Below are 115,343 nucleotides of genomic sequence, written 5' to 3' on the forward strand. Positions count from 1 at the left end.
AGAAGAGTTTCTCTTCCACACTATATCTTGAACCCTTTCGACCCATAAAAAATACTCCTTCCTCAGCAGACAAGTTTTAATTATTTGCTTGTCTACCTTGGTAGGAGTATATCCGATTACTAGGAACTCACAGATTCCACGGTAAATCATGCCTTTTTTATATTCGCATTAAAAGCGCTATCATTTTTAAGCATTATGCAAAACTTCTAACATTTGTGCAAAAGTCACCCTTCTTGTTTCTCGAGGAATGAAGCTTCGAATTTCATCTGCATTAAAACCGACTTGTAATTTGTTGTGTGTGAAGATAATTGGTTTCTTTATTAAACTTGGATAGTTCACTAACAATTTGTGTAGTTCAGTAATCGTGAGTGAATCAATGTGTTTTTGACCAAATTTTTTATAAGTTTTAGATCGTTTGGAAATAATTTCTTCAGCACCATACTCAGTCAGAGACAGAACTTTTTTCAAAGTTTCCATTGAGATTGCCTGAGAAACAACATTAACTTTATCGTAGTCTAAATTATGTTCATCTAACCATTGACATGCTCTTCGTGCTGAACCACAACTTGGACCCCATAAAACTGTTATTTTTTCCATGCGAAACGCTCCTTTTTTGTTTAACTTATAATTGCCATAATTAGAATTATAGACTAAACAATTAGTTTTGTCTATGCTTTTTTATAACAAATTTAATTATTATTCAAAATCCATAATTATTTAACTTATCATTATCATGAGCATTCTGTTTTATAACGAGTAAAAGCGTTGTTAAACTTTAGTTAACCCTAAGTCCCCAAGTAAAGGAGGATACCAAAATGAAAACCAAAAAAACATTGAATTGGAAAGTGCTATTGTTCTTTATTGTGGGTGTTGAAGTTCTTGGCAGTCTTTCATCTCTATTCACTGGAAATATCAAAGAAATTTACAATTCGCTTTCATTACCACCTTTAGCACCACCAGATTATCTTTTTGGAATTGTATGGCCGCTTCTTTATTTATTAATCGCAATTTCGGGCTATTTAATTTTTCAATCAATTGCGTTTAAAAAAGAAAAAGCAACCAGCTATATTCTGTTTACAATTCAATTAGGGTTAAACTTTGTATGGAGTATTATCTTTTTCGGGGGTAATTATTACTGGATCGGAGTTTTAATTGTCATTCTATTGAATTTGGTCGTTCTTGCTTGCCTATTACAGTTTTATCGAGTTAACCGCATGGCTTCGTTGCTATTAATGCCCTATTTTATTTGGATTCTTTTTGCAACTTACCTAACGATTGGCGTAGCTGTTCTAAACTAAAGTACTGAAATAAGGCATTTTTACTATAGTTAATAAACCTTTATAATTTTCATCACAAAATATTCATAAATAGAGGGTAATATAATAAGCATAGATAAGAGCTAAACAACTTTATCTATATGAAAATAGCATACTCCTCCAAAGTTACTATATTTCATTGTTTTTCATGATAACAACCTACTCCCCTATATAAAGAGACCGATCAGCGATGATCGGGTCTTTTTTTTTTGATAAAAATTGAATTTTAAACGAAACAACCTATCTTTGGTATAATGTGTTAAGAGTCAGTTTGGAGGGACAATTGTGAAAAGAGAACGTTTATTAAATATTGAAGGTAGTGTTAATTTCCGTGAATTGGGTGGCTATCAAACTCAGGATGGTCGAACCATCAAATGGCAAAAATTACTGCGATCAGGAGACCTCAGTCGTCTGACCGATAAAGATATTCAGAAATTATCTGATTACGGTGTTCACTATGATATCGACTTGCGCTCTCCTTCTGAGGCTAGTTGGTTAAAAGATCGGCTGCCGGAAAAAACCATTTATCGTTCATATCCTGTTTATCCAATTGCCAAAAATGATCATTCTGATCTTCCTCAACTTCCCGATGCTACAAGTAATATTGATTACTCACATCCCTATGCACTCATGATTTTAAATTCACAAAGTCAGCTTGCCTTCCGAACGCTTTTTCAAGACATGCTTAAAAATGATCAACCAAACCAATCATTACTCTTTCACTGTGCCGCCGGTAAAGATCGTACAGGTGTGGCGGGATTTTTAATTCTCACTGCACTTGGTGTGGATTATGAAACAATCAAACAGGATTACATTCTGACAAATATTGTTTATAGTACTTTTGACCAAGATACTTTACGAAAACGTCTGCAAAACGATAAGGCAGAAAGTTTTGTTAACCAGATGAATGCCGCTTTTCAAGTCCAGGGAGACACGCTAAATGTCGCAAATCAGGCTATTATGGATAACTATGGTAGCTACGGAAAGTATTTTGTTCAAGCAATGGACTTATCCGAACATGATTTAACCGATTTAAGAAAAATTTACCTGGAATAACAAAGAAGGCTCATTATGGAAAAACAACGTGTTTTACCTATTCAATCTGGTTTAAATTTTCGTGAATTAGGTGGCTATCCTACAAAAGATGGTAAAACCATTAAATGGCAAAAAATTTTACGATCTGGATATCTTTCCGTACTAACAAAAAAAGATCAAAATTATCTTCTTGATTATGGGTTACGTTATGTTGTGGACTTGCGTTCAGATTACGAGATCACCCGCAATCCGGATCCAAGAATGACTGATGTACAACAAATTCCAGCATCCGTTTATCCCTTTAGCAATCGACCATCAACAAGTTTTAGCCAGTTTTTCAAACGACTTTTTCATAAAGATGCTGTTAAAAGGCCAAGTGCACTTAGCGATCCTTATGAACTAATGGTTCTAGATAGCCATGCCCAGGGAGCGTTTCGAAAATTATTCCAAACACTGCTTAAAAATGAGGAACCCAACAAGGCCGTTCTTTTTCATTGTGCTGCTGGTAAAGATCGCACCGGAATTGCTGCTTTTCTAATTCTAAGTGCTCTTGGCGTTGATCAAAAAACGATCGAAGAAGATTATCTGCTCTCAAACAAAGTTCTTTTTGGAACCACAACGATTAAAACTGAAGCAACCAATAACACGGCTATTAACCGTATGAATCAAGCACGTAATGTCGATCTTCATAGTTTGCGCTTAGCAGCCAAGGCGATCACTTCCGAATATGGCGATATGATAAACTATCTTAACCAGGCAATGGTGCTTTCAAACGACGACATTGCGGAACTAAAACGCCTGTATACCGAATAACCCAATTCGTTATTTTAACTAACTACAACTTAAAAATATAAAAGTAAGTCAAACTTTTGATATTAAACAGTTTAACTCAACAAAATGGACTAATTACTAAAGGTTGAAAGCACAAAAATGTATCTAATTGCCTGACACAAAAGTGTTCATGATAACAAAATTAGATTAAAATGCCGTCTTCCAGCAAATTTGGGCTGGAACGTAGTGGGCACGACTTAGAGCCGAAATACACGTCTCTAAGCTCGGCCTTTATCTAAGCGAAACCCGCTAAGATAAATGTCACTACTGAGCCCATTTGCTTCCAGACTAAGTCTAATCTTTGCAATCAACACATCGATATAAAAGTTATTATACCGGTGTTACTAAGCATTATTTAACATCAAACGTTCTTAGTCCGGAGGCGATTGGTCTCAGGGGTGAAATTATTCTTAGTAATTTATTACTTAGAATAAGGCCGAGTTTGAAGACAAGTGTACTTCTTGGCTTCAAATCGTGCGCCCACCCCGTTCCAGACCGAGTGAGCCGCAGGACGGCAGTTAGACTATTTTTATAGGCTACGTCGTTTAACATCAGTTATTGAAGTAATTTTGATACTTTCAACCTTTAGGCTTAATTATCAAAAAGAGCATTTGGAAGGGTTAAATTCCAAATGCTCTTTTTATCTACACAAACACGAGTAAAACTACTGCTAGCAAGAATGCCACACCCAAGAATGCTGCTGAAACAGCTTCCCAGCGATTTGCACCCTTCATGTCCATTCGCAATCCAAATAAAACACTAAAAGCTAAAATAAGAATCAACATTTTTTCGATTTCTGAATAACCATTGCTTCTCTGAAAATATCCGGTAAACCATCCTACAATGCAAGCAATGATTACCACAATGCCAAGACCAAAATCTGTCCAATACTTTGTGCGCATGTTCCCACATCCTATGTTTAATATTGTTTCTATACTACCTTACTTGGGGGCTGAATAGCAATTGAATCTCCGGAACCTTTATCATTTTTGCCGAGTCTGAGGACAACTTCATAAGTCAGCCAAGTAAATATAAGCTGGGGTTCTTGCGGGATACGATCCCGCCTCCACCCAGCATTCATTACGCTATTTCCGCCGAGTCTGAGGACAACTTCACAAGTCAGCCAAGTAAATATAAGCTGGGTTCCGTGCGGGATGCGATCCCGCCTCCACCCAGCTTATATTTACTTGGCTTAACGACTTGTTCCGTTCACTTTTTTCTTTCCTCGTGCTACACTACAGTCAACAAATAATATAGATAGGACTGATCATTATGGCTACTAGCTCCGAAAAAATCTGGACCGACTTTTCCGAATCCCATCATCTCACCAACAAAACCTTTCAAACTCGCTGGTTTGGTGAACAATCCAACTCTGCCGAAGTCCAAGACCTCACCAACAAAATTCTTGCCGGTGACAAAATTTCCACCTCTAAGCCTTTGGGATACTACTCTTCTGAGGGTGAACAAATTCCTCAAGTTGGTGATTATTACGTACTTTTAAACGCCGACATGCATCCCGTTGGCATCATCGAAACCGTTGTTTCCGAATTAGTTCCCTTTTTCCGCGTTTCCGCCGAACATGCTTATAACGAAGCGGAAGGCGATCGTACGCTTTCCGATTGGCAAGAACGCAGCCAAACTAAATTTACCAAACAAATGAAAAAGTATGACCGTACCTTTTCGACCAACGATCCCATTGTTTGTGAAGTTATCAAGCTCGTTTACAAGGATCAATTATAATAATCATATGAATTTACTTATCAATGCGATGTATGTATAATACACATTATAGAAAACTAAACTGTAAAAAGTTAGGAGAATGTGTATGAAAATTTACCCAGCTATTTACTCTGTCCAAAACGGAATCGTCGAATTATTAATTCCTGATTTTCCCGGTATGTTAATTGAGGGAAAGACTTTAGTTGAGGCTACCGAAAAGGCCAAAAAGTTAATTATTGCCCAGGGAAAACTTCCTGAACCTTCTAATATGAATAACACTCATTTAGTTGAAGGCGAACATATCATTATGTTACCCATCACTGAGTATGCGGGAAAAAATACCAAACGAATTCGTCGCAATGTAACTATCCCACAATATTTAAATGACTGGGCCAAACAAACGGGGATTAATGTGTCACAAGTGCTCACAGAAGCCCTTGACCAAAAGTTCAAAACAGCTGATTAATAAGTCATTGACAAGTGTTCAGCTAATAACAAATTAAATTGAGTATCCACATAGAGACGGAGAATGACATTTTCTTCGTTTCTTTTTTTTGTCTATATCAACAAACCAGTCGTGGTAAACTAGCTTTAAAGGAGACGTTTTTCATGACGACAACCACACCTAGAAGTTGGAAATTAAACGTTGGCTTTTTTCTAGCTGCACAAAACTTTTTTCTCTTCGGCTCATCAGCTGTCTATTTTGCTATTCTCTGGTATATTGCCCTTCAAACCTCATCCGGAACCTGGATTATGTTAGCCACAATGGCCACCACCCTTCCCCAAATTTTAATTTCTCTGTGGGCAGGAATTTGGTCGGATCAATACAGTCGAAAAAAATTGATTGTCACTTCCAGCGGATTAGTCACATTTTTAACCATCTTAACAGCTCTAATTTATTTTTTTATTTCACGAGATTTATGGTTATTACTACTAATCGCAGCAGTTCGTTCGTTAGGTTCAGGTGTTCAAACACCGGCAGGAAATGCATTACTACCAGAAATTACGCCAAAAAAAGAGCTTTCCCGGATTAATGGCCTAAATCAATTTGTTAGCTCGATTCTTTTGCTAATTTCACCAATTTTAAGTGGCGTTATCCTAGGAAGACTCGGAATTATATTTGTTTTTGTCGTTGATTTGGTTACAGCAACCACCGGTATCATTTTGATGCTGTGTATTCATGTTAAACAGTTTAAACAAGAGCAGCAAAATCAAGTTGCCGGTCTAACTGGCATTTGGGAAGGTCTCCAATACACCTTTTCTCATCAATCCTTACGTAACTTCATGCTTTTTACTTTGATTGCGTTTATGTTAGTCGCACCGTCTTCACAGCTATCCACTCTCTACGTCAAACGCACATTTGGATCAGCCGTTTGGCGACTTACTTTAAACGAATTATTATGGACAATGGGTGCACTACTTGGTAGTTTCCACATCACCATTCATAAGCATCTACCTCATAAAATTCGTTTGATTGCCATTGGTTTTGCCGGTTCAGGGATTAGTTTTGCTGTGATGGGACTTCCCGAACCGTTTTGGGTCTACTTGCTTTTTATGTTTTTCTCAGGAATTTGCATGCCTATTATTCAGGCAACCTCAAACATTTTAATTCAAGAAAATGTTTCACCAACCAAAATGGGACGCGTCTTTTCTATTCTTCAAATCGTGTCAACGGGAATTTATCCAATCGCCATGTTAGTTTATGGCCCCTTGGCAGACGTCATAGCCATTCGCTACATCCTCATTGTCACTGGTCTTCTTTTAATCGGGGTAGCCGTTATTTTTTACAAACGTCTCCCTCAATTGACAGACAAACTTAAAGAGTTACGCTAGTCTAATCCAACGCGATTAAAAATATAATCCACATTTTTTAGATGATACCTATAATCAAAGGCATCATCTATTTCTTTTGGAGAAAGATGACTCTTAATTACTGGATCAGCTTCCACTAATGGCTTAAATTGAATCTCTTCATCCCAAGCTTTAGCAGTTAGCGGTTGAATTTGATCGTAAGCCTCCTCACGAGATAAACCAGCATCAATTAGTTTTAATAAAACACGTTGACTGTAAATCAGGCCAAAACTACGATGCATATTAGCTTTCATATGTTCCGGAAAAACCGTAAGATTACCAATGATATTTGTCATTCGGTGTAAAATATAATCCACCAGAATTGTGGTATCAGGTAGAATAATTCGTTCTGCCGATGAATGTGAAATGTCACGCTCATGCCATAAATTAACGTCCTCGTAGGCCGTTTGTACGTGGCCTCTGGATACTCTCGCCAGACCGGAAACGTTCTCAGAACCGATTGGATTACGTTTATGCGGCATTGCAGAAGAACCCTTCTGTCCAGGAGCAAAATGTTCTTCAACTTCACGTACTTCTGATTTTTGTAACCCGCGAATTTCAGTTGCAAACTCTTCAATACTTGTCGCAATTAAAGCAAGTGTGGCAATATATTCTGCATGCAAATCACGAGGTAAAATTTGAGTGGAAATTTCTTGAGCATTCAATCCCAGCTCTGTGCAAACAAAACCTTCAACTTCTGGCGGGACATTGGCAAAGGTACCAACCGCACCACTAATTTTTCCAGCTTCCACACCCTTAGCAGCATGTTCAAAGCGTTCAATATCACGTTTAATTTCGGAATACCAACGGGCTAACTTCAAGCCAAATGTCATCGGTTCTGCATGAACACCATGAGTTCGACCCATCATTACGGTATACTCATATTTTTTGGCTTGTGCGGCTAAAGTTTCCTTAAATACTTCAAGATCTTTGCGAATAATCACATTTGCTTCTTTTAAACGATAACCTTGAGCTGTATCGACCACATCAGTACTTGTCAGCCCATAGTGCACCCACTTTTTTTCTTCACCTAATGATTCTGATACATCACGTGTAAAAGCAATCACATCATGGTGAGTCACTGCTTCTATTTCAGCAATTCGATTTTCATTGAATTGTGCATTTTTTTCAATTTTAGTCACATCCGTTGCAGGAATTTTACCTAGTTTTCCCCATGCTTTAACTGCTGCAACTTCAACCTTTAACCAGGATGCGTACTGATTGTGCAAACTCCAGACATTAGCCATTTCTTTACGAGTATATCTATCTAACATTCGTGTCCCTCACAATTTCAAGTTTAATTTAAGTGTTTCAAATATCCGTGTAATACTATAGCATACATATATCGGTTATTCCACACAAATATACCTATTTAACGGTTTTAAATTGTTTTTATACCGTTTTAATCCGTACTTTATAAACTATTTATTTTTTATAATTCGGTTTTTGCTTGCATTTAGTTTAAAACCTTGTTACACTTATTTGGTTGTTTAAATCATATTATTCGGGGGTCATTAAATGTCATCAATCGTAGTTGTAGGTAGCCAATGGGGCGATGAAGGTAAAGGTAAAATCACAGATTTCTTGGGAACTAAGGCAGCTTTAACTGTCCGGTTCTCTGGTGGCGACAATGCCGGACATTCCATCGTATTTAATGGTAAAAAATTCGCATTACAACTTATTCCATCAGGAATCTTTAACCGTAATGGTTTGAGTGTGATTGGTAATGGGGTTGTGGTTAATCCTGAATCTCTACACAACGAATTACATTATTTGGAAAGCAATGGGATTCCAACTGATAACTTACGTATTTCTGACCGTGCACAAGTAATTTTGCCCTATCACATCCGTTTAGATGAATTACAAGAACAATCTAAGGCGGCTGGCAAAATTGGCACTACCCATAAAGGTATTGGTCCAGCATACATGGACAAGGCCGAACGAATTGGAATTCGCATTTGCGATCTTCTAGAACGCGATACCTTTGAAGAGAAACTTAGAACCAATCTTAAAAATAAGAATTTACTGTTCACCAAACTATATGAAACTGAACCTTTAAAATTTGAAGATATTTTTGAATCTTTCTATCAATATGGGCAAGAAATTAAGGACCGCGTGACTGACACCTCTGTCTTGATTAATGAAGCACTTGATAAAAATGAACATGTTTTGTTTGAAGGCTCTCAGGGTGTTATGTTGGACTACGATCATGGTACTTATCCTTATGTCACCTCTTCCAATCCAACTGCCGGTGGTGCTGCGGTAGGATCTGGGGTTGGACCTTGGCGTATTAACCAAGTTGTCGGCGCATGCAAAGCTTATACCTCTCGTGTAGGTGATGGTCCTTTCCCAACAGAACAATTAAACGAAACAGGCGATTTTATTCGTGAAGCTGGCCATGAATATGGCACAGTTACTGGTCGTCCCCGTCGAATTGGTTGGTTAGATACCGTCGTTTTACGCCACGCCACTCGTGTTAGTGGATTAACAAGTCTTTGTCTCAATTGTTTAGATGTTTTAACTGGCCTAGCAACTGTTAAAATTTGTACCGCCTATAAATTAGATGGAAAAACGATCTATCACTATCCTGCTTCTGAGAAACAAATTGAAAAGTGCCAACCTGTTTATGAGGAACTTCCTGGCTGGACAGAAGACATTACTAATTGCAAAACACTAGCCGAACTACCAGAAAACGCTCGTCATTATCTTGATCGTGTTTCTGAACTAGTAGGTATTCCACTTTCAACTTTCTCAGTGGGTCCAGATCGCGAACAAACTAACGTTTTAACTGATATTTGGAATACTAAATAATTTTTCGAACTTGAATAGGAGTGATAAACATGAGAGTTTTTGATTACGAAGACGTTCAACTTATCCCTAACAAATGTATTATTGATAGTCGATCTGAGGCTGATACCACCACAAAGTTAGGAAAGTATACTTTCAAGATTCCGGTCGTTCCTGCCAATATGGCTACCGTTATTAACGAAGATTTATCTGTTTGGTTAGCCAAAAATGGGTACTTTTATGTTATGCACAGATTTGAACCAGAAACGCGTTTAGATTTCATCAAAATGATGCACACTAAAAAGCTAATTGCTTCAATCAGTGTGGGAGTTAAACCAGAAGAATTTGAGTTCATTTCACAACTGGCCGATCAGAAAATCACTCCAGAATTTATTACAATTGACATTGCGCATGGCCATGCCAATAGTGTTATCCGAATGATTCAACACATTAAAAAAGTGCTTCCTGATGCTTTTGTGATTGCCGGTAATGTGGGTACACCTGAAGCAGTGCGTGAATTGGAAAATGCTGGGGCAGACGCTACTAAGGTAGGTATTGGACCGGGAAAGGCTTGTATCACAAAATTGAAGACTGGCTTTGGAACGGGTGGCTGGCAGTTGGCGGCAATTCGTTGGTGTGCAAAGGCAGCAAGTAAGCCAATTATTGCGGATGGTGGAATTCGAACAAACGGTGATATTGCAAAATCAGTACGTTTTGGGGCTTCTATGGTTATGATTGGTTCATTGATGGCTGGTCATCAGGAATCACCTGGTAATCTGATTACGATTGACGGTAAAAATTATAAGCAATATTACGGATCGGCTTCGGAAACGCAAAAGGGTCAGCATAAGAATGTCGAGGGACGTCAAATGTTGGTGCCCTATCGAGGTCATATTAAGAATACGTTGGAAGAAATTCATCAGGATTTGCAGTCCTCAATTTCATATGCGGGAGGTCGCTCATTGGATGCGATTCGCAAGGTGGATTATGTGATTTTGCATGGGGTGAATGAATTTAATTAAAAGAGTGCTCTGAGCAGCGTTTAGCTTCCGAGCATAGCCTAGGAACTCCAATGATTCGGGTTTAGAATCGTTGGAGTTTCGTAGCTAAGCGGAGGAAGCTGCTGCTCAGAGCACGTTTCGGCTATAAAGATAGAAAACTCTAGCCTAGGTAACTGAATGATTCGAGTTTGGAATCGTTTAGTTACCGTAGCTACTATTCCACGCAAAGGTTGATTATTAGCAAAAAATCACTAATAATCTTTAATGTTCCATACGTTGTCCATTCTTGTGGCCAAAACCGCCGCAAGAACTCGCACTACGTTCCAGCCCAAATTTGCTGGAAGACGACATTTTAATCTAATTTTGTTGTCATAAACGCTTTTATATCAGGCAATAAGATGCATTTTTACACTTTCAGCCTTTAGTATAAAAATATAAGGTAAACTAAAACTGCTTTAATCACACAATCAAAAAAATCAACTTCTGAAATCACAAAAAACTGCTAGTAAAGACAATCTACACGGGAACATCTTCTGCTTATCCTTTGTCTTTACTAACAGTCTTTTTGTTTTACCCATTTAATTAGGATTAATAACCTGATTACCAAACTCTTTCAAAAGTTTCAGTAAACTTTCAACTTTCTTCTGCCCAAACTTAGCAACCCAGCCTTCAAACACCAAATGAACCTTTCGATCAATCAACTGTTCAACTTCTGCTCCCCGTTTTGTTAGGTGAAGATACAATTTCCGCTTGTCCTTTTGATCCGGTGTTTGTGAGATGTAGCCCAATCGCAACAGTGACTTGATTTGTCGCGAGATTGCACTTCGCGTAACATTTCGTTGTGCTGCAATTCCCATCTGAGTCACTTTTTCATTATTGCAGATATTTCGCAAAACTAAAAACTGTTCAAATGAAATTTCATACTCCTTAGTTGGTTCCGATAACACATACTCCAAGAACTTTAAGGTGGACATGTAAATCTCAACAGATCCCTCAAAAAGTTTATCATTGTTTTTAGTTTTCACTAATAACACCCTCCTCCAAAATACTCACATTTCAATTATATCAAACGTTATCAAAAAAATTATCCAATCGATAAAAATCAATTAGATAATTTTTTAGTTACTTCAAATACTTTTTAAACCGTTTACTCCAATTTTGAGTAGTATCTTCAAGGCTTCCCAGCCTCAGTTCCTGACTGGTCGCATTAATCACTCCACCAATCATAATGGCCAAAGCTGAAAAGTCTAGCCAAAACATTAAAGCGATAAACGTACCTAACGTTTTATAACTATTAACGGAGTGCGCAAAATAACGTAGATAAATCGTGAAAAACTGTGAGACCGCCATCAGTCCAATAGTTGCAGCAGATGATCCCCAAACGACGTATCTGAGCTTAATGTGCGTGTTTGGAACTACATAATACAAAATCATTAAACTTAAAAAGATGACAATTATCGCAGTGGGAAATTTAACGTTTCCCACAATATGAAAGAGACTATGTGGTAATTTCAAAATTGGTGTTAAATAAGCGATAATTGTTTGTCCAAAACTAAAGAAAAACATCATTAAACTAATTAGAAGCGCAAAAAAGATGGTGAATATGAAAGAAACCACACGATTAATAATGGGATTTTGAAATTTAGCAACGCCGTAAGCTCGATTAATTGAACGTTGAAAGGCCGCTACCGCCTGACTTGCAGACCACAACATTAAAATAGCTCCGAATGATAACAACTCGCCATTACCTTTTTCCAAAAAATCTTTTACAATTGGCTGACTAATTTGATAAATTGTGCTGGGTACCACGGTTTCGATATATTCCAACACCGTTGTCACATCAATGTGAAACAGTGGTAGTAAATTTCCCACAAAAATAATTGCAGGAAACATGGCAAGCAATGTATAAAAGGCAAGGACAATTGCATTATTTGCAACATCTGCACGATTAAATCGCAACATGAAACCTTTCCAGTATGTCTTACACTTATGAGCAAACCTCTTCCAAGTCATGTTATATACCCCATTTTTATTTAACTTCAATAGTATACAATAACTTTTGCATGATTAAAAACGTCAAATTACTATTTTCACGCCTTTTCATTTATTGAAACACAAAAAAAGAGAATAAAAATGTATTATGTCCCCAAAATTAAAATCGCAAATTGCAAGAACAAGTTAGCCACCCCGCAGGCGAAGTTGCGGGGCATGTCAGAATATCTATTAAAGATTGGAATAAATGATTAAGCAATGCGAGTTTTGCGAGCGCGCGCTGCTTCAATTTGAAAAGCTTTTTCAGGTGTTTGGTACTTTAAGATACGTCGTGGTAGTTGGTTGAGACGTGCTTCAACCAGGGCAACAGTCTTAGGACTAATTGTATCTAATGAATATCCTTTAGGTAAATAACGTCTAATCATGCGGTTATGAGTTTCATTGGTTCCTCGTTCAGAAGAACTATACGGATGGGCATAATAGATATCAGCAATGCCAGTTAAAGCTTCTTCCAAGGTTGTGAACTCCGTTCCATTGTCAGCGGTAATGGATTTGATCAGATCACCAAATTCAGCACAAATCCCTTTAATGGCATAGGCTACGGAGTCAGCATCTTTGCCTTCAATCAAACGAATAAAGTCAAAACGAGTTTTACGTTCAGTGAAGGTCAATAGGACACTTTCATGGCCACTACGTTTACCAACCACGGTATCAATTTCAAAGTGGCCAAATTCTTTGCGCTTGTCGACACGCTTAGGTCGTTCTTCAATACTTTTACCAATCAAACGTCGATGTTTATGCGACCAGTGATGTTTCGTACGCCGTTTGGTTTTCTCAAGCAAATCAAGATTGCGGACTTCTGATAATTGCGCATCAATATAGTTATAGAGGGTTTTAGTGCAGACCATCTCTGTACGCTTAAATAAATGATGTTTGTGGGCGAAGCCAACTGCTGCATCAGGTGACCAATGATCTTGATGGAAATGATCATCAAAGTAGGCCAAAAAATTAGTAATGTGTTTGAATTTTAATGGTCGATGACAGTGCTGACGATTCATTTCATAACGAATTTGAGCTGTATCAGGAGCATAGATATTGAAGTACTGTTCTTTACCATTAATCTTCTTTACCTGTTGAACACAGCCACATTTGAGTTCGTTATTGATAGTTTGATGGCAAACACCAAGTTCCGTCGCAATTTGACGAGCAGATTTGCCTGCAGCAAGCAATCCCGCAATTTTTCCACGTTCAATTGGTGTTAAATGATGACCCTTTGAGTGAGATATGGTAAGCTGTTCTTGCGCCAAGACGAAAACCTCTTTCATTGTTTAGTGTAGGAACTTCAATGATACCTGATTTTTTCGTCTTGGTGTCTTTTTATTTGACCATTTTTACAAGGTGGCTAACTTGATTATAAAATCTGCGCCAAAATTAAAATGAATAGAAATTTGAATTAGTTTTAGCTCTTCTTTTCCGAATTTTTAATCAAAATTGAAAGCATCAAACCAACAATTGCCACAAGAAAGAAAGTGAAAAACACAGCTCGGTACCCCATCTGATTGGCAATTACTGCGTGGTCGCCTGCAGATAAATGACTTTGAGTAACCGCCGCCAAAATAATCGTTGCGACGGCAACCCCTAGTGAACCGAGAATTTGACGAACCGTTGTAATAACTGCGGTTCCGTGTGAAATCAAACTATCTGGTAACGAATTAGCCCCTAAGGTCATTGCTGGCATCATAACAAAGGCATTTCCACCTTCGATCAACATGGCTAAAATAATCATAGCAATCAAGCCTATGGAACTTGAGAAAATAAACAGAATTCCCCAACCCAAGGTAATCATACTCATCCCCATCAAAAGTACCCTTTTGAATCCAAACTGATCGGCAAGCTTACCAGTAACTGGATTTAATAAACTCAAGAATACGGCTCCCGGAACGAGTGCCATCCCTGACGCAAAGGGCGATAGATGGAGCACTTCTTGATAATAAAGCGGAAAGATAATTGTTGTTACGATTAAAGCGATATAAGAAAAGCCGGTTAGCAAAACTGCCAAATCATAGTTAAAAGTTTTAAGTACCCGTAACTCCAACATGGGTGTTTTGATATGAAACTGTCGATACACAAAGTACGCTAACATAATCAAACTAACGGCTAGTAATCCAAATTGCTCTGACCAATTGACATTAGCTTTTCCTAGTTGATTAATGACAAATAAAAGGCCAATTAATCCCAAAGAACTAATTACTGAAATAAAGTCTAAATGATTCGGTTCTAAATCCATGACGTTTGCAATAAATTTAAATGATAGCAGAAAAACAACTGTGATAATAATCGCAAAAATCACAAAGAGTCCCTGCCATGAAGTGAATTTTAACACCACTCCAGAAATGATTGGACCAACGGCTAATGCGGATCCCATTACGAGTCCAACAATCCCCATCGTTACACCACGTAATTCTTCAGGTGTAATGGTCAACATCACACTTTGATAGGCTGGAAATAGAATGCCTACACCCATAGCCTCTAACACACGTCCAAACATCATTAGGGGAAAATTAGGTGCAAACAAAATCACAATTGTACCAACATCAAACATAACCAAAACTGCCTGAAAGAGCCGTTTAAATGGCACGTTGCTCAACAACCACGGACTGATTGGCATCATAATACACATCACTAGCATAAAACCCGTTGTTAACCACTGGATTGTGGGTGCCGTGACCCCAAAATAACGCATCAATGTTGGATATGCTGTAGATAAAGACGATTGACTAATTGACATGGTAAAGGTTCCCGCTAACAGAATTGCGACAAACCAATTATGTAATTTTTTATTTCCCTTAAAAATTTTATTTTGATCTTTCATCAAACCACTCCTCACTAACTTATGCCAAAGTTAGAATCATTTTAAATCGTATTAATTGTATTTCATATTTAGACAGGTGTAAACTACGTCTGGAAATTGCATTTAAAACAAACCTAACTAGAGTTGAATGAATCTTAAAAAAGTGATTAAATAAATTGTACTTACTAATTGTCATCAGTGAAAAGAAAGAAGGCTTAGATTTGGCAAATACAGACGTGGATGAGGCACTCACAGCTTTACAAAGCAGACGCATTCGAATGACACCTCAACGTCGGACAATCTTAACCTACTTAGTCACACATCATAATCATCCTACTGTTGAAACCATTCATGAGGCCTTAGAACAAACAACGCCTAATATGAGTTTAGCTACAATCTACAATACCTTAAAATTATTTGTTGATTTGGGGATTGTTATTGAATTAGCAAATGGTGAAGATGGCGTGCATTATGATTACTACAGTAAACCTCACTATCATGTGATTTGTACTAATTGTGGCAAAATTGCAGATGTTTTTTATCCAGATTTTCAAAAAGACGCAAAAAAAATGGAAAACGAAGCTGCTCAACAAACTGGTTATCAAATTACTGGAAATCGATTTGAAATATACGGTCTATGTCCTGACTGTCAAAAAAAGAATGCTTCAAAAGGTAAATAACTTTTGAACATTCTTTTTTCAGTTGTTCGGTTCACTTTCTTAGGACAATTTCTCAAACCAGCTCAAAAATTTAAGTCAGACTCCTACGGGATTACGATCCCGCATACACCCGTCTTACATTTTCTGGGCTAACCGATTTGATCCGTTCACTTTCTTAGGACAACTCCTCAAACCAGCCCAGAAAATATAAGCCAGCCTTCCGCGGGATTGCGATCCCGCATACGCCTGGCTCTTTGATGTTTTTTTTCGCTAAGCCTTAGGACGGCTCAATAAAGCAAATAACTAGCACTAAGCACGCCTACCGTGGGATTACGATCCCACTCCGTCGCGCTTAGTGCTAGTTATTTACCGCTTTATTTCGCCCACTCTATCTTACCTGTGCCGCCGTCATTATCGCCACTTTATACACGTCTTCTTCACTCGCTCCTCGTGACAGATCCGACACCGGCGCATTCAATCCCTGCAAAATTGGTCCTATTGCCTCAAAATGACCCAATCTCTGCGCAATCTTATAACCAATATTTCCAGACTGCAACTCTGGGAACACAAACACCGTCGCATGGCCCGCTACCTTTGATCCCGGTGCCTTACTTGCACCCACATCTGGCACAAACGCCGCATCAAACTGTAACTCACCATCGATTTCTACCTCTGGTGCCTTCTCTTGCGCCAACTTAGTAGCCTCCTGCACCTTCGCAACCATATCACCCTTAGCCGACCCCTTCGTTGAAAAACTCAACATTGCAACCTTAGGCTCTATATCAAAAATCTCCGCCGTATGTGCACTTTCCACCGCAATTTCAGCCAAAGTGGCGGCATCTGGGTCGATATTAATTGCTGTATCCGCAAAAATATATCGTTCATGATTTCTCTGCATCACAAATGCACCACTAATTCGTTTGACACCTGGCTTCGTTTTAATAATTTGAAGGGCGGGACGAACCGTATCACCAGTTGGATGAATTGCACCTGAAACCATTGCATCCGCCTTATGCAAATAAACAAGCATTGTTCCAAAGTAATTTACGTCCATTAACATCTTTTGAACTTCTTCAACCGTGTTCTTACCTTTACGACGTTCAACTAAGGCATCTACCATCGCCTGCTTATCAGTTTCTGGATAAGTATCCGGATCAATAATTTTAATCCCTGCTAGGTCAATATCTTCTTTAGCTGCTTTCTCTTGAATAGCAGTTACTTTTCCAAGCAAGATTGGCTTTACCAAACCTTGTTGTGCCAAGCGTGATGCAGCTGAATAAATACGAACATCCTCACCTTCTGGAAATACAACCGTTCGATCTTGTCCTTTAATCTTAGCTTTTAATCCTTCAAATAAATCCATCGTTAAATCCTCCTCGCAAATTTTTATAGCCTTTATCGCTATGTTTAGTCTTTGTTTTCTTGTTTAAAACGTTCAACTTCACGTGCAATTGCTAACTCTTCATTCGTTGGGACAACTAACACCTTTGCCTTAGAATCTGATGCACTAATATCACGTAATTCACCCTGAACTTGATTTCTTTCATCATCAATTTTAAGGCCAAAATAATCTAATTCATCAACAATCATTTTACGAACTAGCATACCATTTTCACCAATGCCAGCGGTAAACACCAACGCATCAATTCCATGCATTTCAGCAATATAAGCACCAATATATTTCACAATATTGTTCACAAAAATCTCAACCGCCAATTCAGCTCGACGACTCTTGTGACGCGCTTCTAAAACGTCACGCATATCAGAAGAGATTCCTGAAATACCTAGTAATCCTGATTTAGTATTTAAAATTTTGATCATTTCGGAAAAATCTGTAATCTTTAGTTTCTCCATTAGATAATTAACTAAGGAAACATCAATATCTCCTGAGCGAGTTGCCATGGTAATTCCTGAAACTGGCGTGAATCCCATGGAAGTATCATAAGATTGACCATTTAAAATGGCATCAATCGAAGAACCTGCCCCTAAATGTAACGTAATCATTTTTAAGGAACTTAAAGGTTTGCCAAGTAACTTAGCCGCATCCAAAGCTACGAATTGATGACTTGTTCCATGTGCACCATATTTACGGGCACCATATTTTTCGTAATATTCATAAGGAATGCTATATAAATAATTTTTAGGTGGTAATGTTTCGTGAAACGACGTATCAAAAACGGCAACACTTGTTACGTTGGGAAGAACTTTTTGCATCGCACGGATTCCAAGCACATTAGCTGGATTGTGTAATGGTGCATATTCCGATAAGCTCTCAATCTGCTTAATCACTTTTTCAGTAATAAGTACTGAGCCTTTAAAAATTTCGCCACCAGCGACAACGCGGTGTCCAACTCCAGTGATCTCGTCATAACTTCTGATAATTTTTAAATCAATTAGTGCATTCAGAACAATATTCATGGCCACTTCGTGATTTTTGACTGGCTTTTCAATACGGATATTTTGTTGATCACCATAAATGATCGTAAATGTAGAGCCGTCAATTCCAATTCGATCTACCTGTCCGCTTGCTAATACCTTTTCACTCGGCATTTCAAATAGCTTGAATTTAAATGATGAACTACCTGCATTAATCGCAATTGTTTTTTCCATAGTTAAAGCCCCACTCTTATTTTCTATGCCTTCAATTCTTTTTTACAACACTTTCACTTTAACGCGTTCGGCACAAATTCTCAATGTTCATTAACATAAATTATACCTTATTGTTTTGAATATTAAAACTCAATACATCTAAACATTTAAAAAAAGAGATTTATTCTATATAGGGTTAACTTGTATAGGATAAATCTCTCTAAATTTAAATAACTTTGATTATTTATTTGTTAATTTGCTTGCAGCTGCTTCATCAAGAATAACAGTTACATTGTCATGGTTTTGAAGAATGCTTGCTGGTAAATCTGGTGTGTCAGGTCCTTCGATCATTCCTTTAACAGCATCAGCTTTTTCTTCACCGTAAGCTTCCAACAAAATGTGCTTAGACTTCATAATTGAAGCTAATCCCATTGATAAAGCTTCCTTTGGCACATCTTTTTCATGTGCGAAGAAACGTGCGTTGGCATCAATAGTTGATTGCGTCAAAGATACGCGATGAGTGCCGATTTCACGAGAAGTTCCAGGTTCATTAAAACCAATATGACCGTTACGGCCAAGACCCAAGATTTGTAAATCAATTGGGTTATCTTCAATAACTTGATCATAACGTTTAGCTTCTGCATCAACATCTTTAGCTAAACCATTTGGTAAGTATGACTTCTTAAATGGTTTCTTATTGAATAAATGTTCATGCATAAAGTAATTGTAACTTTGGTCGTTGTCAGCAGCTAAACCAATGTATTCATCTAAGTTGATTGAAATAGAGTCGCTGAAATCAAGGTCACTAGCAATGATGTCATTGTAGGTTGTGATTGGTGTACTTCCAGTAGCTAAACCAAAAGTATGTGCACCGTTCTTCTTAGCGTCGGCAAAGATCTTGTATCCTTCTTGTCCACCTTCAACTTCATTTTTAACAGTAATAATTTTCATAATAGTCTCCTTTTTGTATATAGTGTCTATTTTGCGTTCGCAAAATCCAATCTCCAACCGGATGTCCATTCGAACTACGCCGCACCCCGGCTAGTCGAACTGGCTCCTTTTTGTATATAGTGTCTATTTTGTGTTCGCAAAATCCAATTCATATTGGTATAGCCCAATTATATAATCTCCTCATTTGAATTGCAAGGGTATAGACCAAAAAAATCAAAATAAATTTGTTAGTGTAAAGCTTTACTAGAAAAATGAAAAAAGTCTTTTCATGATGGTTTTAAAGGTTGAAAGTATTAAAATCACTTCAGTAACTGCTGTTAACCGACTTAGTATACAAGAAATAGTTTAACTGCCGTCCTGCGATTCACCCGGTCTGGAAGGGGGTGCGAGTTCTTGCGGTTGGTTTTTGCCACAAGAACTCGCACTACGTTCCAGCCCAAATTTGCTGGAAGACGGTATTTAAATCTAATTTTGTCACTACAAACGCTTTTGTATCAGACAATGAGATGTGTTTTTGTGCTTTCAACATTTAGATAATAGTTTTAAAGGATGGTGTGAGTTTATTTTAATGCAACAACCCGTAATGCCTGGATATTTTGGTGAAGTTTGTTTCGTAAGATTTGAATAACAGGTGGAGTGGAGGTGTTGGTGAAAGAGTGTGTCGATGTCACTTAGCGATTTATCGCTTAGAGACATGGGAAGACTGGAGAGATCCACTTCTGGCCTGAAGAGCAAGAAGTTAGCTCGTAAGCGACCCACACGGCCCCGTTTCAACGCCGGAACGGAACAAAAAAGTAGTTAAAAACATACATAAGATCTAAATTAGTTGCCGAAATTTATGTTTACCGATATACTGAATTCGTATACAAATACAGGGGTGCTGGATCTAATCCGGCTGAGATAAAAACTAGTGGTTTTTGACCCTCGAACCTGATATGGATAATGCCAGCGCAGGAAGTTTACTTATAGTGATAATCAAAGAAGGCCTTTATACTACCTATTTTGATTACCATTTAAACATGCAATCAAAAGCTGGCGTATTGTCGTTAGCTTTTTTATTTTGTTTCAAGAAAGGAAAATATAATGAATACAAGTGTTGCTATTCAAGTTTTACCTATGTTAGAAGACGATCACAAAGTTGTTGCTGTTGTCGATAAAGCCATTGAGTACATTCAATCTACTGGCGTTTCATATGAGGTGGGTGCGTTTGAAACCACCCTTGAAGGTGATTATGATCAACTTATGGAAATTGTTAAAAATATCACCAAAATTGCGGCTGAAGCTGGAGCTCCGCAAGTAATGACTTATGTCAAAATTGACTACAAATCAGAAGGTAAGGTTCTAGGTATTCATGAAAAAAAGGACAAGTATCAACATTAATTTTTTACCAGTTCTGGTTATTATTATTTTGCTTATCATTTGGCAATTAGTCAGTTATTTTCAGATTGTTCCTACTTTTATGCTACCCTCTCCTATTAATGTTGTTAAAGCATTTATAGCTGACTTTCCTTTATTGATGTCAAATGCAGGGGTTACCTTACTGGAAGCATTCTGGGGGTTATTACTAGGAGTTATTGGGGGCGTTTTGATTGCCGTAATCATGGACTTGTTTGAGCCACTTTATAAAGCAATCTATCCGCTCTTGGTAATCAGTCAAACGGTTCCCGCTGTGGCTATTGCGCCGCTTTTAATCTTATGGTTTGGCTATGGCATGCTACCTAAAATTGTTTTGATCACGATCACCACTTTTTTTCCAGTAGCAGTCGAAATGCTTACCGGTTTTCGTGCAACTGATCGTGATTTACTGCATTTGATGAAAACTATGGGCGCAACCAAATGGAAACTATATTACTATGTAAAATTCCCTAATTCTTTGAACCACTTTTTTTCCAGTTTAAAAATTTCTGTTTCTTACGCTATTGTAAGTGCCGTAATTTCTGAATGGGTCGGTGGTTTCAGTGGCCTAGGTGTCTACATGACCCGTGTGATGAAGGCCTATGCCTATGATAAAATGTTTGCCGTAATTTTCTTAATCTCGGCAATGAGTCTGCTATTAATCTGGTTGGTAACTCTTATTCAACATAAGGTCATGCCCTGGGAGGCTGTTAAAAAATGAAACATTCCAAGAATTTTTGGCTCTACTTAAGTGTAAGTATGTTATTAATGCTAATTTTAGGTGGTTGTCAAGCGCGTTCTACAAAAACCAGCACACACACAATCACGGTTGTCCTTGATTGGACACCGAATACCAATCATACCGGTATGTACGTTGCCAAACAAAAAGGTTATTACAAAAAATACCATCTCAACGTGAAGTTTGTGCAACCACCTAAAGATGGTGCTGAACAACTTGTAGCCAGTGGTAAAGCACAAATCGGAGTTTCTGCTCAAGACACTTTTGCGGGTGCCATTGCACGGACAGATCCGCTTCCCATTACAACCATTGGAGCCATCATTCAACATAACACTTCAGGAATTATGTCACGTAAAGCAGATAACATCACTTCACCTAAAAAAATGATGGGCAAACGTTACGCCACTTGGGACTTACCAATTGAACAAGCAACTATTAAGCAAGTCGTTAAAGATGACGGTGGTCAGTATAGCAAGATTAAAAAGATACCTAATAATATTACTGATGAAGTTGCCGCATTAAAAGCGAAGCAAGCCGATTCAATCTGGGTATTTTACGGTTGGGCTGGGGAGAATGCTAAAGTTAAAAACTTTCCCATTAATTACTTCTCGTTTCGCGCTTTAAATAAGGTTTTTGATTACTACACCCCAACACTAATTGGGAATAACCAGTTTTTAAAGGCTCATCCAAAATTAGCAAAAGATTTTATGAAGGCAACTGCACAGGGTTATAACTATGCAACAAAACATCCCCGTCAGTCTGCTAACATTCTAATGGATCAGGTTCCTGAGCTCAAAAGTAATCGTAAATTAATTTATGCTAGTCAAACCTATCTTTCTAACCAATATTCATTAGGTAGTAGCCAATGGGGTAAGATTTCTAGCTCACGTTGGAATCGATTCTACCAGTGGCTGGATCAACACAAACTGGTTTCCGTAAAACTCAAAAAAAATCAAGGTTTCACTAATCAATATCTCCCTAAATGAGGTTTTAACCATGTCGTTATTACAAACAAATCATATTTCTAAATCGTATCCTGACCATCAAGTACTCAGTGATATCAATATTCACTTAGATCAAGGTGAATTAGTCAGCATTCTTGGAATCAGTGGTATCGGGAAAACGACTCTTTTTAACATTATTGCCGGCTTGCTCTCACCTGAAAGTGGTCAAGTCATCCTTAAAGATCAACCCATTACCAATACAACTGGTCAAATTAGTTATATGCTTCAAAAAGATTTGCTGCTACCCTACCGAACCATTATGGGAAACGTTATTTTGCCAGCTTTGATGCAAGACATCTCCAAAAAAGAAGCTGAAGCAAAAGCCGCACCACTTTTTAAACTTTTTGGCTTACAACATACTGAAAAACTTTATCCACAAGCCCTGTCTGGTGGTATGCGTCAACGAGCCGCTTTACTGCGTACTTATATGTTTAATAAAGAAGTTGCATTGTTAGATGAACCCTTTAGTGCGTTAGATGAAATCACTAAACATCAGGTTCATAGTTGGTATTTAAATTTAATGAAAAAAATTAATCTATCAACATTATTAATCACGCATGATGTGGAAGAAGCCATCTTATTATCCGATCGAATTTACCTTTTAACCGGTACACCAGCAACGATTACACAGGAAATTTCAATTGATGCTGATCTTAAAAAACAACCTGATTTTGAGCTCAGTACCGCATTTTTGAACTATAAACGCAAAATTTTAAGTTTACTGTAAATTCAGTTACTGAGCGAATTTCAATTAACCAAATCTTTTGCTTTCTATAACGTTTTAGTTTATATTTTAGTTGAAGTACAGTTAAGTATCATTCTAATAAATACTTCTAACTATAAACTTGTGCCTATTGCATTCAGCTTTCCAAATAGCACAATGATTAATATCTAAAGGAGCTGTTATTTATGGCAAGTGAAATTGTATTATTTAATCCCGGCGATTCGCTAGGAAACTTTCATGATTATAATGAGGCTGTGCGTAGTGGTCAGCTGTACAAACATAAGGACGAAACTCCCCATGAACTCGTCATTGCTACCGATCCTAAAAACGATGAAGAATATTTAATTTTTTATGCAAAAGACGCAGTTGATCCTAACAACAAGGATAAATCTGGCACTAAATACAATATTTCTAAACACTTATAAGATGTAATCATTCTATGACAAAAGGAGGACTCACTATGACTTTTGCCGACCAGCTAATTAAACAACGAAAACGAGCCGGCTACACAAGAAGCGCCCTAGCCAAAGAACTGAACGTTAGTTTGGATCAAGTTACTCAGTGGGAACACGGGGACTCTGAACCAAACTTAGCTGTTTTACGTCATTTACACAAACTTTATGAAATTAGCATGGATGAACTTATTTTAAATGAAGCGCCAAATCAGTCAGTGAGCCCTTCTCGATGGTTAGCACAGATTGATAAGGCCTTAAAACAAAAATAAGCATCAAATCCACCAACAGAAAAAAATTGAGAGCGAAAAAGACATTTCTTCACTCTTTTTTTATACAAAAAAATCGATCATAATTATAATAATTACGATCGACCTCTTTTAACACTACAATTTAGTAGACATCGACATTTGCGCCGAACTCAGCCTCTAAATCTTCAAGCAGTGTATGTTTTTCAGACTTACATTCTTTTTCAGAATATTTAATAAATAAAACCTCGCTTTATGGTTTGCCTAAGCAATCACAACTATGCGATAAAGTTTACTGTTTTTGAACATTAACAGCTTGTGGTCCACGGTCGCTGTCTTCTACATCAAAAGTAACTTCTTGGTTTTCTTCCAATGTCTTGAAGCCGTCGCCTTGGATTGCTGAAAAATGAACGAATACATCGTCACCATTTTCGCGATTAATAAAACCGAATCCCTTATCAGGGTTAAACCATTTAACTTTACCTTTTTCCATGTGAATGAATCCTCCTAGCGCAGTGCGCTTTTTTAATTTTGTATCCCACGAGCCAATTACGAAAGGAGCCGTCCTCTTTAAAAATTCGAACCCTTAATAACTAAACTGATAAAACACATTAACATAACCTTAACAGTAACTGCACGTTAATACAAATAATAAGCCCTCTAAGTACTCAATTAAAAGCTATTGTTTTGCGTCCTATAGCCAGGTATGATAGTTGTAGGGAAGTGAGTTATCATGAATACTTTTTTTGCGCTCTTAATTTTGGGCAGCGTCTTGGGGTTTATAATTTTGGAGATTATATCCCTCTACAATAAGATTACGCACAAATTTCTTTTTCATGTGCCAACTAATACATATAAAAATTATGTTCTTGGTACATTATTACTTTTTTGTGTCGCTATTTTTGGTTTTCAAAGTACCGATCCTAAACCAGCAAACACGGCACCCCCTGTCAAAAAAATTTATAAAACAAAAACAGTGGGAAAAGCAGAATTAAATTCGGCGAAGCTTCGCGCCTATGAGCTTGCCAAAATCTCATCAAAAGTTTCTTCACAATCCGAGTCTGTTGAAGAATTATCGAGCAAAGTGACAGCAGCCAAGAAAACTTCTTCAAAAGCTGCTTCTTTGCGTCAAGACTCCGAAAGTCGTTCTGAAAGCCTTCAATCAAGTGATTCTGTACGCCGGGAAAAAGCTGCTTCTGAAAGTGAAAGTGCTGCACGAACTTCAAGTTCAACCAGTGCCAAGCAAACATCTACAAAGAATGATTTGGATACGACTACCAAACAAAAAATTATTGGTAATAAAAATTCCAAAATCTACCATATTCCCGGACAAGCTGGCTACCACATGAATTCACAAAATGCTGTGTATTTTCAAACCGAGGCTGAAGCCCAAGCTGCGGGATATCGAAAAGCAAAAAGATAGCAAGGAGAAAAAATTATTATGTTTATTGGAATCATATTTTTAATTATTGGCCTCTTTGCCATCGTGGTAGCCTTCCATCAACGAAAAGATCGTATTTGGTTTGCTTTATTAGTGATAATCACACTTTTATTGAGCTGGAACCAGGCTGGAACCTATGCACGTCACAAATATTTTCATTTAAATAGTGTCATGTCAACTAAAGTTGTGACCAAGGTTAATTCCAGCGCCAAGAAATTGGCGAACTCTCTAGAAACCAAAAATAATAAGTTGAACAGTTCTTTATCATCTCAATCGGCTTCATTAAAGAAAAAAGCCGGAAGTCTTCATATTAGTCTTGCTAAAAATCAATCCAGCAATGGAACTTCTAATGCACAAACTACAGACAGCACTGAATTAGCTGCTAAAAAATACACAGGGCAACAAACCATTACCGTCAATCAAAACAACCCTAGTTTTTCAACAGCAGATCTCTCGACAAACAAGGGTGCTTGGCAAACTTATGGCAATTTAGATCGCAACAACCGCGTTTCGGCTGCCAATGCACTTTTAAATAAAAGCTTAATGCCTAAAACGGAACGCGAAGCTTTAGACGTTGATCCCACTGGCTGGCATAATAAACGAACCAGTAATGGCTGGTTATACAACCGTTGTCACTTAATCGGCTATCAATTAACGGGGCAAAACAATAATGCCAAAAACTTAATGACTGGCACACGATCTTTAAACGATCCAGAAATGACGACCTATGAAAATCAAGTAGCAGATTACGTAAAAGAAAATAAAAATCATTACGTTCGTTATCGTGTGACTCCCATTTTTCGAAAAAACGAGCTAGTTGCCCGTGGGATTCATATGGAGGCACAATCAATTGGAAGTGATGCCGTTCACTTCAATGTTTACATCTTTAACATTGAAGCAGGCTACACCATCAATTATCAAACAGGAACTAGTGTTAAGAAATGAAAATTGTTTTTCATATTGACGAAACATCAAAATGGCAAACAGTACTGTCAAATGTAAGCAATACCCTAACGTATGCTCAAGATCATCATGAACACATTTCAGTCGTAGTCGTGGTAAATGGATCAGCTATTACCGAATACGTAACCGAAAATATTCAAACTTTTATCAATGATCATAAGACATCAGTTGCTTTTCATGCCTGTCAAAATGCCATGATTAGTCATCATATTACAGCAGCACAGCTCCCAAAAAATGTTAAAATTGTCCCAGCAGGTGTTATTGATTTAGCTGAATTACAGGATCAAGGTTTCCGCTATATTAAACCTTAGTTTATTGTTGAATTGATTTAACTTTCAATGACTAAAACGCTTTAATTCTATGTTTTGCCGTCTAGTATTCAAGATCGTGGTAAGATAATAATCATGAGCTTAAAATGAAAGGCGAAAAAATCATGGAAAACAACCGTTTTACTCAAAGCGATCAGGTTTCAAAAAAAATTATTCTGGCAATTGTTGGAACCGGAATGATGTCCTTTTGTGGCGTTCTTTTAGAAACTTCTATGAATGTCACTTTTCCAACTTTGATGCGTCAATTCAATGTTTCCGTCTCAAATGTACAATGGATTACCTCTGGATACTTATTAATTGCCGCGCTTGTAATGGCGCTAGCATCTTATATTCATAAACGGTTTAAGCTAAAAAATATTTACACCGTTTCAGTTGTCCTTTTTATTCTGGGACTTTTGCTTTGTGTCTTTGCCCAAAGTTTTCCCGTACTCTTGGCAGGACGCTTAATTGGCGGTATTGCAACTGGGCTGACCACTCCATTAATGTTCAGCATTATTAATCATGATATTCCGATTCAAAAACTAGGACGGTATACCGCGATTGGTGCGATCATTATTTCAATGGCCCCCACTATTGGACCGACGTATGGCGGACTCGTTTCCTATTACTTTGGTTGGCGACTAATTTTCTGGATTGTCCTTCCAGTTTCAATTATTGCGGCTATCATCGGCATTTTAAATATTGAACAAAACCGCAATACACAGCATCCCAAACTAGATATTTTAGGGTTCGCCTGGATTGCAGCTGCGTTTATCTTAATCGCCCTTGCCTTTAATGAAGCTTCTACGCATGGCTGGGCAAGTACAGGCTTCTGGTTAATGTTAGTGATTGGGCTACTATCGGCCGGATTGTATGCTTGGCATGCGATTCACGTCAAATCACCATTAATCAATATTAAGATATTTACGTATCAACCCTTTGTTCTTAGTTTTCTTGCGTATGCGCTTTGCCAGTTGATTAATCTAGGAATGAGCTTTTTACTTCCTAACTTTGGTCAGTTAGTTTTAGGCAGTAACGCACTATTAGCTGGTTTCCTCTTACTACCAGGAAGCGTATTACGAATCTTTATCATGCCTTGGGGTGGCAATCTGTTGGATCGCAAAGGACCGTCGCTACCAATCCTTACCGGTATCAGTTGCATCCTTGTTTCAGGAGTTTTGTACTTTTCGTTCATGTCATTTTTAACGATTCCACTGATGACATTTTTCTACGTTTTCTATAGCGTTGGTTTTTCATTAACCTATAGTAATACTTTGGCTAACGGAATGAGACAACTACCGATGCATTTGAAAGATGATGGTAATGCAGCTTTCAATGCCATTCAACAATACTCTGGTTCGATAGGAACCTCCCTAATGGCAACTTTGATCGCTATTAGCCAAATGAATGCACAGGCAATGTCCGAAAAAGAAGCCATTGCGCGTGGGAGTTCTCATGATTTTATTTTACTAATCATCATGTCGATTGCCCTATTAGGCATTCAAGGTTTAAATTTTAAAATTCAAAAAAACACAGCGTCAAATAAGTAACTTAAAGGCAAGTCGAACCTAATCGACTTGCCTTTTTGTCTGAAAATTTAAAATTTGACGTATCGTGATACGATAATATTAGAAAAAAATAGAGGTAAAACTTATGCAAACAGATCAATTTATTCCCAATAATCAAGTTTCAAGAAAAACCATTTTCGCCATTATTGGTACTGGTGTCATGTCCTTTTGTGGCATTTTATTAGAAACAGCCATGAACGTTACTTTTCCCACACTGATGCATGTTTTTGGTGTCTCAATTTCAGCCGTTCAATGGATCACTTCTGGTTATTTACTAGTGGCTTCACTCGTCATGACACTGGCTTCATACATGCATAAACGCTTTAAACTTAAACAAATTTTTGCGTGGGCTGTATTGCTTTTCTTTGTTGGTCTGTTTCTTTGTGTGAGTGCAACCAACTTTTCAATGTTATTGATTGGCCGACTAATTAGCGGAGTTGCCACTGGTATGACTACGCCACTTTTATTTGGAATTATCAGTCATGATATTCCCGTTCAAAAACTTGGTCGTTACATGGCAATTGGTGCGATTATCGTTTCAATGGCCTCTGTGGGTCCGACATATGGTGGAATCATCTTATACAGTCTAGGGTGGCGTGCCATTTTTTGGATTGTGCTTCCACTTGCGCTTATCGCAGCCGTAATTGGCCTGTTAAATATTCAACAAACTCGACCGCTTCAAAAACCACGCTTAGATATCATGGGATTTTTCTGGTTAGCCGGCGTATTTGTACTCATTTCACTTGCTTTCAATGAAGCCTCTATTCATGGCTGGAATAGTTCAAATTTTTGGGCTTTTTTAATCCTTGGTCTGCTTGCGGGTGGTCTGTACGTCTGGCATGCCCATCATTTTGCCTTTCCATTAATTGATATCAATATCTTTAAGTATCATCGTTTTGTTTTAAGTTTTGTTGCTTATGCACTTTGCCAATTAATTAACATTGGCATGAGTTTTCTACTTCCTAATTTTGGTCAATTAGTGCTCGGTGCAAATTCGTTACTAGCTGGGTTGCTGCTGTTACCAGGTAGTTTGTTACGATTGGTTCTAATGCCTTTTGGTGGCGTTGTCTTAGATAAACATGGTGCTGCGTTACCAATCCTAACTGGAATCAGTGCTTCACTTATTTCCGGCATCTTGTTCTTTAGTTTTCAAGCTAATTTAACGATTCCTCTAATGACCATTTTCTATGCACTTTTCAGTGCCGGATTTTCATTAACTTTCAGTAATCTTCTTACGGATGGAATGAAACAACTGCCCAGCAAACTAAAGAGCGATGGTAATGCAGCTTTTAACGCCATTCAGCAATATTCAGGATCTATCGGTGCTTCATTGATGGCCACGTTTATCTCCATCAGCCAAATGAACGCCCATGGTCTTTCATCAGTAACTGCAACTGCACGAGGAAGCCGAAATGATTTTATTCTGCTGATTGGCATGGAATTGATAATGTTATTCCTTCAACTCATTGATTTTCGAAAACAACGTAAAATAGCAGTAATGCGATAATGTTCGCGTTTTATTTTGATAATATCAACTGTTAGCCGGATTACTTATGATTACATCGTATGAGTATGCGCTTTGAATACTTTTTTCCACCGAGCTTTAGGACAGCTCCTCAAAGCAGCAAAAAAAATATAAGCAAGGCTCCCAGCGGGATACAATCCCGCTTCCACCTTGCTGCTTCTTTATCCTTTTCTCCGCTGAGCATTAGGACAGCTCCACAAAGCAAGCAAGTAAAAATAGTCACACCTTCCGCGGGATTGCGATCCCGCATACGTGCCGACTTCTCTATGCTTTTTCCGCTGAGTATTAGGACAGCTCCACAAAGCAGTCAAAAAAATATAAGCAAGGCTCCCAGCGGGATACGATCCCGCTTCCACCTTGCTTATATTTTTTTGACTACCGCTTTGTTACGCTCACTAGGTTCTTTTCCACCAACTTCTCCGCAATCTGCACCGTATTCCAAGCCGCGCCCTTCAACAAGTTATCCGACACCACCCACATATGGTAGTTGCCCGGATTCTCCTCGTCTGCTCGCACACGCCCCACAAACGTCTCTCGCTTTCCTTCCGCATAAATTGGCTGTGGATACAACTGCTTAGCCGGATCATCCTGCAATACCACTCCAGGCGCCTTTGCCAACAACTGCTGAATCTTTTCTCGGCTCGCATTCTGCTCATCTTTCACTTCAAAGTAAACTGCCTCGCCATGACCAATTCCCACCGGAACTCGCACACAAGTTGCCGTCACCTTAATAGCCTTTGCATCCATATCATCCAACATAATTTTCTTGGTTTCATGAATCATTTTCCATTCTTCATGCGTATAGCCACCATCTTCAAACACATCAATCTGGGGCAACAAATTAAATGCCAATGGATAATGTTTGGCTTCACCCTTCACAGGATAAATGGTACTTGTCATCTCTTCACCATTCAAATGCTGTTGTGCCTGTGCATTCATCTCATTCCACGCCTGCTGGCCAGCACCCGACGCCGCCTGATAGGTTGACACAATCACCTGTTTCAGCCCAAATGCCTGACGAATTGGTTCTAGTGCTACCACCATCTGAATCGTTGAACAATTTGGATTGGCAATAATTCCATGATGGCGTTCCAGTGCCGATTCATTCACTTCAGGAACCACTAATGGCACATCTGGATCCATTCGAAACGCACTTGTATTATCCACGCACACTGCACCACGTTTAACAGCCTCTGGCAAAAAACGTTTTGAAACTGCCCCGCCAGCAGAAGCCAAAACCAAATCAACACCTTCAAAAGAATCTGGGGTGGTCTCTTCAACCGTGATCGGATTCCCTTTAAATGCCAACTGCTTACCAGCCGATCGCGATGAAGCCAAAAATTTCACGGATTTAACCGGGATTGTAGATTGTTCTAATTGTTGAATTAAACGGGTTCCCACAGCACCAGTGGCCCCTAAAATTGCTACATTATATTCTCTCATCTAATTAGCCTTCTTAATTTAACTTTATTTGGTTAGGCAATTGTTGCTTCCGCATCGACAAAGGCCGCCATATTAGCCATGGCCGCATGCAAATCTTCCACACTTGCCGCATAAGAAATCCGAATATAGCCTTCGCCACCAGGTCCAAATGCACTTCCTGGAATCACACCAACTTTACCTTTTTCCGCAAGTTCTGTAGAAAAATCAACTGAGTTTTGTGTATATCTCGCTGGAATTTTAGCAAAGATATAAAAGGCACCCTTAGGTGGAACCGTCTCAAATCCTAATTTGTCCAAACAGTCAATGACATAATCGCGACTCTTCTTATATTGCACGCACATTTCCTTTGGATCATCCAATCCATTTGCCAATGCTTCAGCAGCTGCTGCCTGAGCAGGGTTTGAAGGAGCTGTGACCAAAAACGCATGCATTTTAGCAGCATTTTTAACAAAGTCTGCGGGTGCTGCAATATAACCGACTCGATAACCAGTCATGGCATGTGATTTTGATAAACCATTAATCAAAATTGTTTGTTCTGGAATCATTGCCGCGATTGAATGGTGGGTTACACCATATGTAAGTTCACTATAAATTTCATCTGCCACAACAAACATTGGCCGTTTAGCAATCACATCTGCTAAAGCCTGCAGTTCTTTTTCAGAGTACTCTACACCGGTAGGATTATTAGGATACGTTAAAATTAAAGCCTTAACCGCATCCCCTTCGTGTTCAAGAGTTTCCGTCAGTTTTGCAGCAGTCAACACAAAGTTATCTTTTGAAGTATCCACTTCCACTGGAATACCACCAGCAATTGTCACTAGTGGAACATACAAAGCAAAAGCAGGGGTTGGAATAATGACTTTATCGCCAGGATTTAGCATCGCCGCTAAACTAGCTGCTAATGCTTCTGTTGCACCAATTGTTGCGACAATTTCCGTTTCTGGATCATAGTCTAATCCATGACGTTTTTTCAAAAAACCGCTAATTGCATTTCGTAACGCTGGTGTTCCCTTTTGAGCTGAGTAATGGGAATCATTTTCACGAATACTGCGAATGCCTGCCTCTTTAACATGTTCTGGTGTATTGAATCCAGGTTCGCCAAGAGTCAATTTAACTAATCCAGGAATTCCTGAAATTTTTTGATCAAATGCACGAATACCAGATGGTCCAATTGAGTTTAATTTCTGATTTACTTGTCCTTGTAATGCTGCACTTAACTTAGGCATATTAACCACTCCTTAATTTTTACGATAAAACATTCTCTAAACCAACTGTCAGTTCTTTTAATGCACCAACTTTATGAACAGCAACTGCTACACCCGTCATAAAGGAATCACGTGTAAACGAGTCTTGCCGAATGGTCAGTGCTTCACCTTGGCCACCAAACAAAACCTGTTCGTGCGCAACGTAACCTGGGAGCCGAACTGAATGAATTCGGATACCCTTATAATCGGCACCTCGTGCGCCTTCTAAGGTCTCTTTAAATTTAGGAGCATCATTGGCCTCGCGCACTTCACTTATTTGTTTAGCGGTGCTTAATGCCGTTCCAGACGGTGCATCTAACTTGTCTTCATGATGCATTTCAATAATTTCAACATCTGGGAAATAAGTTGCAGCTTCTTTAGCAAATTTCATTAATAAAACTGCCGAAATGCCAAAGTTAGGCACAATCAGCCCCGCCGTATTTTGTTCTTTAGCGTAAGTTTTTAAATCAGTTACCTGTTGGTCGGTTAACCCACTAGTTCCGATAACTGGTCGAATATGATTTTTCAAAGCAAATTTAGCATTATCAAAAACTCCAGCCGGTGTGCTGAAATCAACCCACACATCTGCTTTAGTGGGCGTAACATTCAAGTTATTAAAAACTTGAACCTCTGTATCTAGCCCATAACTTGTTGGATCAGTATCCGTTGCATCTGGGCTAAACGCACCCACCAGTTTAAAATCAGCCGTTTTTTTGATAAGATTCAGTGTTTTTTGACCCATCGAGCCACGAAAACCAGCAACAATTATTTTAATCATGTTTAACTCCTAACTCGGCTAAATCGCCCTTACTCTCAAGTGCATCATCCTTTAAATCTAATGCCCGGGCCAGCGTTACGCGTTCTGCGCTATTCAAAGATAGAATTGGTAACCGGCACCCACCAACATGATAACCCTGAGCATTTAAAACAGCTTTTACTGGAGAAGGTGACGGATACAAGAACAAAGCCTGCATCTTGGGTATTAATTTACGCTGTAATTCACCAGCCAACGCTGTGTTACCAGCATAAAATGCATCAAGCATTTGGCGCATATCGTGTCCATAAACGTGAGCAGCTACTGAAACTACACCTTGTGCACCAATGGCAATTCCAGGTAATGCCTGCGCATCTTCACCTGTGTAAACCATGAAATCATCCGGTGTATTTTGAACTAAGTACGCTAAATCTTCCAAAGATGTACATTGTTTAACGGCCTGAATATTAGGATGTTGAGCAAGTTTGACAACTGTGTCATTTGCCATTGTGACCCCGGTACGACCGGGAATATTATAAATTACTACGGGGATTGGTGATGCATCAGCCACCGTGGTAAAGTGAGCAACCATCCCTCGTTGATTAGGTTTATTGTAATAAGGCACCACCACTAAAGCCATATCAATCCCACTGATTTGACCAACTTCTTTTGTAAATTCAGTGGTTTGTAAAGTATTATTACTACCAGTACCTGCAATAACGGGTACCCGACCAGCCACAATTTTAGCAAACCTTGTGTACAACTCTATTTTTTCATCATGAGTTAAATTGGGGGTTTCACCCGTAGTTCCGCCAATAATGAAGCCGTGACTACCAGTTTTCAGTAAGTGATTAGTCAATGTTTCAAGAGCATCAAAATCAATTCGATTTTGGTCATTAAAAGGTGTCACAATGGCCGTTAAAATATCTGCATTTTTAAACATTCGTATTCTTCCCTCCTAATTTTCTTTTTCTTGCATGCGATTTAATAGAAATCCTTTAATTGCCTGAATTCCAATTTGAATAGCTTTGGGATTGGGTCTTAACGTTGCAGAATGCAACTGGGAATTATCTTCCACGCCCAACCAAAACATTGTTCCCGGAAATTTAGCTAATAGATAACCAAAGTCTTCTCCGGTCATTGCAGGTTTAGTTTCTATAAATTGCACATTTTTAGCATTTTTCATATAAGTGATGAAATTACGTGTCAACTCAGGATCATTTTCTACTGGCCAATAACCGCCTTGATTAAGTTTGACGACCACTTTTGCTTGATAACTTTGGGCAATACCATCCGCAACTTCTTGAATGCGTTGATCAATATGTTCAATCATTTTTTGTGTCAGTCCCCGAATGGTTCCTTCAAGATGAGCTTGACCAGCAATCACATTACGAATGCTGCCCGCGTCAAACTTACCAAAAGTAATCACGCCACCTTCAATGGGATCAACACTTCGTGAAACAATCGTCTGAATCTGATTGATAAACTGACTAGCCGCAACCACCATGTCATTAGCATTCTGTGGAAAAGCCGCATGGCCACCTTTTCCATAGAAATCCACATCCACTTCTGTCGTTCCGGCAAACAACGTTCCCATCCGACAGCCAATCGCACCCGTTGGTAGATCTGGATTATCGTGTAATCCATAAAATTCATCAGGACACCATTTGTTCGTGAAAATTTGTTTTTCGTAGGCCGTTTTGCCACCGTTCAAACTTTCTTCAGCTGGTTGAAAGAAAAATAACAGATTGTCTTTGGGTTGCTGGCTAGCAAAATAGCTTAATAACCCGAGTGCCACCGTCATGTGAATGTCATGTCCACAAGCATGCATGACTTGGGGATGTTTTGAAGCAAACGGTAATCCCGTCTGTTCTTCAACTGGCAAACCATCAATATCGCTTCGATAGCCAATTGTGCGTTTGGGGTCACTACCATGAACTAAAACGAGTAACGCAGTTGGCATTTCTTTGGGCGTTTGAACTTCTAGATAAGTTTGTTCAAATTGCTGGACCGTTTTTTTAAGAAAAGCATGGGTTTCTGTTTCCTGCATTGCCAACTCAGGAATTTGGTGCAAACTTTGATAGATTTTCACTAACTGCGGTTCTGTTAACGTCATTATTTAGCCATCCCCTTACAGTTTTCTTAATGTATCCTCAAGCTCTGTTTTTGAACGGGTTTGATCATCAATATCTTTCATTTTACGAGCTGGCACGCCAGCCACCATTGTGTAAGGTGCAACGTCATGCGTCACTACAGCTCCAGCAGCCACAACAGCACCTTCACCAACATGGACACCTTCCAGTACAACTGCATTGGCACCGATCATGACGTTATCATCAACTCGTACTGGTTGTGCTGAAGCTGGTTCAACCACCCCAGCTAATACCGTTCCGGCACCAATATGAGCGTGTTTACCTACGATGGCACGACCACCCATTACAACGCCCATATCAATCATCGTATCTTCGCCAACTTCAGCCCCGATATTGATTAAAGCTCCCATCATAATCACTGCATTGTCACCAATGACAACCTGATCACGGATAATGGCACCTGGTTCGATTCGTGCATTGATATTTTTAGTGTCCAACAGCGGTACGGCTGAATTACGACCATCATTTTCAACCTCATAATCTTCAATAACTGCTTTATTAGCTTCAAGGAAAGGTTTAACATCCGTCCAGTCACCAAAAACTGTTCCTGTTTTAGTTTCAATAAACGTTCGAATATTTTTAGGAACGTCAAGTTTAACTAGGTCACCCTTCAAGTAAACCTTCACTGGCGTCTTCTTCTTTGCGTTACTGATAAAATCAATGATTTCACGTGCATCTAACTGTGCCATGAATAAAATCCTTCCTTTATATAAACTTTTTTATTTTCGTAATAACTTCATTATAAAATTCAATGTTTATCTGAACTTTAAAATTTTAAGATCCTTCTACATTATATGGCATTTAAAGGTTAAACAAAACTACAATCCAAACTCACAAGGTCTTGATAGCTTTCGCGTTTAACAATTAATTCTGCCTGTCCTTTTTCTACAAAAACAACGGCGGGTCTTGGATTACGATTATAATTTGAAGCCATGGAATACCCGTATGCACCAGTGGCCAAGAGTGCCAACACTTCACCCGAATGAGATTTAGGCAGTGCTTGTTTTTGAATCAATATATCTCCCGACTCGCAATACTTTCCCGCAATTCTAACTGTTTCTTCTGGTTTGACGTTAACCCGATCTGCCAAAACTGCTTCGTATTGTGCTTCATAAAGCGCGGGACGAATATTATCACCCATGCCACCATCAATGGTCACATAGGGACGAATGCCAGGAACTTCTTTGCGTGATCCCACTGTGTATAAACTGTAACCAGCGGGGCCTGCAATTGAGCGCCCCGGTTCAATCCAAATGGCTGGCATTTTTATTTGTCGCAAACTAACCTGTTTTTGCACCGTTTTTACAATGGCATCAACAAATTGTTCTGGTGCAATTGGGTCGTCCTCCTGGGTATAGCGAATGCCAAAGCCGCCACCCACATTTAAAACGCGGGTTTCAAAGTTAAACTTAGTTTGCCAGTCGGCCGCCAAATCAACCAATTTTTGGGACGCCAACACAAAACCGTTAACCTTAAAAATTTGCGATCCGATGTGCGCATGAATGCCAATCATATCCATATGAGTGTCAGCCAGTACTTGTTGCAAGGCTTGTTGTGCTTGACCAGATCGGATATCAAACCCAAACTTGCTGTCTTCTTGACCAGTTTGGTCATATTTATGCGTATGCGCAGATACCCCTGGTGTTAACCGCAGCATCACTTTAACTGTCTCGTGCTTTGCTTCTAAAATTGCGCTTAAGAGATCAATTTCATGAAAATTATCTAAAATAATAACGCCAATATGATGATCCACAGCCATTTCCAGTTCTTCACGCGACTTGTTGTTACCATGAAAGCTAATTTTTTCCATCGGAAAGTCGGCCTGAATTGCGGTGTAAAGTTCACCACCTGACACCACATCAATGTGTGCGTCTTCTTGATTAACAAGTTGAAACATGCCAACTGTTGCGAATGCTTTGCTTGCATAGCTTACAGCATAAGCAACGTGATTACTCTCAAACACCTTTTTGAAACGTCGAATTTGTTGACGAATAGCAGAAACGTCATAAGCAATTAAAGGTGTGCCATACGTTTTTGCTAAGTCTACGGCATCTGCCCCATCAATCATTAAATGATTCGTTGTATTTACTCGTTGTGTGTGTTGCTCATTCATTTGTTTTTCCCACCAGTTCTAAAATTATTTTGTTAAACAAAAAAGAGATCTTTTTGTTTAGCGCAAACAAAAAGATCCCAGAATGAGTTCATTATTATTCTGTATCAATTGTCGATAGCGCCCCGCAGCCGACATGTTTTGCTGCGACAGTCCGCAATCTCTTAAACTGCGTCCCAGCACACCGAACCTCTATCCAGATCCGACGCTTCGGCAACCGCCCCTTTCACCAGTTTCATCGTTTGATAGAAACTTCACTAGTTACTCTTGTTGGTTGCAACCTCTTAAATTATTAAAAAGCTTATAATACTTCTCACAGATAGTCAAGTCTTGAATTTCATAAAAGTGATTTATCTTGAAGCTTGAAAGTGTCTAATTGTCATTTAACCTCAGTTATTGAAGTGATTTTGATACTTTCAACCTTTGATAATAAAATAATTTAGTTGCTATTAAAAAATAAAATGCTAAAATTCAAAATAACTAATCAAATTCTAATAAAACGGAATTTTTTAAAACTGGAAAGGATTTTTTTAAACATGAAGGTTGTTAAATTCGGTGGTAGCTCATTAGCAGATGGCGCCCATTTTCAAAAAGTAATCTCAATCATTACAGCCGATCCCACTCGCCAAGTCGTGGTTGTTTCCGCGCCTGGCAAACGGTTTGCTGAGGACACCAAGGTTACTGATTTATTAATTGAATACGCACTAACCGTGATAAAACATCAAAATACTGCAGCAATTATTCAAAAAATTGGCCAACGTTACAAAGATATCGGTGATTTTTTCAATCTACCAACTAGACCAATTGAAAAAATCATTAAAAAATTACAGTCGCTTCCTTTTGAATATTACCCCAGCAATTCTTATTTGATGGCAGCATTTAAGGCACACGGTGAACGCCTAAACGCTATGCTACTAACCAGTGTGCTTAAGCATCTTGGTATTGCCGCACGTTTTTTGGATCCTTTTGAAGCAGGAATTATTGTTAGTGACGATCCCAGTAATGCCTCCGTGTTACCGGAAACTTACAAGAATTTGGCTCATTTACAATTTGGTAGTGAAAAATTAATCTTCCCAGGTTTCTTTGGTTTCACCCCTAATGGTCAAATTGCCACCTTCTCACGTGGGGGTTCCGATATTACTGGCGCGATTGTAGCTCGTGGGTTAAACGCACAGTTATATGAAAATTTCACAGATGTGAATGCCATTTATGCGGCAGATCCACGGATTATCAATCATCCCCATGCCATCAAAAAAATGACCTATCGTGAAATGCGCGAACTTTCTTATGCTGGTTTTTCGGTTTTTCATGATGAAGCTATTATTCCAGCTATTGAAGGCCAAGTTCCGATTAACGTTAAAAACACTAACCATCCTGATTTACCAGGCACATTAATCGTACCGGAAAAGGGATTCAAACCTCACAGTACGATTACTGGTGTAGCCAGTTCTGATCGTTTTGCCGCGTTATATTTGCATCGCTATTTGTTAAATAAAGAAGTCGGTTTTACGCTGAAACTATTACAGATATTATATAAATATGATGTTTCTTATGAACATATGCCTTCCGGAATTGACGATCTAACCATAATCTTTGACAAAAATCAGCTAAACAGCGAAACTATTCATGAAATGTGTCATGATATTCAAAACACCTTAAAACCTGATCAGCTCAATTGGATTGATGATTACGCAATTATCATGGTGGTTGGTGAGGGAATGCGTTCTAAAATTGGCACCATTGAAAACATTCTACGTCCCCTTGCCGAAAACGAAATTGGGGTTCATATGATTAATCAGGGCGCTTCAAGAATCTCAATCATGTTAGGCACCAAACAGGCTGATGCAAAAAAAGCCGTTAAACAAATTTATCAACAATTTTTTGAACCCGAAGCCAAGATAAACGAAGGGAGCACTATCTATGCAGATTGACAAAGTTCACGGATCCGAAAATCATTTCTTTTTACTCGATCAAACCCAACTTCAAACTAAGTTATCTGATCAAGAACTGATTAATTTCACTACCAAAATCACTGATTCCAAAACAGGCCTACTGCAAGGTGCAGATGGCGTGCTAGTTGTTGATGAACCAACTCACCAAGATGCTTTGGCACAAATGCGTGTCATCAATGCGGATGGCAGCGAAGCCTCTATGTGTGGTAATGGCTTACGAACTGTTTCCCGTTATTTAGCCAAGAAATTTCAAGTAGACCAATTTAAGGTTCAAACCCTTAATGCTGATCTAAAAGTAAGCAAAGCTGCTGATTTTGCACCTAATGTTCCGGCATTCAGCGTTGAAATTTCGCCAGTTTCATTTGCGGCTGAAAGCCTTCCGTTTCATAATCCTGAGCATCAACAATTAGTTAACGAAACTTGGCCAGAATTATTACCAGAGTTAAAATTCACAGCAGTTGCCGTTCCTAATCCTCATTTAATAAGCTTTGTTTCGGCAGATGAATTGGCCTCAAGCGATTTAGGTACTTTGGGTAAACGACTTAATCAACCTAATTCTTACTTTCCTGATGGTGTAAACGTCAGTTTTGCTCAAATCCTGGGACAAAATAAATTATTTGTTCGCACATTTGAACGCGGAGTTGGTTTCACAAATGCCTGTGGTACCGGCATGTCCGCTACAAGTTTAGCGTTTGCCCTTACTCATCCAGATAAAGGTCAATTTGATCAAGAAATTACCGTTTATAATCCTGGTGGAATGGTCAAAACTAACGTTCATAAAAATGATACAAATTACGATATCGATTTAATTGGTAACGCAACTGTGACTCATCATCTTGAGCTTTCCGAAGCAGACTTGCATGCTGCTAAGCTAAACGATGTCAAGATTACTCAAACTGACGAGGAAACTAGTTATTTACAGTTTGTTGATCAGTTACCCAAAATTAATGATATTTCGGTAAAAATGTAAACAAAAGAAGTGCACTTAACAAAACTCTCATTTTGGCAGGTGCACTTCTTTTAATTACCCTTTTTTTACATCTCGGACTAACTTTTCCTCTTCTTGATCAATATCTCGTTTTATATGTTTTAAAATATGTTCATTACGTCCCTGCGGTAAAATCACTTTATTAATTTCGTTTGAATGACGATGCCGAATTGTAAAGTTGTAATGGCGCTGCTTTTGATGACGGATGCCAAATTCATAAAGCAATTCAGTCAACCCAATGATGACTAAAAAGAAACTGATCATCAACGTTGTGTATAGCGCTGGTTTAATTGATTTGATAGTTGCCGTAGGAATAAACGTTGATCCCAAAACAGCAATTGAAGAAACCAATCCCAAGAATGCGACCACAAAACGCATGAGTTTACCACCAGGGATTCGAAATCCTCGTTTAGCTGACGAATTAGTTTCGTGAAGATAGGCAATAAAAATTAAAATGTAGGTCACAATGTACAGCATGACTGTCAGTGCCATTGCCATTTGATAAGCATCGTTATTACCGCCAAGGATAACCGTTAAAAATCCACTAATTAAAGTTACCACAACTCCTTGGACAATAATTAAACGTACCGGCACGTCATCATGATTAACACGCATAAAATAGTGCGGTAAAATACCATCCTCCGCAGTCACAAATAACGATTTAACCGGTCCAATGATCCATGAACTGATTTCACCGATCATTCCAAACGCCATCAACAGACCGATAATTCGCACACCCCACTGCATAGTAGACAGCGTAACTTGAAACATTTGCGCTACCGCCTGAATAACACCTTGATTTAAGGTAAGGTGTCCAAGCGGTACTACTGCGGCAACAGAGAGACCACCTAAAGAATCAACAAGAATCGCGAATACAACTAACACCAACATGCAAAGCGGATAGTTACGATTAGGATGATCCAGATCATTAATATATGAGGCCGAGGCTTCAATTCCCGTAAACGCTAGAATATAAGGGACAATGGTTCCAATTGAAAAGTTAGTTTTAAGCACTTGAAAGTTATCCGTTAAATTAACGTTAAAGCGTACACTGCCTGTTTGAGTCACATATAAGATCCCCATAATTAACAGGATAATCGAGGGCAGAATGATGCCCACCACAAAACTAATCGTCACTAAGCGATCCGTTTTTTTAACGCCACCCAATTGTAGAAAAGTCATGGTCCAATAGATAATTAAAAAAGCAATCCATTTAAACAACGGATTGCTATTTAACGCAGGAAAATTCAACACATATGCTAAAGAACCAATAATGAAATAAATCATTGTAATAAAGTTAACTGTAATTTGTAACCACTGAAAAAAGACGGCCAAAAATCCCCACCGGGTACCCAAACTCTTTTTGACCCAGGTGAAAACACCGCCCTCTTTATTTCCTTCAATCGTGGCCATTTCTGCTGAGCATAATGCGACAGGTAGAAACCACAAAACACCCGCTAAAATTAAATATAGCACTGCTAATAGACCAGACTGAGCAAAGGCTGGATATTCATCTGCTGACATCAGCATCGAAGCCGTCAAAGTAAAGAAACCAAATAAACTCAACTGCGAAGTTTTATTTTTCATGATTGCTCCTTAATTAGTTATCTTAGTTCCTATTTTAGGCTATCTTGCTAGGTCTGTCAGTTCAAAAGTTCAGCTAACTTTTTTTGGAAGCATTTAATTTTTGTACCTGCCAACCAGGCATTAATTTGAATTCGTAATGTTGATTCACAAACTGATGATTAGGCACGCCATTACTAAATAATAAGCGCATTTCTTCATTACGATAAACCCGATAAGTTCGTGTGATCTTCAGCTGACTAATATTAGATTTATGCGTTAATTTAATTTTATCTGTAGTAGGATTTGTTTTGTATAATTTTTGTTGTAACGGATTAGTTGCATAGTAGTATATTCGTTCATCCTTTGTGCCAATCTGTTGATACAGCAAAACGTGTTTTCCTCTGATACTAGACGTTAAGGGAAAAGTTTGCGTTTTGCTGACTGTTTTCATTCCTAAATAAGTATTGTAGTTTAACGTAATTAGCACGACGCTACCAATACTTAAAATTAAACCAACCGTGATCCAGATCATTTTGTTGGTTCCACGTTTCATAAAAATCATACTGCAAGCAAAGAGCAAGGCACCCGCAAATAAAAAAATAACGATCATGTTAGTACCCCTCTCTCTCATCTTTTTTCAAGAAAAACGTTAAAAGAAATCCAATCACTGCAAAGGTAGTCGCAATCAAGAATGCATAACGAAAGCCTAAAACATTAGCATTTAAAGACAGTTTTTTAAATAAAATTGGTGTCGATTGTGCAACTGTGCTCCCGGGCGTATGATTCAAGGTCACACTGGACATAATTGAGACCAAAATGGCAGTTCCCATCGAAGCAAATACCTGTCGCGCGGTATTATTCACAACCGTGCCATCCCCGATTAGATTTAATGGGAGAGCATTCATTCCCGTTGTTGTGACTGGCATCATGACCATCGAAATTCCAAACATACGCACGGTATACAAACAAGCTAGGTAAAACACCGGCGTTTGTGCGGTAATCGGAATAAATGACGCTGTGGTTAGTGACAAAATAAACATGCCAGCAATTGCCATATCACGAGCACCTAGTCGGTCAAAAATTCGGCCTGTAGTTGGGTTCATCACACCCATCATAATGGCACCAGGTAAAAGCGTCAGTCCAGAAGCCAGTGGTGACTCTCCGCGAACAGTTTGCAAATATAATGGTAAAACAAGAGTAAAACCATTCATTGACATAAATGAAACCGAAACTAAAATAGCAGACAACGTAAAATCAGAGTGTTCAAAAACTTTAAATTGTAAAAGTGGATTTTTAATCTTTAAAGATCTAAAGATAAAAATTGCAACCACTAAAACACCGACAATCAAAGTTCCATACACAATTGGATTGGTCCATGAATAAGTTCCCACGGAAGAAAAAGCAAACAGCATCGAACCAAATCCGATCATTGAAAGAACTACTGAAGACCAGTCCACCGGTGCTTTTTTAGTGGGTAATACTTTTCTTAGTGTGAAATAACCAGTAATTAACACAATTAGAGAGATCGGCATGATTGCTAAAAATAACATTCGCCACGAATAATGAATTAAAATCCAACCAGCAAACGTTGGCCCAATAGCAGGGGCTAGTCCAACTACGATTCCGGCACTCCCCATGGCTGCCCCACGTTTCGCAGGTGGAAAAATTGAAGTCATTATTGTTTGATAAACAGGTGAAGTGATTCCCACTCCGGCAGCTTCAATCAGACGGCCAGCCAAAATTGTCCAAAAGTTTTGTGCAAAATAACAAACAATCGTTCCAACGAAAAAAATGACAATTGCAGATAAGTATAGTTTACGTGAATCAAAACGTTGCAAGAAAAAGCCAGTGATCGGAATGACAATTCCCATCATTAACATAAATCCAGTTGTCAACCACTGGACGGTATTGGCTGAAATACTAAAAGATTTCATCAAAGTTGGAAAAGCCGTGGTTAACATCGTGGAAGTTAAAAACGTACTAAATGTCCCAATTAACAATGTAAAAACTAATAAGAGTCGATTATACGGGCGGCCATTTTGGTCGACGGGTTTATCTTCTGAATTGATACTGTTCATCAAAATGTTCACCTCAATAAATTATTTTAATTATGTACCTATAAAAAAGTCACAAAGATTATTGTATCATATAAATCTCATATATCTCAAAGCACTGCTTACTAAAAATCAGAGTGATAAGAAAATGTTTAATGTTGATTTAATACAGCACCACTAGCATAATAATTGGTGCGCAAAAATAAATGACTAGCTAAAGAAGAATAAATAGTTGTATTTTTGACAAAAAAGAATGTATGATTGTTACAGATAAGTTACAAAATTTTATTAATTTAACAGATTTCCGATTGACATCGGTTAGTCATCCTTTATAATTTAGGCGTTCTGACTATCTGAGTTGTAAATTTGATCTCTTAAACGGAGATTCTTTTTGCATTATGGGGACCAGATTTTGTAACAACCTATCTACATATTATGAGGAGGAAAAAAATTGACTAAAAATAATCACTAGTTAAGATGGACATTAATTGGTTTGGGGATCTTAATCGTTGGCGGTGGTTTGTTTGCATGGCAATATGGTCAAACCCACTTTGCTCCTAAAACAACGATCGACGGAAAAAGTGTGGCTGGGCTAACCGCTAATCAAGCTACTCAAAAGTTAGCTGCATCTTCCTCCACGATAACTAATCGCGTTTACCTAAATGGCAAACTATTAGTAACTGGAAAATCACAAACAGTATCAAGTGTCACAAAAACACAGGTTAAAGACGCGTTAAAAAAGCACCATGGCTTATTTGCTTCATCAAGTAAATCCAGTGCGGTCGCTTTAACAAATTCTGATAAGGTTGTGACTTATCGAAATAATAACCTAAAAAAGCAGGTTACTCAGGCTCTAAAAACTTATAACAAGACTGCAACAGCTGCTCATCCAACTTATTATTATTTAAAAAATGGCAGTATAAAAACACAAGCGGCTGCTAAGGGCAACCAAGTAACTGTAACTAAGGCCCTGGCCAGCTATGATAATCAAGTTAAACAATTAAAGAATATTAAACTAAAAACTAGTTCATCCACTGCAACACAATCTGAGACAGCGGCTGCTAAAGCAGTTAAACAAAACTTAAAAGACAGTTTGACCAAGACGTTGATTTACCACGTTGGCGGTAAAAATTATTCGCTAAAAGGTTCCGATTATATTGTGAATACCCAACCAGGAAAAACACCAACCGTTGATTTAACCGCATTAGAGGCTAAATTAACTAAAATTAACGATTCTGATAGCACTCAGGGCAAATCATTTAGTGTCAAGCTCTTGAATAGCGGTAAAACAATTACGACCAATAATACAACTGCTTCAAACTATGGCTGGTCACTAAACGTCAAATCAGAAGCTAAAATGTTAGCTGATAAGTTCATTAATGCTAGTGTTAAATCAAATACTAAAGTTGATATGAAGAATTATTCTGGTCAAAACATTAGTTATAATCGCAGCAGTGCCATTGGTTCTACCCGGGTTGAAATTAACTTGTCTACCCTTCATGAATACATTTATGTAAATGGAAAATTAAAGGAAAACATTCCTGTGATGAGTGGGACTTTAAGCGGGAGTGATAAAACTCCTACCGGCCTGTTCCACATTTTGTACAAACAAAGTCCTTCTACTTTAACTGGTAAAAATGATAACGGCTCTGCTTATGCCAGCAAGGTTAGTTATTGGGAACCATTAACCGAAGATGGTGTCGGCATGCATGATAGTTCTTGGCAACCGTCAAAGGTTTATGGCAATACAAGTTATCGAAGTACGTATCATTCTCATGGGTGTTTAAATAATCCACCAAGCAAGATGAAATCTGTTTGGGAAAACACTTCTACAACGGAACCAGTTATCATTTATAAATAAGCTTAAACTAAAAGGTGTTGAGAAATTATTCTCACACCTTTTTTGTATGATCATTTTTAGCTAGATCGGTTTAGTAAAACGAATCAATCGAACTGTTTGATCATCAATCTGAACTTGTTTTGAATCATTTTCACTCAACTCATATTTTTCGTAAAATTTTTTGCTCGGATATTTTCTGCCAACGCCCATAAATAAACACGTGTATAGCCTTGCTTTTTTAATTGTTTAAAATCATTTGCCAACAAAATTGATCCGTAACCCTGTCGAAAACAAGCTGGATCAACATAGATTGCCCGAATTTCTCCATATTCTTGCATACTCTGATCTCGCGCGGCAATGATAGTAGAGACTCCCAGATATTTATCACCATCAACGAGAATCCAGTTTTCTTGAGGGTTACTTTTTAATCGTTTAGTCCACTGGTCGGCCGTCAGGTTATCTAAGTAGGTTTTAGAAAGCATCCCTGAATAAGCTACTTTAAAACTTTTTAAGAACAGGTTTCCCAATGCCGCAAAATCATCTCGGCTTGTTAGTTGTCTGATTTTCAATGATACTCACCTCGCATCCTTATATGATTCAAATCAAATAAAGCCATTTCGTAAGTAATACTGTTCAAGTGTGTGTTCAATATAATTTGCAAACACCTGATCATCCAGTTTTTTTGCCTTTATTTTAAAATACGCTGACTTTAAAAACGCGTGCCAAGTGTGCATGCGGGGCAGAAACAAAGAATCTCTAAAGTTAAGTTTCGCATTTTTTTGATCTATTTTATCTGCCCATTCAACCAATTGATTTCCTGTAAGCCACTCATTTTCAAGCATTGTGACTATACAATTATCAAACCGCGACTCTTCATCTGCCACAAACACTGTCTTAACGCTTAAAATGATCGTTTGCAGTGACTTCAGTGCATCGTGCACTCTTGTTTTTCCAAATTGAGGATGATTAGCAGCCTGATCCAAAAAATCTCCGCCATGCGCAGGTGCATGAGCCCATCCCTTATCTATAACAAAACCTCGATAATCACGCTCCTTTTGTAAATATAGAGTCGCATCATCAAGTAACTGCTTTCGTTGCACAGATGATAAGAATCCTTGATAATTCCCCTTTGTGTCCACATCAAGAAAAATGCAGTACAGCAGTGCCGTAAAGGTTCGCGTAAATACTAAATCATTTGGTTCTGATGCCTCAATTTCTTCAAAAAGACGGTCGTGCTTTAATGCCTTATTAACAATAAGTTTAGCTTTTTCGCGTGTAAGGCAGCCCCCATTTTCCAAAAATAAACGACAGAAAAGAATATAAATGGTTTTATCGCGCAATTTTGGATCCGGGTCACCAATGTGAGCTAACATAAAATCAAAATCCTCATTCGTTAGATCGAGCGTCTTTTCATGAACCATATTCTCTAATTTGGTTACTTCATCTATCATTTTCCGCCTCAATTTCTTTACTTAATACTGCAGAAATATTCCATACTCGTAAATGACCTTTACATTCAACTGGAACCGTTAAAGTTTGTACATTTCTTAGAATCCAGGCATATCTCCCCAACTCATAAACACCAGTTTGAAACTCAAAGTTGTTTTGTTTCACTTTCTGAAGGAAATCATTAGTCATTTCACAGCAATCAGTTAATTCACATTTTGCCAAAATAAAACCTGGGTGGCTGCTTGGAATATCAGTAAGCGAAACTAATCTCCGCTGTTCGTGCAACCAATTCTTATCGACATGCTTTCCTGCATGAATATATAAGGTTCCTCGATATGACGTTTTCCACGTACGCGTTTCAATTCGTTTCTCACCAAAACTAATTAACGAGGCCCATGGTTCAGAAATTGTGATTGCTTTCATAACTGTCATCTCTTAAAGTTAATTTTTCGAATATTGTTGAATTAGATTCAATATATATTTTAAATCTGTATCTTCAAAAATCATTTTTGGTGTCCATGGTAAATAAACATCTGGCGAAAAACCTATTCCATTTGTCCCACGATGATCATTAATAAGTCTTAATCTAATAACTGGATAATTCACAGTGAAATCTGAATAGCATTGTGACGTTACATCACCATAATCAACCACGCCTGCAGTATTACGACCAACCACCGTGGTTTTGGCAAAGGTTTTTGCTAACATAATAAAATTATCAGCCGCAGAGCCTGCCAAATAATCACTCAAAATATAAATATGTTTTAAATGTCCCTTTGGTTTTAAAATGTAAGGTTTGGAATTATTTTCCGATGCATTTTTTGCAGTTTGAGCATTTTTCCAAATTTTAGTTTGTTCTTCATAAAGTTCTTTCATATAGTTTGATGGATTCTTACTTTTTTGTGAGGATAAGTTAGCCAACCAATTGACTTTGTTTCGCTTGGTCCACCAAATTTCATAAAAATAGTCTTTTGGATAGTGTTTCAATAAATCTGTTGATTGATTAACAAAATATTCAAGAAGTGGTCGATAAGACTGATCGTCACCACCGTGATTAACACGAACATCAATTATTAAATAGTTTAGGTTATTTAAACACCGCGTACTTTTTGAAATCAACCTTTCGATATCATCTGGATCAAAAAAATCCGTTAATTTCATATAGCCAATCGTTTCGGATAAGTTTTTAAAAGAATGCTCTGGATGATAATGATTGATATATTTTTTTAACTCAATTTCTTGAATTTTTGTGGTCGTCTTTATCTTAATTTTCTTAGCTCGTTTAAAAATAAAATTCCAATTCTGACGTTCCACAACTGGATCCAATTGCTTTTGATACTTTCTAGCTAACTCACCTATTTTGTGATCATCAATGGCAATAACTTCATCTCCAAGTTGTAATCTTGTTTCATTTTTAATTGAAGTTACAAATAATCCGTTTGAACACCGACGGCAATCAAACCCTAATGAACTCACTCTATTTTTGTCAGTCACACTAAGATGTCCATCGTGAAAACTTCGTAAATAAGCTTCTACTAAAAATTGAAAATTAAATTCTTTCGAAGCATGTTGAATGCTTTGAAAATACGGTCTTGAATTTACCCGTATATCTTGTGACCCCGCATAATCATGTTCCATTAAATCAACAATATCTTGAAAAGTTTTTAAGTTATTCGTATTTACACCTTTTTCCTAACTATCACTTAGTTTTTTAATTTAAGGTCTAGTAGTCTAGATTGAATTTCAGATTTGTAACTATATTGTTTAAATTGATCTGATTATAATTTGTGATGTAATTCTTGTACCGGGAGATTTAGCCGAGTTGACAATTCTGCATTTTTAGTTTTAATAGTTTATTTTCACACACCACTTTAATCTCATATTAATTTGATTTTAACACTTGCTGTTTTCAAAAAATAGATCTCATTAGACAAAAAAATACGAGAAATCATTATTTTTCTCGCATACTATCAGCTTTTCTATTCACTAACTTTAATAATAATTTTCCCCTGAGCATGCCCTTTCTCTGAATAATTCAAGGCTTTTTGGGCATCTCGTAAAGTGAAAACTTTATCCACAACTGGTTTTATTTTGCCTGCTTCGATCCATTTTGTGAGTTGCTCTAACTCCTTACCGCTGGCCTGCATAAACAAAAAATCATAAGACACTTTAGAACGCCGCTCCAATCGTGAAAGATTAAGCGTAACTAAACCAAAAAGCAGCGTTTTAAACCAACCTAATTTTCTTTCTCGCGCAAACTTTGCGTTAGGTAAGCCTGACAATGAAACAATCGTTCCATGTGGCTTTACAACCTTAAAAGCTTTACGAAGTTGTTGGCCACCAAGTGTATCAAACACCATATCATAGTCTTTTAAAGCAGTCTCAAAATCTTGTTTGTGATAATCGATAATCTGGTCTGTACCTAAAGTACGGACCCACTTTTCATTTTTTGCACTCGTAGTTGTGGCAACATATGCACCTAAAATCTTTGCTAGTTGAATCGCAATCGATCCCACACCGCCAGCACCTGCTTGAATAAACACTTTTTGATGCGGTTTTAACTTGGCAATATCAATCAACGCTTGATAACTTGTCAGAGCCACTAGCGGAATGGCTGCAGCTTCAACAAAGGTCAAATTTCGTGGTTTCAAGGCAATGTCATTTGCATTCACCGCTAAATATTCTGCAAATGTCCCTATTCGGGAATCTCGCGGTCGCCCATACACTTCATCACCAACTTTAAATTTGGTCACTTGTTTGCTGACCTTAACGATCACACCAGAAAAATCATGTCCCAGTGTTAAAGGCATTTGATGTTTTACCAGTAGTTTTACTTCCCCATCACGTGTCTTAAAGTCGATTGGATTCACACTTGCAGCTCGAATTGCCACTAACACATCATTTGCACCGATTTCAGGAACGGGCACTTGCTTTGAAACAAGTGCAACATGTCCATACTTTTCTATTTGCATTGCACGCATTAAATTAGCCATTTTTTTCATTCTCATCTACCAAACGTTCAATAATTGCCGCAGTTTTCTGCATGATAGTAAAATTTTGAGTAGGCTGAACCGCATAATAATGCTTGGTACCGTCTTTTCGAATAGAGACTAATTTTGCCTCTTTTAAAATCTTTAAATGATGTGAAACGGCCGGACGGGACAGATGCGTTTGTGTTGTTAATTCACCCACCCGCATGCCATCACACCCAGCTTCTAGCAATGAAACTATGATTGATTGTCGATTTTCATCGCCTAGTGCTAAAAAAATGTCCTGCGTCTGTACAAAGCCTGCTTTAATTTTTTGAAGTTCTTCTTGTCTACTCACTTTTCGTTCCTCCGTTGAAACATTTAAACCTTTTAGAATTATCTTACCGTGTTTTGTTATGAACCGCCACATTGGGAAAGAAAATCGAGACGAATAAAAAACAATTTATGCATCACCAGTTCTGGTTAATCTTTTTTGCGCTTGAAATAAATATTTGCAAACACATTCTGCGTCAAATCTTGTGCATAATAATGATCTCTAATAATTTTTGTCACGTAGTTAACGGCAGAAAAACGATACTTAACGACTAATTCTTCAAAGGCATTCTGATCATTTTCGCGCACTACCAATTCAAACAGCTTTTCATCGCTTAGCATCATTTTCCCACCTCCCTACACCTATAATACGAAATTAAATCTCTAACTGTTACATAAATAAAAACAATTTCAGAAAAACATTTTTTTATTTTAAAAAACAGTTATCAATAAAATCCTATTCATATATACTATATAAATAGTAAATATTATTATAGTTTCAGATATATAGTTAGTAACCGTAAAAGGATAAACCATTTTATGATTTTATTTTTCATCATTCCCTTTCACTAGCCGTTGCAGACACATTCCATATTGTAAACAATTCATTTACAAAATCACAAAACATTCAATTTTTATGTCATTTTTCTGAAAATATGTGGTACTATTTTGTTATGCACATTTTAGTGTTATTTTATATGCTTCAAACCAATTATTTTGGAGGTAAATGTATATGTTTTATTATGATTATGATCAATTGATTTTTTCGCAGCACAAATTAAACTCTAAAAAGTCCAATTACTTACTACGTTTTTTTTTTAGCGTACAATTTAATCTTTAATTTTGAAAAGCAAGACCCTGAACGCGCCGAACGTGAATTAATTAAATTTTTTGATCATCATATGGACCTTATTGAAAATGCTAGTCACGAGGAATTACATCGTAGTTTAATAAACTTAGTGGGTGATTTCACCATGACAGGTTTGGCGAACCATTTTAATGGAACTAATTTTGTGCAATTGCGGGAAATATACTTTGATTGGTTGACTGATGAAGTACCTGAAAATGCTAAAGAGTTCAAAAAGGACATGGAATTAATTTGTAAAGATTTCTTTGAATTACAATCTTCTGAGAATCAAGTTATATCCATTGATACAGTGCCCAAGCAAGTTTATCAAATCACATACTACATAAATATGCATCTATATGATAAAATGCAGCCTTTTCGAATTGCTGAATATTTAGATCTTTCTTATCAATATGTATCGCGACTATTCACACATACAATGGGATTATCTATTCAAGGCTACATTGATAAACAACGCGTTGAAGAGTCAAAAAAATTACTTTTGCATACCGATTTACCATTAAGTAAAATATCTCGTATGTTGAATTATTACGACTCTAGTAATTTTATTAAGCATTTTAAGAAGTTTGTGGGCACGACTCCTAAACAATACCGATTGCACAATCAACAGCGTCAATTACTTCTTAAGCAACAAACTGCTGAAACTATTTCTCGAAATAGTTTTACTAATCGAGATTCTCTAGTTTAGTATCCACGCGTTACCGCATACTTGTTTATGAATCAAAAAATTCCGCAGCCAAATTAAAAGCTTAAAGTGAACCCCCAAGGTTGGACAGAAAAATCCAATTTTGGGGGTTTCATTTATGAGTAAATTTAATTTCGATTTTAAAGTTAAGATTGTCACCGAGTATTTAAGTGGCCAGGCAGCTTATTCACTAGCGAGAAAGTATGGGATTGGCAGCAAGGCTACCGTTTCAATTTGGATTCAGCGATTTGAAAGATTTGGTATTAAAGGACTTCAGCCAAAAGCCATGGACTTAGAATACACTAGTCAGTTTAAAGTTGATGTATTAAACTGGAGGAAACAAAATCAGGCCTCACTTACAGTAACCGCCTTACACTTTAATTTATCCTCGCCAAGTACAATTTGGCAATGGGAAAAGCGATTTGAGACATTAGGAATTAAAGGGCTTGAGCGAAAGCGAGGCAACTCGAAAAATATGGCAAAACACAAGAATGAGAACGCTAAACCAGTTGTCCAAAAGGACAACTCAACAACAAAAGATACTTTAAAGCAACTCCAAAAAGAGAATCAAATGTTGAAGATTGAGAATGAATACTTAAAAAAATTAGAAGCCTTAGCTCGGAAAAAATCAGCACAAAGGAAATCTCGAAAATAGCGACTGAGTTGAGGCAAATATTCCAAGTATCAATTAAATTGATTCTCAAAGTAATTAAAATACCGCGTAGCACGTATTACTACACTCGAAATCATGAAGGTCGAAAATTCAATGACGATCAAGTTATTCAAGCAATTGATGAAATTCGACAACAAGATTTAAAATACACAAAGAAGTACGGGTACCGTCGAATTACAAGTGCTCTGCATGATTTAGGATTTCAGATAAATCACAAGCGGGTTTTACGTATTATGCAAGAACATGCCTGGATATGTCATGCCTTTAATCGCCAAACTCGTAAATATAACTCGTATAAAGGATTAGTTGGTAGGATTGCCCCTAATCGGTTAAAGCGTCGCTTTAAGACCGACAGACCCTATCAAAAACTTGTAGCAGACGTCAGTGAATTTCGATATGGATCTATGGGAACAAATGAACGCGTTTATTTGGAACCGGTACTAGATTTATTCTCTGGAGAAATTTTAGCATTTAATATAAGTGAACATCCAACAGTTGAATTCGCCATTAAACCGCTCAAAGAAGCTTTAGAAGGACTTCCGGCACTAAATTATCGGACAACAGTTCATACTGACCAAGGCTTTCAGTATCAACATCGCCAATGGCGAACGCTCTTGAAAGAACATCATGCATTCCAAAGTATGTCTCGTAAAGCGACTTGCCTTGATAATGCAGTAATGGAGTCATTCTTTCATATTATGAAAGCAGAAATGATGGATGAACATTTTGAAGATAAAACTAGCCTAATTCAAGCAATGAAAGATTGGATAGACTTCTATAACAACCGTCGTATCAAAACAAAATTAAACGGCAAGCCCCCGGTAAAATACCGAGAACTCGCCGTTCAAAAAGCAGCTTAACAATTTGTCCAATTTTAAGGGTTCACTTCAGCTGCGGAATTTTTTAGTTTCTATTTAAACGCCTCTATGATCGTAGGAATCAGCCATCCACCAATCGGAAAAAGTAACCACCAAAAACGGGCGGCAAACTCCCAGAAGTTCATGTTGTGACCCTCTTTACGGATCACAATCTTTTTTTGAAGATCGTCATCCCCTTTGATTAAACTGTCCAAGGTCACATTAAAAAGTTCACTAATTTGAATCAGACGTTCAATATCTGGATAAGCAGTTCCTAGTTCCCACTTAGAAATAGCCTGTCGACTTACATTGAGTGTATTTGCTAACTCGTCTTGTGTCCATTCACGTCGTTCGCGTTCTTCTTTGATTCGTTGTCCCAGCATCATACGATCACATCCTCTCACACTTTATTTCTATCTTCATTGTATGTGAACGTGACTAAAAAAGCACGATATTAGTCAGAGCATCGTCCGCAACTAATGGTTGCATCCTTGAGGGAACAGCCTTTTGCTTTTTAATCGAAGAAATTAAGTACCATTTTTTTCACCTAATATTTAAAAAGTAAAACATGTTTTACTTATCTTGACTTTAGATTACACCTTGTGGAGGTCAATTAAGTTGAAAAATTCTATCAAGACACAACGAAAAAAGTTACGGTTATCTCAAGAAGAACTGGCTATAAAAGCTTCCGTTACTCGTCAAACGATTATTGCTATCGAAAATGATAAATATGATCCATCATTAGGACTAGCTTTTAAATTGGCCTATGTTTTACAAACATCAATTGAAACCTTATTTATTTGGAAGGATGATCAAAATGATTAATACTAAGAAAAACATGATTTTTTCAGCCATCACTGTCAGCATCACAACATTTTTCTTGCTTTTAATGATTATTAATTTCTTTTATGACTTTACCGACTTTCCATTTTCCGTTTTGATAATTTTCTCTTTTCTTTTCATAGTGCATCTAAATCGTTCCAACCATGTCAAACATCATCGTCTGAATTTAATTGATTTTAAAGAACATGATTATCAATTAGACATGGAACACAATGATGAAAGAGAATGGCGTCTAATGCTGACTTCGACCTACATTAGCCAAAGGGTGGCTTTTGTTTACGCTCTGCTCGTTTTAGTGATTCCATTTGTTGGCTCAAAATGGTTAACCACACTTTCTCCCTCCCTACTTTTAAGTTTTTTCATATCAGCAATCGGCCTCGGAATTATATTAATTGAATGGGTTTATGTACTTAGTTATTTTCATTTGGATCACTAAAATAGTTAACTTTTAAAACTGACCAAATCCAATTTTCGTGTGATGCACTTTAGTGTTAGTTAATTAAATACAAAAAGAGCTTGAAAAAGATATTTAAAATGTATCCTTTTCAAGTTCTTTAATTTTATTGTTCCAATCTGTCGAAAGGTACTGAGACATACAAGCCTTATTTAACGTTTAATGACTTCAGTTTCAAATCATATTTTAATTACATAAAACTCAACTTATTTAGTGTCATTGAAATTTCCAAATTAAAATAGCTGTGGCTACAATTGCTGCAGTACCCAAACTAATTAAGTCTGCCTTGGAGTATTTACTTTTAGTACTTTTCTTTTTTCCTCTGGGTTTAATCATTGCCACACAAAGCAAAATTATGATCAAAGATCCTAAAACCATTAAGCTCTTGTTCATATCATCCATTCCTTTCGACCTACCATTTATTCTTTACTGATACCAAATCAAGATTATTTTAAATTCGCTGTATTTTTTATATTTAATTACAAAAAATTGTCACTTTGATTTATCTTCAAGTACTTTAATACGTTTCAGCATTCGAATCAAATATTCAGTTTCATCGATTAATAACATGGTTGTCATTAGCGTATCTTGACCATGCACCATAATGAACGTCACATCCATATTTGCTCCGCCAGCTTCTTCGCTCAAAATTTTAGTTTGCTGATTATGAGCGTCATTGATATCATTTCTTGCTTCTTTAACTTTGTCTGCTGCGGTTGTAAAATCACCACTCTCTGCTGCATCTAACGCTTTCAGTGCCGCAGTACGTGCATCGCCAGCATATGCGACAAGTGCAAAACCGACCATCGAAATTTCCTCTTTTGTTGCCATATTCTATTCCTCCGATATTATCGATGCCGCTGAAAGCGGGTCGAAATTTTATTAATTTACTATTAGTTACTTCAATCTGGTATCACATGAGTATCAGACACTTTTTTAAACCAGCTTGCACTTTGTTTGACATACCGTTTTTGTGTCGGAAAATCAACGAAGAACAAACCATAGCGTTTACTATATCCATTAGTCCAAGAAAACTGATCTTGTAACGACCATATGAAGTATCCCTTAACATTTGCACCTTCTGCAGCTGCATCAGCAACAGCACCAAGATATTTTTTCAAATAATCGATACGTTTGGGATCAGCAATCACTACATCTGAATCAGCATTAGTTGGTAATTCTTCTTTAAGTCCAATTCCATTTTCAGTAACATAAATGTCAGGAACCAATGGATAATTGTCGTGAATGCGCATTAGAATATCATGCATCCCACGTGGGTAGATTGCCCAGTCCCAATCAGTAGTTTCAATGTTATCTGGTCTTTTTTCTTCACCAATACCATGCAGACGAGCGACAGACGTTCCTTTTGCACCTGTACCGTTGTGGACAGTTTCTGACTTGCCGTTGTATTCACGTAGCCATTTGCTAAAGTAATTGTTAACGCCAACAAAATCTAATTGGTGCGCAGCTTGGTCAAGTTCATTCAATTCTTCAGTCGTTGAAGTAAACATTTTTTGATTGTTTTTGTCGAGAATTTCCTTAACAAGTGCTAAGGTTTCCGGTGCATATTTTCCGGCTAAAGTTCCATCTAGATATAAACGATTTTCTAGAGCATCTTGTAATGCGGCCGCATGTTGATCACCCTCACTGTTAGAATATGGATAAACCGTTTGTAACGCATGCACAATTCCAATTTTTCCATCTAAATTCATGGCTTTATACTCATTAACAATTCTAGCGTGAGCAACCATCTGATTATGTTCTGCTTGAAAGGTCTTATCAAAACGACCAGTTTCAGAAGGTGGAAAAGTTCCACTAGTATATTGTTGTACTGCCATCGAGGTAGGTTCGTTGATTGTAATCCAATACTTAACTTCAGGAAATTCTTGGAAACAGAATTTAGCATAAGCAACGAAATCGTCAAGCATCTCTTGACTTAACCAATCACCAGCAAGATGAAGTCGTTCTGGTGTATCAAAATGATGTAGAGTAACAAATGGTTCAACACCATGTTTTTTACAGGAAGCAAATAGTTTGTGATAATAAGCAACTCCCCGTGGTTCAACCTCACCAGCTCCATCTGGAAAAATACGTGACCATGCAATTGACACCCGAATAGCCTGTACACCATATTTTTCTGACAGTGTTAGATCCTCATCATATCGATGATAAAAATCAGCTGCTGGATCAGGAGAAAAACGTCCTTGTTTTTTAAGAAAGTCATCCCAAAGCACTTGTCCTTTTCCGTCTTCTTTTGTAGCTCCTTCAACTTGATATGCGGCTGTAGCGCCACCCATCAGGAAATCTTTAGGTAATGTTTTACTCATGTGTATTAATCCTCCTATTTTAATTACTAGAGATTTGATTCCACAAAGTCTAAGGCCATATCACCATTATTAGTTAGCTCAATATATTGGCGACCAGTAGTGGTAACTAGTTTGACTCCATACTTATCTGTAATTTTCTGCAAATTTCCTTTCATACTTTCCATCTGTGGAGCAAGAATAACCATGTTCATATTTTGAATTAAGTCCATATCCTGTCCATAGGCTCGTGCCGTTGCCGAAAGTTTTAATCCTCTTTCTTTGGATAACTTATTCAAAGCATTGGCAAGGATCCCAGAAGTACCACCACCAGCACATAATACAAGCACATCCACTTCGTTATTCTTAAAGTACTCTTCGCCATGCAGAGGTGGTGTTGCTGTTTCAGTATCATCTGTATTAGTTTCAGAACTTGCCGGCATTTCAACACTAACATTTGCAACTGTCATTCCTGTATCACCATCTAATGCCAGTTTATTTTTAGCTTCTAACTCTTGTTTCTTTGCCAATTCTTCTGCTACAAGCTGTTTATCATACTGATGGAAGAATGGTAGAAAGATCAAGACGTCAAGAACCAAGATAAGCCCGACGAAAACGAAAGAAAGTGGTGCAAACCCAGTTGCAGCAACAATACCAATTGGTGCCGGTACAGTCCAAGGTAGATAGTACATCATACCGTTCATGCCTAAGGTAGTTACGAAAAACTTAAACAAAGAAATGTTAACCATAGGTGTAATTAAAAATGGAACAAGAAAAATAGGATTCATAATAATTGGTAAGCCGAATAGAACAGGTTCGTTAACAGAAAATGATGCGGGAACAATAGCAGCTTTACCAACTGCTTTAAGTTGCGCCGATTTGGCCGCAATCACTAAAACATAAGCAATTATAAATGTTGAACCTGTACCACCAAAGTTCATAACATAGTCCATGGCGTTTTGTGCAAAAACATGAGAAACATGTGCGCCAGCCTGATATTGAACAAGGTTAGCAGCCGTATTAGCAATCATGATAGGTGTTACAGCTGGAGAAACAATTGAAGGTCCTTGAACCCCACAAAACCAGAAGAAGGCCATCGCACCAGCAATAATGCATAAACCAATGTAAGTATCACTAGCTTGGAAGACTGGTGATAAGACATTGATAATCCATCGTGGTAAAACTGTACCAGTAGCCGCTTTAAATAAGAAACCAACAATCCAAAAAGCGGTAATCGAAGCGCCCAATGGAATTAAATCTTTAAATGACTGTGCAATATTACCAGGTACTTGGGGTGGTAATTTAACGGTAATATTGTTTTTGATACAAACATAGTAAATATTAGGAACAATCAACCCAACAATATAAGCACATATCAGACCTTGAGTACCAAGATAAGTCAGATCAACACCCGTTTTTAACGGTACAATTGATAAAATAATAAATGAAATCTCAGCTGCAATAATAACAGCTACTGGGTTAATCTGATTAGTTTTTGGAAGATCAAGATTCTTACTATCAGTTAGATTTTTAGCTGTAGTTCCTGCAACGAATAATGCCAAAAGCCCCATTGAGTAGTTATATGCAATCAACAATGTATTAGTGACATTATCTGGCCAATAGAAGCCCCAAGCATTGGGAACATAGGCAATCATCATAAAAATACTAGAAAAGATAATAATTGGCATACAGGCAATAAATCCATCACGGACGGCGGACACATACTTGTTTGCAGCAATAGCTTCAAAACCTGGCTTTAGTTTATCAAACACCTTGTTCATAGTTTTTCCTCCTAATTTTAAAAATAAATTCAATAGCTAGATCAGATAATATGATATAAGAGATTTTTTATTTATACTGAATTTCAAAAGTTTTGTCCCAATCTTGCTATTATTAAAAATCATTTTTTACTTCAATTTTTTGTCGACCGGTGATTCTTTAATTAAACGTTGAATATGAATTATGAAATATAGTTGTTCATCATCGCTCATATTTGGATACAAATTTCGTTTAATTTCATTAAATATTTCTGATGCAATTGCGTGTGAACGTGGATAATTTTGCTTAAGCTCAATCGTAACTTGAGGCACAATTGCAGTTGCCTTCGCATCAGTTTGCTGTAGTCGATTTACTAAGTACTGTAAATGAATCATGAAACGATCATAATAATTACCGTTACTCGTAGATCTAAATATTCCATGACGTTTTAATACGCGTTGAACTAAATTATCGATTGTAGTTTCTGTTTTTTGATTAAAATTTTGTTCACTGTCTGTTTCTCCGGTTGCATTGATAAAGTGCAATGCAATATTTTTAGCCTCCGAATCAGGAAATGTAACACCGAGATCTTTAGCGATAATACGTAACGCCTGCTTAGCTATAGCATATTCGGTTGGATATTGAACATGAAAATCCGGTATCATGCTATTTTCGTAAGTCCCATTTTTATAACGTTTGTATGCTCCAAAAATATGATCACTAAGGGTTATATATATATAATCTAAAACTTTAAGATGATACTGTTGTTGCGCAACATCAATAATTTCATAAGTGGTCGTCACCACATCGATTGGAATATTTTTTAGTAGAAAGTACAAATTTGCACGCGAGGTCTCTGTCTCAAGCACAAAAAGCTTGTCAATTTTCTTCGGAGAAATCGTACTGCCACGTTCCTTCTGAAACGCAATACCACTACCTTTTGCAATAGCTTGCCTATGATTGTCTAGATCAACCAATGCAGCATTATTGTTAAGGATTTGGACTATCTTGAGCATGTATTTCACCTCCAATGACATAAAAAAAGGCCACAAACCATCACAACTGCGAACAGTGTGTTGATTTGTGGTCTTGCCTAATTTAATAGTAACAATCCACAACGGATATTTCTTTCGACAAGATAAGTATAGCATAATAATTGCTTTTGTAAACGCTTTTTTAAAATTACGTATGTGTCAAGTTTTAGTAGGTAGTGCTTCTAATTAGATTTTATTTATGTTTTTAACTACTTTTTGTTTCGTTCCGGCGTTGATGCGGGGTCGTGTGGGTCGCTTACGAGCTAACTTCTTGCCCTTCAGGCCAGAAGTGGATCTCTCCAGTCTCCCATGTCTCTAAGCGATAAATCGCTAAGTGACATCGACACACTCTTTCACCAACGCCTCCACTCCACCTGTTATTCAAATCCTATGAAATAGCCTTCACCAAATTACCCATAGCACTGCTAGTTGCTGCGTCTAATGAAATACTGCCGTGCCTAATTCCTTGATATTGTGTAAAAGGCTGTTTAAGAAAATAACTAGCGGCCACTTTAACTGGCATGATGCTTATTGGCAAGGTATTGGTCATCTTTATCATTGCTGTTTCTAATTGCCCGTTAATTTCACTGGTAATCACCGCAATCATCGCCTTCAATCCAGCTTTACTCCAAGAGCGACCTTGATGTTTTAACCGATAGGTAAAGCGTCGATGATTACTTTCACAGCCACCTAAACACACAGTTTCGGTAGCTAAGCTTCGCTTGTTGGCTGGCTTTAAATAATTCCAGTTACGTTTCAAGTAACTCCGTAAAAGTTGAATTGCTTCCAGACTATCTGCATCATTGGCTTGAAACTCACACGTATCAAGGACAATTTGAACTTGATCATTATCCCAATTATGCACACCCTGAAATAGTTTACTTTGCAGAATCTTAGGCATCTTGCTTAATCGACTACGAATTTTTCGGTTCAAGTGATAACGATCTAAAAAGTGCTCATGTTTTTTGGCCCCAACCGCTAATTCATCAAAGCAGGATGGTTCATAGCCACTCCCATTATCGCTACCGGTAATCATTATAGTTGCTCGTAAATCATAATTCTGATCGAGATAATCTTGTACTTGATTAAAAACTGCTTGCCGGTTTAATCCCGTAAATACATGCCGGTTTAACGTCTGACGTCGTCGGCCATTTTGGCTAATACCTTCCGTTAGTTGCAGTCGATGAATAAGGACATTTTTATGGTGTTGCTTAGCCTTTAAGGCCACACAAAAGGCATCGCCTTCCAAATACAGATAAGGAACTTGTCGTTTCTTTTCGATGTTCACTAATGTAGTCTCTTCACGTTGTTTTTCACATTGTTCACCTGCTGATTGATAAAGTTGATCCACCTTTTGATGACTGATGGAAAGTGGGGTCAAAAGGTTAACAGCCAAGGCTGTTGTCCGTAAAACACTATGTGAAGCTAGCTTAGCGACCTTTTCAACCATCAAAGGTGAAAACCTACTTCGTGGAATTAACTGTAAGTACCGGTCTAAAGGATAGACATAGGTTTTGTCATTTAATCTAACCAAACGACGTCTAAAAGTAACTGTTCCGCACATAAAATTTAACGTTCGTTGTCGTTTGCCAATAATTTCTCGATATTCTGTTTCTCCAATTAAAAGATCATCTAAATCCTCTAATGCTTGGCCTAAAGCCGTGGCAATCAATGCCTGGCACCGAATCATTAAATCCTGTTCCGCATTAAATAAACTATTACTTTCCTTTAAAACTGTCATGATTTCTGTTAAAATCTGAGACATGAAGACCGTTACCTCCTAATTTTTGGCTGCTATACCTAATTAGAAGATTAACGGTCTTCTCGTGTTTTGAAAAGGCTTTTTTTCACTTTCCTACTAAAACTTTACACTAACTAAAATTACTACGCATAACTATATTATTAATTAGATAAAAGGTATTATAAATATCTAAAAACGAATCAAAAAATGTAACCTAATAAAGTACAAAATCGTCCTTATTTTGACACTAATTATCTAAAAATTATCTAATAAGCATTTCAAAAACTCACCTATTTATATTTTTTAGTTGCAAAAAATATATTTACTTTTTTCTTGAAATTAATTGAAATCCACAATCGAATTCAGTTGTGGGATTTATTAGCTACAGATACTTCAAAAGAGAAGTCCTATAATAATACTTTTCTCGAAACATGGCACCTGTCATCAATTAATCAAATCGCACGGTTACCATTCCTTCACAACAAGCTCCGGCCATTTTTTGGACCACTTAATCGCCTTTTTGTCATACATAGCTTTGGTGATCATTTGTTTATTTGGTCGCATAATCCCTTTATAAATGTCGTTCATACCATAAGGTGCAAATACTTGCAGTGTTTGCTTTTCATCCAAATATACACCCACTGCTGTTGCATTTGATGGCCATGAACTAATGGCATCTTCTGTGCTACTGTACGGTTCAATTGACATCCCAAAATGTGCTTGATACCACAGCTGAACACGAGCTTCATTCTTGACGTCTACATCATACCTATTAGTTGATAGTGTTGTAGCGATTCGATTACGAACTCTGTTTTCTTTTTCTTCACCTAAATCATTGTCAAAATAAACAATATCCACATCGCGGAAACTGTGGCAATTAATTGCTATAAATCAGAATCCGTTTTTAAAATGGTTTGCAAAATTGCTATCTGTTTGTTAAGTGGTTGATTTTTTCCATGAATAATCATCTTTTAACTCCTATAATCAATTAATTTGTTCGACCCTTAAATTATGTAGCCAAGCCGTCCGTTTATCATCGAAATTTTCTTAATATTACCTAAATTATACCAGTGACACTTTTTTCACGCCTAATTGTTTGAAAGTTGCATTTAACAACATCGACAGAATGGTATTTAAGAAACAATTAATAATTGAATTAACTTCCTGTTAAGAACTACACATCATACTGAAAGTAAGAAATCAAAGGGAGGTAAATAACATGGAAGACATTCTTAAACTAGATCAAGTGTCCAAGAAATTTGGTCATCAATCTGTTTTAAAAGATATAAATATTACTATTCATCGTGGTGATATTTATGGTCTGATTGGGCGTAATGGTGCTGGGAAAACCACCATTTTAAAAACCATTCTGAAACTCATTCAACCGACATCTGGTCAGATCACTCTGTTTGGCGTGACTGGAGGAACCGCCTACATTCATCAATTGAGCCGAACAGGAAGTATTATTGAATCCCCGGTGGCCATTGATCAGCTCAGTGCCCGGCAGAATTTAATTTACTATAGCAAGATTCACGGAGTTGTCGATCCCAACGCGGTGGACGAGACACTCAAATTTGTCGGTTTAGTGAACACGGGAAAGAAAAAATTCAAGGATTTTTCACTAGGTATGAAACAAAAAATGGGATTGGCAATTGCCCTTTTGAATAAACCAGATTTTTTGATTTTAGATGAACCCATAAATGGCCTGGATCCCATTGCCATTGTAGAATTTAGAGAATTACTTTTGAAACTCAATCAAACTCAACAAATGACGATTCTTATCTCCAGCCACATTCTTGAAGAACTTTATCAATTGGCCACACGGTTTGGCATCTTAAATAATGGCATGATTGTTAAAGAAATTACCAAACAAGAATTCGAAGCCCAAAGTCGTCGTTTTATTAAATTAGAAGTCACGGACACTAATGCCGCTACCACAGTTTTACGTCAGATGCACTGCACTAATTTCAAAGTGATTAACGATCACTTAATCAAAATTTACCAACTTGACCTTTCTAACGATGCTATTGTCACCAATCTAGTTAGCAATCATGTCCAACTCGTCAATATTTCTCGTGAAGGCTTGAATCTTGAACAGTACTTTAAGAACTTACTGGACGAACCAGGAGATGAACATCATGTTTAACATGATCAATGGCGACTTTTACAGATTTAAACACTCTCGCGGATTTTACCTCACGGAAAGTATCTTGGTCATCTTTATTTTGGCAACCGTTTTAACTGGTACCCTAACCAGCGTGTCTGCCCGACCTTCATCGTCAGCCTTTTTTAACTTTCAAATGGCAACTAATGGTTGGGGAAGTTCACAAGCTGTCAAACTAATGACCAGTATGTGTAGCGTTCTTGTCTACTTGACACTACCTCTTTTTGTCATGACCACTGGCTTTGAGTTTTCAACTGGGTCATACAGAAATTTATTAAGTAGCGGTATGACACGACTTAATTACTTCATATCCAAATATGCTGTCTTTATAGCGATTGTATTATGGCAATATATTTTGTACTACGGTTTAATTTTTTTCGTGGCCGGTTTTAAATATCATTTTTCGCCTTTAACTGGGACTTTTGTTCTCAAAATAGGACAAACCGTTCTTTTTCAATTGTTATTAACCTTAGGCATCTTTTCCGTAGCCATCTTGACAATGTTTTTAACCTTTTCAATCACAACGGCAGTCATCACAACCATCGTTTGGCAATTTGCCGTGGCAACATTACGGATGATATTCGTACATGCCACTTGGCTCAAATTCTTTGACTTTCAAGGAACTCTTGATACAGCTTATTTTGCCCAATTTTCCACTTTAGACTGGGGGCGTTATCTTTTAACTGCTGGCGGCACAATCGTAATTTGTGGATTACTGACGCTTTATATTTTTAAACACAAGAATTTATAATCATGGGAGATGATTAAAATGTTGAATATGATTCGTGGTGATGCCTACCGATTAAGACATTCAAAAGGTTTTTATATTACAGAATTCTTTCTCATTGCATTAGTGTTAATTGCAGCTTTGACAGAAACTTTAGGCACAATTGGAGTTCAAACAGAAGCATTAGAAACTTTTCGTGATGACAACACAATTTGGAACGCCGTCAAGGCTGTCAAATTAATGACCATAATGGTAAGCTTTCTGATTTACTTAATTCTACCGCTCTTCATTATGACAACCGGTTTCGAATTTTCACGACAGTCTTATAAAAATCTATTAAGTAGTGGTATGACAAGATCAAACTATTTCTTTTCAAAGTATGCTGTCTTTATTGTGATTGTTTTTTTACAGTTTGTACTATATTATGCAGCTGTTTATCTAGGAGTTGGGTTGAAAAACGGTTTTGGAACGTTAACCATTAAATTTGGAGTAAAAATTTCACAAACAATTCTTTTACAATTTTTATTCATGATCGCCATTTTTTCTATATCAATTTTAGTGATTTTTATTACTTTTTCGACCATCACAGCAATAGTTACAACTATTGTTTTTCCAATTCTAATTCAAATTATTCGATCAATTTTCACAAAAATCGACTGGATTAAATACTTTGATTTTCAAAGTTCCATTGATGGTGCATATTTCACTTCAATGTCTGCACATGAACTGACTATGTATTTAACGGTTGCCTGCAGTACCATTATTATTTTAGGATTACTTTCAATCTTTATCTTCAAACGAAAAAATCTGTGAAGTTCCACAGATTTTTATTTCAGTCCCACATATCCTGTTTTGTTGATTAACATTTGTCCATCTTTACTTGTCAGCCATTTCACTATGCGCTGACTATTTTTTGTCTGGTCACGACGACTGATTGCATAAACATTTGCAATAAACGGGTATTTACCATTACGAATATTTTGGGTGGTTGGTGCATAGCCGTTTATTTTAAGTAATTTAACATTTCTATTTTGCTTCATCTGTGTGGTATAAAACCTAAAGGAATAACCAATTGCATTTGTATTATTATTGTAGCCGGCAACATCGTCAATCAAACCGCCCATTCCGTCTTCCTCTTGATATTTCATGGGTGTTGCGAGCTTTTTGCCTTGCATAACTAGGTTCTCCATAGCTGTTTGACTACCAGAATTTTTTGAACGTTGAAACGCCTGAATTAATGTGGGACTTCCACCAATACTCCACCAACTAATTATTTTTCTTTGATAAATAGCCTGTACTTGTTTGACCGAAAGATTAGTCACAGGATTTTTTTGATTGACAAGAAAAACAAATGCTTCACTCCCAATTTTCGTTAATTTGAGTTTCACATGTTTTCTATTTGCTAATTTAATCTGATCACTGGATGGAGCAGCCATAAAAATAACATCCGCTTTTTTATTGATCAAATTGTTAAAAGCCTTGGGCGTTGTGCCAACTTTAATAATCTTGTCAGCCTGCTTGGCATTCAAACCTGAATATAACGTCTGTGCCATCGCCGAATATATCGGATAAGCCGCTGTTGCGCCATCTAAACGTGGATAATGATGCGTTATTTTAAAATTAGATTTTTTATTTAAATGAACCAACTTTTTGCTTTCCCGAAAAGGTCGATATTGATTTAAGTTTAATTCGCTAGAGTTGCTCGTGTATGTATTAACGTAGTATTGGCTGCGAATCACACGTTGGTAAACTGGTACTAAACTAATTATTAAAACAACGATTAACCCCATCGGGTACTTTTTGCGTAGTTTAAAAGATTCTTTCAACGATAATTTGTAACAGCCAATTCCTAGAATTCCTGACCAAAATGTGCCAATGAAAAACCAAGCGAAATTGTTGTATAACGCTAATTCACCGGCAAACAAACTCGTTAAATTGTAGGGCATCGCAAGTAATAATGGATATAAATCGGTAATTTTCAAGTAATCAAAATTAAACATAAACAGTATCACGCTAAAAACACCTAAATAGTACCCTAACGCAATCAAAAGAGCTTTTATTTCTAGCTTGATTTGAACTTCATACTTTTTGTTATAGCGATACCAGTTTAATCCGTTAAGCAAAAGGGCCGGAATCATTGCCCACCACCAGCCGAGGCCAAAAACTCCGACGGATCCAACAATCAACGGTGCAATCACTAGACTTCTAACAAGTAACCAACACAAACTTGTTCGGTTAATTTTTCGTTTCAAAGCTATCCCTCTTCTTAACTTCCGTGAACTTCTTATTTACAAACTATTTTTGGTAAATTGTAAGATAATTGTAAACGACATGTTCTCCACATGAATAGCGACCGTTCCGTGCATAAGCTCAGTTAGTCGCTGCGTAATATACAGTCCCAGCCCAGCATTTTCAGATTTGCGTGCAAGATCCTCCGTATAAAATCGATTGGTTAGTCGCTCAGGATTTTTAATTGGTGTCGCGAGTGCATTTTTAAAAATCAACTCTAGTTGTTGATCATCACCCGTTAGTTTAATTTCTGCCATTTTAGTACCATGTTCCAAAATATTTCCCAGTAAGTTTTGAAAAATTCGTTGTAATGCATCCCGATCAGCCACCCACCAACAATTAGATTGAAGCTCTAATTTTAATTCGATTTTCTTGTTTGTATAGGCCTCATGCATTTCTAAGATCATTTCTTGTAGCAAATTAGTGACATTTATTTTTTGAAAATTAAATGCTAATTCATGTTCATTCAATCGATTGTACATTAATAACAGATCCAGATGCTTCGCGACACTGTTAAGATTTTGATCAATTCGTACCAAGCTTTCATGATTGTCGCCATTAATCGTTGGTTGCTTTAATAATACTTGTGTATACCCGCTAGCTACAGTGAGTGGCGTGCGTAAATCATGAGCAATATTATGAATGGCTACGTCTTCTTCATTCTTAACCTGATAAAGTTCGCGTTCACTTTGTTGATGTTTATTCAAAAGATGGTTAATTTTTAAAGCCAGGTTTCTCACTAAAGGATTTTTGGAATGTAAATTTAATTCTTTGTTAGTCGGATCTTTCACAATCGTATCTAATTGTTGAACCACGCGTCGCACATCTAACAAGACAAAGACTAAATAAACACACATTAATAAAAGGATGCCAATGATAATTCCTAAAATAATCATGCTAGTTTTACCCCGATTCCCCAGACGGTCGCGATATATTCATTGTCGGAATCTAGTTTTAGCAACACTTTTCTTAAGTTACTCAAATGAACGTTCATTGTATTATCATCATCGTAATATTCTACCTGCCATACCTTGCGATATAACTGTTCCCTGGTAAAAATTTGTTTGGGGGGGTTATTAATACGTTAAGAATTTCAAACTCCTTTTTCTTTAATTGTTCTGTTTTCATTCCGTTGGTTACCGAAAAAGTGTCTGGTAATAAGGTGATTTTTTTATATTTAACGACCGTATTTTTCTGCTGAGGTGCATGGTCACGTGGATTTCTGTCAAGAACGTGGACACTTTTTCATAGAATTTCTTTTTTGATATATTTTTAATTCAGTAACACCATTCGTTAATAATCTCAAGGCAAACCTCTGCGAGGCGCTTCCAGCGGCCTTGACTTATTAACGAATGGTATTGTTAATTTGGCAGGAAGCAATAAATTGCTTCCACACAAAAACACAACTTAAATACTTCCACTTAGAGCTCGTCGTTCTGCCTCATTTGGTGTAATAAAATTAAGGGCTCCATGAATTCTGCGACTATTGTAAAAGCCTTCAATATATTTGAAAAGCTGGATTCTAGCTGATTTAAAATCTTTGTATTTGTCTTTTTGTGGGTAAACATCTTCTTTCTTTAAGGTCGCATGAAATGATTCTATACCTGCATTATCGTATGGACAGCCTTTATGGCTGAAAGAATGTTTGATTTTAAGCTCTTTAAGCCTTGATTCAAACTCGTTACTTGTATATTGAGATCCTAGATCTGTATGAACAATCAGATTACTTGGCTTATATTTAATAATTGCCCGGTTAAGAGTTTTTAGAACTAGTTCATTAGTCATGTTTAAACTAAGATTCCATGAAATAATTTTTTTCGTGTGCAAATCAAGAATTGATGAGAGATACAGCCAACCATCATGCAAGGTGTGAATATAAGTTATGTCTGTTGCCCATTTTTGATTAATTGATTTAGTTGAAAAATCACGATCAATAATATTTTCCCGTTCTTCAATTTTTTGTTTCTTTGGATGCCAAGTATACTTTTTTCGAATGATGGAGCACAATCCTAATTCATGCATTAAATTGCCAATAAATTTTTCAGAAACTTTTTCACCACAATGTTGCAGCTTTTTAGCAATTTTAGGTGCTCCGTAACGACGTCCAGAAGCAAAATAAATTTCTTTAATCAATTTTTTAAAGCGTTTGCGGCGCTTTTCTTGATTCGATACATGACAAATAGAATTTTTATAAAAAGTAGAACGTGGGATCTTAAGGGCGTGACAAACATCACTTATATTGTGATTCTTAGCTGCCTGGTGAGCTGCGGTAATGATTGAGTCTGAAGCTAATTTTTTGCGAATATGGTCAAGACTTTTTTTAAGATTTCATTTTCCTCTTGAATCTTTTGATAAGCTTTTTTCAGTTTGAGATATTCATCCTGGCTGATGCCAGTTTGCTTATCTTTAGAATAACGTTTAATCCAAGCATAAATGTTTTTATCTGAAATACCATATTCGCTAGTAAGATCTTTTACCTTTTCCCCATTTTGATAAAGAGACACAATCATCTTCTTAAAATCAATATCATATTTAGTGGCCATATAGGATATCTCCAATCTTGATAAAGATATTCTACCAAAAGCTGTCCATAATTTATACTAGCTCCAACGTAACTGCACACTAATCCGGGCTTGAAGTTCTTCAATTTCAAACGGTTTAATCATATAATCGTTGGCACCAGCTAGCAACAATTTAGCCACATCTGCATGCGTGTCCAAGGCCGTCAAAATAATGATTGGTATTTTTGTATGCTGCCGCAATTCAACCAAAACTTCATCCCCACTTTTTCCAGGTAGCATTCGATCAAGTAAAACTAAATCAACTGAAGTTTGCTTGAAAAGTAGAAGCCCTTCTGTGCCTGAATAAGCACTGACAATGTGATAGTGACTGCTAAGTACTTTTATTAATAATTGTTGCATTTCACTATTATCTTCAATAATTAAAATTGTTTCCATACAAACACCCCTACTTCCATACCCATTATACGGTAAATAAAGCGTTTTCGAAATAGAACCTAAATTATCAATTGTATGTAGTTCATTTAATTTTTTTGTATAAAAATCTGAAACCCAACTTTTTAATTAAAAATACTCTTTTTATAAGCGTTACAGACTTTTTCTGCACCCACTATAAAAAGAGTATCTCAATTCTTTACTTCATGTAACTTTCGTTTTTAATTAATAACCAGATCATTTATCTTCGTTTTTTCGTCGCTAGCTTATTTTTGAACACAAAAATAGTTTGTTGGCCATTCAAAAGTTGCTTACTATAATCACGATTGTCCATACACGGTTACTTACTACTTAAATTCAATTCAACCATTTATTCTGTTTAGCTACCTTCACCGCTTCAATACGATGATGAACCCCTAATTTGCTAAAAATAGCTGATAAATAATTACGCACAGTCCCATCCGAAAGAAACAAACTTGCCGCAATTTCTTTGGTAGAACCGCCCTTATCAGCTTCTATCAGTACCGCCAATTCACGCTTGGTTAAGGGATTACTATCCGCCGATATCATATTTACTACCAGTTCAGGTGCATAAATGGTTTTTCCGGCCATGATTTGACGAATAACTGTAATCAAATCATCACTAGGACTATCTTTCAATAAATAACCGGCCACATACGCATTCACAGAACGTTCAAAATACGCTTTTTGAGCAAAAGTTGTCAGAATTAACGCCCTAGTTTTTAATTTGTTCATATGCATCTGATCGGCCACATCAAGACCAGTTAATCCGGGCATCTCAATATCTAAAATAGCCACATCTGGCTCCAAGTTTTGAATTTCTTGCCAGGCAGTCTTGCCATCAGTGGCCTTACCAACCACGTGGAGATCATCCTCTAGTTCTAATAGCTGTGAAAGCGCTGAGTTTAACATTCCCTGATCTTCCGCTAAATAAATTGTAATCATGCCTTACTCCTTTGGTAGCGTCAACGTAACCAATGTGCCATTACGATTTTGCGTTATCTCAAACGTACCTTTGCCTTCCAACATTCTAGCCTGCATTCCGCTAATGCCATTGGAACCACTTCGGTTAAACTTTCCACCACGTCCATCATCCTGAATGGTCACCTGATATTGTTGAGCGTCACTTGTGAATGTAACTTGAACTGAGTGTGCTTTGGCATGTCGAATCACGTTCGTTAAAGCTTCTGACATGGCGGCTGAAAATCGCCCCTGAATAAGGGTTGGCCATTTCAAGGCTTGCTCTTCACCAGTCGTGGTCACTAAAACAGCTACTTCGGCTAAATTCTTACTTTGCTCAAGCAATGTTTCACTAATGGATTTTTGATGTAAGTCATTCACAATTTTTCTGACCATCTGCAGATTTTGTCGACTGGTCGTTTCGATATCATCTAATTCAGAACCAACTCTTTCAGGTGCTTTTTGTAATAACTTTTTGGCCAACTCAGTTTTAATCGTGATCATCGAGAAACTTTGTCCTAAGGTATCATGCAAGTCCCGAGCAATTCTTTCTCGTTCATCCCTTTGTACAATTGTTTGTAGTCGTCGATTAGTTTGATGTAGTTGTCGTTGTTGAATCATGGAACTAGTCAGTGCATATGCAAAAAGCGGCGACACTATTGGAAACAACAATCCCACAATTTCAACATTATGAAAATCTAGAATTCCAGGATGATAACTATTTAAACGAATCAAACCACCAATCAAAAACAAATAATAAGCACAGGCAAACCAGTAAAACTGCTTTTTTGGACGACTCGCTAAGATTGATGAAATCTGCCATCCTGGAAAAATAATTAAATAGTTGTTAAAAGCAAATAAAGAAAATATGCCAGTTATCAAGATCTCCAGCGGCATGGTCACAACGCGCCATTTACGTACTTCGGTCACCAAGATATATGTGATTAAAAATAAGAGTGCCAGCAATAACCACCTAACATCACTTTCGGATTTGATTGGAAAATAGTCTGATAGCGCATATGGCAAATAAATCAGCCAAATGTAAATGGTCCATTCTCTTGTTATCCTGTTTAATCGAAATTTACTTAACACGCACCACACCCCATTCATGCACCACTTTAGGTGTCACGATTAATATCATGACTAACCCCAGACTCCATGCACAAATTCCCACAATTAAATTTATTTCAAGTTTACCACCCGTAGTAACCTTTGCAATCAAATTATTTGTAAAATAAGTCGGCATTAGTTTACCAATACGTTGCAGCCAGTCAGGGAGAAAATTAATTGGCCACCAAAGACCACTGATAATCGCCATTGGAAAAGTCACAACATTGCTGACTAAACTTAAGGTTTCATTATGGTGAATATTAGCCATCATTATTCCAATTAGTAGTAATGGAAATTGTCCAAACATCGCCACACCCACTAAGCCAAACCACTGTGTTAATGAAAGCTGGACATGATTCATAATTGTCGCAATTCCGCCAATGACCACAATAGCTAAACTACTCATTACCAAACTCCATACACCAACAGAAAGGTAATAAACCATTGGACCTTTCGGAGTTGCCTTAAGCAAGTTGACAAAACCCTGATCACGATCACGTTTCAGAATTGTTGCCATACTAAGAATGGCGCTAATTAGACCACTATACACCACCATGCTCCCCATATAGGTGACATAAAAAGCTTTTGATCCTGTTACAATCATCACACGTGTAAATAAAACATAAAATCCGGCTGGCATTAATAAAGAGAAAAATAGAAAATAAAAATTGCGTAAAATCAGGCGTTCACCATCAAACTTCAACTGTTTTATAAAATGAGTCATCATTTGGCCTCCTTTTTGGTTAATTGCATAAAAATTGTCTCTAATGATTCATGGGTTACGGTTATTTGATGAAGCCCAGCAAAGTTTGCAGTCAACCCATAGAGGGTAGCGTCCCCATTTGTACTTTTAAGATGAATTAATCCGTCCTCAATCACACTAGTAACTACTCCGGGCAGACTGGCAAACATTTCTGAGGATTGATCTGTTTGAAAAGTAATTTCTACATGTTGATGTTTTCTTTGCAGTTCGTTAAACGTGCCCTGAAAAATCAGGCTACCAGATTTCAATAATAATATTCGGTCAGCAACATCTTGAATTTCATTCAAATAATGACTGGTGATAATGATGGTCTTGCCTTGCTGTTTTAGTCACTCAATTTGTTGCCAAAAATTCTGCCGAACATTAACATCCATCCCCACAGTGGGTTCATCTAAAAACAACAAATTTGGATGACTTACTAAAGCGACGGCAAAGGTAACTTGACGCAACTGACCACCAGACAAATTGGTTAATCGTTCACGGGCAATTTGGGACAACTGTAACTGACTCATCAAATTGCTTGCGTTTAATGGGTTCAAATAATGAATTGCCACCTCTTTTAGCAACTCTTGAACTGTAATGTTTGGAATAATCATATCGTTTTGACGCATATAGCCAATCTGTGCTTTGGCAAATTTGCTTCCTGCCTGTTTGCCAAATAAAGTTAACTTCCCCGCTGCTGGATAAAGTCCTAACAAAATATTGATCAAGGTCGTTTTTCCCGCGCCATTTTCACCAATCAGACCAACAATTTCACCAGAATGAATTGTAAAATTAACATCTTTTAACACCTTGGTCTGTCCATAACTAAACTTTAAGTGCTGCGCTTGTATAAGGTTTTCCATGTTTTTCGCCTCCATGAATTAATCATATCAAGGAAGTTGCGGGTCGCGTAGTTCCATCCGTCATGAATTCATCATGACAAATGTCATAAAAAGCCAAATGAAAAGTCGACCATTTAATAGCCGACTTACTATTTCTGAATTCACGCGGTTAATTCTTTCAGATGTTACCAATAATAAATTTAATGTAAAATTTGAAATTGCTAACAACCGTGTAAATTCCAGTCTTGCAGAAGTGGTGCAAAATACTAATGACTCAAAAAAACTCAAAGCATATTCTGATGTAGCCTCTTTAGAAAAGGAATTACTTAACTAAATGCCTAAATTTGCTTTGATTCCTACAAAGAAAAAAGTTTAGTTTCACAGTAACCACAAATTGAAAAAAATAACTATCGTATATAGTCACCATTTAGTATTAGTCAATTCAGTCATTATGTTGGTGATTGCACACTTCATTAAGTGATTCATTTATCAAAATAAAAAAACGATCCTCAGAGTTACCCCCGAAGATCGACACCAAACATGCGATCCATAAAAATATGACTCAACCAAATCAGGCTGATCATCACTAAAGTGTCAGACTGTTGCATTAGTGCCACTGCTAATAATGGAACGGCCAGCAGAAGTGTATGACCAAGATTATAAACAAAATTACCAACTTGTTCATTCACGAGAAATCCGATCGCACTCACGTCAGGAATCAAGATTCCAATTAAAAACCAACTCCAACTATATTCATAGTATTTAAAATAAATGAATAAAACAGCAATCAATAGAACTGCTGCTTCAAGTTTTAAGAACCAGCCCTTTAATTTCATGTAAATTCACCTCACACATGTGCCAAATACAGTTATACCAATATATTCATAAAATTATATCTAATTTTGTATGCCTTTTCATTAGTATAACTTGAAACTAAGGTCACAAGTCAATTGAAACGACATAACAAAAAAGGTGCAAATTTCTATGATGAAATTTGTACCTTTTTTTGTTGTGTTACTTAGTCTTAATCTTCGTCATGTTTACGACGTTTGATTCCAAACAACGCTAATAGCATACCCAATAATGACACTCCGATAACTGCCTCGGCTTGATCATTATTCTCATCAGTTTGTGGCAACTTCTGTTGATTGGATTGACTAGATGTTTCTGGTTTCTTAGTTGCTGCTAACTTATCACTAACAACATTTGAACCATTCACGCCATTAGCTGTCTTCTCACCTGAAGTACCATTAACAGTATTATTGCCATTGGAACCACTAGTACCATTAGTACCGTTAGAACCATTAGAATTGCTACCGTTGTTACCAGTATTTCCATTTCCAGGAGTTGTCGGATTCTGTCCATTACCTGATCCGTTACCGCCAGAAATAGCTTTATAGGTAACCACAATCGTTGAATTTTCTGGTCGGGTCATTGTCGCACTTGGAATGAGTTCAGCAATATCGCCACTATTGGTGTAACCCGTTAGATTTGGTGTTTTAACTGCTTCGTAAATTCCTTGTGGCGTATATGAAACTTCACCAGTTGTCTTGTTAGTTGCAACCTTGTAAACAATTGTTTCGATTACATCTTGAGGTGTCTTACTACCAGCACCCGTATAGTGAATTGTTCGAGTAACAGTGATTTCACTATACTCAATTTTATTGACTGGTGTGTAAGTTACTGTCACTGTCGAATCGCTTGGTTTAGTGGTTGAAGTTGCGGGTGTAAGTGCCTCAACGTTGCCACTATCAGTAAATCCAGCAATTTTTGGTGTTGTAACTGCAGTATAGCTTCCTTGTGGTATATAGGTTGATATTCCAGTTGCTTTACTTGTGGCAACATCGTAAATCAAGGTTTGAACAACATCTTTAGGAGTTCGTGAACCAGCACCGGTGTAATGAATTGTCCGGGTAACAGTCACTTGACTATGCGTAATTACGTCATAGATCGTATACGTACCACTGACAAAACTACCATCACTAAAGTTGTAATTAGGATTTGCCGCCGCAACTTTTGCTTTACCGCTATCGTTTAAGATAACTTCATAACTACCAACATCGGTTGGAACCCCATCAACTACTTGACCAGTTGCCTTATCAATGAACGTAAAGTCATCATTTGTTAGATTACCAGGATCTTTGACATTGGATCCAGGTGCCACAACAAAGGTTGGTGAATTTTCACCGTAATATGACGTTGCATCACTAATACTGAAGGATGTGGATTTGTCTGATGGATCTGTAGTAATTGGATTAATCGTGTACTTTCCTGTGCCGCTTATTGAATCAGCACTGTACGTGTAATTCTTGTCGGCCGCATTCAGATGGTCAATCCCCGTTTGACTTAGGGTAACGTCATACGTGCCCACATTGGTGGGATCCGCTGAACTAAAGGCTAAATCGCCGTCCTGTAAGGTATACGTAGCACCGTTGCTCAAGGTAATCGTGTACTTCGGTAACTTAATCGTTCCGGCAGCACCATCGTACGTCTTCTCATCGGTACCAGCTATGCTGACGGTCGCATCGGTAATTGGATTAATCGTCACAGTTCCAACTGCAACATCTGCAGTTAACAATTTATAATTCGTATACTTTGCATTAATAGCGTTTTGAACCTTTGTCAAACCACTGTTAGTCAACTGGTACTCGTACGTCCCTGCATCAGTACCATCTGTGGTAAATGTAACATCTCCGTCACTCACACTTAGGTTTACTACAATCGAATCATCTGAAACACCAGCAATTTTGACAGTAGCAGTCAACTCCGAAGATTTGCTTGCTAATGTTGTACCATCATAGGTAAAGGAAGGTGAACTAAGTTTTGCTGTAACAAGCGAATCCAATACATAAGTATCTGGTGCTGTACCATCATAAGCGCTTATTGCAGTACTTGCTTGTGGTTCAGTTACAGAACCTGTCCCAACATTTACCCATTTAACGGCACTCGTGGTATTTGGTAAATTAACAGTTCCAACCTGAGTTGTTGTTACCTGAGCAGTTTTAAACTCTGCACCAAAGGTAATTTGTTTCAACGCTGTCATACCACTAAACATTGTATCCATATTGGTCACGTTACTTGTATTCCAGCCAGACAAATTTAATGATTCCAAACTGCTTACTCCAATAAACATATAAGTCAGATTAGTTGCCGAAACCATACTCCAGTTTTCAATTCCTTTAAGTTCAGTCAGGCTTGAATCTCCGTTAAACATAGAAGCAAATGAACCTGCAAGACTCATTCCCCAATTAGTGACATCTAGCGTTTTCAATGCCGAATCACCTAAAAACACTGATGAAGCTGCCTTGACACTGGATAAATTCCAGGTACCTGAACCCTCGATATTTATTAGAGCTGTGTCCCCCATAAACATTCCCTTAACATCAGTTATTCCTGTAAAATCTAAATTACCCGCTCCGGTTATAGATGTTATATTCGTTAACGATGCAAACAAATAATTAGCACCACCCGTTTTTCCACCTGATAACGATATTGTACCTTCAATACTAATTTTGCTAAATTTACTTTGATATTGTTGCCCAAGGTGAACTTGTTCCAGAGGGTAACGAGCTTGTCCACGTAATCGATGCTCCTGCTCCTAAATGCAGTATGCCATCTTCCGAAATATACCATTTAACAGTTCCATACATACCCTTAGCGAGCACCAGAGTTTTTGCAACTGTATCCACAGTTCCATCCACAGTGGAAGCAAACGGATCATCTGTGTAGATATAATCTTCTAGACCACTATCACCATATGTTCCAGTATTCGTATTTGTATCAACGTTACTTCCGGGAGTCCAGAAATCCACCGTGTCAGTCGCAGAAGAACTAGCCACTGCACTTGAACTAGCAGCCTCACTGACGGCTGCAGCTGACACCGCACTAAACGTTTGGCTTTCACCCGTTGCATCATTAGCAGCACTACCCGCAGATTGAGCCGCAGCAATTTCATCCGCTGTTGGATCAACCAAAGTTTCACCATTTTCGTATTGACTGGTAGCGCTTGCAGTTGAGCTAAAAATTGTGGAAGAACTAGTCGCATAACTTGAAGCAGAAGTAGTACTTGAAGCTGAATTTGAAGTGGCATCTGAACCTGTACTAGTACTTGCCGACGAAACTGAACTAACCGCAGAACTTGAAGTTGAACTGGAACCCGTTTGTGCTACCGCTTTTGAAATTGTACTTTCAGAAACACTCGCAGTAGAGCTTGAATTAGTCGTTTCCAAACTTGTGGTCGAATTTGAGCTTTCAGAAGCACTGGAGTCTGTGACCGCACTTGAAACAGAACTTGTGGACGAATTTGAAGTCGTCTTTGTTGTTGCACTCGAACTTTCATCCGTTTTTGAAACCGAACTCGTAGTTGCGTTTGCTTTCGTTGTGGCACTTGAAGCCGCACCTGAACCCTCGGTGGTACTTGAACTCGCTGCAGATGATGCACTACTTGCACTACTATTGCTGCTTGTTTGACTACTTTCAGAAATTGAAATTGGCGTTGTATCTGATGCCTGTACTCCCGGTTGACTAAGCGCTATGCCCACACTAAAAGTCAGCAAAGAAATGGCAGCAAAACACCAACCCTTACTGGTCTTAAACATCTTATAATGTCTTGTTAATCTACCAGTATCTTTCATTAATTGTAAATGCTTTTTTTGCTGAATTTTATTCATCATATGGCCTCCCTTATAACCAAGTACAAATCAGAAATCTGAAAATAATTATAATTTGCTAGAAATATAAAATTTTCATAAATAAGTGATCTTTTTGTAAAAAATCAACATTGGAAACATTTTGATTTATGTAAGTTGTTTCTTTTCTCAATAGTACTAATATGTTCTTTTTATTTGTTTCCAATCTATGGTTATAAACTTAGGTAAAACTAGTAATTCACTAGAATTTAACCCATTTTATGAAAAATATAGTCTACACTATAAATATAAGTCAGTGAAAGCGATTTTACAATCATTTTTTGGTTTAAAATTCTACTTTTTTATATAACTCACCTATTTTTTAAAAAAACTATTACCGGATTAGCGCAGTTTCTAGCTTTTTGTTTGTTTTAAATTAATAGTTAGTTACAATTAAATTTAAATAAGAAATCAACAATTATTAACCATTCAAATTTAAAATAGCTAAAGTAAAAAAATTATTATCACTTTTAAGTTCTGATCAGATTTACTATTTTTTATGCAACGAATTTTAACTATTTTTCAAAAAAGTAGCTCTTCATCGAAAAATCAATTTATTCATTATTCAATATTTAGATCACTTTTTTACACATGTTTGCTACTTTGTGACGTATGCACCATCACTTACGCTTTCATTAGCGTTATAGCGTATTGTAGACAAGTTTTGAACGGAAAAAGATTTACCCTTGATTCTCCTAGCTCACTTTAAGCTGGTTTCTATTGTTATCAGAACAAAATTTTCCATTTTCATTCTAAAACTAAAAGCTATTGATTATAATTAAGAATTAATCAGTTTTAAATCAAATCTGTTTAAATATGAAAGTTGTACGATCTGAATTGAAAAGAGAGGTAACTATGAAAAAACTTGGAGGAATTATTTTATTGGCCGTTAGTATGTTTATCATCGGATTTCTGTTAATGCTGCTGATTCTCCTTCTCAATTGGAAATGAAAATCAAAAAGTGTACCAGTAGTATGAAATCTTTTTTTAATGCTGAAAAAAAGATTCAGACTACTGACATAGCCCAAATCTTACTTAAACTCTATTCACCAAAAATTAACTAAGTTTACGATGCATTCCCACGTTTACTGCTACAGTTCCCACAATAAATAGAATAAATGCAAAATTAGAAGCAACTGCCAAAAGTGAAGCAGCGTTTAACAACTCAAACGCAATTAACACAAACGTCCATGATTGAATTGCGAGCCAAATAACCACACCATCAGCTAAGGATAAATTAAATAATTTAATATTTAAAAAATCTAAAAAAGCTGGAATTCGAAACTCAAAATCATTCACAATTTTACGACACAGATGCAAACTTACCAGACCAATTAAGACTTGAGCTAGAAAGAAAACAACCAGAATCGCAATCAGTGAATTAATTTGGTCACCGGTCACAACATTAATGGAATAAACCGGTCGCCCCCAGAAGTTAATTAACGTTGGAATCTGAGTCTGCATACTTTTCCCTAGAAAAAGCACAGTTAGTACCTCAACAAAAATATTCACTAACATAAACCAACTGAGTTTGTACTTAAATTTAATCATCGTAAGCCTCCATCCTCGCTTGTAGTATAATAGTTTTAATAATGTAAGCGCTTTATTTACAACTTCATTATACTAGCTATTCATCAATTAGCAAACTTCTAATTTCAGAAGTTTATTAAAAACTAGTGACGTAATCGTTCACATATGAGATCCTAAGCGTAGGTTGTGTCGTTATTGATCAACAAACTTTGGAGGTATGTATCAATGGTATATATAATTTTACTCAGTTTTTTAACCCCTTTACTTATCTGGACCGGTTTTATTGTCACTGCCGATCACACTGATCGCCGTACCGTCGTGACTAACGGCCTTTGGATTTTAGTAATCCTACTTATTTTAAAGGCCATTCAAACTTATGCTTGGTTGCCTTCTCGTAATCCACTTTCACTACTTGGCGCAAATTTAATCTGGGGTGCTGCCACCTTGCTAGCACTTTACCTGCTATGTCGGGTAAACACTAATTCCAGTTTTTTGCGCACCACGTTTGCAGCCGGTGGTTTACTGGTGATCTTATTAGTCGTCGTGGCTGGTGGAGAAGCTCATTCCGCTTTCTCTGTAAAACCAGTTGCCAAAAGTATCCAGTCTAAAAAAATTTCTAGTAAAGAAGCTCCCACTTTTAAACGGGGTGTCACTCCTGTAGCCCTTTCGCCCAAAACCGTTAAAAACCGCATGAATAAGAACATGAGTGACGTCCCAAATTCACAGTATTTTCATTTAGGTGATATTCAGGCTCAGTATTATCATGGCAAACCCGTTTACATTGCTCCCGTTGAATTTGATGGCTTTTTTAAATATATGTCAGCCAAACAACGTACGCCAGGTTATTTCATTATTGACGCCACTTCCGTGAGTGCCGAACCCAAATTCGTGCGTAAATCGATGAAGTATACCAACGCAAGTTATTTTAATAACAATGCGCAACGGCATATTTATCAAGATTATCCACAATGGTTAGTTGCCGACAACAGTGAACCACAATTAGAAGTAGACGAAAATGGCACACCTTACTATATCGAAACCACCTATAAATCTATGGCTTTAAGTCATCGCATAAACTACTCAAAATTGCATGTTATTGCAGTTAATGCGATCACTGGTAAAACCAATCTGTACACCTTGAAGACTTTACCGAAGTGGATTGATGAAGGAATTACTTCTGACGTCGCTGACTACATGAACACCGCTTACGGAAAATACCAGCGTGGTTGGTTAAATATGCATCTCAGTAAAACTGGTATTCAAGTCCCTACAAATAGTGAAGTCATTTCCACGTTTGATCGGCAAGGAAATGTTCAGTATTTTACCGATTTTACTAATCCTCGCTCGGATGCAGATAGTGCCTTAGGTTATTCCATGATTAATGCGCGCACTGGTCAACTAGTTTATTACAAAACTCACGGCATCATGGATTCTGATGGTGCTCGAAACAACGCGGACAATAATTATAAGGCCCAACAGTGGAAGTCTTCCATGCCCGTCATTTATAACATCAATGGTAAACCAACCTGGGTACTTTCTATTTTGGATAGTACCAGTGCCTTTCGAGGCTACTATTATATTGATGCTGCTGATCAATCCGTTCATGCCACCGGAAATAACGCTAATGAAGCTGTGGACAATTTCCGGCAGGCTTTGGTTGATAGTGGCGCTAGTGCTGGCAATACGGCAGGAACAAAACTTAAAACAATTACCGGTACGGTTGCACGGGCGGTTCTGGCAACTAAAGGCAGTAATCAAGTCTTACTCTTTACGCTATCCGGCAGGAACACCGTTTATACGGCCGATGGTGATGATTTTCAAAAAGCGTTGTTAACCCAGGCTGGCGATAAAGTTCGTCTTAAAGCTTATGTCGTTAATGGAAAATCAGTTGGTAACGTCGAAAAATTCACTAATTTAAATTTAAAATGATTTTTAAAATCATTCTATCTAAAGGTTGAAACCACAAAAGTGTTCATGGTAATAAAATTAGATTAAATTGCCGTCTTCCAGCAAATTTGGGCTGGAACGTAGTGGGCACGACTTGAAGCCGCAAACCACGTCTCCAAGCTCGGCCTTTATCTAAGCGAAACCCGCTAAGATAAATGTCACTACTGAGCCCATTTGCTTCCAGACTAAGTCTAATCTTTGCCACCAACACATCGATATAAAAGTTGTGACATCAATATTACTGAGCATTATTTAACATCAAACGTTCATAGCTCGTTCTAGACCAAGTGAGCCATAGGACGGCAGTTAAACTATTTTTTGAGTCTAAGTTGTTTAACAGCGGTTATTGACGTGATTTTGATACTTTCAACCTTTAGTTATCCTACAAAAAGAGGATCTCGAAATTAAACTAGTTTCGAGATCCTCTTATTTTATTGACGTTTAGTTTGCATCTGACCCGTACACAATCGTCTGCACCTTTTTAGTGATTTTTGCGATCTTTGGAAAACCACTAAATCCGCTCTGGTCATGACCATGCGTCATCACAACTAAAATGTAACGTTCACCATTGGGTAATGTGACAATACCGGCATCATTGTTCGTATCGTTTAAAAAGCCAACCTTATCAGCTACTTTAGTTCCACTCTGTGCTGAACTAGCCCCAGCTGGAATCCCAGTTCGATAAATTTGTTTACTCATTAAGCCAAGAATCTTTTGTTGATCACTACTATTTTTAAAGGGTCCCTGAGCTTGAATGAGTTTTTCCAATAAGAGCATCAAACTGTGACTTGTGGTGGTTGCCACTTTAGTTTCTTGGAATACCGGATTGTACCATCCTTGGTCTTTAACAAACTGATTGACCGTTGACATTCCATAACTTTGGAGTTTGGCATCCGCATAGGTATTATCACTATTCACAATCATTTGATAAAATCCATTCGTATTAGTCGCTGTCCAACTAAATTGACCTTTAAGCTTTTGATTCATCAGGAATGCACTGATAAATAATTTAAAAGTGCTGGCAGCCACTTCCGGTGTGTGCGCATTTGATTCGGTTGTTAAGCTACCTTCTTTATAGACTGCTGCATTCTTAATTTTCTTGGCATCTTTTTTTGAAGCTCCAAGATTATAAAAACTAACACTAGTTGTGCCATCTTTAGTAACTTCTTTCAAATAGCTTTGTAATTCAGATTTTATTTTTCGTCGTTTTTTAACGACTTGAGAAGTTTGTGGAGTAGATTCTGACTGCGCCGAGCTACCATTGCTAGCCGCATTAGAATTGGACTGCGCACTTCCAGAATTTATTTTGATATAAACCAATAGAATTAAGAGGATTCCCATGACCCATGGAAACGCCTTAAAAATGATTCTATTTATGCTTGGTTTTTTATTATTTCTCATTGATTTCAATCCTTATATTAGCACAGCCTGATTTTGCTTCCCCCCTAAACAACAGCTGCACATTCGTTTATGTACATTCTCAAGGATACTACTAAATTTGTCCCTTTTGTACCGGCTTTTTAAAGCTTAATATTAATGTTTCGTTACATTCGTAAAATGTTGGAAATGGGTTGTGGGTTTTAGGGTGGATCGTTGAATTATTTCGATAGATCATTTTTCTATTTTCGTAGTTGACAAGTATGGATTATAAAATATAGATCACTTTTCTACCTTTATAGTTAACGCGTACAATTTATAAAAATAGATCACTTTACTATCTTTATAGCCGAAACGTGCCAAAAAGGACAGCTTTCTCCGCTTGCCAGTTCTTGCGGTGTGAACTTCCGCCACAAGAATGGTCATCGTATGGAACATCATTGATTATTAGCGAATTTTGCTAATAATCTTCCTTAACGTGGAATAGTAGCTACGATAACTAAACGATTCCAAAAACGAATCATTTGCACATCTAGGCTAATGCTCGAAAGCTAAGCGTCCTTTTGGGCACTCTTTTTTTACATCATTCCCAACCTCACCCTTGCCTCCCTACTCATCCTATCAATCGTCCAAATCGGCTCCCACACCAAATCTATCCTTACCTTCTTCACCTCATCTGCCGCCATCAACGCCTCCGTAATCGCATCATTCAACACATCCGTCAACGGACACCCCATCATCGTCAACGTCATTGTCACCGTACACAATCCCTTTTCATCTACCTGCACATCGTAAATCAAACCTAATCCCACCAAATCGACCCCAATTTCCGGATCAATCACCTTCGACAAAATCTGAAATCCCTTCTCCTTAAAATCACTATCCTCTGCAGCCATTCCTAACTCACCCTCCTAACCAATCGCGCCTTCCATCTCAAAACTAATCAATCGATTCAATTCCACCGCATATTCCATCGGTAACTTTTTCGTAAATGGTTCCACAAAACCCATCACAATCATCTCCGTCGCCTTACGCTCCGAAATTCCCCTACTCATCAAATAGTAAAGCTGTTCCTCTGAAATCTTTGAAACCTTTGCCTCATGCTCCATTGACACATTACTATTCAAAATTTCATTATACGGAATCGTATCACTCGAAGAATCATCATCCATAATAATCGTATCGCATTCAACATGGGCAAACGATCCCGCCGAATCCCGCGCAAACTTAACATTACCCCGATAATCCACAATGCCACCATCTTTAGCAATCGACTTAGAAACAATTGATGATGACGTATCCGGAGCATTATGAATCATTTGAGCACCCGTATCTTGATCCACATGATGTCCCGCCACCGCAATTGATAGCATCGTGCCACGCGCCCCTCTTCCATTTAAATAAACAGATGGGTACTTCATCGTCGTTTTGGAACCCAAATTGCCATCGACCCACTCCATCGTGGCATTTTCTAATGCTTGTGCCCGCTTAGTTTCCAAACTATAAACATTTGTTGACCAATTTTGAATGGTAGTATATCGACAATACGCATCTTTCAACACATTTACTTCAACAACCGCTGCATGCAAACTATCAGTATCGTATTTCGGCGCCGTACACCCTTCGACATAATCAATTCGACCACCTTCATCCACAATAATTAAAGTACGTTCAAACTGACCAGAGTTAGCGGCATTAATTCGAAAGTATGCCTGAACCGGAATTTGCGTTTGTACACCCTTGGGCACGTAAAGAAAAGTGCCTCCCGACCAAACTGCCGCATTCAAGGCTGCAAACTTATTATTCGTAGGCTTAATCAGCTTACCAAACCATTTTCTGAAAAGTTCTGGATATTTTTGCAGTGCCGTATCTGTATCAGTAAAAATGATTCCTTGTTTTGCAAACGTTTCACGCATATTATGATAAACTGCTTCTGATTCATATTGCGCCGAGGATCCCGCCAAATATTGTCTTTCGGCTTGGGGAACCCCTAAACGATCAAATGTTTTTTTAATCGTAGTTGGCACATCATTCCAATCACGATACTTTTTATCCGTTGCCTTTTGATAATAAAGCATGTTCTCCAAATCGAGGTCATCTAACCTAGGACCAAATTTAGGCATCGGTAATTTTTTATAAATTTTATAGGCGTTCAATCGATAGTCCAGCATCCACTGTGGTTCATTTTTCTCTGCTGAAATTTGGCGAATAATCTCTTCGTTTAAACCTTTACCAGTAGAAAATACCGGGGTCACATCATCATGAAATCCATACTCATAATCACTCGAAGTTGTTGTACTCATTTTCTTCTCCTCCCAGTGCAGTCTTAGCCGCATGCCATGCTAAAGTTGCGCACTTTATTCGTGCCGGAAACGCGGCCAAACTTCCTAAAATAGCTGCATCCCCTAAATCATTTTGAGTAGTTGTTGGCACCGTTTGTCCCATCGTTAGTTTAAAAAAAGCATCACACTCTTCAAGCGCTTTTGTAATGGGAACGCCAGTTAAGGCATCTGTCATCATACTAGCTGAAGCCTGAGAAATCGTACAACCATTGCCAGTGAAGGATATTTTTTCCACCTTATTAGTTGTTATTTTGACAAATACACGAATATCATCGCCACAGGAAATGTTATGTAATTCAATACTTTGTGTGGCATCCCCCAGGTCATTTTTATGATGGGGATGACTGGCATGATCCAGCACAACCGCTCGATAAAGTTGATTCAGTTTATTAAGACTCACGATCAAAGAACTCCTTTACCATTTTCACCGCATAAACAAACCGATCCATATCAGTCAGCGAGTTATAAAAACTCAGACTAGCCCGCACCGTGGCCTCAACGCCGAGTGTCGTCATTAGGGGTTGTGCGCAATGGTGACCAGCCCGAACTTCGACACCCAACATGTCTAAACCAGTCGCCACATCATGTGGATGGAGATTTTTTAGATTAAACGCCACAATGCCATTATGTTGAACCACGTTTTGCGGACCATAGATCGTCAATCCGGCAACCTGTTCCAACTCAGGAAGTAACCGCTCAATTAATTCACGCTCTGTGGCTTCAATCCAAGGCATCCCAATAGCCTTCAAATAATCAATAGCGGCACCTAGTCCAATCACCCCACCGATATTGGGTGTCCCCGCTTCAAACTTCCACGGAGCTTGTTGCCATTTAGCTTGCGTTTGCGTCACATTTTCAATCATTTCACCGCCAAATTGAATTGGCGGCATCACTTTGAGTAATTCTGGTTTACCAAACAAAACACCAATTCCCGTTGGTCCCAACATTTTATGTCCAGAAAAGGCTAAAAAATCAACATTTAAATCTTGCACATCAATTTTCTGATGTACTACTGATTGAGCAGCATCAACCACCGCATAAGCATGTTTTTCATGTGCTAACTTGGCGATTAGTTTAATCGGATTTGTGACACCCAAGACATTACTCGTTTGCGCAACGGCTACAATCTTGGTATGTTCATTTAACTTCTTTCGAAAATCCTGTAGATCTAAAGTTTGATCATCAGTCAGCATCACATACCGCAGCTTAGCATGTGTTCTTTTGGCAAGTTGCTGCCAAGGGATTAAGTTACTATGATGTTCCATAATAGTGATTAGAATTTCATCATCTTGATTCACGACCAAATCACCAAAACTGCTGGCAATCAAATTAAGACTTTCCGTCGTTGAACGCGTGTAGACAATTGATTTTGCATTTGGTGCATGAATAAATGACGCCACTTTTTCACGAACCTGTTCATAGGTTTCGGTTGCTTCGTTTGCTAAAGTGTAAACACCGCGATGGACGTTGGCATTGGAAGTTCGATAAAAATCGGAAATGCGCTCTAAAACTTGATTCGGCGTTTGTGAAGTGGCCGCATTATCTAAATACAGCAAGGGTTCACTATTGACTCTTCTGGAAAGAATCGGAAAGTCTTTAACTATCATTTCGAATTTATTCGCCATCAGTCAACTTTCTTTCTAATATTTTTTGAAAATTCTCTCGCACACGTTGATCGGTAATTTCTTTTGCAAAAGTACCAATAAATCCGCGAACCACTAATTTTTTAGCAGCCTCTTTAGGCAATCCCCGGCTCATTAAATAATACAACTGCTTTTTATCAAGGCGTCCAACACTAGCCGCGTGCCCAGCAACGACGTCATTTTCGTCAATCAACAAAATTGGATTAGCATCACCACTTGCTTGATCCGATAACATCAACACGCGATTTTCTTGTTGTGCAATCGTTCCGTGAGCACCGTGAATAATTTTGCCGATGCCATTAAAAACTAGGCGCGATTGATCGAGGATCACTCCTCGTTGACTAATTTTGCCAATTGAATGTGGTGCAAAATTAGTCACCCGTGTGTTCATACCCTGCGTCTGTTTTCCAGACGTAATTGCCCCATTATTAATGGTTGCTTGCGCGTGACGACCAACTAGTTCTGCATTCATTTCAGCCACCACATTACCATCGCTAAATGAGCCAATTGACCAATCCAACTTAGCATTTTCACCTACTGATGCCTGTCGATTGACATAAACATCTGTATCGGCCGCAAAGGCATCCACGTTGATTAAATTCAGGTGACTATTCGGCGCTAGGATAATCTCCGAAATACGATGAATTTTACCGCTAGCTTGAGCCTGTTCATTTTCCAAACAGATTGTTACCTGAGCACCTTCGCCAATCACAATAAGATTATGACTGATCTCTTCATTTTGAGCGCTATCAGCAATATGATTCATAAAAATTGGTGTGGTTAACTTTGTATTTTCTGGAATGTATAAAAAATTTCCAGAATTGACAAATGCAGTACTAAAACTAATTAGGCGATCAGATAATTTTGTTAAAGCCTGCTGCATAAAATACTTTTTTACTAAGTCTTCGTATTTGGTTAAAGCTACTGATAACGAACACAAAATGTAATCTTTCGTACTTTGATCGTCATGATCCAATTGAGCTACTTGATTTACTTCGGGTAATTCGCCTAAATTCCAATTGATATAATTCACCTTTGCAAACCGTGGATCTTTGGTTATGCGCCTGTTTTTCAGTGCTTCACGACGAATATCTGTGAACCAATCCGGTTCATTTGGAAATAAAAAAGGCGTTAATTGTGATTCGATCGTTGTTCCATCCATCATCAAACCTCCGAGTCTACCAAATCAACATGAATACCTAATTCATTCCGTAATCCTGAATAACCTTCCTCTTCTAGGCGATCGGCCAACGAAGCATCCCCAGTTTTGACAATGCGACCGCCCATCATAACGTGCACTTTATCGGGATGAATGTATTTCAAAATTCGTTTATAGTGCGTAATCATTAAAGTTCCAAAATTAGGTCCAATAACGTGTGTAACTCCTTTAGAAACCACCTGTAAGGCATCAATATCTAGACCAGAATCCAACTCATCTAAAATAGCAAACGTGGGTTTAATCATCAGCAACTGCAGAATTTCATTTCGTTTACGTTCACCACCGGAAAATCCTTCGTTCAAATAGCGTTCGGCCATATCACTTGTCATATTAAGAATTTCAAGTGCTGCATCAAGTTGACTCAAAAAATCCTTAATGGGAATGGGTTGATCTTCCGGACGCCGTGCATTAATTGCGGCACGAAGAAATTCCATATTTGTAATTCCTTTAATTTCAGCTGGATATTGCATTGCTAAAAACAGGCCTACCCGAGCACGGGCATCTACGGGTTCGTTCAATAAACTGTGATTGTTCAGCAAGATGTCTCCTTGTGTCACATGATAATGTGGGTTGCCCATAATAGTTTCAGACAGGGTCGATTTTCCCGTTCCGTTGGGTCCCATAATGGCGTGAACTTCGCCAGTATGCATTATCAAATTAACCCCTGTTAAAATTTCTTTATTTTTTTGTGTATCTTCATCTTTAACCGAAACATGTAAATCTTTAATTTCTAAAGTTTCCATAGTTGTTACTCCTCACTTTTACGCTGAAACTGCCACTCCCAATAAGGTTCCAATCAAATAAGTGACCAATGTGGTAAACACACCAACCGCGACATTACGTAATACGGCTTTATAAACTGGTGTTTCTGCTTTTCGATACCCAACAATTGCGTTAATTGAAAGCGCAGCCATCATGGCCAGTGCGGTGTTTACTACTCGCCACTGACTGGAAGATAAACTGATTGCCAGTAATGGAATGAGTGCACCACATAGAAATGAAAAGAAGGACGCCGTTGCGGCATGAATGGGATTTAAAATATCAACTTCTCTAATTTTAGTTTTATAGAGACTAGACGTTTTATAAACCGTACTTGCTTCCGCTTGTAAACTTAATCGATTTAATTGCACTTCTTTTTGGGCACTTACCGAAATAAATTCACCACCAGACATCGAGCAGGCACCCGCAAGCATGCCGGAAACACCGCTAATAAACAAAGTGTAGCTATTTAAATTAGCGGCCGCTGCCCCTAACACGATACCGGAAACTGAAATAATGCCATCATTGGCACCCAAGATACCAGCGCGGGTAACGTTAAGACTGTCCCAAAAATGAAATTTTTTTGTTGTAATTAATTTATGAATTTCTAACATATTTCTCTCCAATACTTAAGCTGACTTCTTCATACCCTGCATCATTTACACAATCTTTAGATAAAATATGCATGAAAATTTGGTTTTCCAAAACTTCATGCATATCAAATTCTGTAAAACTTATGAGTGCCTCTTTGAAATTTTTGGTGCAATACCTTTGTAGGTGGAACGTGCTTAGGAGAGCAGCTTCCTCTGCTTGCCAGTTCTTGCGGTGTGAACTTCCGCCACAAGAATGGACAACATATGAAACATCAATGGTTATTAGCGACTTTTGCTATTAACCTTCCTTTGTGTGGAATAGTGCCAGTTCTTGCGGTGTGAACTTCCGCCACAAGAATGGACAACGTATGAAACATCAATGGTTATTAGCGACTTTTGCTATTAACCTTCCTTTGTGTGGAATAGTGCCAGTTCTTGCGGTGTGAACTTCCGCCACAAGAATGGACAACGTATGAAACATCAATGGTTATTAGCGACTTTTGCTATTAACCTTCCTTTGTGTGGAATAGTGCCAGTTCTTGCGGTGTGAACTTCCGCCACAAGAATGGACAACGTATGAAACATCAATGGTTATTAGCGACTTTTGCTATTAACCTTCCTTTGTGTGGAATAGTGCCAGTTCTTGCGGTGTGAACTTCCGCCCCAAGAATGGACATCGTATGGAACATCAATGGTTATTAGCGAATTTTGCTAATAAGCTTCCTTTATGTGGAATAGTGCCAGTTCTTGCGGTGTGGTTTGACGCCACAAAAATGGACAACGTATGGAACATCGGTGATTATTAGCGAAGTTTGCTAATAATCTTCCTTAACGTGAAATAGTAGCTACTATATTTCAACGTTTCCAGGTACAAATCATTCAGGTAGATCACTTCCTACCCTTATAGTCGAAACGTGCTCAGGAGAACAGCTTCCTCCGCTTAGCTACGGTACACCAACGATTCCTAACCCGAATCATTGGCGTACCTAGGCTATGCTCAGAAGCTAAACGTTCTCCTGAGCACTCTTTTTTTATTAATGCACCAATCCGTCCCAAATCACTACTTTTTTTGCTGCCAATGACTTCGGCACATCAATAATTCTTTGGTTCGCACTTCCTCGAAATTGCAACGTCAAATCCTTTTGCTCCTCCAAAAAACGACCATCCACCAAAATATCTATCAACGACAACATCTCCAACTTATCATCAGAATCCTTCAACAACTCATCCCAGGTATACCCCGACCAAGACCAGATATCCTTACTATGACCGAATTCCTTACGCACCCGTTTACAAATTTTCAAACAAACCTGCGTGTTCAAAAACGGCTCGCCACCCAGCAAAGTCAGTCCTTGCACATAATCTTGACTCAAATCCTCAATAATCTGATCCTCTAACTCCTGCGTATACGGCTTTCCATAATGGAAATTCTGAGCCGCCACATTATAACAACCCGGACAATGAAACGGACAGCCACTGACATACAAACTGCAGCGCACTCCCTCACCATCGACAAAGTTAAACGCCTTATAATCAGCAACATACTGCAGACTCAGATCTTTAGCCAACCACTCTTTCGGAGTCGGATTGTTTGGACCGTGCGTTTTTTGCGGCATTTTTTATCATCTCCGTCGTTAAATTCTTTCTTCTTGATGCAATTTCCACGTGTCGTCCATGAACCATTGGTCGTTGTTGTGGATTTCCAAGATAACCACAAGTTCGCTTAACCACATCGCAATACTGTGGATCATGATTGCCACATTGTGGACATTGGAAACCACGGGCCGTTGCCTTAAATTCACCCTTAAAGCCACATTTATAACATTTATCAATTGATGTATTCGTTCCTAAATACCCTACATGGTCATACGCCCAATCCCAAACAGCCTCCAAAGCCTTGGGATTCTGAGTTAAATTCGGATATTCACAGTAATGAATAAAACCACCTGAAGCATACTTAGGAAAATCCTGCTCAAAACTTAATTTTTCAAACGGTGTGGGATGCTTACGCACATCATAGTGAAAACTATTTGTGTAATATTCTTTATCTGTCACATTGGCAACCTTACCAAATTTTGCTGTGTCATCACGACAAAATGTATCCGTCAATGACTCAGCTGGTGTGGAATACAAACTGTAATGATAACCACTTGCTTGTGCCCATTCATCACACTTTTGACGCATTTGTTGAACAACCTTTTCTGCAAATGCATGTGCCTCGGCATTATGTTCCCAGTTTTCACCATAAAATACGGTACAAACCTCATACAATCCAATGTAGCCCAACGAAACTGTCGCTCGTTGATTTTTAAACAAGTCATCAACATTACCATCTGCCGGTAATCGTTTGCCAAACGCCCCATACATGTATAGTAATGGTGCATTTTTAGGCTGTGCTTCTTTTGTGCGTTCAATTCGATAGGCTAGCGCTTGATGACACAAATTCATTCGCTCATCAAAAATTTCCCAGAATAGTTTTTTATCTCCATTTGCAGATAAGGCTAGTCGTGGCAAATTGAGTGTGACAACACCTAAATTCATCCGACCGGAATTAACCTCTTTACCATTTTCATCCTTCCAACCCTGCAAGAAGGATCGGCAACCCATTGGTGTTTTAAAACTGCCGGTTAGCTCTTTAATCTTGTCGTACATTAATAGATCCGGATACATTCGTTTGGTTGAGCATTCAACTGCCAACTGTTTAATATCGTAATTAGGATCAGTTGGTCGTAAATTCAAACCACGTTTTAATGTAAAAATAAGTTTAGGAAAAATTGCCGTTCGATGCTCTGTACCTAATCCCTTGATTCGAATTTCTAAAATAGATTTTTGAATTTCTCGTTCAATCCAACTTGTCCCTAAGCCAAAGTTAACCGTGGTAAATGGTGTTTGACCTTGTGAGGAATATAATGTGTTAATTTCATATTCCAATGCTTGCATGGCGTCATAAATATCCTTACGAGTCTTGGTTTTTGCATAAGCTTCTTGTTTATCTTCAGCAACCCATTTTTTAGCATCCGCCAAATGTTTTTGATAATTGATTTGAGCATATGGTGCTAACAGTTGGTCAATTCGATTAGCAGAACAACCACCGTATTGAAGCGAAGCCACATTGGCAATGATCTGTGCCATTTGTGCCGTTGCGGTCTGAATTGATCGCGGTGAATCCACTTCCGCATTTCCGATCTTATATCCATTTTTAAGCATGCCATCAAAGTCAATCAAACAACAATTTGTTTCTGGTGTTACTGGTGAGTAATCAAGATCATGCCAATGCAGATCTCCACGCAAGTGCGCCTTGGCCACTAACTCTGGCAACATCTTAAGTCCCATTGCCCGACTAGCAGCTCCGGCTTCCAGATCACGCTGAGTATTGAAAATAGTGCTATCCTTATTCGCATTTTCGTGAACAACTTCAGCATCACGTTCAAAAACCTTTTCAATTCTTTTTTGAACATTTGTGGCGTCTTCAAATTTTTGTTGATCAGATAAAAAATAGTTTTGATAGTTTTTAGCTGCCTCATCTAACCCATACTTGGTTAATTGCGTCAGGACAGCATCATGAATATCGCATGTTTTGATGAGTGTTCGATCATGAAACTGGTTATATAAACCCTCATAAATTTGCGTTCGAATAGTTTCATCTGGTAAGACTTTAGTTAGACTGAACATTAATTTATACGGATGAAATTTAGTTGTTTCTCCATTTCGTTTTTGAACTGGAATTATCCGTAATAGTCCTAACTTGTCTTTAATTGTTGATATCATATTGTACCTCCTACCGCTTTATATTTTATCTATTATTGTGTTTTAGTAAGTAAAATAACACAACCTGTTGCGATTTTATCTCAATCGCACACTATATATAGTAGTCCTTTTACATCCATTTGTGTATTACTTTTTTGGTTAATTTTCTAATCTGTTAATCAGAATCCCTGTATCACGCTTGTTAAGGTCACAAACTTTATTATTTACCTGAAAGCCTTGTCATTTTATGAAACAAAAAAAGAATTACAACAATTTGCTTGTCATAATTCTGTTAATTACTATTCCAGTGCAGTAACGACTTCGAGTGAAGCTGAAAAGTAGTTTTTCTTCTCGATTTTTTTCGGTAACTGTTTAGCAGTTCTCTTTTGTAAGCTTGTATACTTCATTGTCTTCGCCGCAAAATTAACTGGTGCCGTGAACGCTGTATTTGTATAGCTATTAACTGCCTTACCAGTCAAAGTATAGACAGCTGTTACCTTTTTTCGTTTGTTAAAGAAATTCAACTACTTTTTTAACGCGTTTTTAGTGGTACTATCCTTACTGATCTTGTAAGTTTGTGCCAATCGCCACGGTACTCGACAAGCATTATAGCCGTACTGGTCATCTCGTGCACTCTCAATTTGATAGGCTTTGTAGGCTGAAAGTTTGAGACTCTTTCCAGTCACTTTGATAAAGTCAGGGAACAATCCCGATTTATGCCGTGCACTTAATTTCTTAACCGCAATTTGACTTTGGTTAGCCACCTTTTTCCAAGTAGCATCCTTCGTATACGTCGCAAAGGTCTTAAAGTAACCCGTCATTAAATCAGAAGTTCGCAATTTACTCTTATCATAGCTACTAGTGGCCCAATTGCCCATTTTTGGTAGGTAAGTTGTTGTATTAATTTCGTGTTGCTTAATCGCTTTTAACAATGATTTCGCAGCAGCTTTGTAGTTCGTTTTCTTACTGCCCCACTTTTTGTCAGCTAAAATTAAGGAGTAGGCAATATCAAGATCACCATCGGTTGCACTATTTTTTTCTGAACCGACACTTTTTAGTTTTCCCGAACGACTGGTCTGTCGCCAGGTCATTAAAGCATCCTTACTGGAAATTCGATGTGCCCGGTAATAAGCATACATTTGATTAAACGTTGTATGAGTATTAGCTCCCTTTTTAGCAGCTAAAACTGTTGCCAACATGCCATAACCTTGACCTTCTGAAGTAGCATAGGTCGCTCCCGAACCATTGTTATTTTTAACATATTTTTGACTTTTTCCACCTACATAAGCTTTTTTCCATTGATTATACAAAATAACCGCTTGACTCGTCTTTGCCTGAGCAGGTTGCGATTTAAGATTCACTAATGCTATCCCAATCCCAAACACAATCACTATTCCTAAAAGGCCCAACCAAACCTTCTTTTGTTTCAACTGTTTTACCCCCTTGATTAACCATTTGGCTTTATTATAACGGCAAATCAAAACGGAAGTTAGGAAAACATTTAAATTCCGCGCATTTTTCAAAAGATAGTTTTTAAAATATTTATGTGATTATTTAGCTACGCGTTTCAGTATCCAAGTCAGACCAATAGCTAAAACGCCCATCAATACACCCACGTACGGTGTCATTGCTAGTCCAGTAGTTTCCACGATTTGACTTCCTAAACCCGAGCCAATCATAATACCAATATTAAAGGCTGAAATGTTTAAGGCGGAAGCTAAGCCAATATCTTCTGGATGATCTTGTTCAGCCAACTGAACGATAACTAATTGCTCACCCGGAACATTCATGAAGGCGAACAATCCTAAAAATAATACCATTATTAATCCTAACCATTTAAAATTAATAAACATCCCCAGCAAAAATTGCACGGCAGTCAAAAAGGCAAACATCCATAACAACCCTGTTAGTGGATTTTGATTAGCAAAGCGTCCACCAACTGTGTTGCCAAGAGACTAGCCAACCCGATTAGTGATAAAAATAAGAAAGAGAACCGCCAACCAAAATGCTGACCTATAAAAGTCCCCAGAGGAACTCCGGTAACCGTTGCTACGGTTAAACCAGTAAACATCATCGCAATTGCACTTGCTCGTTTAGACGGCGCCACCACATCTGCGGCAATCACACTAGAAACTGACATAAATAATCCGTGAATGACGGCCGCAATTAGGCGCCCAAATAGCAACCAAACAAAGCTTTGCGCACTCGCTGCTATTAAATTACCTAGTATAAAAACTATCATAATTCCAACCATCAACGTATGACGATTCCACCGTGCCGTCAAAATTGTCAAAACGGGTGCACCGATCATAACACCAAATGCATATCCCGAAACTGTCAAACTAGCCATGGCTAAAGAAATTTTAAATTGGCTTACCAACAAAGGTAGCAGGCCAACACTAATAAATTCGGTTGACCCAATGGCAAACGCACTGATTGCCAGTGACCAAAGAATTAATGTTGCATGTTGATCTTGTTTTTCTGTCATTTGATAACCTCCCAAAAATTATGTCGCAAGATTTTATTATAGAGGTTACAAATCGGTCCACAAGTACGCACTTTCTGGTTAGATAGTTACCTGAAAGTATGAATTAAAGTGCCTTTTGGTAAAACGGACTTTGTGTATCTAATAAATTAATTTTTTGGCCTGCTTTTCTCTGGCGTTCAATATGACGTTCACCCAAATGGCACATTTCGTCCGTCAAATTTGCCAAAGTTTTTCCATAATCAGTTAAGCAGTATTCAACTCTTGGTGGAATTTCCGGAAAAACTTCTCGATGAATAATCTCATCATGTTCCAATTCACGTAATTGTTGTGTTAAAACTTTTTGGGTAATATTGGGAATGACTTTTAAGAACTCACCGTTTCGCATGGATTGTTGTTTTAAATGGCATAAAATAATTGCCTTCCACTTTCCATTAATGACCGCTAAGGTAGCTTCTACACCAATGTTATAGGTTAATGTTGGTTCTTTACTCATTATTCTTAACTTCCTTTTCTCAATTCACATTACTATTCTAAAATAAAGGTTGAAAGCACGAAATCGTATCCAATTATCTGATACAAAAGCGTTCATAGTAACAAGATTAGATTAACATACCGTCTTCCAGCAAATTTGGGCTGGAACGTAGTGGGCACGACTTAGAGCCGAAATACACGTCTCTAAGCTCGGCCTTTATCTAAGCGAAACCTGCTAAGATAAATGTCACTACTGAGCCCATTTGCTTCCAGACTAAGTCTAATCTTTGCAACCAAAACACCGATATAAAAGTTATTATATCAGTGCTATTGAGAGTTATTGAAACGTTCTTAGTCCGGAGGCGATTGGTCTCAGGGGTGAAGTTATCCTTAGTAATTTATTACTTAGGATAAGGCCGAGTTTGAAGACAAGTGTTCCTCTTGGCTTCAAATCGTGCCCACCCCGTTCCAGACCAGGTGAGCCGCAGGACGGCAGTTAGACTATTTTTTGAAGGCGAAGTCGTTTAACAACAGTTATTGAAGTCGCTTTGATAGTTTCAACCTTTGACTCTAAAATAAAAACAAGTTATCGAATGCTTCACGATAACTTGCTATGTACTCAATGTTTCCCCTGCCAAGGAATTTTATTATACCATTTTATTGGCTTTTTTATGCTAAACTAGCTTTGAAATTCATTTTTAATCGAGGCTCAATCATGCAAAATTTTCGAAGACCAAATCTTTATCAACTTCGTGGAATTGCCGTTATTTTAACTTTTATCGGTGGTTTTATTGATGCCTACACGTTTATTCAACGCGGCGGTGTGTTAGCTGCTGGTCAAACCGGTAATATTATTTTTCTAAGCGTTGATATTGCTAATCATAATTTACCCGGTGTTTTCACTAAAATCAGCACCATTATCGGCTTTTCTTTGGGCGTCGCCACCGTTCCCCTATTGCACAAAAAATTGAGCTTTTCTCATTATTGGCGATTAACAACGCTTTTACCAGGCATTTTAGTCTGTGCGATTGTTGGCTGTTTGCCTTTGACGGTCCCCAATATTTTTATTGTGCCTGTTTTAGCTTATAGCATGGCCGTTCAAAATGTTGCTTTTAGCGAAATTGAAGGACACGGGTACAACAACGTTTTTTCAACTGGAAATTTAAAAAAAGCTGTTCTTGCTTTAAGTCAATCGTTAATTAGCCAAAATAAACCAGAAAGCAAAACAGCCATTATTTATTTTGAACTCGTTTTAGGATTTGCATGCGGAGCCATGGTATCAGCAATTCTACAAAAATTTTTCCATGTTCAAACTATTTGGTTTGCTGCTTTACTTTTGACCATGGTTGAAATTGCCTATGCCTGGTTACTTATTTATCGCGAACATAACAAATAGTTAACCTACTTGCCCAAATAACCAATCCACATTCCAATTAGTAAAATTACCAACACAAACGTCGTAATCCACACGTATAAATGATCTCGTTCTTTAGCAAACGCATAAATGGAAACCACTACCCGTAATACAGGTGTTAGGATCAATAAAAACAGTCCTAACATCACAATGGCAAATGGTTTCAGTGCAACAATTCCACTTGCGATTGCATTAACGGTTGTTGGATAAATCTTAGCTGAATACCCGGTTTGCCCAGTAAACACGATCAACAAAACACCAACTAATATAACGGCAGCTGAAATTAGAACCCCAATTCGAAGAACTTGACCAATAATTAACTCGATTTGATTCATTTCTTCCATTTTTTTTAATTCTTCAGCTGTTTCCGGCTGTTTATTTTGTGCCATTAGATTGTCACCCCAAATCCTTTAAGAAACATCTGCAGGCCGATATAAAACAAAACTGGAATAAAAATCATTCGCAAAACTCGCGCCCGTAAGTGTTTCATAATTTTGGATCCTAGCAACGCCCCCACCAAAATGCCAAGTGCTAGTGGTGCCGCAATTTCTGGTTTGATGGAACCATTAAAGAAATAAACCGTGGCACTAGCAGCCGCAGTAACTCCCATCATGAGGTTACTGGTTGCACTTGAAGGTTTCAATGGCATTTTCATAATCGTGTCCATCGCAATCACTTTAAAGGCTCCGCTGCCGATACCCAGTAAGCCACTTGCCAAACCAGCACCCAACATCATCGTAAAACCACCTGGCACATTAGAGACTTGATAATCAATTTTTTTATCAACCGCATTATCATAGTAGCTGCCGTTTAGTTTAAGTTTTGTCGACAAAGAATCTGGTTGAATCGCTTCTGTTTTTTCTTTTACCGCACGCATTTTACGATACATATTCCAAGCCGAAAATAAAAGTAACGCTCCAAATAAAACGTATAAAACTGCGGATGGCAACACACCCGTTAAGATTGCCCCTGCAATTGCCCCAATGGTTGTCGCAATTTCTAGAAACATCGCTACCCGTAAATTAAGCATGTCATCTTTCAAATACGCCACCGTTGCACCAGAACTAGTTGCAATTACAGAAATAATACTGGCACCGATAGCATATTTAATGTCAAGACCCATTAAAAGAGTTAAGACTGGGGTGACGATCATACCGCCACCGATTCCAAAAATGGCTCCGAAAATGCCGGCTGCGAGACCGACAATAATTAAAAGTAAAAGTGTATTTATCATGGATTTCTTCTCTCCCCTGAGTTTCCATAGCATGTTACATGTTTCCATAATAAGAGAAATAAGTTACGCAATCAATAGTAGTTTACTAAATGTAGCTGCTCTTAAGTGCATTTTAATCTTTGTTAACAAAAATATAGAAATAATTAGATCAAATTAAAGAGGATGAAAAATTTAATTTTTCATCCTCACACTTGTGTTGATAAGTTTTTTAATTGTAACAAGCTAACATTTAACCATTTTTTTATTACGAAAATCGACTTAAAATCCAGAATAAAAATCCGCCAACCGCAAAAATTAACCACCAGTAACGGGCCAGAAAATCCCAACCGTTTAAATGTTGTTGTGTCATTTCTTTATTATGAACAGTCTGTTCTGTCCCACGAATTAATTGATCCAACGTAATTTCAAAAATATTACTCAAATCAATCAAATTTTCCACCGTTGGATATTTTTCACCTTGTTCCCATTGATTAATGGTAGCTTCACTAACACCCATTCGTTCTGCCAAATCTGCTTGAGATAACTTCAGTTGTCTTCGATTTTGATAAATTTCACTTTGCAGCTCCATCGTCATCACCCTTTCAATTTAATTATGATGACTATAAGAAAATAAGTAAAGAAAACTGTTCATAAAAATTCTCAAAATAGGCTTTACAAAAAACGTAAGTTCGTATAATGATTTTAAACGAGGAGATGAGTTGTATGATAAATTTATCTGGAAAAATTACATCTTCAATTAAGGTGCTCAATTTGACCCCACTTGTGCGGTTTGAACTGACCGATAATCATGAAGCAAAAGTTAACTGTTTAATTCACCAACACGCTCTAAACTTCTTAGCACTCGCTGAACCTAACGCACAAATTGCAGTATACGGTCACTACAACAAACGACATCAATTTATTGTAAATAAGTTTATGATTCAGGCAAAAGGAGTTAATCAATTCATGTCACATTCCGCCTAAAAATGAACCACACTTGGCGTTGGTTGTTGAATACCACTTTCTAATATTTCAATGTCCCATAAGGTTTCTTCATCAGTGATCAACTTTTCTTTACCATTGATAATACTGTCATAAAGCGAGTCATAAATACGACCGTAATCGCCTTGTAGAGAAGGAATTTGTTTTGTAATCCAATCACCGTTTTGGTTATGATATTTCACTCGTCCGTATTTATCAGACGTATCAACTCCAAAATTACGATCACCTGGCATAATTCCCAATTTAAGATCATTTTCCTGCTGATCAATATCATATTTTACATAAGAACCAGTTGTGCCATGTAAAATAAAACGTGGATTAGGCAATGCGACTAGTGGATCAGTCTTAACTGTCACCTTTAACTTGCCATAATGCAAATCCATCTGATAATAATCGTCAAGGGTACTTTTTGAATTCTGAATTGTTCTAATATCGTACGCAACAGATTGTGGCTTCCCAAACAAAGCTAACATTTGATCAAGCATATGAATACCTAATCCATAAAAGGTTCCGTTGATTTTGTCACCGGTATGCACACTGTTATCAGGACGATATTTATCCAGATGAGACTCAATTTCCAATGGTTCACCCACATATCCGCGATTTAAAACTTCTTTCAAAGTTAAATAATCACTGTCAAAACGTCGATTTTGGTATGGCATGGCAATTAGATGTTTTTGCTTAGCTAAATCCAATAATTGTTTTGTTTCAGTTGCCGTTTTACAAAATGGTTTTTCTACCAAAACATTCTTTCCGTGGTTTAACACTTGTTTGGCAAAGTCAAAATGCGTATCAGCTGGTGTACAAATGGTAATCAATTGAATTTCATCGTCATTTAAGACTTGATCCAAATCAGTTGTAAAGGTAATCCTCATTCCTTGATAATTTGTCTCTCGTTCGGGATGTCGCCGATGATTATAGATGTATTTCACTTCAATATTTTTTCGATGTTTTAAGTAAGGTAAGTGATAACGATTTGCACTTTTTCCAAAGCCAATAATTGCCATTTTCAAAGTCATTTTAACGATCTCCTTCTTAAGTTGTTAGTTTCATCATAAGCAAGGTAGAAATCGTTTTCAACTAATTTAGAATAAAAGTTTTATAACCGAAGGATTAATTCTCAATTTGTTTTAAAAAGTGATTAGTTTCTGAAATAACTCGTTTGCTCTCTGTCCAATGAAGAAAATGAGAATTTCCACAATAGCAAATTCTAGTTTGCTCATTAGTATTTTTGAATTCTGAATTTTCATATTCCGAACTTCTGGCGGGACGGGAAAATAACAAAACTAGAATTTTATCAGGAATTAACTGATTCTTAATAGCCAGAACTGACTCTTTAGCATGTTCTGCTTCATTAACTTGATTGGAATTATCTAACGTTTCACGAAAAATTTTTAATTGCGCGTCATACTCTTCTTTATCTAAATATGGGTTAATATGTTCTCTTAAATCTGTTTCGGGAATACCACCATGAGCACGCATTTGACTAATTTCATTTGCCTCTTGTTTAACGGCCTCAGCAAACGCATCGGCATCTTGATCAGCAGTCCCGGTTACTGGTTCCACACCAATGATTGCAACAACCTGTTCAACATATTTTTTGACATAACCTAACGCATACAAACCACCCAAACTGTGGGCAAACAAAATGACCTTTTTTAAATTTTCACAATCCACAATAGCTTTCGTTTCATCCATAATATGATTTAAAGTACGATCACTCTTAGTCACATCACTTTTTCCGTAACCTAATTGATCAATTGCTAATATTCCGTAGTTTTGAGGAAGCGCAGTAATAATATTCTTAAATCTTAAATAACAATTTGCTGCAGTTGCACCTCTTGGCTTCAAATCGTGCCCACCCCGTTCCAGACCAAGTGAGCCGCAGGACGGCAGTTAAACTGTTTTTTGGAGTTTAAGTCGTTTAACCGCAGTTATTGAGGCGATTTGGATACTTTCAACCTTTAGTTAAATAAAAAAAGATCCTGATCATGCTAATTTGACTAGCACAATCAGGATTCTAAATTTATTAATGCGTTCTAATTATTTCGCACTTTTCCAAATCCATAGTAAGACAATGCACCGAATGGTGGGAGAACAAATACTAATGCACTCCAAATTAATTTATTTCCTCGTTTAAACTCATGACTTTTTAAAATATCAATAAGCGCAAATAACTGAATTAGACCTCCTAAAATCACAATTGGCCAATATTCTTTTTTGAATGCTTTGTCTTCTTTCATCACGGTCACGCTCCTTATATTCACTATTAAGTTACTCACAGTATGAACCGTTTTGAAAACGTTTGCAACCATCATTCTTATTTGTTATATTTCTGTTGAAAATCTGAAATTTTTTGATATTCTGGTTCTAGTTTTCGACTAACATCTTGCCAAATTTTTGATAAATCATGATAACGTGCTACATACTGAGAATCAGGAGTCCATGTTTTAAATTGCTTGATTTTAATATCATGCTCAATTTTTAAGCTCTCTAATCCCATTATTGCAGCACCCCATGCAGAACCAGCTGAACTTTCAGAAACGGTCACCGTTTGATTGAAACAATCAGTCAAGATTTGAACCCACAATGATGACTGAGAAAAACCACCGGTCGCCCGCACACTCGTAATTGGTCCGGCAATTTGGTCAATTCGCTGTTCAATCTCACAAAGGTTTAACACAATTCCCTCTAATACTGCTCGGATCATATCAACTTGGGTATGCTTGCGCGTTAATCCAAAGAAGCTTCCGCGTGCATTTGCATTCCAAAGTGGGGCTCGCTCTCCACCTAAATAGGGCAAAAAAATCAAGCCATGCGCACCAGCTTCGGATTTACTTGCTAATTCAAGTAGTTCCGGGTAAGTCAAACCATTTTTCTCGAATCCATTGCAAGATAATGCCACCGTTATTTACTGGGCCACCCACAAGCCATCTATCTTTTCCTAATACATAACAAAATAATTTTCCTTGCGGATCGAAAACGGGATGATCGACTACCATTCGAACTGCACCGCTTGTTCCAATACTAACAGCTAGTCTTCCATTAGTAGTTGCACCAACCCCAAGATTAGCCAGCGCGCCATCACTGCTGCCAATAATAAACGGCACCTCAGCAGAAAGATTCAGATTCTTAGCCATTTTTGGCTGTAGATCAGAAAATGTCGTTTCTGTACTAACCAATTTTGAAAGTTGATTTTCTGAAACTCCGGCGACTTGTAATGCTTGCTCATCCCAGTGCATCGTTTGAATATCAAATAATCCAGTTGCTGAAGCCAATCCAAAATCAATCACATATTTACCAAACAGTTTAAAAAACACATATTCTTTAATGCCAATAAATTTTTTTGCTTTAGCAAATAATTCTGGACGATTTTCATGAAACCACATAATTTTAGTTAAGGGTGTCATCGGATGATTAGGTGTTCCTGTATGTAGATATAACGCTTGAGCTTTTCCACTTCTTCGAAAATCGATACATTGACTCTCAGAACGATTATCGGCCCACGTGATCACGCGGGTCAACGGTTGATCATGGCCATCCATCAAAATCAAGCTATGCATGGCAGCCGAAAAGCTAACCCCTAAAATCTCAATTGCCTTTTCTTTAGCTACCGTTGCAACCTGACTAATTCCCTTAACGACCGCCGCAAAAATTTCATCAGGATCTTCTTCGGCTTTGTCAGCTTGATCTTGATAAAGTGGATAACCAATATTTTGTTTGGCAACCACCTGTCCTTTAAGATCAAATAAAACTGTTTTGGTACTCGTTGTACCGATATCAACGCCAATCATTGCTTGCATGGTTTTCCCCTCAGTTTCTCTAAATCCGATCAAATCGGAATTAACTAATTGCTAACATTCGTGCTTCATTTGTTTTATAATTTTAATTGTAATCGAAATATGAATCTATGACGTAACAAATTGTCATGAATTTTAAGAAGGGACGAATTATACTATGAAAATTGGTGTCATTGGTGCTACTGGAAAGGCTGGTTCCAAAATTGTTTTTGAAGCCCTTGATCGTGGTCATCAGGTAACCGCGCTTGTACGCAATGCAAAAAAAGCAAAAACATTATTCGACAGTAAAGTTACGATCATCGAAAAAGATGCTTTTACAATCACAAAACAAGATTTGGGTAATTTAGACGTTGTCATTGATGCATTTGCTGTTCCAATGGGTAAACATTTAGCCTATCAACATATTGATTTGGCCGTTCATCTCATCCATCTTTTGCGTGAAATTAGCACACCACGAATCCTATTTATTCTGGGGGCCGGTAGTTTACAAAGTGATAAAGGCTTGTTTGTCGAACAACTTAAACAAATTCCAAATTCACAAGATTGGATTGACACACCTGAATCACAGGCTTTTGAACTAGATTTTTTACGAACCGTTAAAAACGTAAACTGGGTTGGCGTTTCACCTTCACAAAACTTTGTGGATGGGCCCAAAACAGACTACATTTTAGGGCAAGACAACGTATTATTTAATGAGCAACAAAAATCAGAAGTTTCAACGGGAACGATGGCCGTCGCTATTTTAGATGAGCTTGAAACGCCAACTGTCCACCAAGCACGTTTTACTGTCTGCAACAAATAAGTCACTCTCAACAACCTAAAGGAGAATTTCAATGCAATCAAAATCTGTTTACCTTGCTGGTCCCTTTTTTAGTAAAGGACAAAATGATCGTGTCACAACCGTCAAACGTTTGCTGGAAACCAATCAAACCATCAATTCTAAAACCATTTTTCTTCCTGGAAAAGATGAATACACAGATGCGCCAGTTGGTTCTTTTGAATGGCAAATTGCTACTTTTAACGCTGATATTCGGCAAATCGATCAAGCAGACATCGTGGTTGCAATCTTGGATTATGAACTTGAAGATGACAAACACGAATCAGATGCCGGAACAATCTGGGAATGTGGTTATGCCTTTGGTCAGCACAAACCTGTTTTCTTGGTTCGTTTTGATAAACAGATAGAGCTTTCCATTAATTTAATGCTTGCTGGCAGCTATACAGCGATGTTTAACGGCGAAAAAGATGTGCAAAACTTAGCAAGCTATGATTTTTACAATTTAAAAAATAAATATGTTCACTTGGATGTCATTTAAGTCCTACAAAAAAGGATGAGAAATTTTTCTCATCCTTTTACTATACTTTTAAACGTCTTTGCTTTCACTCAAAGCCTTCAAGAAAAATTGTCATCACTTGTAGTGCCTGGGAACGGGCTGCACCTTTAAATTGATGTGACCCGTCAGAAACGATGTGCAACTCACTATTTTGATACACATCATGATAACGTTCTGAAGCTTTTTTATTCACTACTGTATCCGCATCACCATGAATTAGGCAAACTGGTCCGGTATATTGTTGTGCCACTTCATAAATCGGTAACATCTGAGCTGTTCGCAAGTAAAATCCGCCAACAATCAAATGTTTTTTGGTAGGCAGCGCATCTGGAATATGATGTGGCCGATAAGTTGTTCCTTGAAGTTCGCCATTTTGGGCATCTTCCTTCAAAGTAGCAGCAGGAGCCAATAAAACTAGTTTCGAAATATATTCTGGATAGTATCCCGCAAGCATACTAGCGACAACCCCACCTTGAGAATGACCAATCAAATAGATTTTGCGAACATGTGGCAATTTTCTCGTGTAGGTTAAAATAGCATTACCATCTGCAACCTCATTTGAAATAGTCATGTCTTGAAAACGGCCATCGCTTTTACCATGTCCATTAAAGTCAAAACGGATCGTTGCAATTCCATACTCATGCAATCTTTGTGCCACTTGTGCTAATAAATCTGTTTTTTGGTACCCCAAATCTCCGGTAAACCCATGCATTAAAATCGCAATATCATATTCATTAGTACTTGGTGCTTCCAACAAGCCACGTAAGATTAAACCATCTCGTTTAATTTCTACGTTCATACTAAAGACTTTCCTTCCATAATATTAATAGATTTTTATACAAGGCCATTTTAGCAGGATTTTTATTCTTTTTCAGCTTCTAACACTTGAAAATGATAAATCATTCAAATTATTCAGCATATAAAGCTTGAACCTTTTTTTGAATATCTTCATGATCCATAAATTCATCATAGCTAGTTTCAGCACGGTCAACAACGCCTTTGTTTGACACTTCAATAATATGATCAGCAATAGTTTGAATAAATTGACGATCATGTGAAGTCAAAATCAAGGAGCCGGCAAAATTAATCAACCCATCATTTAACGAAGTAATGGATTCCAAATCCAAATGGTTAGTTGGATCATCCAATAACAACACGTTAGCCTTACTTAACATCATCTTAGAAAGCATACAGCGGACTTTTTCACCACCAGATAATTTGGTGATCGGCTTATTGACATCTTCACCAGAAAACAACATTTTACCTAAGAAACCACGCAGGAACGTGTTATCACTTTCCTCTTTAGGGGCAAACTGACGTAACCATTCCAAAATATCCAGCTTTTCATCAGAGAAATATTCATTAATATCACGTGGTAGATAACTTCGCGTGGTGGTTTGTCCCCAAGTGACTGTTCCTTCATCAGGTTCAAGTTTACCGGCAATAATTTGCAATAAGGTGGTGGTTGCCAAATCATTTCGGCTCAACAAAGCTGCTTTTTCACCTGGTTTTACGGTAAATGTGACATTATCTAAAATCTTTACACCATCAATTGACTTAGACAACTTATCCACACGTAATAAGTCATTCCCTAATTCTCGTTCTGGTGTAAAACTAATAAATGGATATTTACGTGTCGATGGTTGAATATCATCTAATGTAATTTTTTCAAGTTGTTTCTTTCTGGACGTCGCCTGTTTCGATTTAGAAGCATTCGCGCTAAAACGAGCCACGAATTCTTGCAATTCTTTCATCTTTTCTTCTTTTTTTGCATTCGCATTTTCTTTAAGTTTAGCAGCTAATTGACTTGATTCCATCCAGAAGTCGTAGTTACCCACATAAAGTTGAATTTTACCAAAATCAACATCACACATCATGGTACAAACTGCATTTAAGAAGTGACGGTCATGAGAAACCACGATTACTGTGTTACGAAAATCACCCAAAAAGTCTTCTAACCAGGAAATTGTCTGGGCATCAAGTCCGTTGGTTGGTTCATCCAAAACTAAAATATCAGGATCACCAAACAAAGCTTGTCCCAATAAAACTTTAACTTTTTGGCTTTCAGTTAGTTCACTCATTTTTTGCGTTTGCATGGTTTCGTCAATTCCTAGTTGTTGTAGCAATTGAGCTGCATCAGATTCTGCATTCCAACCATCCATCTCGGCAAATTCACCTTCGAGCTCAGCTGCCTTGATTCCATCCGCATCCGTAAAATCTTCTTTAGCATATAGGGCATCTTTTTCTTTCATAATGTCATATAACTTTTTATGTCCCATAATCACAGTATCTAAAACTTTTTCAGTTTCAAAAGCATAATGGTCCTGATTTAAGCTCGACATCCGCTCATTTGGCGAAATGGAAATATTTCCCTTAGTGGGCTGTAGTTTGCCTTCTAGTATTTTTAGAAAAGTTGATTTTCCAGCTCCATTGGCACCAATAATGCCGTAGCAATTTCCAGGCGTAAACTTCAAATTAACTTCTTCATAGAGTTTGCGATCAGAAAATTGCATACTCATATCGGTAACTGTTATCATTTAATATCCTCACTATTCTTGATAAATCCTATTAAAACGGGTTTCAGATCTAATTCACAATTCTTAAAATGTATCACAAATGACCAATCTAAAGCAAGTCAAGCAGACTGAATATGTCAAATCACATTTGATCACCTGACAAAAAAACGTTAGTTACTAAAGGTTGAAAGTTCAAAGCACATCTCGTTGCCTGATATAAAAGCGTTCTTGGTAACAAAATTAGATTAAAATGCCGTCCTGCGGCTTACCCGGTCTGGAACGGGGTGGGCACGATTTGAAGCCAAGAAGTACACTTGTCTTCAAACTCGGCCTTATCCTAAGCAAATGAATTGCTAAGGATAATTTCACCCCTGAGACCAATTGCCTCCGGACTAAGAACGTTTGATGTTTCAATAATACTCAGTAACACTGATAACAACCTTTATATTGCTGTGTAGATTGCAAAGATTTGACTTAGTCTGGAAGCAAATGGGCTCAGTAGTGACATTTATCTTAGCGGGTTTCGCTTAGATAAAGGCCGAGCTTGAAGACGTGGTTTGCGGCTTCAAGTCGTGCCCACTACGTTCCAGCCCAAATTTGCTGGAAGACGGCACTTTAGACCATTTTTTATAGTCTAAGTCGTTTAGCAGCAGTTATTGAAGTTATTTTGACGCTTTCAATCTTTAGTTTTTATTTCTATAACAATCGTGTTGCTTTCCGTGCACCTATTTTCATGCTATTCTTTAGGTAATTTAAATCAAATAAAGTGAGGTAACATCATGCAACGTTCTGAACATGATTGTATTAAGTTAGTTCCATTATTTAAACACCTACCTGATAGCGATGTTGATAAAATTGAAACCATTATGACTCACAAACATTATGCGGCTGGAGAATCTCTTTTTCTTGATGGGGATGATCTTGACACCCTGATCATTGTCGCAAACGGCCAAGTTAAGGTTTCTAAAATTGCTGCTAATGGTCGCGAACAGCTTCTTTACTTACTGCAATCTGGTGATTTTGATGGCGAAGGTGCCCTTTTCAAAGAAATGACGCGCAGTTCTTCTGGTGTAGCTTTAATTCCGACCCAAGTTTGTCAGATTAGTCGAAAAAACTTTCAAAAATTACTTAGTCAATCGCCTAGTATCAGCATGAATTTGATTAACGAATTCGGTAAACGAATTTCATCACTTGAAAAACGCACAACTGAAGCTTCCACCGAAACAGTTGAAGCGCGTATTGGTAATTACTTAGTGGAAACGGGTGCCAGTTTGGAAAAAGATACCTTTAAGTTACCAATCAAAAAAAAGGACCTTGCGATTTATCTCGGCACCACGCCTGAAACTGTAAGTCGTAAACTCACAGAATTCGAACGTAAGGGCTGGATTTCACAAGGTCCACAAAAACAAATTAAATTGATTGATAAAGATTCACTCGTTTTACTTGATTAAACTTAAATTTTTAATTTAAACTAATCCTCGTCATCTTCATCGTCGTCTTCTAATCCTTCACCGGCATCGTTGCCAACTAGGCTTTGAAGCACACGAATTGCATGATTATCGTCTCCCCGTAACTTCTCCATTGCGTTACGTAAGGTGGGACGATTTTCTTTTTCTGATAGTTTAATTGCCCGATCCACAAATAGATTTTGAGTGACAAAATCCTGAACCGTTTCACCGACCATTGCTTCTGCCGTGAAATACTTGTTCTTACCATTCTCACCAATCATAGAATATTCACTATATTCATCGGTTGTTGATGCTGGCTTTTCATTTTCGTCCAATAAAAGATCACCAATCTCATCATAATGATCACGATTCTCTTGAATCAATTGGGTATAAACTGTTTGAATTGCTGGTGCGCTCAAACCTTTAACGTACCATCTAACTTGATGTAACTTTGCATCTAAAACAGTAAAGTTGGAAACAATATGATTAACCATAGCCCCAGCGGTTGGCACATGATGATCGATCTCGGATTGCTTTTGTTCTGCTGCAAATAATTCTTCTGGTGTGTTTGCCATTTTTTGGTTCCCCCTAATTTCTTAATATGTGTCTAGTTTATCGAGAAAAGGAGTTCTTTAAATTGATGCAAATCAAGTTTTGAAAAAAAGATCATAAATATTTTGTGGTCATCTACCTTGCCACACATATTTATGATCTAACCAAGCTATTCAGTTGCCTTTTTTGCTAACATTAAAGCTCCTGTAATTCCTGCATCATCACCCAATTCAACATGGACGATATAATTTGAAATTTCAGGGAAGTCAACATAATCAGCCATTTGTTTCACAAACTCGGTCTGAATTTGTGGGAATAACTGACTTTGCTTCATGACGCCGCCACCGAAGATGATGATATCCGGACGCAAAATTAGCGTTGCGTTGACACAGGCTTGAGCAATGTAATTTGCTTCAATTTCCCAGAATTCATTACTTGGATCAAGCTCGTTGCCTTTTTTGCCAAATCGTTTTTCAATAGATGGACCAGCAGCCAAGCCTTCAAAACAATCTCCATGATAAGGACAGACCCCTTCGAATCCGAGATCGCGTGGATCATGTCTTAACAGAATGTGACCCATTTCGGGATGACTGTATCCTTGCAGAAATTCACCATTTTGAATATAACCTGCACCCACACCGGTTCCAACGGTCCAATACAAAATGTTCTTTTTCCCACGTCCGGCACCGGCCTGATACTCTCCATAAGCGGCCACGTTCACATCAGTCGTGAAATAATAGGGAATATCAAAATGAGCCTTCATAGCACCCAAAAAATCATAGTTTTTCCATGCTAATTTAGGCGTGTTTGTAATAAAACCATAGTTATCAGCATCCTGGTTTAAAGACACCGGACCAAATGACCCGATTCCAATCGCATCAACTGGATGTTGTTCAAAATAAGCAAACACTTGTGCCATGGTTTCAGCGGGCGTTGTGGTTGGAAACTGTGCCCGATCTTCAACATTAATGTTTCCATCACTAACTGCGCAAACAAATTTTGTTCCGCCAGCCTCAATTGCACCTAATTTCATAAATTCTCTTCCTCCTATGCAAAAATAAAAAGATTACGTTTTGTAATCGCTAACATGATTATAGCATAGGCATAAAATGATGTGAGCTTAACTTTTTTAAGTTTCTTAAAAATACCCAAATAAGTTACAGGCAACTAATTCACTAAATTTTCTTTCTTGTCCTATTTAAGCTAAAATACACGTAACAATATAAATAGGAGTGATTTAATTGGCAAAATACGAAACCTTGTTACCACGATTCTTGAAATATGTGAAAGTAAATACTCGTTCTAATCCTGATTCAGATACTGTTCCCACAGATCCAAAAGAAGTTGCTTTCCTAAAGACTCTGGCTACAGAACTAACCAATCTTGGATTAAAGGATGTTCACACTCAAGCTCAAAGTGGCTATGTAGTTGCCACACTGCCTGCTAATGATGATGGCAATACACCAGTTTTAGGCTACATTGCTCACATTGATACAGCTGATTTTAATGCCGAAAATATCGATCCTCAAATCCATGAAAACTACGATGGTGAGTCCGACATTTCTTTGAGTAAGGACGGCAAATGGATTTTAAAAACTGCGGCTTTTCCAGCTTTACACAACTACAAGGGGCAAACTTTAATCACAACGGATGGCACGACTTTACTGGGTGCCGATGATAAAGCCGGTGCTGCCGAAATTATGACAGCAATGGAATATTATCTCAGTCATCCTGAAGTAAAACATGGTGAAATTCGGGTGGGATTTGCTCCCGATGAAGAAACTGGAACTGGCGCGGACCACTTCGATGCCAAAGATTTCAATACGAAATACGCTTATACGGTTGATGGTGGTCCCCTTGGTGAATTGGAATATGAAACCTTCAATGCAGCCCAAACAACCGTAGAAATTCAAGGAAACGAGGTACACACGGCCACTGCTAAAGATGTCATGGTTAATGCACTTCAAGTAGGAATTGATTATCATAACCTTGTTCCTGCTGGTGACCGTCCAGAATTAACCGATGGTCGTCAAGGCTTCTTCCACCTGTTTAAAATGACCGGTACTCCTGATCACGCTAAGTTAGTTTATATTATTCGTGACCATGATCGAAAAGTATTTGAACAACGTAAACAAGAACTACAGAACATAGCTGACAAACTCAATTCTGACTTTGGTGAAGAACGTGTCACTGTAGAGACACATGATCAGTACTATAATATGCGTGAAATTCTTGAAAAAGACATGACTCCTGTTGAACTTGCAAAAGCTGCAATGGAAAAATTAGCTATTAAACCTGTTATTTATCCAGTACGTGGTGGTACAGATGGTTCTAAAATTTCTTTCATGGGCATTCCAACACCCAACCTATTTGCTGGTGGCGAGAATATGCACAGTCGTTATGAATTTGTTTCTGCTCAAACAATGGAAAAAGCTGTTGATTTAATTTTGAAAATCAATCAATTAAATAGCGAACAAAGTAAATAAAATTCATTCAAATAAAAACGTTATACGTAATTCTGTAGGAAATACAGATGCGTATAACGTTTTTTTAATAAAAGAACTATTTTGAAAATAAATTTCTGCTGAGCCTTAGGACAACTCCGAAAAGCAATAAGGGACTTCTAAGTATTGTTCCTGCGGGATCGCGATCCCGCCTCCACACTTCGTACCTTTTTTCCGCTGAACCTTAGGACAACTCCGAAAAGCAATAAGGGACTTCTAAGTATTGTTCCTGCGGGATCGCGATCCCGCCTCCACAACACTTAGAAGTCCCTTATTACCCGCTTTTCTTCGTTCACTTTAAGCTACATGTCCCTCCACACTTTCAATATCCTTCTTACCATCCTGCTTCACAATTGCACCAATCGCCGCCGTAATTCCCTTCACATCATCTTCCAAACTCAAAGACGGCGTATTCGGCCTATTCGTCACCTGCTCCGGTAAAAATGGAATATGCATAAATCCTGCCTTCAATTCGTGAAACTCCTTATCAATCATATACTGCACCTGATACATAATATGATTACATACATACGTTCCCGCCGTCGTCGACACACTACTTGGCAAACCTACCGCCCTTATCGCCTTAGCCATCGCCTTCACCGGTAACTGCGTAAAATAAGCATTTTGTCCATCTTCATGAACCGGTGTACCCAGGGGCTGATATCCCGCATTATCCTTAATTCGTCCATCATCAAAGTTAATTGCCACCCGTTCTGGTGTCAAACCAAAACGACCGCCTGCCTGACCAATATTCAACACATAGTCAGGTTTTTCCCTTAAAATTGCCGCATGCGTCACTTCCGCACACTTACCAAAAATTGTAGGAATCTCCACCTTCACAATTTGAGCACCTTCAATTTCATCTGGCAAGCGTTTTACAGCCTCAATTGCCGGATTAATTTTATCGTCACCAAATGGATCAAAACCAGTCACAAGAATTTTCATTTCTAAATTACCTCCCTATTTAAAATGCCAGTACATACATCAACAAAATTTGGATTAACAACATTGGAATTGCAATTGGCGCCTGCTGTTTAATCACACCTAGTGGATCTTTCATTTCCATCAAAGCCACCGGTAACGTATTGAAATTGGCCGCCATTGGGGTCATCAATGTGCCACAGTATCCGGAGGTCATTCCTAACGCCGCAACTACCACAGCCGAACCGCCTTGAGCGACAACAAAGGGAATTCCAATTCCAGCAGTAATTACCGCAAAGGCTGCAAAGGCATTTCCCATAATAATGGTGAATAACGCCATTGCCACACAATACAAAGCGACTCCCAATAAATGATTACCGGTTGGAAACACACTTGAAATTGCATGCGCTGTTACCTTACCAACACCAGATGCTGTAAAAACAACTCCTAATGTTGCCAATAGTTGCGGTAATACTCCTGCCGAGCCCACTGACCGTACCATTCGTTGCGTGTCATCAAAAACATCTTTACCCTTAGATTTAGTTAAAGCAATAGCAACAATCAATGACAAAATCGCAGCCGCACCAATACCTACCTGACCACCAAACGGTGTAAATTGGGCTACTAAAATTGCGGTAATTGCTAAAATAATACTAGGTAAGAAAATCCAACCGCGTAGTTTTAGGGCAGCCTTCTCAGCCGTTTTAACATTAATCTCTTTAATATGTCCTACTTTCACCTGCTTTAAAAGTGAAAGTAATCCAATCACCAGTAGCAAAGCGCCAACTAGAGCTTTTGGTAACCACTGCCCCAAAGCAAAAATTACCGCAAATAATGTCCAGAACAGCCCCGTTCCATAACGAGCCGAGTTAGTTTTATCGCGAAATGATTCAATCGCGGCAATTAAAAATCCCACGCCAATTAACATATAAAGGAAGGTTAAAATATTATTGATCAAATTAGTCATTATTAGCACGTCCCTTCTTAGCAAACTGGCGATCAAACAAACGGTTATAGAAAAATACAAGGACAAGCGTAATTACGGCAACTGGAATTGAATACAAAACAATTCCAGTGGGATCGACTTTATAACCCAGTGATTTCATAGTGCTTGCCATCAATAAAACACCACCAGATGCGACAAATAAGTTTTGTGCAAAAAAGTTTCCAAAGTTTTCAGTAGCTGCGGAACGTGCTTTGATTCGATCCACATCCTTTGGCGTTAGTTTTGCTTCGACACTAGCTGCCGCTTGCGCCATTGGATTAATTAACGGACGAATAAACTGAACCTGTCCTTGCAGAGTGATTCCAAAAACACAGGCTAGTTCTCTAATCAGTAAATAAATATCAAAAATACGCCCTGGAGTTAAGTTTTGCAGACGATGAATTAAGTTTACGGCAGATTCTTTTAATCCATTTCGTTCAATTACCCCTATCATTGGTAAGGTTAAAAAAAATAGTGAAACCATTCGATTATCCAAAAAACCTTGTCCTAAAATAGCTAAAAATTTTGTGAAATCAATTCCTGATGCTAATGCGGTTGCTAACGCTGAGATTAGTACAACTGCAACGGTGTCCAATCTAAATGCAAACCCTAAAATGATAACTAAAACACCAATTAAACGTATGTATTCCATTCACTTACCCTCCGATTTCTATATTGGTTGCTTCTAATTTGTTTATCATAAATTTATCATAAAAACCTACTCAGGGCAAATTTGATTCTCAACAACTGAATGTTTAAACACAACCTACGTTGTTTAGCTTTTCAAATTATGATTACTAATTTAAATTCATTACAAACCAACAATTATTCTTGAAATTAAAAATGAAACCATGAGAAAAACAGTTCTCATCGCTTCATTCTTAATAGTCTTAGTTTAGTTTTCTATGGTTCCGAAGATCGCAAGCAACGCCATTATGACCAATCTGATTCACTAACAGTTGATTCGTCATTAGCACGAACACGTTGCACCACATAAATTCCAATTCCAATCACAAAT

Annotated in this window: 116 protein-coding genes, 3 pseudogenes and 2 riboswitches (2 of these 121 running past the window's edge); of the genes and pseudogenes, 39 read left to right on the forward strand and 80 right to left on the reverse strand. The window is 37.8% G+C overall.

The window, feature by feature from the left end:
* Together AB3219_RS00820 and AB3219_RS00825 are read right to left on the reverse strand one after the other, a co-directional pair.
* Positions 1-46 carry the 5' end (the start) of a helix-turn-helix domain-containing protein gene (locus AB3219_RS00820; protein ID WP_216754746.1) on the reverse strand. 680 nt of this gene lie to the left of the window's left edge, so only the first 46 of its 726 coding nucleotides appear in the window; it begins with the start codon at positions 44-46; its stop codon lies off the left edge, out of view.
* A 140-nt stretch (positions 47-186) separates the two neighbouring features.
* Positions 187-597 carry a Spx/MgsR family RNA polymerase-binding regulatory protein gene (locus tag AB3219_RS00825; RefSeq protein WP_057805979.1) on the reverse strand — a complete coding sequence of 137 codons (411 nt, stop codon included), beginning with the start codon at positions 595-597 and terminating at the stop codon, positions 187-189.
* Between the two features lie 218 nt (positions 598-815).
* Between AB3219_RS00825 and AB3219_RS00830 the strand changes: the two genes are divergently transcribed.
* The 3 genes from AB3219_RS00830 to AB3219_RS00840 all read left to right on the forward strand — a co-directional run bounded on the left by AB3219_RS00830 (position 816) and on the right by AB3219_RS00840 (position 3,164).
* Complete coding sequence (locus AB3219_RS00830; protein ID WP_216753219.1) at positions 816-1,298, forward strand: TspO/MBR family protein; 483 nt, start codon at positions 816-818, stop codon at positions 1,296-1,298.
* Positions 1,299-1,601: 303 nt separating this feature from the next.
* Positions 1,602-2,372 (forward strand): tyrosine-protein phosphatase, encoded by a 771-nt coding sequence (locus AB3219_RS00835; protein WP_057805981.1) that lies wholly within the window; start codon positions 1,602-1,604, stop codon positions 2,370-2,372.
* A 15-nt stretch (positions 2,373-2,387) separates the two neighbouring features.
* A complete protein-coding gene (locus AB3219_RS00840; protein ID WP_253953540.1) occupies positions 2,388-3,164 on the forward strand; it encodes a tyrosine-protein phosphatase in 777 nt (258 codons plus the stop codon).
* A gap of 662 nt (positions 3,165-3,826) precedes the next feature.
* Here the strand turns inward: AB3219_RS00840 and AB3219_RS00845 are convergent.
* Positions 3,827-4,084 (reverse strand): hypothetical protein, encoded by a 258-nt coding sequence (locus AB3219_RS00845; protein ID WP_057805986.1) that lies wholly within the window; start codon positions 4,082-4,084, stop codon positions 3,827-3,829.
* Positions 4,085-4,454: 370 nt separating this feature from the next.
* On the opposite strand from AB3219_RS00845, the gene AB3219_RS00850 reads away from it, so the two are divergent.
* The 3 genes from AB3219_RS00850 (at position 4,455) to AB3219_RS00860 (ending at position 6,734) form a co-directional block, all read left to right on the forward strand.
* A complete protein-coding gene (locus tag AB3219_RS00850; protein ID WP_216753217.1) occupies positions 4,455-4,922 on the forward strand; it encodes an ASCH domain-containing protein in 468 nt (155 codons plus the stop codon).
* 85 nt (positions 4,923-5,007) lie between these two features.
* Positions 5,008-5,367 carry a type II toxin-antitoxin system HicB family antitoxin gene (locus tag AB3219_RS00855; protein WP_263766067.1) on the forward strand — a complete coding sequence of 120 codons (360 nt, stop codon included), beginning with the start codon at positions 5,008-5,010 and terminating at the stop codon, positions 5,365-5,367.
* Between the two features lie 143 nt (positions 5,368-5,510).
* Positions 5,511-6,734: an MFS transporter gene (locus AB3219_RS00860; protein WP_260365704.1), complete on the forward strand. Its 1,224-nt coding sequence runs from the start codon at positions 5,511-5,513 to the stop codon at positions 6,732-6,734.
* Here AB3219_RS00860 and purB read toward each other — a convergent pair.
* The gene (purB, locus tag AB3219_RS00865) at positions 6,731-8,026 is read right to left on the reverse strand and encodes an adenylosuccinate lyase (RefSeq protein WP_367369235.1); all 1,296 of its coding nucleotides are present in this window, start codon (positions 8,024-8,026) and stop codon (positions 6,731-6,733) included. The two genes, AB3219_RS00860 and purB, sit on opposite strands and share 4 nt — an antisense overlap.
* A 244-nt stretch (positions 8,027-8,270) precedes the next feature.
* On the opposite strand from purB, the gene AB3219_RS00870 reads away from it, so the two are divergent.
* Positions 8,271-9,563, forward strand: a complete 1,293-nt coding sequence (locus AB3219_RS00870; protein WP_057805996.1) for an adenylosuccinate synthase — start codon at positions 8,271-8,273, stop codon at positions 9,561-9,563.
* 29 nt (positions 9,564-9,592) lie between these two features.
* Complete coding sequence (locus AB3219_RS00875) at positions 9,593-10,561, forward strand: GMP reductase (protein WP_216753214.1); 969 nt, start codon at positions 9,593-9,595, stop codon at positions 10,559-10,561.
* 557 nt (positions 10,562-11,118) lie between these two features.
* Here the strand turns inward: AB3219_RS00875 and AB3219_RS00880 are convergent.
* From AB3219_RS00880 to AB3219_RS00895, 4 genes are all read right to left on the reverse strand, one after another.
* Entirely contained in the window at positions 11,119-11,565 is a 447-nt protein-coding gene (locus AB3219_RS00880; RefSeq protein ID WP_216753213.1) for a MarR family winged helix-turn-helix transcriptional regulator, read from the reverse strand.
* A 97-nt stretch (positions 11,566-11,662) separates the two neighbouring features.
* Entirely contained in the window at positions 11,663-12,553 is an 891-nt protein-coding gene (locus AB3219_RS00885) for a YihY/virulence factor BrkB family protein (protein WP_216753239.1), read from the reverse strand.
* A 230-nt stretch (positions 12,554-12,783) separates the two neighbouring features.
* Positions 12,784-13,857: an IS30 family transposase gene (locus AB3219_RS00890; protein ID WP_367369236.1), complete on the reverse strand. Its 1,074-nt coding sequence runs from the start codon at positions 13,855-13,857 to the stop codon at positions 12,784-12,786.
* 134 nt (positions 13,858-13,991) lie between these two features.
* Positions 13,992-15,404: an MFS transporter gene (locus AB3219_RS00895; protein ID WP_216753212.1), complete on the reverse strand. Its 1,413-nt coding sequence runs from the start codon at positions 15,402-15,404 to the stop codon at positions 13,992-13,994.
* A gap of 200 nt (positions 15,405-15,604) precedes the next feature.
* On the opposite strand from AB3219_RS00895, the gene AB3219_RS00900 reads away from it, so the two are divergent.
* Positions 15,605-16,063 carry a Fur family transcriptional regulator gene (locus AB3219_RS00900; protein ID WP_216753211.1) on the forward strand — a complete coding sequence of 153 codons (459 nt, stop codon included), beginning with the start codon at positions 15,605-15,607 and terminating at the stop codon, positions 16,061-16,063.
* Positions 16,064-16,430: 367 nt separating this feature from the next.
* On the opposite strand, the gene pta is transcribed toward AB3219_RS00900, so the two are convergent.
* The 3 genes from pta to AB3219_RS00915 form a co-directional block, all read right to left on the reverse strand.
* A complete protein-coding gene (gene pta / locus AB3219_RS00905; protein WP_216753210.1) occupies positions 16,431-17,405 on the reverse strand; it encodes a phosphate acetyltransferase in 975 nt (324 codons plus the stop codon).
* A 44-nt stretch (positions 17,406-17,449) separates the two neighbouring features.
* Complete coding sequence (locus AB3219_RS00910) at positions 17,450-18,652, reverse strand: acetate/propionate family kinase (protein WP_260365566.1); 1,203 nt, start codon at positions 18,650-18,652, stop codon at positions 17,450-17,452.
* A 219-nt stretch (positions 18,653-18,871) separates the two neighbouring features.
* Positions 18,872-19,582 (reverse strand): glucosamine-6-phosphate deaminase, encoded by a 711-nt coding sequence (locus tag AB3219_RS00915; protein WP_216753208.1) that lies wholly within the window; start codon positions 19,580-19,582, stop codon positions 18,872-18,874.
* Positions 19,583-20,445: 863 nt separating this feature from the next.
* Positions 20,446-20,556: riboswitch (TPP riboswitch) on the forward strand.
* A gap of 109 nt (positions 20,557-20,665) precedes the next feature.
* On the opposite strand from AB3219_RS00915, the gene AB3219_RS00920 reads away from it, so the two are divergent.
* From AB3219_RS00920 to AB3219_RS00945, 6 genes are all read left to right on the forward strand, one after another.
* Positions 20,666-20,962 carry a thiamine-binding protein gene (locus tag AB3219_RS00920; protein ID WP_216753207.1) on the forward strand — a complete coding sequence of 99 codons (297 nt, stop codon included), beginning with the start codon at positions 20,666-20,668 and terminating at the stop codon, positions 20,960-20,962.
* A complete protein-coding gene (locus AB3219_RS00925) occupies positions 20,934-21,698 on the forward strand; it encodes an ABC transporter permease (RefSeq protein ID WP_216753206.1) in 765 nt (254 codons plus the stop codon). Before AB3219_RS00920 ends, AB3219_RS00925 begins: the two co-directional genes overlap by 29 nt.
* Positions 21,695-22,702, forward strand: a complete 1,008-nt coding sequence (locus AB3219_RS00930) for an ABC transporter substrate-binding protein (protein ID WP_367369237.1) — start codon at positions 21,695-21,697, stop codon at positions 22,700-22,702. Before AB3219_RS00925 ends, AB3219_RS00930 begins: the two co-directional genes overlap by 4 nt.
* A gap of 10 nt (positions 22,703-22,712) precedes the next feature.
* Positions 22,713-23,447, forward strand: coding sequence for an ABC transporter ATP-binding protein (locus AB3219_RS00935; protein WP_216753204.1), 735 nt, complete (start codon positions 22,713-22,715; stop codon positions 23,445-23,447).
* Between the two features lie 182 nt (positions 23,448-23,629).
* The gene (locus AB3219_RS00940; protein WP_057806018.1) at positions 23,630-23,869 is read left to right on the forward strand and encodes a hypothetical protein; all 240 of its coding nucleotides are present in this window, start codon (positions 23,630-23,632) and stop codon (positions 23,867-23,869) included.
* Between the two features lie 35 nt (positions 23,870-23,904).
* Positions 23,905-24,168: a helix-turn-helix domain-containing protein gene (locus tag AB3219_RS00945; RefSeq protein ID WP_216753203.1), complete on the forward strand. Its 264-nt coding sequence runs from the start codon at positions 23,905-23,907 to the stop codon at positions 24,166-24,168.
* Between the two features lie 268 nt (positions 24,169-24,436).
* Here AB3219_RS00945 and AB3219_RS00950 read toward each other — a convergent pair whose 3' ends face one another.
* The gene (locus AB3219_RS00950) at positions 24,437-24,637 is read right to left on the reverse strand and encodes a cold-shock protein (RefSeq protein WP_057749326.1); all 201 of its coding nucleotides are present in this window, start codon (positions 24,635-24,637) and stop codon (positions 24,437-24,439) included.
* Between the two features lie 240 nt (positions 24,638-24,877).
* On the opposite strand from AB3219_RS00950, the gene AB3219_RS00955 reads away from it, so the two are divergent.
* The 5 genes from AB3219_RS00955 to AB3219_RS00975 all read left to right on the forward strand — a co-directional run bounded on the left by AB3219_RS00955 (position 24,878) and on the right by AB3219_RS00975 (position 29,931).
* Entirely contained in the window at positions 24,878-25,567 is a 690-nt protein-coding gene (locus AB3219_RS00955) for an Ada metal-binding domain-containing protein (protein WP_216753202.1), read from the forward strand.
* 18 nt (positions 25,568-25,585) lie between these two features.
* On the forward strand, positions 25,586-26,530 hold the full coding sequence (locus AB3219_RS00960; protein WP_367369238.1) for a DNA/RNA non-specific endonuclease: 945 nt from the start codon (positions 25,586-25,588) through the stop codon (positions 26,528-26,530).
* Positions 26,527-26,859, forward strand: a complete 333-nt coding sequence (locus AB3219_RS00965; RefSeq protein WP_216753200.1) for a DsrE family protein — start codon at positions 26,527-26,529, stop codon at positions 26,857-26,859. The genes AB3219_RS00960 and AB3219_RS00965 overlap by 4 nt, the downstream gene beginning before the upstream one ends.
* Positions 26,860-26,981: 122 nt before the next feature.
* Positions 26,982-28,406: an MFS transporter gene (locus AB3219_RS00970; protein WP_367369239.1), complete on the forward strand. Its 1,425-nt coding sequence runs from the start codon at positions 26,982-26,984 to the stop codon at positions 28,404-28,406.
* Between the two features lie 103 nt (positions 28,407-28,509).
* Positions 28,510-29,931: an MFS transporter gene (locus AB3219_RS00975; RefSeq protein WP_216753198.1), complete on the forward strand. Its 1,422-nt coding sequence runs from the start codon at positions 28,510-28,512 to the stop codon at positions 29,929-29,931.
* A 393-nt stretch (positions 29,932-30,324) separates the two neighbouring features.
* Here AB3219_RS00975 and AB3219_RS00980 read toward each other — a convergent pair whose 3' ends face one another.
* From AB3219_RS00980 to lysA, 7 genes are all read right to left on the reverse strand, one after another.
* On the reverse strand, positions 30,325-31,392 hold the full coding sequence (locus AB3219_RS00980; protein WP_216762671.1) for an aspartate-semialdehyde dehydrogenase: 1,068 nt from the start codon (positions 31,390-31,392) through the stop codon (positions 30,325-30,327).
* Between the two features lie 32 nt (positions 31,393-31,424).
* Positions 31,425-32,618, reverse strand: a complete 1,194-nt coding sequence (locus tag AB3219_RS00985; RefSeq protein WP_216762672.1) for an aminotransferase class I/II-fold pyridoxal phosphate-dependent enzyme — start codon at positions 32,616-32,618, stop codon at positions 31,425-31,427.
* A gap of 19 nt (positions 32,619-32,637) precedes the next feature.
* The gene (gene dapB / locus AB3219_RS00990) at positions 32,638-33,414 is read right to left on the reverse strand and encodes a 4-hydroxy-tetrahydrodipicolinate reductase (protein WP_216762673.1); all 777 of its coding nucleotides are present in this window, start codon (positions 33,412-33,414) and stop codon (positions 32,638-32,640) included.
* Positions 33,407-34,333 (reverse strand): 4-hydroxy-tetrahydrodipicolinate synthase, encoded by a 927-nt coding sequence (gene dapA, locus AB3219_RS00995; RefSeq protein ID WP_367369240.1) that lies wholly within the window; start codon positions 34,331-34,333, stop codon positions 33,407-33,409. Before dapA ends, dapB begins: the two co-directional genes overlap by 8 nt.
* A gap of 15 nt (positions 34,334-34,348) precedes the next feature.
* Positions 34,349-35,509, reverse strand: a complete 1,161-nt coding sequence (locus AB3219_RS01000; protein WP_260365580.1) for an N-acetyldiaminopimelate deacetylase — start codon at positions 35,507-35,509, stop codon at positions 34,349-34,351.
* 12 nt (positions 35,510-35,521) lie between these two features.
* A complete protein-coding gene (dapD, locus tag AB3219_RS01005; RefSeq protein WP_216753193.1) occupies positions 35,522-36,232 on the reverse strand; it encodes a 2,3,4,5-tetrahydropyridine-2,6-dicarboxylate N-acetyltransferase in 711 nt (236 codons plus the stop codon).
* A 119-nt stretch (positions 36,233-36,351) separates the two neighbouring features.
* Positions 36,352-37,656 carry a diaminopimelate decarboxylase gene (gene lysA / locus AB3219_RS01010; RefSeq protein WP_216753192.1) on the reverse strand — a complete coding sequence of 435 codons (1,305 nt, stop codon included), beginning with the start codon at positions 37,654-37,656 and terminating at the stop codon, positions 36,352-36,354.
* 107 nt (positions 37,657-37,763) lie between these two features.
* Positions 37,764-37,947: riboswitch (Lysine riboswitch) on the reverse strand.
* Between the two features lie 242 nt (positions 37,948-38,189).
* On the opposite strand from lysA, the gene AB3219_RS01015 reads away from it, so the two are divergent.
* Both AB3219_RS01015 and dapF read left to right on the forward strand, forming a co-directional pair.
* Positions 38,190-39,584, forward strand: a complete 1,395-nt coding sequence (locus tag AB3219_RS01015) for an aspartate kinase (protein WP_367369241.1) — start codon at positions 38,190-38,192, stop codon at positions 39,582-39,584.
* A complete protein-coding gene (gene dapF, locus AB3219_RS01020; RefSeq protein ID WP_263749664.1) occupies positions 39,574-40,575 on the forward strand; it encodes a diaminopimelate epimerase in 1,002 nt (333 codons plus the stop codon). The genes AB3219_RS01015 and dapF overlap by 11 nt, the downstream gene beginning before the upstream one ends.
* 54 nt (positions 40,576-40,629) lie before the next feature.
* Here dapF and AB3219_RS01025 read toward each other — a convergent pair whose 3' ends face one another.
* The 3 genes from AB3219_RS01025 to AB3219_RS01035 all read right to left on the reverse strand — a co-directional run bounded on the left by AB3219_RS01025 (position 40,630) and on the right by AB3219_RS01035 (position 44,237).
* The gene (locus tag AB3219_RS01025; protein ID WP_263765963.1) at positions 40,630-42,180 is read right to left on the reverse strand and encodes an amino acid permease; all 1,551 of its coding nucleotides are present in this window, start codon (positions 42,178-42,180) and stop codon (positions 40,630-40,632) included.
* A 73-nt stretch (positions 42,181-42,253) separates the two neighbouring features.
* Positions 42,254-42,769, reverse strand: a complete 516-nt coding sequence (locus AB3219_RS01030; RefSeq protein ID WP_263765964.1) for a DUF4811 domain-containing protein — start codon at positions 42,767-42,769, stop codon at positions 42,254-42,256.
* A gap of 1 nt (position 42,770) precedes the next feature.
* The gene (locus AB3219_RS01035; RefSeq protein ID WP_367369242.1) at positions 42,771-44,237 is read right to left on the reverse strand and encodes an MDR family MFS transporter; all 1,467 of its coding nucleotides are present in this window, start codon (positions 44,235-44,237) and stop codon (positions 42,771-42,773) included.
* Positions 44,238-44,706: 469 nt separating this feature from the next.
* On the opposite strand from AB3219_RS01035, the gene AB3219_RS01040 reads away from it, so the two are divergent.
* Positions 44,707-46,074, forward strand: coding sequence for a L,D-transpeptidase (locus tag AB3219_RS01040; protein ID WP_260365575.1), 1,368 nt, complete (start codon positions 44,707-44,709; stop codon positions 46,072-46,074).
* Positions 46,075-46,208: 134 nt separating this feature from the next.
* Here the strand turns inward: AB3219_RS01040 and AB3219_RS01045 are convergent, their stop codons facing one another.
* The 7 genes from AB3219_RS01045 to AB3219_RS01075 form a co-directional block, all read right to left on the reverse strand.
* Entirely contained in the window at positions 46,209-46,622 is a 414-nt protein-coding gene (locus AB3219_RS01045; protein ID WP_216753186.1) for a GNAT family N-acetyltransferase, read from the reverse strand.
* A 33-nt stretch (positions 46,623-46,655) separates the two neighbouring features.
* Positions 46,656-47,504 carry a DUF2785 domain-containing protein gene (locus AB3219_RS01050; RefSeq protein WP_216762677.1) on the reverse strand — a complete coding sequence of 283 codons (849 nt, stop codon included), beginning with the start codon at positions 47,502-47,504 and terminating at the stop codon, positions 46,656-46,658.
* Positions 47,494-47,925, reverse strand: coding sequence for an ASCH domain-containing protein (locus AB3219_RS01055; RefSeq protein WP_260365576.1), 432 nt, complete (start codon positions 47,923-47,925; stop codon positions 47,494-47,496). The genes AB3219_RS01050 and AB3219_RS01055 overlap by 11 nt, the downstream gene beginning before the upstream one ends.
* Before the next feature lie 18 nt (positions 47,926-47,943).
* On the reverse strand, positions 47,944-49,140 hold the full coding sequence (locus AB3219_RS01060; RefSeq protein ID WP_260365577.1) for a S41 family peptidase: 1,197 nt from the start codon (positions 49,138-49,140) through the stop codon (positions 47,944-47,946).
* 341 nt (positions 49,141-49,481) lie between these two features.
* Positions 49,482-50,495 (reverse strand): NADP-dependent oxidoreductase, encoded by a 1,014-nt coding sequence (locus tag AB3219_RS01065; protein ID WP_260365578.1) that lies wholly within the window; start codon positions 50,493-50,495, stop codon positions 49,482-49,484.
* Positions 50,488-50,802, reverse strand: coding sequence for a helix-turn-helix transcriptional regulator (locus AB3219_RS01070; RefSeq protein ID WP_260365581.1), 315 nt, complete (start codon positions 50,800-50,802; stop codon positions 50,488-50,490). Before AB3219_RS01070 ends, AB3219_RS01065 begins: the two co-directional genes overlap by 8 nt.
* Before the next feature lie 152 nt (positions 50,803-50,954).
* Complete coding sequence (locus AB3219_RS01075; RefSeq protein ID WP_216754686.1) at positions 50,955-51,149, reverse strand: RNA polymerase sigma factor; 195 nt, start codon at positions 51,147-51,149, stop codon at positions 50,955-50,957.
* Positions 51,150-51,706: 557 nt separating this feature from the next.
* Between AB3219_RS01075 and AB3219_RS01080 the strand changes: the two genes are divergently transcribed.
* From AB3219_RS01080 to AB3219_RS01090, 3 genes are all read left to right on the forward strand, one after another.
* Positions 51,707-52,360 carry a helix-turn-helix transcriptional regulator gene (locus AB3219_RS01080; RefSeq protein ID WP_367369243.1) on the forward strand — a complete coding sequence of 218 codons (654 nt, stop codon included), beginning with the start codon at positions 51,707-51,709 and terminating at the stop codon, positions 52,358-52,360.
* A gap of 115 nt (positions 52,361-52,475) precedes the next feature.
* Positions 52,476-53,012, forward strand: a complete 537-nt coding sequence (locus tag AB3219_RS01085) for a helix-turn-helix domain-containing protein (protein WP_367369244.1) — start codon at positions 52,476-52,478, stop codon at positions 53,010-53,012.
* Positions 53,009-53,890: an IS3 family transposase gene (locus AB3219_RS01090; RefSeq protein WP_232310845.1), complete on the forward strand. Its 882-nt coding sequence runs from the start codon at positions 53,009-53,011 to the stop codon at positions 53,888-53,890. Before AB3219_RS01085 ends, AB3219_RS01090 begins: the two co-directional genes overlap by 4 nt.
* 50 nt (positions 53,891-53,940) lie before the next feature.
* On the opposite strand, the gene AB3219_RS01095 is transcribed toward AB3219_RS01090, so the two are convergent.
* Entirely contained in the window at positions 53,941-54,273 is a 333-nt protein-coding gene (locus tag AB3219_RS01095; RefSeq protein WP_057807836.1) for a helix-turn-helix domain-containing protein, read from the reverse strand.
* 232 nt (positions 54,274-54,505) lie between these two features.
* On the opposite strand from AB3219_RS01095, the gene AB3219_RS01100 reads away from it, so the two are divergent.
* Together AB3219_RS01100 and AB3219_RS01105 are read left to right on the forward strand one after the other, a co-directional pair.
* A complete protein-coding gene (locus AB3219_RS01100) occupies positions 54,506-54,712 on the forward strand; it encodes a helix-turn-helix transcriptional regulator (protein WP_260365221.1) in 207 nt (68 codons plus the stop codon).
* A complete protein-coding gene (locus AB3219_RS01105; protein WP_260365220.1) occupies positions 54,705-55,166 on the forward strand; it encodes a hypothetical protein in 462 nt (153 codons plus the stop codon). The genes AB3219_RS01100 and AB3219_RS01105 overlap by 8 nt, the downstream gene beginning before the upstream one ends.
* A 234-nt stretch (positions 55,167-55,400) precedes the next feature.
* Here AB3219_RS01105 and AB3219_RS01110 read toward each other — a convergent pair whose 3' ends face one another.
* The 7 genes from AB3219_RS01110 to AB3219_RS01140 form a co-directional block, all read right to left on the reverse strand.
* Complete coding sequence (locus AB3219_RS01110) at positions 55,401-55,577, reverse strand: hypothetical protein (protein ID WP_260365219.1); 177 nt, start codon at positions 55,575-55,577, stop codon at positions 55,401-55,403.
* Between the two features lie 99 nt (positions 55,578-55,676).
* Positions 55,677-56,015: a PTS lactose/cellobiose transporter subunit IIA gene (locus tag AB3219_RS01115; RefSeq protein ID WP_260365218.1), complete on the reverse strand. Its 339-nt coding sequence runs from the start codon at positions 56,013-56,015 to the stop codon at positions 55,677-55,679.
* A 71-nt stretch (positions 56,016-56,086) separates the two neighbouring features.
* Positions 56,087-57,511, reverse strand: a complete 1,425-nt coding sequence (gene lacG, locus AB3219_RS01120; RefSeq protein ID WP_260365217.1) for a 6-phospho-beta-galactosidase — start codon at positions 57,509-57,511, stop codon at positions 56,087-56,089.
* A 26-nt stretch (positions 57,512-57,537) separates the two neighbouring features.
* The gene (locus AB3219_RS01125) at positions 57,538-59,268 is read right to left on the reverse strand and encodes a lactose-specific PTS transporter subunit EIIC (RefSeq protein ID WP_260365216.1); all 1,731 of its coding nucleotides are present in this window, start codon (positions 59,266-59,268) and stop codon (positions 57,538-57,540) included.
* A gap of 126 nt (positions 59,269-59,394) precedes the next feature.
* Complete coding sequence (gene lacT / locus AB3219_RS01130; protein ID WP_260365214.1) at positions 59,395-60,261, reverse strand: transcription antiterminator LacT; 867 nt, start codon at positions 60,259-60,261, stop codon at positions 59,395-59,397.
* Positions 60,262-60,667: 406 nt separating this feature from the next.
* Positions 60,668-62,044: an ISLre2 family transposase gene (locus AB3219_RS01135; RefSeq protein WP_367369245.1), complete on the reverse strand. Its 1,377-nt coding sequence runs from the start codon at positions 62,042-62,044 to the stop codon at positions 60,668-60,670.
* A 441-nt stretch (positions 62,045-62,485) separates the two neighbouring features.
* The gene (locus tag AB3219_RS01140; protein ID WP_260365530.1) at positions 62,486-62,878 is read right to left on the reverse strand and encodes a nucleotidyltransferase family protein; all 393 of its coding nucleotides are present in this window, start codon (positions 62,876-62,878) and stop codon (positions 62,486-62,488) included.
* 361 nt (positions 62,879-63,239) lie between these two features.
* On the opposite strand from AB3219_RS01140, the gene AB3219_RS01145 reads away from it, so the two are divergent.
* Genes AB3219_RS01145 through AB3219_RS01155 form a run of 3 tightly spaced genes read left to right on the forward strand, consistent with a single transcriptional unit; the run spans position 63,240 to position 65,724 of the window.
* Complete coding sequence (locus AB3219_RS01145) at positions 63,240-64,166, forward strand: ATP-binding cassette domain-containing protein (protein WP_260365529.1); 927 nt, start codon at positions 63,240-63,242, stop codon at positions 64,164-64,166.
* Complete coding sequence (locus AB3219_RS01150) at positions 64,159-64,935, forward strand: hypothetical protein (RefSeq protein WP_260365528.1); 777 nt, start codon at positions 64,159-64,161, stop codon at positions 64,933-64,935. Before AB3219_RS01145 ends, AB3219_RS01150 begins: the two co-directional genes overlap by 8 nt.
* 18 nt (positions 64,936-64,953) lie before the next feature.
* Positions 64,954-65,724 (forward strand): ABC transporter permease, encoded by a 771-nt coding sequence (locus AB3219_RS01155; protein WP_260365527.1) that lies wholly within the window; start codon positions 64,954-64,956, stop codon positions 65,722-65,724.
* A 14-nt stretch (positions 65,725-65,738) separates the two neighbouring features.
* Here the strand turns inward: AB3219_RS01155 and AB3219_RS01160 are convergent, their stop codons facing one another.
* The 10 genes and pseudogenes from AB3219_RS01160 to AB3219_RS01205 all read right to left on the reverse strand — a co-directional run bounded on the left by AB3219_RS01160 (position 65,739) and on the right by AB3219_RS01205 (position 73,853).
* Positions 65,739-67,163, reverse strand: coding sequence for a PstS family phosphate ABC transporter substrate-binding protein (locus tag AB3219_RS01160; RefSeq protein WP_236698994.1), 1,425 nt, complete (start codon positions 67,161-67,163; stop codon positions 65,739-65,741).
* Positions 67,164-67,199: 36 nt separating this feature from the next.
* Positions 67,200-68,096 carry a sensor histidine kinase KdpD gene (locus AB3219_RS01165; RefSeq protein WP_260365526.1) on the reverse strand — a complete coding sequence of 299 codons (897 nt, stop codon included), beginning with the start codon at positions 68,094-68,096 and terminating at the stop codon, positions 67,200-67,202.
* Positions 68,093-68,281 (reverse strand): helix-turn-helix domain-containing protein, encoded by a 189-nt coding sequence (locus AB3219_RS01170; protein ID WP_336605427.1) that lies wholly within the window; start codon positions 68,279-68,281, stop codon positions 68,093-68,095. The genes AB3219_RS01165 and AB3219_RS01170 overlap by 4 nt, the downstream gene beginning before the upstream one ends.
* A 326-nt stretch (positions 68,282-68,607) precedes the next feature.
* Positions 68,608-69,504 (reverse strand): IS3 family transposase, encoded by an 897-nt coding sequence (locus AB3219_RS01175; protein WP_311735503.1) that lies wholly within the window; start codon positions 69,502-69,504, stop codon positions 68,608-68,610.
* On the reverse strand, positions 69,489-69,743 hold the full coding sequence (locus tag AB3219_RS01180) for a transposase (RefSeq protein WP_216754758.1): 255 nt from the start codon (positions 69,741-69,743) through the stop codon (positions 69,489-69,491). The genes AB3219_RS01175 and AB3219_RS01180 overlap by 16 nt, the downstream gene beginning before the upstream one ends.
* A gap of 57 nt (positions 69,744-69,800) precedes the next feature.
* Complete coding sequence (locus AB3219_RS01185) at positions 69,801-70,157, reverse strand: response regulator transcription factor (RefSeq protein ID WP_367369246.1); 357 nt, start codon at positions 70,155-70,157, stop codon at positions 69,801-69,803.
* Between the two features lie 354 nt (positions 70,158-70,511).
* Positions 70,512-71,120, reverse strand: coding sequence for a response regulator (locus AB3219_RS01190; protein WP_260365525.1), 609 nt, complete (start codon positions 71,118-71,120; stop codon positions 70,512-70,514).
* A gap of 3 nt (positions 71,121-71,123) precedes the next feature.
* Positions 71,124-72,227, reverse strand: coding sequence for a sensor histidine kinase (locus tag AB3219_RS01195; RefSeq protein ID WP_260365524.1), 1,104 nt, complete (start codon positions 72,225-72,227; stop codon positions 71,124-71,126).
* Positions 72,217-72,969: an ABC transporter permease gene (locus AB3219_RS01200; protein ID WP_260365523.1), complete on the reverse strand. Its 753-nt coding sequence runs from the start codon at positions 72,967-72,969 to the stop codon at positions 72,217-72,219. The genes AB3219_RS01195 and AB3219_RS01200 overlap by 11 nt, the downstream gene beginning before the upstream one ends.
* Positions 72,969-73,853 (reverse strand): annotated as a pseudogene (locus AB3219_RS01205) (ABC transporter ATP-binding protein). The gene AB3219_RS01200 and the pseudogene AB3219_RS01205 overlap by 1 nt, the downstream one beginning before the upstream one ends.
* Before the next feature lie 97 nt (positions 73,854-73,950).
* On the opposite strand from AB3219_RS01205, the gene AB3219_RS01210 reads away from it, so the two are divergent.
* On the forward strand, positions 73,951-74,166 hold the full coding sequence (locus AB3219_RS01210; protein ID WP_367369247.1) for a hypothetical protein: 216 nt from the start codon (positions 73,951-73,953) through the stop codon (positions 74,164-74,166).
* 181 nt (positions 74,167-74,347) lie between these two features.
* Here the strand turns inward: AB3219_RS01210 and AB3219_RS01215 are convergent, their stop codons facing one another.
* From AB3219_RS01215 to AB3219_RS01230, 4 genes are all read right to left on the reverse strand, one after another.
* The gene (locus AB3219_RS01215) at positions 74,348-74,668 is read right to left on the reverse strand and encodes a DUF4260 domain-containing protein (RefSeq protein WP_260365522.1); all 321 of its coding nucleotides are present in this window, start codon (positions 74,666-74,668) and stop codon (positions 74,348-74,350) included.
* A 188-nt stretch (positions 74,669-74,856) separates the two neighbouring features.
* Positions 74,857-77,286, reverse strand: a complete 2,430-nt coding sequence (locus tag AB3219_RS01220; RefSeq protein ID WP_260365521.1) for an MBG domain-containing protein — start codon at positions 77,284-77,286, stop codon at positions 74,857-74,859.
* A 67-nt stretch (positions 77,287-77,353) separates the two neighbouring features.
* The gene (locus AB3219_RS01225; protein ID WP_260365520.1) at positions 77,354-78,502 is read right to left on the reverse strand and encodes a KxYKxGKxW signal peptide domain-containing protein; all 1,149 of its coding nucleotides are present in this window, start codon (positions 78,500-78,502) and stop codon (positions 77,354-77,356) included.
* A 1,074-nt stretch (positions 78,503-79,576) separates the two neighbouring features.
* Positions 79,577-80,071 carry a hypothetical protein gene (locus tag AB3219_RS01230; RefSeq protein WP_260365519.1) on the reverse strand — a complete coding sequence of 165 codons (495 nt, stop codon included), beginning with the start codon at positions 80,069-80,071 and terminating at the stop codon, positions 79,577-79,579.
* Between the two features lie 204 nt (positions 80,072-80,275).
* Between AB3219_RS01230 and AB3219_RS01235 the strand changes: the two genes are divergently transcribed.
* On the forward strand, positions 80,276-81,979 hold the full coding sequence (locus AB3219_RS01235) for a hypothetical protein (RefSeq protein ID WP_260365518.1): 1,704 nt from the start codon (positions 80,276-80,278) through the stop codon (positions 81,977-81,979).
* A gap of 459 nt (positions 81,980-82,438) precedes the next feature.
* On the opposite strand, the gene AB3219_RS01240 is transcribed toward AB3219_RS01235, so the two are convergent.
* The 14 genes and pseudogenes from AB3219_RS01240 to AB3219_RS01305 form a co-directional block, all read right to left on the reverse strand.
* Entirely contained in the window at positions 82,439-83,398 is a 960-nt protein-coding gene (locus AB3219_RS01240; RefSeq protein WP_253953602.1) for a serine hydrolase, read from the reverse strand.
* 554 nt (positions 83,399-83,952) lie between these two features.
* Positions 83,953-84,270, reverse strand: a complete 318-nt coding sequence (locus AB3219_RS01245; protein ID WP_057806579.1) for a metal-sulfur cluster assembly factor — start codon at positions 84,268-84,270, stop codon at positions 83,953-83,955.
* Between the two features lie 15 nt (positions 84,271-84,285).
* Positions 84,286-85,677 carry a Fe-S cluster assembly protein SufB gene (sufB, locus tag AB3219_RS01250; RefSeq protein WP_260365517.1) on the reverse strand — a complete coding sequence of 464 codons (1,392 nt, stop codon included), beginning with the start codon at positions 85,675-85,677 and terminating at the stop codon, positions 84,286-84,288.
* Entirely contained in the window at positions 85,655-86,116 is a 462-nt protein-coding gene (gene sufU, locus AB3219_RS01255; protein WP_216753799.1) for a Fe-S cluster assembly sulfur transfer protein SufU, read from the reverse strand. Before sufU ends, sufB begins: the two co-directional genes overlap by 23 nt.
* Complete coding sequence (locus AB3219_RS01260; protein WP_367369248.1) at positions 86,106-87,323, reverse strand: cysteine desulfurase; 1,218 nt, start codon at positions 87,321-87,323, stop codon at positions 86,106-86,108. Before AB3219_RS01260 ends, sufU begins: the two co-directional genes overlap by 11 nt.
* A gap of 7 nt (positions 87,324-87,330) precedes the next feature.
* Entirely contained in the window at positions 87,331-88,521 is a 1,191-nt protein-coding gene (gene sufD / locus AB3219_RS01265) for a Fe-S cluster assembly protein SufD (RefSeq protein ID WP_260365515.1), read from the reverse strand.
* Positions 88,522-88,523: 2 nt separating this feature from the next.
* A complete protein-coding gene (sufC, locus tag AB3219_RS01270) occupies positions 88,524-89,321 on the reverse strand; it encodes a Fe-S cluster assembly ATPase SufC (protein ID WP_260365514.1) in 798 nt (265 codons plus the stop codon).
* A gap of 18 nt (positions 89,322-89,339) precedes the next feature.
* Positions 89,340-89,951, reverse strand: a complete 612-nt coding sequence (locus AB3219_RS01275; protein ID WP_216753795.1) for a VIT1/CCC1 transporter family protein — start codon at positions 89,949-89,951, stop codon at positions 89,340-89,342.
* Between the two features lie 1,013 nt (positions 89,952-90,964).
* Positions 90,965-91,546 carry an anaerobic ribonucleoside-triphosphate reductase activating protein gene (gene nrdG / locus AB3219_RS01280; protein ID WP_216753794.1) on the reverse strand — a complete coding sequence of 194 codons (582 nt, stop codon included), beginning with the start codon at positions 91,544-91,546 and terminating at the stop codon, positions 90,965-90,967.
* Complete coding sequence (nrdD, locus tag AB3219_RS01285) at positions 91,491-93,698, reverse strand: anaerobic ribonucleoside-triphosphate reductase (RefSeq protein ID WP_216753793.1); 2,208 nt, start codon at positions 93,696-93,698, stop codon at positions 91,491-91,493. Before nrdD ends, nrdG begins: the two co-directional genes overlap by 56 nt.
* A gap of 278 nt (positions 93,699-93,976) precedes the next feature.
* Positions 93,977-94,201 (reverse strand): hypothetical protein, encoded by a 225-nt coding sequence (locus AB3219_RS01290; RefSeq protein ID WP_253953601.1) that lies wholly within the window; start codon positions 94,199-94,201, stop codon positions 93,977-93,979.
* The gene (locus AB3219_RS01295) at positions 94,202-95,107 is read right to left on the reverse strand and encodes a glycosyl hydrolase family 8 (protein ID WP_253953600.1); all 906 of its coding nucleotides are present in this window, start codon (positions 95,105-95,107) and stop codon (positions 94,202-94,204) included.
* A gap of 120 nt (positions 95,108-95,227) precedes the next feature.
* Positions 95,228-96,165, reverse strand: a pseudogene (locus tag AB3219_RS01300) (MFS transporter).
* A 103-nt stretch (positions 96,166-96,268) separates the two neighbouring features.
* Positions 96,269-96,658, reverse strand: coding sequence for a helix-turn-helix domain-containing protein (locus AB3219_RS01305; protein WP_216753792.1), 390 nt, complete (start codon positions 96,656-96,658; stop codon positions 96,269-96,271).
* A 693-nt stretch (positions 96,659-97,351) separates the two neighbouring features.
* Between AB3219_RS01305 and AB3219_RS01310 the strand changes: the two genes are divergently transcribed.
* A complete protein-coding gene (locus tag AB3219_RS01310; protein ID WP_216753791.1) occupies positions 97,352-98,032 on the forward strand; it encodes a YoaK family protein in 681 nt (226 codons plus the stop codon).
* Positions 98,033-98,037: 5 nt separating this feature from the next.
* Here AB3219_RS01310 and AB3219_RS01315 read toward each other — a convergent pair whose 3' ends face one another.
* The 3 genes from AB3219_RS01315 to AB3219_RS01325 all read right to left on the reverse strand — a co-directional run bounded on the left by AB3219_RS01315 (position 98,038) and on the right by AB3219_RS01325 (position 99,852).
* Positions 98,038-98,439: a DUF1634 domain-containing protein gene (locus tag AB3219_RS01315; protein ID WP_253953599.1), complete on the reverse strand. Its 402-nt coding sequence runs from the start codon at positions 98,437-98,439 to the stop codon at positions 98,038-98,040.
* Positions 98,439-99,284 carry a sulfite exporter TauE/SafE family protein gene (locus AB3219_RS01320; RefSeq protein ID WP_216753790.1) on the reverse strand — a complete coding sequence of 282 codons (846 nt, stop codon included), beginning with the start codon at positions 99,282-99,284 and terminating at the stop codon, positions 98,439-98,441. The genes AB3219_RS01315 and AB3219_RS01320 overlap by 1 nt, the downstream gene beginning before the upstream one ends.
* Before the next feature lie 244 nt (positions 99,285-99,528).
* Positions 99,529-99,852: a helix-turn-helix domain-containing protein gene (locus AB3219_RS01325; protein WP_057806544.1), complete on the reverse strand. Its 324-nt coding sequence runs from the start codon at positions 99,850-99,852 to the stop codon at positions 99,529-99,531.
* 134 nt (positions 99,853-99,986) lie between these two features.
* Between AB3219_RS01325 and AB3219_RS01330 the strand changes: the two genes are divergently transcribed.
* A complete protein-coding gene (locus tag AB3219_RS01330; protein ID WP_057806542.1) occupies positions 99,987-100,247 on the forward strand; it encodes a hypothetical protein in 261 nt (86 codons plus the stop codon).
* On the opposite strand, the gene AB3219_RS01335 is transcribed toward AB3219_RS01330, so the two are convergent.
* The 4 genes and pseudogenes from AB3219_RS01335 to AB3219_RS01350 all read right to left on the reverse strand — a co-directional run bounded on the left by AB3219_RS01335 (position 100,244) and on the right by AB3219_RS01350 (position 104,068).
* Complete coding sequence (locus AB3219_RS01335; RefSeq protein WP_216753787.1) at positions 100,244-101,284, reverse strand: oxidoreductase; 1,041 nt, start codon at positions 101,282-101,284, stop codon at positions 100,244-100,246. The genes AB3219_RS01330 and AB3219_RS01335 overlap by 4 nt on opposite strands.
* A gap of 94 nt (positions 101,285-101,378) precedes the next feature.
* Positions 101,379-102,116, reverse strand: a complete 738-nt coding sequence (locus tag AB3219_RS01340; protein WP_263749547.1) for an alpha/beta fold hydrolase — start codon at positions 102,114-102,116, stop codon at positions 101,379-101,381.
* A gap of 188 nt (positions 102,117-102,304) precedes the next feature.
* Positions 102,305-102,508 carry a PLD nuclease N-terminal domain-containing protein gene (locus AB3219_RS01345; protein ID WP_260365438.1) on the reverse strand — a complete coding sequence of 68 codons (204 nt, stop codon included), beginning with the start codon at positions 102,506-102,508 and terminating at the stop codon, positions 102,305-102,307.
* Positions 102,509-102,585: 77 nt separating this feature from the next.
* Positions 102,586-104,068 (reverse strand): annotated as a pseudogene (locus tag AB3219_RS01350) (gluconokinase).
* Positions 104,069-104,222: 154 nt separating this feature from the next.
* Between AB3219_RS01350 and AB3219_RS01355 the strand changes: the two are divergent.
* Both AB3219_RS01355 and AB3219_RS01360 read left to right on the forward strand, forming a co-directional pair.
* Positions 104,223-104,867 (forward strand): NAD(P)-dependent oxidoreductase, encoded by a 645-nt coding sequence (locus tag AB3219_RS01355; protein WP_260365437.1) that lies wholly within the window; start codon positions 104,223-104,225, stop codon positions 104,865-104,867.
* Positions 104,868-104,898: 31 nt separating this feature from the next.
* Complete coding sequence (locus tag AB3219_RS01360; RefSeq protein WP_216753782.1) at positions 104,899-105,381, forward strand: nucleoside 2-deoxyribosyltransferase; 483 nt, start codon at positions 104,899-104,901, stop codon at positions 105,379-105,381.
* A 64-nt stretch (positions 105,382-105,445) separates the two neighbouring features.
* On the opposite strand, the gene AB3219_RS01365 is transcribed toward AB3219_RS01360, so the two are convergent.
* Together AB3219_RS01365 and AB3219_RS01370 are read right to left on the reverse strand one after the other, a co-directional pair.
* Complete coding sequence (locus AB3219_RS01365; RefSeq protein WP_216753781.1) at positions 105,446-106,198, reverse strand: alpha/beta hydrolase; 753 nt, start codon at positions 106,196-106,198, stop codon at positions 105,446-105,448.
* 109 nt (positions 106,199-106,307) lie between these two features.
* A complete protein-coding gene (locus AB3219_RS01370) occupies positions 106,308-107,936 on the reverse strand; it encodes an ABC-F family ATP-binding cassette domain-containing protein (protein ID WP_260365436.1) in 1,629 nt (542 codons plus the stop codon).
* Between the two features lie 758 nt (positions 107,937-108,694).
* Between AB3219_RS01370 and AB3219_RS01375 the strand changes: the two genes are divergently transcribed.
* Positions 108,695-109,366, forward strand: a complete 672-nt coding sequence (locus AB3219_RS01375; RefSeq protein WP_216753779.1) for a Crp/Fnr family transcriptional regulator — start codon at positions 108,695-108,697, stop codon at positions 109,364-109,366.
* A 20-nt stretch (positions 109,367-109,386) separates the two neighbouring features.
* Here the strand turns inward: AB3219_RS01375 and AB3219_RS01380 are convergent, their stop codons facing one another.
* The gene (locus AB3219_RS01380; protein WP_216753778.1) at positions 109,387-109,938 is read right to left on the reverse strand and encodes a ferritin-like domain-containing protein; all 552 of its coding nucleotides are present in this window, start codon (positions 109,936-109,938) and stop codon (positions 109,387-109,389) included.
* A gap of 146 nt (positions 109,939-110,084) precedes the next feature.
* Positions 110,085-110,948 (reverse strand): ROK family protein, encoded by an 864-nt coding sequence (locus tag AB3219_RS01385; protein WP_216753777.1) that lies wholly within the window; start codon positions 110,946-110,948, stop codon positions 110,085-110,087.
* A 208-nt stretch (positions 110,949-111,156) separates the two neighbouring features.
* Here AB3219_RS01385 and pepT point away from each other — a divergent pair, with 208 nt between their 5' ends.
* Positions 111,157-112,401, forward strand: a complete 1,245-nt coding sequence (gene pepT / locus AB3219_RS01390) for a peptidase T (protein ID WP_216753776.1) — start codon at positions 111,157-111,159, stop codon at positions 112,399-112,401.
* A 315-nt stretch (positions 112,402-112,716) separates the two neighbouring features.
* On the opposite strand, the gene pcp is transcribed toward pepT, so the two are convergent.
* The 4 genes from pcp to brnQ form a co-directional block, all read right to left on the reverse strand.
* Positions 112,717-113,364, reverse strand: coding sequence for a pyroglutamyl-peptidase I (gene pcp / locus AB3219_RS01395; protein ID WP_216753775.1), 648 nt, complete (start codon positions 113,362-113,364; stop codon positions 112,717-112,719).
* Positions 113,365-113,383: 19 nt separating this feature from the next.
* The gene (locus tag AB3219_RS01400) at positions 113,384-114,307 is read right to left on the reverse strand and encodes a DUF979 domain-containing protein (protein ID WP_057806514.1); all 924 of its coding nucleotides are present in this window, start codon (positions 114,305-114,307) and stop codon (positions 113,384-113,386) included.
* Entirely contained in the window at positions 114,300-114,977 is a 678-nt protein-coding gene (locus AB3219_RS01405; RefSeq protein WP_057806511.1) for a DUF969 domain-containing protein, read from the reverse strand. The genes AB3219_RS01400 and AB3219_RS01405 overlap by 8 nt, the downstream gene beginning before the upstream one ends.
* A 281-nt stretch (positions 114,978-115,258) precedes the next feature.
* Positions 115,259-115,343: the final stretch of a branched-chain amino acid transport system II carrier protein gene (gene brnQ / locus AB3219_RS01410; RefSeq protein ID WP_263765957.1), read on the reverse strand. It continues 1,304 nt past the right edge of the window; 85 of the gene's 1,389 nt are visible here — the last part of the coding sequence; its start codon lies off the right edge, out of view; it ends in the stop codon at positions 115,259-115,261.

The sequence above is a fragment of the Pediococcus ethanolidurans genome, assembly GCF_964062635.1.
Lineage (GTDB): Bacteria > Bacillota > Bacilli > Lactobacillales > Lactobacillaceae > Pediococcus > Pediococcus ethanolidurans.

Excerpts from the sequence above, each read along its gene's own strand:
- AB3219_RS00825 (WP_057805979.1), bottom strand. The coding sequence starts at position 597 with ATGGAAAAAATAACAGTTTTATGGGGTCCAAGTTGTGGTTCAGCACGA.
- AB3219_RS00830 (WP_216753219.1), top strand. The coding sequence starts at position 816 with ATGAAAACCAAAAAAACATTGAATTGGAAAGTGCTATTGTTCTTTATT.
- AB3219_RS00840 (WP_253953540.1), top strand. The coding sequence starts at position 2,388 with ATGGAAAAACAACGTGTTTTACCTATTCAATCTGGTTTAAATTTTCGT.
- AB3219_RS00845 (WP_057805986.1), bottom strand. The coding sequence starts at position 4,084 with ATGCGCACAAAGTATTGGACAGATTTTGGTCTTGGCATTGTGGTAATC.
- AB3219_RS00850 (WP_216753217.1), top strand. The coding sequence starts at position 4,455 with ATGGCTACTAGCTCCGAAAAAATCTGGACCGACTTTTCCGAATCCCAT.
- AB3219_RS00855 (WP_263766067.1), top strand. The coding sequence starts at position 5,008 with ATGAAAATTTACCCAGCTATTTACTCTGTCCAAAACGGAATCGTCGAA.
- AB3219_RS00860 (WP_260365704.1), top strand. The coding sequence starts at position 5,511 with ATGACGACAACCACACCTAGAAGTTGGAAATTAAACGTTGGCTTTTTT.
- purB (WP_367369235.1), bottom strand. The coding sequence starts at position 8,026 with ATGTTAGATAGATATACTCGTAAAGAAATGGCTAATGTCTGGAGTTTG.
- AB3219_RS00870 (WP_057805996.1), top strand. The coding sequence starts at position 8,271 with ATGTCATCAATCGTAGTTGTAGGTAGCCAATGGGGCGATGAAGGTAAA.
- AB3219_RS00875 (WP_216753214.1), top strand. The coding sequence starts at position 9,593 with ATGAGAGTTTTTGATTACGAAGACGTTCAACTTATCCCTAACAAATGT.
- AB3219_RS00885 (WP_216753239.1), bottom strand. The coding sequence starts at position 12,553 with ATGACTTGGAAGAGGTTTGCTCATAAGTGTAAGACATACTGGAAAGGT.
- AB3219_RS00890 (WP_367369236.1), bottom strand. The coding sequence starts at position 13,857 with ATGAAAGAGGTTTTCGTCTTGGCGCAAGAACAGCTTACCATATCTCAC.
- AB3219_RS00895 (WP_216753212.1), bottom strand. The coding sequence starts at position 15,404 with ATGAAAGATCAAAATAAAATTTTTAAGGGAAATAAAAAATTACATAAT.
- pta (WP_216753210.1), bottom strand. The coding sequence starts at position 17,405 with ATGGATTTATTTGAAGGATTAAAAGCTAAGATTAAAGGACAAGATCGA.
- AB3219_RS00910 (WP_260365566.1), bottom strand. The coding sequence starts at position 18,652 with ATGGAAAAAACAATTGCGATTAATGCAGGTAGTTCATCATTTAAATTC.
- AB3219_RS00915 (WP_216753208.1), bottom strand. The coding sequence starts at position 19,582 with ATGAAAATTATTACTGTTAAAAATGAAGTTGAAGGTGGACAAGAAGGA.
- AB3219_RS00920 (WP_216753207.1), top strand. The coding sequence starts at position 20,666 with ATGAATACAAGTGTTGCTATTCAAGTTTTACCTATGTTAGAAGACGAT.
- AB3219_RS00925 (WP_216753206.1), top strand. The coding sequence starts at position 20,934 with ATGAAAAAAAGGACAAGTATCAACATTAATTTTTTACCAGTTCTGGTT.
- AB3219_RS00930 (WP_367369237.1), top strand. The coding sequence starts at position 21,695 with ATGAAACATTCCAAGAATTTTTGGCTCTACTTAAGTGTAAGTATGTTA.
- AB3219_RS00935 (WP_216753204.1), top strand. The coding sequence starts at position 22,713 with ATGTCGTTATTACAAACAAATCATATTTCTAAATCGTATCCTGACCAT.
- AB3219_RS00940 (WP_057806018.1), top strand. The coding sequence starts at position 23,630 with ATGGCAAGTGAAATTGTATTATTTAATCCCGGCGATTCGCTAGGAAAC.
- AB3219_RS00945 (WP_216753203.1), top strand. The coding sequence starts at position 23,905 with ATGACTTTTGCCGACCAGCTAATTAAACAACGAAAACGAGCCGGCTAC.
- AB3219_RS00950 (WP_057749326.1), bottom strand. The coding sequence starts at position 24,637 with ATGGAAAAAGGTAAAGTTAAATGGTTTAACCCTGATAAGGGATTCGGT.
- AB3219_RS00955 (WP_216753202.1), top strand. The coding sequence starts at position 24,878 with ATGAATACTTTTTTTGCGCTCTTAATTTTGGGCAGCGTCTTGGGGTTT.
- AB3219_RS00960 (WP_367369238.1), top strand. The coding sequence starts at position 25,586 with ATGTTTATTGGAATCATATTTTTAATTATTGGCCTCTTTGCCATCGTG.
- AB3219_RS00965 (WP_216753200.1), top strand. The coding sequence starts at position 26,527 with ATGAAAATTGTTTTTCATATTGACGAAACATCAAAATGGCAAACAGTA.
- AB3219_RS00970 (WP_367369239.1), top strand. The coding sequence starts at position 26,982 with ATGGAAAACAACCGTTTTACTCAAAGCGATCAGGTTTCAAAAAAAATT.
- AB3219_RS00975 (WP_216753198.1), top strand. The coding sequence starts at position 28,510 with ATGCAAACAGATCAATTTATTCCCAATAATCAAGTTTCAAGAAAAACC.
- AB3219_RS00980 (WP_216762671.1), bottom strand. The coding sequence starts at position 31,392 with ATGAGAGAATATAATGTAGCAATTTTAGGGGCCACTGGTGCTGTGGGA.
- AB3219_RS00985 (WP_216762672.1), bottom strand. The coding sequence starts at position 32,618 with ATGCCTAAGTTAAGTGCAGCATTACAAGGACAAGTAAATCAGAAATTA.
- dapB (WP_216762673.1), bottom strand. The coding sequence starts at position 33,414 with ATGATTAAAATAATTGTTGCTGGTTTTCGTGGCTCGATGGGTCAAAAA.
- dapA (WP_367369240.1), bottom strand. The coding sequence starts at position 34,333 with ATGTTTAAAAATGCAGATATTTTAACGGCCATTGTGACACCTTTTAAT.
- dapD (WP_216753193.1), bottom strand. The coding sequence starts at position 36,232 with ATGGCACAGTTAGATGCACGTGAAATCATTGATTTTATCAGTAACGCA.
- lysA (WP_216753192.1), bottom strand. The coding sequence starts at position 37,656 with ATGAATGAGCAACACACACAACGAGTAAATACAACGAATCATTTAATG.
- AB3219_RS01015 (WP_367369241.1), top strand. The coding sequence starts at position 38,190 with ATGAAGGTTGTTAAATTCGGTGGTAGCTCATTAGCAGATGGCGCCCAT.
- dapF (WP_263749664.1), top strand. The coding sequence starts at position 39,574 with ATGCAGATTGACAAAGTTCACGGATCCGAAAATCATTTCTTTTTACTC.
- AB3219_RS01025 (WP_263765963.1), bottom strand. The coding sequence starts at position 42,180 with ATGAAAAATAAAACTTCGCAGTTGAGTTTATTTGGTTTCTTTACTTTG.
- AB3219_RS01030 (WP_263765964.1), bottom strand. The coding sequence starts at position 42,769 with ATGATCGTTATTTTTTTATTTGCGGGTGCCTTGCTCTTTGCTTGCAGT.
- AB3219_RS01035 (WP_367369242.1), bottom strand. The coding sequence starts at position 44,237 with ATGAACAGTATCAATTCAGAAGATAAACCCGTCGACCAAAATGGCCGC.
- AB3219_RS01050 (WP_216762677.1), bottom strand. The coding sequence starts at position 47,504 with ATGATAGATGAAGTAACCAAATTAGAGAATATGGTTCATGAAAAGACG.
- AB3219_RS01055 (WP_260365576.1), bottom strand. The coding sequence starts at position 47,925 with ATGAAAGCAATCACAATTTCTGAACCATGGGCCTCGTTAATTAGTTTT.
- AB3219_RS01060 (WP_260365577.1), bottom strand. The coding sequence starts at position 49,140 with ATGGAACATGATTATGCGGGGTCACAAGATATACGGGTAAATTCAAGA.
- AB3219_RS01065 (WP_260365578.1), bottom strand. The coding sequence starts at position 50,495 with ATGGCTAATTTAATGCGTGCAATGCAAATAGAAAAGTATGGACATGTT.
- AB3219_RS01075 (WP_216754686.1), bottom strand. The coding sequence starts at position 51,149 with ATGATGCTAAGCGATGAAAAGCTGTTTGAATTGGTAGTGCGCGAAAAT.
- AB3219_RS01080 (WP_367369243.1), top strand. The coding sequence starts at position 51,707 with ATGGACCTTATTGAAAATGCTAGTCACGAGGAATTACATCGTAGTTTA.
- AB3219_RS01085 (WP_367369244.1), top strand. The coding sequence starts at position 52,476 with ATGAGTAAATTTAATTTCGATTTTAAAGTTAAGATTGTCACCGAGTAT.
- AB3219_RS01095 (WP_057807836.1), bottom strand. The coding sequence starts at position 54,273 with ATGATGCTGGGACAACGAATCAAAGAAGAACGCGAACGACGTGAATGG.
- AB3219_RS01105 (WP_260365220.1), top strand. The coding sequence starts at position 54,705 with ATGATTAATACTAAGAAAAACATGATTTTTTCAGCCATCACTGTCAGC.
- AB3219_RS01110 (WP_260365219.1), bottom strand. The coding sequence starts at position 55,577 with ATGAACAAGAGCTTAATGGTTTTAGGATCTTTGATCATAATTTTGCTT.
- AB3219_RS01115 (WP_260365218.1), bottom strand. The coding sequence starts at position 56,015 with ATGGCAACAAAAGAGGAAATTTCGATGGTCGGTTTTGCACTTGTCGCA.
- lacG (WP_260365217.1), bottom strand. The coding sequence starts at position 57,511 with ATGAGTAAAACATTACCTAAAGATTTCCTGATGGGTGGCGCTACAGCC.
- AB3219_RS01125 (WP_260365216.1), bottom strand. The coding sequence starts at position 59,268 with ATGAACAAGGTGTTTGATAAACTAAAGCCAGGTTTTGAAGCTATTGCT.
- lacT (WP_260365214.1), bottom strand. The coding sequence starts at position 60,261 with ATGCTCAAGATAGTCCAAATCCTTAACAATAATGCTGCATTGGTTGAT.
- AB3219_RS01135 (WP_367369245.1), bottom strand. The coding sequence starts at position 62,044 with ATGTCTCAGATTTTAACAGAAATCATGACAGTTTTAAAGGAAAGTAAT.
- AB3219_RS01145 (WP_260365529.1), top strand. The coding sequence starts at position 63,240 with ATGGAAGACATTCTTAAACTAGATCAAGTGTCCAAGAAATTTGGTCAT.
- AB3219_RS01150 (WP_260365528.1), top strand. The coding sequence starts at position 64,159 with ATGTTTAACATGATCAATGGCGACTTTTACAGATTTAAACACTCTCGC.
- AB3219_RS01155 (WP_260365527.1), top strand. The coding sequence starts at position 64,954 with ATGTTGAATATGATTCGTGGTGATGCCTACCGATTAAGACATTCAAAA.
- AB3219_RS01165 (WP_260365526.1), bottom strand. The coding sequence starts at position 68,096 with ATGATTATTTTAGGAATTATCATTGGCATCCTTTTATTAATGTGTGTT.
- AB3219_RS01180 (WP_216754758.1), bottom strand. The coding sequence starts at position 69,743 with ATGGCCACTAAATATGATATTGATTTTAAGAAGATGATTGTGTCTCTT.
- AB3219_RS01185 (WP_367369246.1), bottom strand. The coding sequence starts at position 70,157 with ATGGAAACAATTTTAATTATTGAAGATAATAGTGAAATGCAACAATTA.
- AB3219_RS01190 (WP_260365525.1), bottom strand. The coding sequence starts at position 71,120 with ATGATTACAATTTATTTAGCGGAAGATCAGGGAATGTTAAACTCAGCG.
- AB3219_RS01200 (WP_260365523.1), bottom strand. The coding sequence starts at position 72,969 with ATGACTCATTTTATAAAACAGTTGAAGTTTGATGGTGAACGCCTGATT.
- AB3219_RS01210 (WP_367369247.1), top strand. The coding sequence starts at position 73,951 with ATGAAAAGTCGACCATTTAATAGCCGACTTACTATTTCTGAATTCACG.
- AB3219_RS01215 (WP_260365522.1), bottom strand. The coding sequence starts at position 74,668 with ATGAAATTAAAGGGCTGGTTCTTAAAACTTGAAGCAGCAGTTCTATTG.
- AB3219_RS01225 (WP_260365520.1), bottom strand. The coding sequence starts at position 78,502 with ATGAATAAAATTCAGCAAAAAAAGCATTTACAATTAATGAAAGATACT.
- AB3219_RS01230 (WP_260365519.1), bottom strand. The coding sequence starts at position 80,071 with ATGATTAAATTTAAGTACAAACTCAGTTGGTTTATGTTAGTGAATATT.
- AB3219_RS01235 (WP_260365518.1), top strand. The coding sequence starts at position 80,276 with ATGGTATATATAATTTTACTCAGTTTTTTAACCCCTTTACTTATCTGG.
- AB3219_RS01240 (WP_253953602.1), bottom strand. The coding sequence starts at position 83,398 with ATGAGAAATAATAAAAAACCAAGCATAAATAGAATCATTTTTAAGGCG.
- AB3219_RS01245 (WP_057806579.1), bottom strand. The coding sequence starts at position 84,270 with ATGGCTGCAGAGGATAGTGATTTTAAGGAGAAGGGATTTCAGATTTTG.
- sufB (WP_260365517.1), bottom strand. The coding sequence starts at position 85,677 with ATGAGTACAACAACTTCGAGTGATTATGAGTATGGATTTCATGATGAT.
- AB3219_RS01260 (WP_367369248.1), bottom strand. The coding sequence starts at position 87,323 with ATGATAGTTAAAGACTTTCCGATTCTTTCCAGAAGAGTCAATAGTGAA.
- sufD (WP_260365515.1), bottom strand. The coding sequence starts at position 88,521 with ATGGATGGAACAACGATCGAATCACAATTAACGCCTTTTTTATTTCCA.
- sufC (WP_260365514.1), bottom strand. The coding sequence starts at position 89,321 with ATGGAAACTTTAGAAATTAAAGATTTACATGTTTCGGTTAAAGATGAA.
- AB3219_RS01275 (WP_216753795.1), bottom strand. The coding sequence starts at position 89,951 with ATGTTAGAAATTCATAAATTAATTACAACAAAAAAATTTCATTTTTGG.
- nrdG (WP_216753794.1), bottom strand. The coding sequence starts at position 91,546 with ATGCCGCAAAAAACGCACGGTCCAAACAATCCGACTCCGAAAGAGTGG.
- nrdD (WP_216753793.1), bottom strand. The coding sequence starts at position 93,698 with ATGATATCAACAATTAAAGACAAGTTAGGACTATTACGGATAATTCCA.
- AB3219_RS01305 (WP_216753792.1), bottom strand. The coding sequence starts at position 96,658 with ATGAGTAAAGAACCAACATTAACCTATAACATTGGTGTAGAAGCTACC.
- AB3219_RS01310 (WP_216753791.1), top strand. The coding sequence starts at position 97,352 with ATGCAAAATTTTCGAAGACCAAATCTTTATCAACTTCGTGGAATTGCC.
- AB3219_RS01315 (WP_253953599.1), bottom strand. The coding sequence starts at position 98,439 with ATGGCACAAAATAAACAGCCGGAAACAGCTGAAGAATTAAAAAAAATG.
- AB3219_RS01320 (WP_216753790.1), bottom strand. The coding sequence starts at position 99,284 with ATGATAAATACACTTTTACTTTTAATTATTGTCGGTCTCGCAGCCGGC.
- AB3219_RS01325 (WP_057806544.1), bottom strand. The coding sequence starts at position 99,852 with ATGGAGCTGCAAAGTGAAATTTATCAAAATCGAAGACAACTGAAGTTA.
- AB3219_RS01330 (WP_057806542.1), top strand. The coding sequence starts at position 99,987 with ATGATAAATTTATCTGGAAAAATTACATCTTCAATTAAGGTGCTCAAT.
- AB3219_RS01335 (WP_216753787.1), bottom strand. The coding sequence starts at position 101,284 with ATGACTTTGAAAATGGCAATTATTGGCTTTGGAAAAAGTGCAAATCGT.
- AB3219_RS01345 (WP_260365438.1), bottom strand. The coding sequence starts at position 102,508 with ATGAAAGAAGACAAAGCATTCAAAAAAGAATATTGGCCAATTGTGATT.
- AB3219_RS01355 (WP_260365437.1), top strand. The coding sequence starts at position 104,223 with ATGAAAATTGGTGTCATTGGTGCTACTGGAAAGGCTGGTTCCAAAATT.
- AB3219_RS01360 (WP_216753782.1), top strand. The coding sequence starts at position 104,899 with ATGCAATCAAAATCTGTTTACCTTGCTGGTCCCTTTTTTAGTAAAGGA.
- AB3219_RS01365 (WP_216753781.1), bottom strand. The coding sequence starts at position 106,198 with ATGAACGTAGAAATTAAACGAGATGGTTTAATCTTACGTGGCTTGTTG.
- AB3219_RS01370 (WP_260365436.1), bottom strand. The coding sequence starts at position 107,936 with ATGATAACAGTTACCGATATGAGTATGCAATTTTCTGATCGCAAACTC.
- AB3219_RS01375 (WP_216753779.1), top strand. The coding sequence starts at position 108,695 with ATGCAACGTTCTGAACATGATTGTATTAAGTTAGTTCCATTATTTAAA.
- AB3219_RS01380 (WP_216753778.1), bottom strand. The coding sequence starts at position 109,938 with ATGGCAAACACACCAGAAGAATTATTTGCAGCAGAACAAAAGCAATCC.
- AB3219_RS01385 (WP_216753777.1), bottom strand. The coding sequence starts at position 110,948 with ATGAAATTAGGTGCAATTGAGGCTGGCGGAACAAAATTTGTTTGCGCA.
- pcp (WP_216753775.1), bottom strand. The coding sequence starts at position 113,364 with ATGAAAATTCTTGTGACTGGTTTTGATCCATTTGGTGACGATAAAATT.
- AB3219_RS01400 (WP_057806514.1), bottom strand. The coding sequence starts at position 114,307 with ATGACTAATTTGATCAATAATATTTTAACCTTCCTTTATATGTTAATT.
- AB3219_RS01405 (WP_057806511.1), bottom strand. The coding sequence starts at position 114,977 with ATGGAATACATACGTTTAATTGGTGTTTTAGTTATCATTTTAGGGTTT.